Here is a 115,343-nt window from a genome sequence, read left to right as displayed (position 1 = left end):
CTGGCTTACGTTTAGGCGTGACGACTGCCAAAACATTGGCCTATACTTTAAAGAAAGAGCTAGTAGGCATTTCCAGTCTACAAACGTTAGCTGCCAATTGTGTTGGACAAACCGGTTTAATTGTGCCTCTTTTTGATGCGCGTCGTAAAAACGTCTATGCTGGTGCTTATCGGTTTGTCAATGGCGTGTGGCAAAATGAGTTACCGGACCAACATATTTCCCTGCGGGAGTTATTAGAACAACTAAAAAATGAACCAAATCTTTTTTTTGTTGGTGAAGATGTTGAAAAATTCACTGAAGAAATAGCTCAAATCATTCCTCATGGAGAAATTTGTGATGTCCCGCAATGGCAAATTCCTAATGCTACAGTTTTGGCTGCGTTAGGTAGTGTGGCTGAACCTGTTGAAAATGTTCATGGGTTCTTACCTGCGTATTTGAAAAAAGTAGAAGCGGAAGAAAATTGGTTGAAGACACACACGCCTAATGGAGAAAGCTATGTGGAAAAACTTTAATTTTGTGACAAAATACTTTACAAAAAGACGGCAACGGTATATAACTAAAACCATTGCAATGAACCAGCAAGAATTTCAATTGCGTGAAATCACCTACCAAGATATTAAGGATTTACTAGCAATTGAACGTGAAGTTTATGCTGGGGAACTTCCTTGGACGATGTCTGCTTTCATGGCAGAACTTGGCTCAAAAGCGCCGCATCTCTATTTGTTAGCGGCAATTAACGGGAAAACAGTTGGCTTTATTGGCTGTCGGATTCAAGGAACGGATGCACACATTACGAATGTCGCTGTCCATACAGCATACCAAGGCTTAGGTTTAGGTCGTTCTTTAATAGAAGAAACGCGAATTTTTGCCAAGAAAAATCGTTGTGAAACCTTATCGCTAGAAGTACGAATGAGTAATGTTAAAGCCCAACGTTTGTATCGAAAAATTGGCTTTGTCTCACAAACGGTGAAAAAAGGCTATTATGACGAAAATAATGAAGACGCACTAGAAATGATAATTGATTTAAAAGAAGAGTGAAGAAAAAATGTTAGTAACAAAAAAAGAAATATCTGTAGCAAATATTGGTGAAGAATTATGGCGTTTTAGTAATTCTTCTTATACAACTGGCTCCCCTTGGACAGAAACACAATTTGCGGAAGATTTTGCTCAGGAAAATAGCGAATATCTTTTTTTAGTTGAAAATGGCCAGTGGTTAGGTTATATTGCCTATCATTTTATTTTAGATGAAGCAGAAATTAGTCACGTTGTTGTGAATGGTCAGAAACAACACCAAGGAATTGGTTGTCAATTAATGAAAGCTTTTAAAGAATATGTTAAAAGTCGTAACATTACACAAATTTTCTTAGAGGTCAGAGAATCGAATACATTAGCTCAAAAACTTTATGAGAAAACAGGTTTTCGGAAAGTAGCTGTTCGAAAAAATTATTATAAAGAACCGCAAGAAAATGCCTTTGTAATGTGTGCGAAATTAAGGAAGGAAGCCCAATGACAATTTTTACAAAAGAACGTAAATTATTATTAGCTGTGGAAAGTAGCTGTGATGAAACAAGTGTGGCTGTCATTGAAGATGGCGACAAAATTCTTTCCAATATCGTAGCTTCGCAAATTAAGAGCCATCAACGTTTTGGTGGAGTCGTTCCGGAAGTTGCGAGTCGTCATCATGTCGAACAAGTGACAATCTGTATTGAAGAAGCATTAACAGAAGCAAAAGTCACACCAGAAGAACTCAGTGGCGTTGCTGTGACCTATGGGCCTGGGTTAGTCGGTGCTTTATTAATAGGACTTTCTGCAGCAAAAGCATTTGCTTGGGCGCACCAATTACCACTTATTCCAGTCAATCATATGGCTGGGCACATTTATGCTGCCCGTTTTGTGGCACCGCTCGAATTTCCATTGATGGCCTTACTCGTTAGTGGAGGACATACGGAATTGGTCTACATGAAAGAAGATGGCTCTTTCAAAATTGTTGGTGAAACACGTGATGATGCAGCTGGTGAAGCGTATGATAAAGTCGGACGTGTGTTAGGGTTGCCTTATCCTAGTGGCAAAGAGATTGATGCTTTGGCCCATGAAGGCACAGATACCTACCAATTTCCACGGGCGATGCTAAAAGAGGATAACTATGACTTTAGCTTTAGTGGTTTGAAAAGTGCGTTTATTAACACGGTTCATAATGCAGAGCAACGTGGTGAAGTACTGTCTACAAAGGATTTAGCCGCAAGTTTTCAGGCGAGTGTGGTGGAAGTATTGGTGACTAAAACCATTCGTGCTTGTCAAGAATATCCTGTTAAGCAATTGCTAATTGCTGGGGGAGTTGCTGCGAATCAAGGATTACGAGAAGCAATGAGACATGCAATCAGTGAACAATTACCAGCAGTAACATTACTTATTCCGCCATTAAAACTTTGTGGGGATAACGCGGCGATGATTGGCGCTGCTGCTTTTATCGAAGCTGAAAAGAATCACTTCGCTTCGTATAACTTAAATGCAGAACCTGGCGTTAGTTTTATGACAATTAGTGAAGAAGGCTAGCCAGCTAGACAAAAATTTGCTATAATGAAGCCAGTTTAACAATGACATTCGATGATAAAGAGAGTACTTATTTCAACGTCAGCTTAGCGATCTTGGGAAGGTGGGAGCCAAGAGTGATCGGAATGAGGAAGCGCACTTTTAGAATTCTGCTGAAAGCAGACGGCAATCACCGTTATCGATGAAGCAGGTCTATCCAAGTAGTATAGACAATTAGAGTGGTACCGCGGGTAAATTCTCGTCTCTGACAAAACAAATCATTTTGTTTTGTCAGAGACGTTTTTGTTTTTTATACTTACAAATTAATCAGGAGGGTTCTTATGAACAACAAAGAAATCGTAGCAAAAGCGTTACATGATGTTTTAAATGAAGAATTAACGATGGATCAAATCGAACAATTATTGGAAAATCCTAAATCTGTCGATCATGGAGATGTGGCTTTTCCAGCCTTTTCATTAGCTAAAATTTATCGTAAAGCACCACAACAAATTGCAGCAGAATTAGCAGAAAAAATTGATGGCACAAATTTTGAAAAAATTGAAGTGGTGGGACCTTATTTAAACTTCTTCATGAATAAAGAAGCAGTCAGTCAAGCTGTCATTGGCGAAGTAGTCAAAGAAAAAAATAACTACGGAAACAGTACCTTTGGCAATAATGGCAATGTTCCTATTGATATGTCTTCACCAAACATTGCTAAACCAATTTCTATGGGGCACTTACGTTCTACGGTAATCGGGAATTCAATTGCCTTTATTTTAGAAAAAATTGGGTATCAGCCAATTCGGATTAACCACTTAGGTGACTGGGGTACACAGTTTGGTAAGTTAATTGTAGCTTATAAAAAATGGGGTTCTGAAGAAGCAGTCCGCCAACAACCAATTAATGAATTATTGCGCTTATATGTGCAATTTCATGAAGAAGCAGAAGAAAAACCAGAATTAGAAGACGAAGCACGTGCTTGGTTTAAAAAATTAGAAGAAGGAGACCAAGAAGCTAATGAATTATGGAAATGGTTCCGTAGCGAGTCTCTAAAAGAATTTGATAAAATCTATTCCATGTTAGAAGTTGAATTTGATTCATACAATGGCGAAGCCTTTTATAATGATAAAATGGATGAAATTGTTACTTTATTAGAAGAAAAACATTTATTAACAGAAAATCAAGGTGCAGAAATTGTTGATTTGACAGAATATAATTTAAATCCAGCACTTATTCGTAAATCAGATGGTGCGACGTTATATATCACACGGGATTTAGCTGCTGCGCTTTACCGTAAACGGACGTATGATTTTGCCAAATCACTTTATGTAGTCGGCAACGAACAAAGCAATCACTTCAAACAATTAAAAGCAGTCTTGAAAGAACTAGGATTTGAATGGTCAGATGATATGGAACACATTCCGTTTGGTTTAATTACTCAAGGCGGTAAAAAATTATCCACACGTAAAGGGAAAATCGTTTTATTAGAAGAAGTATTGAATGAAGCTGTTACTTTAGCAGGAAATCAAATTAACGAGAAAAACCCAGACTTAGCAAATCGTGAAGAAGTGGCGAAACAAGTAGGTGTAGGTGCAGTTATTTTCCATGACCTTAAAAATGATCGTCTAAATAATTTCGATTTTGTATTAGATGAAGTTGTTCGTTTTGAAGGCGAAACTGGGCCATATGTTCAATATACACATGCTCGTGCGATGAGTATTTTACGTAAAGCAAACTTTACACCAGACGCTACACAACGTTATGCACTAAATGACAAGGATAGCTGGGAAGTCGTGAAGTTGTTACAAAAATTCCCTGAAACTGTGATGCAAGCTGCTGAAAAATATGAACCATCTGTTATTGCGAAACATAGCATTCATTTAGCACAAGCGTTCAATAAATATTATGCCCATGTTCGGATTTTGGATGAAGATGCTCAAAAAGAGGCACGCTTAGCGTTAGTTTATGCAGTAGCTACTGTTCTAAAAGAAGATTTACGTTTACTAGGGTTACATGCACCAGAAGAAATGTAGAAGTTTTTGTGAAAATTTTACTGCGTTGAACGCTAAACTTATTAAGCAAATATTAAAGTTAAGTTACAGATTGAGAAATTCATAGTAATTAAATAGCTGGGGTGCTATACTCGAGTCAAGTTATAAAAGGATTAGAAAAGGTGGCACCCAATTATATGACAGAAAAATGGCGTGAAGACGAAGAATATCTTTCTTATGTAGAAGATTTATTAGCAACCGAAGAAGTCCAAAAATTAGCAGAATACACACAACATATGCATTCAACTCGTTTAGAACATTCAATTAGTGTTTCCTATCATAGCTATAAATTAGCAAAGCGTTGGAACGGCAATGCTCGTGCAACAGCTCGTGCTGGTTTATTACATGATTTGTTTTACTATGATTGGCGCACAACAAAGTTTGACGAAGGCTCTCATGCCTATGTTCATCCACGAATTGCAGCCAAAAATGCTGAAAAAATTACAGAGTTGTCTGATTTAGAACGAGACATTATTATTAAACATATGTGGGGCGCAACTATTGCACCACCAAAATACAAAGAAAGTTACATTGTAACCTTTGTTGACAAATATTGTGCTGTGAAAGAAGCGGCGTTGCCGATGACGACAGCCATGAAAACCAAATGGCGTCAGTATTTTGGTCAACAGTCAATCTAAAAAAAGCTTATCCTTACGGATAAGCTTTTTTTGTTTGACGTTGACTAAAAAGTCTAGCATTCATCTATTTAAAATAAATATTAAAAGTAATTTTGTTCTGTTAATTTCTTTTGAGCGTATCGAAAGACTGCTTCTTGATTTTCAGTTGTTAACTGTTTGTAAATGTTCATAATATTGGTTGGGACAACAAATGGCGTTTCTTCCGTTTCAGGAATACCTAAGATTTCAAGAGGTGATACATCTAAAACTTTAGATAAGGCGACAATTTTATCCCTCCCCATATTTTCAATCATTCCAGTTTCCCATTTCCTGACGGTACTTTTTCCAACACCAACAAAATTTCCAACTTGTTCTAATGTAAGATTTTTCTCCATCCTTTTTTGCTTCAAAAAATTTTCTTTCAAAAAAACCACCTCCGTAAAAACATTCTAGCACAAAAAGTGTCGCAAAAGAAACATGTTTTACTCTATACATAGAGTGATAAATAACTATTGAATAGGCATATATTGACGGTTTTTTCACAAAATGATATACTTCCAGTGTCTAATAAGACACTAAAAGGGGTGAAAAGGGGGAGTAAAATGGAATCAAATTTAATTCATTCAAAATTGAAATTAAAAGGGAAAAATGTTGAATGGTTAGCAAGTGAAATGACCGCTGCAGGTCAACCAATCTCAGCTTCAACAATTTATAAGAAATTAAAAGGAGAGGTTGTATTTAAAGCTTCAGATATTAAATTGATTTCTAAGTTGTTAGATCTGGAAAGCGAAGAAATCATGGTTATTTTTTTTAATGAACTAGTGTCTAAAAAGACACGTGGAGGTTGTTAAAGGTAATGAGTTATTCTTCTATTGCACTTTCCAGAGTTGCGTGGTATTATTTTTAATAGTTTAATAGCAACATGGTGATGGTGTTCACCACGAACTATTTATTGGACGAATAAATTAATGACGCCTACCAAACGGGAGAAGTGTACCCTTTGGTAGGCTTTTTCTGTACGCTAGGATTGGCGATAAGAAAATTGTAAAGGAGCATGTAAAGTGAAAAAAGAAACAAAGCAACTACTATCAATCGGCGGTTATATGGCAAAATGGTTGCTCATTACCGCAATTATTGGTTTATTTATGGGGGCGTTATCCGCCTTTTTCTTAAAGAGTCTCACCTATGTAACAGATGTTCGTTTAGTAAATCCTTGGTTACTCTTTATCCTCCCCATTAGCGGTGTCGTTTTTACGTATTTCTATACGCGTTTTGGGAAAAATGCTAGCCGAGGAAATAACTTAGTGATTGAACAAGGCAATGGCGGGGAAGAAGATATTCCCTTGCGCTTAATTCCTTTAACATTGTTTGGCACGATTACTACGCACTTATTTGGTGGTTCTGTTGGTCGTGAAGGGACGGCGGTGCAAATGGGGGGCGCAATCGCAAATGCTGTAGGAAAAGTCTTTAAACTGTCCGCTTTGGAACGACAAGTAATTATTATTAGCGGAATTAGTGCAGGTTTTAGTTCTGTTTTTGGCACACCATTAGCGGGAACGGTTTTCGGATTAGAAGTTTTGGCGATTGGAAAAGTTCGTGCAGAGGCACTTTTCCCAAGTTTTTTTGCAGGCTTATTTGCTAATTTTGTGACTGAAAGTTTTGGTGTAACACATACGCATTATCCGATGGGCAAAATTCCGACTTGGTCGGTTGAACTATTTGTAAAATTATTTTTGGCATCGATTTGTTTTGGTTTGGCAGGTTGGGTTTTTAGTCGTTCCATTGTCTTTTTAAAAAAGACCTATGCAAATTGGTTTGCTAATGTCTACCTTCGTGCGTTTCTTGGCGCTTCCATTGTCGTTCTGTTTGTGGTCGTCTTAAACAACCAACGTTATTTAGGCTTGAGTTTACCTTTATTAGAAGATGCATTTGCAGGTAATGCGCAGCCTTTTGATTTTATTGGGAAATTATTCTTTACGGTGTTATCCTTGGGTGCCGGATTCCAAGGAGGGGAAGTAACGCCATTGTTTGAAATTGGGGCTACGTTAGGGAGTTCTTTGGCCCCTTTGTTACATCTGTCAATTCCTTTTTTAGCAGGTTTAGGATTTATTGGTGTTTTTTCTGGCGCCACGAATACGCCGATTGCTTGTTTCATTATGGGCATTGAACTATTTGGTAGTGAAGCGGCAGTCTATTTTTTCATGGTCTGCTTAATCAGTTTTATGTGTTCAGGAAATAGCGGTATTTATGCTTCGCAACAAAGTTTGTATCGCAAAGGAACAGCAGAATATCCTCTCTTTAATGCATTAAAAAATCGACGTAAATAAGATGTTTTTTTATGAAAATATGCTAAACTAGAGAAGATGAGGTGAAGACATGAAAGACTATCAATATCCATTAGATTTAGATTGGACGACAGAGGAAATGGTGATTGTCACTAATATGTGGACAGCAGTTGAGCAAGCCAACGAAACAGGCTTGCCTGTTGACAAATTTTTAACAACTTATCAACAATTTAAAACGGTCGTTAAAAGTATCGGCGAAGAAAAACGCTTAGGTCGTGAATTTGAAAATGCTTCAGGATATTCGTTATATCGTACGCTTCAACAAGCTAAAAAACAGGGAAGCGGTAAATTAAAGCTGGGGGATGATTAGATGACTGAAACGCAAAAATTTATTCAAACAATTCAAAGTTGGCTTTTTGAAGCAGCCGATGTGATTCGAATGAACTTGGAATCAGAGTTAACCGTTCAACAGAAAAATGGCCGCACCGATTTAGTGACAAATATGGATGAACAAACCCAAGAATTTTTAATGAATAAAATTCAAACAAATTTTCCCGAAGATCAAATTTTAGGGGAAGAAAAAGGCTACAATACTTTAAAAAGTTTTGCTGGTCGCGTGTGGATCATCGATCCGATTGATGGCACAATGAATTTCGTGATGGAAAGAGAAAATTTTTGTATTATGTTAGCTGTTTATGAAGACGGCATTGGTAAATTAGGTTTTATCTATGATGTGATGCGAGAAGAACTTTATTGGGGCGGCAAAGGGCTTGGCGTTTATCGGAATAATCAATTATTAAAAGCGCCTACTATGAAAGCCTTGGCAGATGGATTATGGGGCATGAATGCTTACATGCATGGAAAAAATATTCATCACGCAACGGAAATCGGACAAGCAAGCATGGGCGTGCGTATTAGCGGTTGTGCAGGTTTGGAAATTATTGCTATGTTAAAAGGCAACCATCATGGCTATTTATCTAATCTAAGTCCTTGGGATTATGCAGCAGGCTTAGTACTTTTGGAAGAATTTGGGTTTAAATACTCTGGTATTACAGGAAAACCATTAACTTTTGCGGGTCGTGAATACTTTATTGCAGCAACTCCTGAAACCTATGATGAAGTATTTACCCGATATTTAAATGAATCGGAATAATCAAAGAAGAGCGTTGCTGAAAGGTAAGGCTCTTCCTTTTTTAAAAGAGAAAAATTTGTAAAAAAATGTCCTTGTTTTCAGAAAAAGCCGAATAATTTCTAAAACTTTCATTATTTTTGCAGGCGAAAGCCTTTTTTTAATGAAAAAAGTTTGCTATAATAAGCAGTCGGCTTTTATGGACTTAAGTAACATAAGCGTATATAGATAAGGAGCAATTAAATTGAAATACAGAGATGATATTCGTAACGTGGCAATTATCGCCCACGTTGACCATGGTAAAACAACCTTAGTAGATGAACTTTTAAAACAATCTGACACTTTAGATGGACACACACAATTACAAGAACGTGCAATGGATTCCAATGCACTTGAAAGTGAACGTGGAATTACTATCTTAGCAAAAAATACAGCCGTAGATTATAACGGTACACGTATCAACATTCTAGATACACCAGGACACGCGGACTTCGGTGGTGAAGTAGAACGTATCATGAAAATGGTAGATGGTGTTGTTTTAGTTGTCGATGCGTATGAAGGAACAATGCCTCAAACACGTTTCGTATTGAAAAAAGCATTAGAACAAAAAGTAACACCAATCGTGGTTGTTAACAAAATTGACAAACCTTCTGCTCGTCCTGAACACGTAGTAGATGAAGTTTTAGAGTTATTCATCGAATTAGGCGCAGACGACGATCAATTAGATTTCCCAGTTGTTTATGCTTCTGCTTTAAACGGAACTTCAAGTGAATCAGATGATCCAGCAGATCAAGAGCCAACAATGGCCCCAATTTTTGATAAAATTATTGAACATGTGCCAGCTCCAGTTGATAATTCAGACGAACCACTTCAATTCCAAGTCTCATTACTAGACTACAACGATTACGTTGGACGTATTGGGATTGGCCGTGTGTTCCGTGGCACAATGAAAGTCGGCGACCAAGTTGCGTTGATGAAATTAGATGGCAGCGTGAAAAATTTCCGTGTAACGAAAATTTTAGGTTTCTTTGGCCTACAACGTGTGGAAATTGATGAAGCAAAAGCGGGCGATTTAATTGCCGTTTCTGGAATGGAAGACATTTTCGTTGGGGAAACAGTTGTAGATGTTCACAATCAAGAAGCATTACCAATTCTACACATTGATGAGCCAACCTTACAAATGACTTTCTTAGTTAACAATTCTCCATTTGCGGGACGTGAAGGAAAATACATCACCGCTCGTAAAATCGAAGAACGTTTAATGGCTGAATTACAAACAGACGTATCTTTACGTGTTGATCCAATTGGCCCAGATTCTTGGACTGTATCAGGCCGTGGCGAATTGCATTTATCAATTTTAATTGAAAATATGCGTCGTGAAGGCTATGAATTACAAGTTTCTCGTCCAGAAGTTATTGAACGTGAAATTGATGGGGTTAAATGTGAACCATTTGAACGTGTTCAAATTGACACACCTGAAGAATACATGGGTAGCGTGATTGAATCCCTAAGTTTACGTAAAGGTGAAATGCAAGATATGATTAATGCCGGTAACGGACAAATGCGTTTAATCTTCTTAGCACCAGCTCGTGGCTTAATTGGTTATTCAACAGAATTCTTATCAATGACTCGTGGGTATGGTATTATGAACCACACCTTCGATCAATACTTACCAATGATTCAAGGAACGATTGGTGGCCGTCATCAAGGTGCACTAGTTTCAATCGATACTGGTAAAGCAACGACTTACTCAATTATGAGTATTGAAGAACGTGGTACAGTTTTCGTTGAACCAACGACAGAAGTTTACGAAGGAATGATTGTTGGGGAAAACAATCGCGACAACGATTTAACTGTGAACATCACAAAAGCTAAACAAATGACTAACGTTCGTTCGGCAACGAAAGACCAAACATCAGTCATTAAAAAACCGAAAAAATTAACGTTAGAAGAATCATTAGAATTCTTGAATGAAGATGAATACTGTGAAGTAACACCAGAAAGCATCCGTTTAAGAAAACAAATTCTTAACAAAAACGAACGCGAAAAAGCAAGCAAGAAAAAGAAAAAAGCTGAATAATTTTTCGACAAATAAACATTTAAACCAACTATGCTCGTTTTACTACGAAAATAGTTGGTTTTTTTGATGGCAAAAACGAATTAATGCGTATTTTAAGATAAGGTTATTTTTTTATGTGTGGATAACTACTCGTTATCCACAACAAGCAAATGCCGCTATTTTTGAAAGCTTTTGATAGCAAGCTTTCACAATTTTTCATTCTTTTTGATGTTTCACGTTAACTGGTGTTTCACGATTGTGTCTTGTTTTAACACACCTTGTTCCTGTTAGATTAGCGTGTTAAAATGACTTGTAGAACAAAGATTGGAGCGCAATAAATGAGTGCATTACAAGAATTATTAAAAGATACATTTGGCTATGATGATTTTCGGCCAGGACAAGAAACGATTATTCGTCATGTATTGCGACAAGAAAATGTCTTAGGCATTATGCCAACAGGTGGAGGCAAATCGATTTGTTATCAGTTGCCAGCCTTACTTTTGGATAATTTAACATTGGTGATTTCACCATTAATTTCTTTAATGAAAGATCAAGTAGATGCCCTGAATTTAATGGGGATTCCAGCTACATATATCAATAGTACCATTTCCTATCAAGAAATGAATCATCGTATTCAATTAGCGGTTAACAAAGAAGTCAAGCTATTGTATGTTGCGCCAGAGCGATTAGAATCTTATGATTTTCAACAGATGCTGACACATGTACCGATTGATTTATTGGCAGTAGATGAGGCACACTGTATTTCACAATGGGGGCATGATTTTCGTCCAAGCTATTTGCGTTTAGCAGAGATTATCGATCAATTTCAACAGCAACCAACTGTGATTGCACTAACAGCAACAGCAACGCCACAAGTAGCGGAGGATATTGTCAAGCAATTAAGAATTCCATCAGAAAATGAAATCAAAACAGGATTCGCTCGAGAAAATTTATCTTTTCAAGTCGTGAAAGATCAAAATAGAGACGTTTTTCTTTTGGAATATTTAAAGATGAATACTGGACAATCAGGTATTATTTATGCAAGCACGCGGAAGGAAGTTGAACGAATTTATCATTTATTAGAAAGTAAAAAAATTGCAGCTGGGATGTATCATGGGGGCATGAGTGAACAGTTACGTAGTGAAAATCAAGAAGCATTCTTGTATGATCAAGTGCAAGTGATGGTAGCAACAAATGCCTTTGGTATGGGGATTAATAAGAGTAATGTTCGTTTTGTCATTCACGCACAAGTACCAGGGAATATTGAATCTTATTACCAAGAAGCCGGCCGAGCTGGTCGTGACGGTCTGCCTAGTGATGCTGTATTAATGTTTGCTCCACAAGACTTGCAAATTCAACAATACTTTATTGAACAATCTGAAATGACCATTGATTATAAGCAGAAAGAGTACTTGAAATTACGGGAAATGTCACAATATGCGAATGCACAAATGTGTTTACAAAAATATATTTTACGCTATTTTGGTGAAGAAGGGACGGACTGCGGTCGCTGCTCGAATTGTCTGGATAATCGAGAATTAGTCGATATTACGGTCGATGCCCAAAAAGTCTTGTCTTGTGTAAAACGTATGGGAGAACGTTTCGGTAAGGGCTTAGTTGGTAAAGTCTTGACTGGCTCAAAAGATCAAAAAATTGATCAATGGCATTTTGATCGTTTGCCAACATACGGACTAATGAAAGGTCGCACGCAAAAAGAAGTCACACAGCTGATTGATTATTTGACAGCAGAACGTTATTTAATTCCTTCTGATGGGCAATTTCCGTTGTTATCAGTCTCGACAGAAGGTGTTCAGGTGCTTTTAGGGGAACGGAAAGTCTTCCGAAAAGAAGACCAAAAAGTTCGAAAAGTAGCAGTGGATGATGCCTTGTTTGAACGATTACGCGAATTACGTATGGACATGGCTCAAGAGGCAGGCGTGCCGCCATATGTAGTCTTTTCCGATAGTACACTTAAAGAAATGTGTGAAAAATTACCGCAAACAACGATTCAATTATTGCAAATAAAAGGGGTCGGCCAAAATAAATTAGATAAATATGGCACCGCCTTTTTAGAAGTAATTAAAGAATATCAAGAGACAAAAAAATGATATAGTTTGTTATTTTATTTAAAATTAAAAGCAGAAAATAAGAAAAAAGTCTTTTAATGTATTTGTTGTTGTATTGATAAAATAAGCTTGTTATATAAAGAGATTTCTTACTTAATATATCGCTTGGTTTTAGAAAATTTCTTAAAGGAAATTTTCTGAAATCATCATGTATCTAACTGAGAATTATGTTATAATTATTTAATTAAGATAGGGAGGTTCTGTACAAATGGACGAAGGAATTTCAAAGAAATTTGCCATTCAATTATTAGAAGACGATGCAGAACGCATTAAAATGCTTATTCGTAATCAAAAAAACAGTTTGTGCATTTCTCAATGTAAAGCATTTGAAGAAGTGGTGGATACACAAATGTATGGTTTTTCAAGACAAGTGACCTATGCGACCCGTTTGGGGATTTTAACTAATGATGAAGGACATCGCTTACTAAGTGATTTAGAACGCGAATTGAATCAATTATATACAGATGTTTATGAAGAAACACAAGAAAAAAACGAGATTGGCAAGGAGGGTTAAGCTTTGCCAAACAAAGTAAAGAAACGGCATTTGCTAGACTATAGTATTTTTATTCCATATTTAATTTTAAGCATCGTGGGATTGATTATGGTATATAGTTCCACATCCGCATTACAAGTAATGAAAGGTTTTTCACCTACCTCATTCGTTATTAACCAGGTTGCCTTTTGGGTAGTAGGGTTAGTTGCAATGTTTTTTATTTATAAGATGAAAACATCCGTTTTTCAGAATCGAAGTTTTATCATGTTTGCCATTGCAGTAATTACGGTTATGGTTTTAGCCGTTCGGATTCCTGGTATCGGGAAAGAAATTAACGGCGCACGTGGTTGGATTGAGATTGGTGGATTTTCGATGCAACCAGCTGAGTATTTAAAAATCATGGTTGTCTGGTACTTGTCTTATATTTTAGCACGGCGACAAAAGACAATTAATGGAGGCATGGATCAATTTAAACAAGCTGCCGGGCGCCCGTTGATGCTCGTTTTTGTATTAATTGCTCTAGTTGCAATCCAGCCTGACTTCGGGAATGCGGCCATTCTAACATTAATTACCATCGTGATGGTTTTAGCAAGTGGGATTAATTATATGTATACCTACTTGGTCGGTGGCTTGGGCATTTTAGGTAGTATCACGGCTATTCAGTTATTAATTATGTCTAAAGGAAAAATTTTCCCAGCGCGTTATCAATATATTTATAATCGTTTTGCTGTTTTTAAAAATCCATTTTTAGATGAACGGAACTTAGGCCATCAGTTAGCTAATTCTTATTATGCAATCAGTAATGGCGGCTGGTTTGGCAAAGGTCTAGGGAATAGTGTTCAGAAAAAAGGCTTTTTACCAGAAGCACATACGGACTTTATCTTTGCGATTACTTTAGAAGAGTTAGGCATTATCGGCGGTCTAGCGATTTTAGGATTGTTGATGTTTATGATTGCGCGAATTATTTTAGTCGGTGTACGCTCGAAGAAACCTTTTAATTCACTAATGTGTATTGGAATTGGTACAATGTTATTAATTCAAGTCTTTATTAATGTTGGTGGGATTACTGGGATTATTCCATTAACAGGAATTACTTTCCCGTTCTTGAGTCAAGGTGGGAATAGTTTGCTGATTATTTCGATTGCTGTGGCCTTTGTCCTGAATATCAGTGCAGATGAAACACGTCAGAAATTAGAAAATGAGTACTATTTATCTTTAGAACAGAACCAATAAATTTGAAGGAAATTGATGGTAGGAGTGACGTTATGAAAAAGGTATTAGTTGCCAATCGTGGTGAAATTGCGATTCGAATTTTTAGAGCTTGTACAGAATTAGATATCCAGACAGTAGCGATTTATGCTGCAGAAGATGAGTATTCTGTTCATCGTTTCAAAGCAGATGAAGCGTATTTAGTTGGTAAAGGGAAAAAACCAATTGAAGCCTATTTAGACATTGAAAATATTATCCAAATTGCCAAAAAATCGGGAGCAGATGCCATTCATCCTGGTTATGGCTTTTTATCAGAGAACTTACGCTTCGCCGAACGTTGTGAAGAAGAAGGAATCATTTTTGTTGGACCTAAAACACATCATTTAGATATTTTTGGCGATAAAATTAAAGCGAAAGAAGCAGCTGTAGCTGCGGGGATTGCTTCGATTCCAGGCTCAGATGGGCCAGTAGCAACGGTGGAAGAGGTCGTAGCTTTTGGTGAAACGCATGGCTTTCCTATCATGATTAAAGCTGCTTTAGGTGGCGGCGGTCGCGGGATGCGCGTTGCCCACGATGCCAAGGAAGCACGAGAAGGTTACGAAAGAGCCAAAAGCGAAGCGAAAGCAGCCTTTGGTTCTGACGAGGTTTATGTTGAAAAGTATATTTCTAATCCTAAACATATCGAAGTACAAATTTTAGGCGATCATCATGGGAATGTCTTGCATTTATTTGAACGTGATTGTTCCGTTCAACGGCGCCACCAAAAAGTGGTAGAAGTCGCACCATGTGTATCAATGAATGAAGAACAACGAGCAGCCATTTGTTCGGCTGCTGTGCAGTTAATGGCGCATGTCGGCTACGTGAATGCGGGAACGGTTGAGTTTTTAGTAGAAGGGGATCAGTTTTATTTTATTGAAGTGAATCCTCGTGTTCAGGTAGAACATACTATCACAGAAATGATTACAGATATTGATATTGTGATCTCTCAATTACAAATTGCGCAAGGGCTTGATTTGCATAAAGATATGCATTTGCCAAAACAAAACGAATTGACATTAAAAGGCGCGGCTATTCAATGTCGGATTACGACTGAAGATCCACTGAACCAGTTTATGCCAGATACAGGGAAAATCGATACGTATCGTTCACCAGGTGGTTTTGGTGTGCGTTTAGATGTAGGGAATGCTTATTCTGGCTACGCTGTGACGCCCTACTTTGATTCTTTATTGGTTAAAGTCTGTACGCATGGTTTCTCTTTTGAACAGGCAATCAGTAAAATGCAACGCTGCTTAAAAGAATTTCGGATTCGTGGCGTGAAAACAAATATTCCGTTTTTACAAAATGTTGTGAGCTATCCATCGTTTCAATCTGGCGAAGCCAAAACAACCTTTATTGATAATACACCTGAATTATTTGAATTTCCTCGTATGCGCGATCGTGGCAATAAAACGATGAAATACATTGGAGAAGTAACGGTCAATGGGTTCCCTGGCATTGAACGAACGGAGAAAAAATATTTTGAAGCCCCGCGCGTGCCGACAGATATTGAAGTTCCAGAAAAAGTGATCACAGCTAAAAATATTCTAGACGCTCAAGGAGCAACCGCCGTCATCGATTGGGTTAAGAATCAAGAAAGTGTGTTAATGACAGATACCACGTTCCGTGATGCGCACCAAAGTTTATTAGCGACTCGTGTGAGAACACAAGATTTTAAAGCAATTGCTGGTCTAACTGATGCAGCCCTGCCTGAGCTGTTTTCTAGTGAAATGTGGGGTGGCGCTACGTTCGATGTTGCCTATCGCTTCTTAACCGAAGACCCATGGCAACGTTTAAGAAAAATTCGTCAGTTGATGCCAAACACACTTTTACAAATGCTGTTCAGAGGATCTAATGCGGTAGGCTATCAAAATTATCCTGATAATGTTATTGAAGAATTTATTAAAGAATCCGCTCGCCAAGGAGTCGATGTTTTCCGAATTTTTGATAGCTTAAACTGGATTCCTCAAATGGAAAAAAGTATTCAAGTCGTTCGGGATACCGGAAAAATTGCGGAAGCAGCAATTTGTTATACTGGGGACATCAATGATCCAGCCCGAGCAAAATATAATGTTCAATATTACCTTGATATGGCTAAAGAATTGGAAAATTTAGGTGCACAAATCATTGCGATTAAAGATATGGCTGGCTTATTGAAGCCACAAGCTGCTTATCGTTTAATTAGTGAATTAAAGGCAGCCACGGATTTACCAATTCATCTCCACACTCACGACACTAGTGGCAATGGGATCATCACTTATTCAGCGGCTACTAAAGCAGGCGTTGATATTGTTGACGTCGCAATGAGTGCGATGAGTGGCGCAACTAGCCAGCCAAGTATGAACAGTCTATATTATGCTTTAGTCAATGGTGAACGGACGCCAACTATTAACATTGATAATGCACAGAAAATCAATCATTATTGGGAAGATGTGCGCATGTATTATCAACCATTTGAAAATGGGTTAAATGCCCCGCAAACAGAAGTCTATATGCATGAAATGCCTGGTGGTCAATACTCTAATCTACAGCAGCAAGCAAAAGCGGTAGGCTTAGGGCACCGTTGGGATGAAATCAAAAAAATGTATCACACAGTGAATTTGATGTTTGGTGATATTGTAAAAGTGACGCCATCTTCAAAAGTCGTGGGAGACATGGCACTCTTCATGGTTCAAAATAATCTGACAGAACAAGATGTTTATGCGCGTGGTGAAGAACTAAGTTTTCCTGAATCAGTTGTGACTTTTTTCCAAGGTGATTTAGGTCAACCAGTTGGTGGGTTCCCGAAAGAGCTCCAACGAATTATTCTAAAAGGTCGACCAGCCTTCACAGAGCGGCCAGGTGACTTAGCAGCACCAGTTAATTTTGCGAAAGTACAAGAAGAATTAGCCGAAAAAATTGGGTATCAACCTAAATTGGAAGAAGTTTTAAGTTATTTAATGTATCCACAAGTATTTTTAGAGTATCGTCAAAAATACGAAACCTTTGGAGATATAACCTTATTAGATACGCCAACATTCTTTAATGGTATTCGTCAAGGAGAGACATTGGAAGTTCAAATTGAACGAGGAAAAACGTTAATTATTCGTTTAGATGAAATTGGCGAACCTGATATTGACGGAAACCGTGTCTTGTTCTTCAATTTGAATGGGCAACGTCGTGAGGTTTTAGTTAAAGATGCCTCTATTAAGTCAGCTGTTCAAGTAAAACAAAAGGCGGAACCAACTAATAAAGAACAAATCGGCGCAACGATGTCTGGTTCTGTTCTACAAGTATTGGTCAAACGTGGCGATAAAGTAGAAAAAGGTCAGCCGTTGCTGATTACAGAAGCCATGAAAATGGAAACGACTATCGAAGCACGTTTTGCGGGCACGGTAGATCACATTTATGTTGAAGAAGGCGAAGCAATCAGCTCAGGTGATTTGTTATTAGAAGTAAAAGAAAAATAAGATGAGAGGGGAAAAAATGAAGCGATTTTGGGCCTTTACTGCTGTTTTTTTAACAGTTCTACTCATCGGATATTTAGAGCCAGTTTTTTTCCCTGCTGAAAAACCAACCGAAACAGCTCAAAGTGGGCGCTTATCCAGCGCTCACACCGCTGTTCCTCATGAAGAATTGCCAGCTTCTGGCTACGCAGCATACATAGGGAAAGATGTGGAAACCTTTATCCGCCAGTTTGGCAATCCTAAAGAAAAAATTAAAACAGGTCGTACGTATGAATTATGGACGTTCGGTTTGACGATGAATGATTACTTAGAAGTCAACGTTCGAGAAAATAAAGTCATCGCAATTAAGGCCTTTAACAATGACAAAATGATAGAACCGTTTAAGATAGATATGAAGCTTGCTGACTTGTCTGATTTAATGACGATTTATTCGAATTTTGCATTTAATTTTCATCATGAAGCTTACGATGTCGAGCTGATGGAAGAAGATATGAACTATCGACCATTGGTTGCTTTTGATAATGGCAGTTTTGCAGTGTTATTTTTTAATCAGCGGACAGGTGGTTTGATGGCAGTTAATTATGTCAATAAAGAAACGTTGCTCACGGAAATGCCGTATCAATTAAATGAAGGTTCTCCTTTGCCAGTTGATATAACGCAGTCAATGACCTTCGATCCTGTTCAAAGTAACCAAGCGATTTATGTCATGAATCTGGTTAAACAGCAAGAAAAGCAAGCTGCTTTTTCAGTTTCCACACAAAGTCAAAAAGATGCCCAAACATTGTATCAAACGCTGGCTCATCATACACCAACAATTTTGTCGGCAAATCGACAAGCAGAATTGTTACAAACGAGAGAGGAACATACAGCCATTCATCCCTTTCATTTGACTAAGGACGAATTTTCTTTTTTAGTTAAAACGAGCAAACTTTCGCTGAGAGAACCGACAGGTATTTTCCAAGAACCTGTTTATGATAGTACCTTTACTATTTTGTCATGGTTTTCGGACCCGCAATATGATAGCTATTTTGCTGAGTCAGAAACGACAGAATTGGGCGTTGCCTTTTCCAATGAAGGTGTGTTAGTCTTATTAGAGAAACGACCAGAAAATAGGCAAATCACGGAGAGTAGTGAAAAGTTATGATTGTGACAGAACATTTATTTGCAATTGAAGATCAAACAGAATGCTTAATTTCAGCACTTTTAGAAAGTGATGCTGTTCAAAACTATAAAGAAACAAAAAAAGCTATGTATGCTTCGACGGAAGTTGCTCAGTTACAAAAAGCATTTTTAGAAGCTAAGTCAGCTTTTGAGCGAGTAGAGGCTTATGGAATTCATGCACCCGATTTTCGGGAGAAACAACGAGCCCTACGTAAAGCAAAGCGGGCGCTTGATTTAAATGAAATCGTTGCAAACTATCGTTTTGCTGAGACAAACGTTCAAACGTTGCTAGATACAATTGGTTTAAAGATTGCCCAACTAATTTCTGAAGATATTAAAGTAGATGCTGGAAATCCTTTCTTTGAACGAGGAAAGAAACATTCAGGTTGTGGAGGAAGCTGCCATGCAAGCTAAAGAAGAAAAAGAATTTACGCTTCAAGAGCGTCGTTGCCTAATTGTTTGGGTATATACATTAAAACCGTTAAAACAGTTACGCCGATATGGACTGATTCACTATGTTTCACGAAAAATGAAATATGTGGTGATTTACATGAATGAAGAAAATATTGAAAGTAACATGGAAAAAATTAATCAGTTACATTTTGTTCGTAGTGTCGATAAATCGTATCGACCAGATGTCGAAATGAATTTTGCTGAAAAAATTGGTACTAAAGCGGCTTATCAAGAACAAGAAGACGATGGCTATGTAGTAGAGGAATTATCTACAGAGATTCGCTTAGCGGAGAATGTCTAATGCAAAAGAGTGAGAAATGTTATGAGAAATTTCAAACATTTTTCACTCTTTTTGTTATAATGAATTATAAAAGAATGATTGATAAAGGAGTCGAAACAATGCGTGTTATTTCTGGAGAATATGGTGGCCGGCGCTTGAAAGCGTTAGATGGCGACAATACTAGGCCTACAACAGATAAAGTAAAAGAATCTATTTTTAATATGATTGGTCCATATTTCGATGGTGGAATGGCGCTGGATTTATATTCAGGAAGTGGCGGGTTAGCGATTGAAGCCGTTTCTCGTGGAATGGACAAAAGTATTTGTATTGAAAAGAATTTTGCTGCACTAAAAGTAATTAAAGAAAATATTGCGATTACAAAAGAACCAGAAAAATTTGAAGTTAGAAAAATGGATGCTAATCGTGCCTTAGAACAGTTTTATGAAGAGAAGCTACAATTTGATTTGGTCTTATTGGATCCGCCCTATGCCAAACAAGAAATTGTTTCACAATTAGAAAAGATGTTAGAACGGCAGTTATTAACAAACGAAGCCGTTATCGTTTGTGAAACAGATAAAACTGTCAAATTACCGGAAACGATTGGTACACTAGAAAAAACAAGAGAAACCGTTTACGGAATCACTCAAGTAACGATTTATCGTCAGGAGGCGTAAGATGCGTAAAATTGCTCTATTTCCCGGAAGTTTTGATCCGATGACAAATGGTCATTTAAATTTGATTGAACGCAGTGCGAAGTTATTTGACGAAGTCATCATTGGCGTTTTTATAAATACAAGTAAGCAAACATTATTTACGCCAGAAGAGAAAAAATATTTAATTGAAGAAGCAACTAAAGAAATGCCAAATGTGCGTGTTATCATGCAAGAAACCCAGTTAACTGTGGAAAGTGCAAAATCATTAGGGGCTAATTTTTTGATTCGTGGCATTAGAAACGTCAAAGACTACGAGTACGAGAAAGACATTGCTAAAATGAATCAACATCTGGCGCCAGAAATTGAAACGGTTTTTCTATTAGCAGAAGAACCATATGCACATGTAAGCTCCAGTTTACTAAAAGAAGTTTTACGTTTTGGAGGCGATGTGTCTGACTATCTTCCTCCCAATATTTATCATGCGTTAAAACAAAAGAAGAATGACTGGAGCTAAAATAATGAATAAAAAAACAGAAAAATTTTCGTTTAAATCACTCATTCCAATGGTATTGGCATTGCTGCTAATTGGTTTGTTTATCGTCCCAATTCCTTATTATATTGAAGGACCAGGAACGACAGAAAATTTAAAAGAGTTTGTAACTGTTGATGGAAAAAAAGATACGCAGTCTGGTGCTTTTTATTTAACAACGGTGGGCATTCGTTCGGCCACTATTTTTTCTGCCATAAAAGCAAACTTTTCGGATTTTCAAGAAGTTATGTCTAAAAAAGAATTAATGGGAGATAGTAGTAATAGCGAATATAATCGAATTCAACAATACTATATGGATTCCTCAAAAAACGCCGCAATTGAGCAAGCCTTAAAATTAGCGAAGGTTCCATATGAGATGAAATTTAAAGGCGTCTATGTGTTAGCGATGGAAGACAACTCAAGTTTTAAAGGAAAAATTGAAGTTGGCGATACCGTGACAGGCGTGGATGGTAAATCTTTTAAAAGCAGTGAAGAATTAATGAATTATATTAAAGCACAAAAAGTGAATCAAAAAGTCACTGTTCAATTTATTCAAGATGGCAAAACAAAAGAAGCGACCGGCAAATTAATTGAATTGCCAACAGATAAAAAAGCGGGGATTGGTATTGGTTTGACTGATCATACAGAAATTGATTCTTCTATCCCAGTATCTATTGAAGCGGGTGATATTGGTGGGCCATCGGCTGGTTTAATGTTTACTTTGCAGACCTATGAACAATTAAGTCATAAAGATTTACGTAAAGGTCATGAAATTGCTGGAACAGGTACGATGAACAGTCAAGGAATCGTTGGTAGAATCGGTGGCATTGACAAAAAAGTTGTAACTGCCAGTGAGAACGGCGCAGAAATTTTCTTTGCACCCGATGATGAAATAACTTCAGAAATGAAAAAAGTTGAGCCAAAAATCAAATCGAATTATCAAGAAGCACAAGAAGCTGCGAAAAAAATTGGGACAAAAATGAAAATTGTCCCAGTAAAAACGGTTCAAGATGCCTTGAACTATCTAGAGAAATTAAAATAAAAGTACGCCTGGACCAAAAATTACTAGTGATTTTTGGTCCAGGTGCATTTTTTTGTTAAAAAATGCGTAATTATATTTTGAAGGGAGGACAAACGATGGATTGGTTGAAACAGTTACCTAAAAAGTGGCTATTGCTAGGTAGTGGCGCGTCTATAGTTATTTTGATAACTCTATTAGTGGGCATTTATTTGATGGTTAATAAGGAGCCACGAGTAGACACCACAATGTGGGAGGAGACAAGTCTGACCACTACGGCAGAGGTTGCCACAGATGCCACAAAAGAAAGGGCAGAAACAATGATCTATGTTGATATTAAAGGCGCAGTGAAAGTACCAGGAATCTATCAACTAAAAAATCAGCAGCGGATTTGGGATGCTTTAGCTTTAGCTGGAGGCGTGAGCGAGGAAGCTGATACTACCCAGGTCAATTACGCTCAAAAAGTAAAAGATCAAATGATTATTTACGTGCCCAAAAAAGGAGAACCAGTGCCACAGTCATTAGAAACGTTGCAGGAATCAGCACCTGCTCAGCAAAATCAGGAGGAAAAAATCAACCTTAATACGGCAACAGAAGCAGAGCTACAAACGATTTCAGGAATCGGTGCGAAAAAAGCACAAGAGATTATTCGCTTTCGTGACGAACAAGGACCGTTTAAAACCGTCGAGGAACTGAAAAATGTTCCAGGTATTGGAGAGAAAACAGTAGAACGTTTAAAAGGCATGTTGACAGTGACTGGCTAACTTTTAACAGAAAATTCCTGAGAATTCTTGACTATGGGATGCGGATAACATACTATTTGTAATAAGATTAAATGATTTGGCAAATCGAACACAGGAGTCATTAAAAATAAAGGAGGTTTATTATGGAACGAATTCCATGGGACCAATATTTTATGGGACAAAGCGTCTTATTATCATTAAGAAGTACTTGCACACGGTTAACTGTCGGAGCAACCATTGTTCGCGACAAACGAATTATTGCAGGAGGTTATAATGGTTCAGTCAGTGGCGGAACGCATTGTATTGATGAAGGATGTTATGTTGTTGATAATCATTGCGTTCGAACAATCCACGCAGAAATGAATGCAATTTTACAATGTGCGAAGTTTGGCGTCCCTACAGAAGGGGCAGAAATTTATGTGACACATTTCCCTTGCCTGCAATGTACAAAGATGATTTTACAAGCAGGGATTAAAAAGATTTATTATTTAAAGGATTACCGTAATGATGCGTACGCCCTAAATTTAATTGAACAAGTAGGAGCCACGGTTGAAAAAGTGACTTTAGTACCAAAATATTTTGCCGAATTACAATGGGGAGAAGAATTTGCCACACTTGAGGACAATCCTTCCTCAGCTGAGGAATAATTGGTTCTTCATAGCTCTGCTGACTAGTTGTGGGCTGTGGTGTTTTTTCGCACCTAGTCTATTAGGAGCTCTTCTTTTTTCTATCACTGTTATCCGTATTGTCTGTACAAAAAGTTTTCCTGTTATATTGGGAGGTTTTTTGTGCAGTTTTTTAATAGTAGGGGGCATATTGATTTTCCAGTGGTTAAAGCCAGTCTCTTTGTTGCCTAAAGAAGTCCGCTTGTCAGGACAGCTAACGATATTACCAGATGAAATACAAGTAGATGGTGATCAAGTAAAATTTCCTGCCAATTGGATCGTAAAAGGCAAAAGGCAGAAAGTGATGGCATTTTATCAATTAAAAAGTATGAAAGAAAAACAGCAATGGCACCAACTAACCACAACCATTCAGGCAACCGCTGTAGGTATTTTAGACTCGCCCCAAGGTCAAACCAACAAAAATGGCTTCAATTATCAACTATTTTTAAAGAATCAAGGAATCGAAGCTATTTTATTCATTGAGGAGATAGGACAACCGCGTCCTTTTTTTTCTTGGCGGTTTAAAGAAATCATTAGCGTTTGGCGGAAGTGGGCGATGGTACATATTCAGAAAAATTTTGCTGATACTAGTGCAATGTATATGAATGCGTTGCTCTTAGGTTTTCGTAATGAAGAATTTGCTGAAATAAGCGATAAATTTTCAGCATTAGGCATTTTGCATCTTTTTAGTTTGTCAGGGATGCATGTTTCTTTTTTCCTTCGTTTATTTCGCTTGCTGATGCTAAGAATCGCTCGCCGAACGCAAGAAAGTTATTTTTTGTGGCAATGCGGTTTTTCTCTGATATATGCTGGTTTAACAGGATTCTCAGTTAGTGTCATGCGGGCGCTTTTACAAACAAACCTCAATACGTTCAATCGACGGTTTAATTGGCAGGTTCCGGCCCTCGATTGTTGGAGTTTAACTCTCTTAGTGCACTTGATTGTTCAGCCAACCCTCTTTTTTTCAGTCGGCGGTCAATTTAGTTATTTACTTTCCTTTGTTCTGCTGTTTTTAGAGCAAACATTGGTTGGTTATTCTTCGCCTTTCATTAAAAATTGTTTAGGCTCTTTCCTATTGGCTGTGGCTTCCTTACCTATTTTAGTCCAATCATTTTATGAATGGCCCTTGTTAGGAAGTTTCTTAACATTTCTCTTGTTACCAATTTTTGAACGGTTCTTGTTACCGCTTTTGACGTTGAGCTTTTTTCTAGTGATTATTATGCCAGCACGTTATTTAGCAGCCTTGCTCGAACCACTATTTTTAACAATGAATGGCTTATTTGAGTGGGTGCTAGTTCACTTAAATCCGAAGCTGACCATCGGCTATTTAAATTCTTGGATACAAATTAGTTTGTTATTACTAATCGGATTTTCAATGATTTATTTAGCAGACAAGTCTAAAAAAATTTTTTTCTCAATCGGACTACTAATTGTTTTGATAAATAGTAAATACCTTTCGCCAATTGGCATTGTTGCAATGATCGATGTAGGCCAAGGGGATAGTTTGTTTATCCAAGCGCCTTTTCACAGAAAAAATACACTAATCGATACAGGTGGTCGGTTGTCTTTTGACAAAGAAGCTTGGCGGCAACGGAAAAATAGTCGATCAGGAGCGGAATATTCAGTGATTCCTTTTCTCAAAAGTCAAGGGGTCAAACGTTTAGATGAAGTGATCATCACACACGCACATGAAGACCATTTTGGCGATTTATTAGCCATTGCGCAGAAGGTTCCAATTTCTGTTCTTTATTTTCCTAAAGGAGCAGCTGAAGCCAATTTTTCGTTTCGCCAAGTCTTGAAACAACTCCAAAAAAGCGGGACAGACTGTCGGCCAATTTTAGCGCCCAAGCGAATTAATGGACCCGTTTCTTTTCAAATTTTATCACCAAATAAGAGCAGTATTGGGGGCAATAATGACTCGATAGTGTTTTCCACACAATTAGGCGGACGGCATTTTTTATTTACTGGTGACTTGGAAGCCGAAGGAGAAGAACAAGTGTTGGCTCGCTATCCCCAGTTGACAATCGACATCTTGAAAGTCGGTCATCATGGTAGTAAAACGTCGTCTACTAAAAGATTTATCAAACAGCTTAATCCGCGAGAAGCATTGATTTCAGCTGGACTGAATAATCGTTTTAAACATCCTCATCAGGAGACATTAGCGACGCTGGAGGAGCAAAAAATAAATTATTATCGGACCGATCTTCAAGGAATGATTTATTATCAATGGTTACCTTGGCAAGGGCTTTCTAAAGCCAAATTTGTTAAAGAACAAGACTAGTATTTCCAGAAGTAACATGATAGGATAAACAAGAGAAACGAGAAAAGGAGCGAGCCAATGGAGTTACAAAAAGCTTTGAAAGAAGTGCGAGAGCAAAAAATCGCTCCAGTGTATTTATTAATAGGAACAGAACTTTATTTAACTGAATTATTTAAAACAACATTGATGAAAGAATTGTTGACGGAAGAGGATGATCAATTTAACTTTTTCTCATTTGATATGGAGGAAACACCTTTAAGTGCAGCGATTGCTGAAGCGGAAACAATTCCGTTTTTTGGTGATTATCGCCTTGTCTTTGTGGAAAATCCTTACTTTTTAACTGCCGAAAGAAAAACAAACGGTGTGGAACATGATGTCAATCTTTTATTGAATTATTTGGAAAGTCCATCACCAACAACTGTTCTTGTTTTTATGGCCTCATATGAAAAATTAGATGAACGCAAAAAAGTTACCAAAGCATTGAAAAAAAATGCCACAGTGGTTGACGTCAATCCAATGGATGAAAAGGCTATTCGTCAGTACATTTCTCAAACGATTGAGAGCGAAGGGTACACTATTCGCTCCGATGCTTTTGATTTATTACTTCAATTGACAGACTTGAACTTATCAAAAATTATGGGAGAATTACAGAAGCTGTATTTATATGCCCTTGAGACGAAGACAATTACACGAGGTGCGGTTCAAGAATTAGTCCCTAAGTCTTTGGAACATAATGTTTTTGACTTAACCAACGAAGTACTTTCTGGAAACAGTGAAAAAGCTGTTCAATTGTATGAAGATTTACTTTTACAAGGAGAAGAAACCATTAAGTTAAATGCAATCTTATTGAATCAGATTCGCCTTTTTCTACAAACAAAAATTTTGGCTAAGATGGGCTATCAACAAGCGAATATCGCTGATACATTAAAGGTTCATCCTTATCGAGTCAAGTTAGCGTTACAACAAGTCCGACGATTTGAATTGTCTCGATTAGAAAGACTTTATGATGAATTAGTTGAAAATGATTACCGCATGAAAACGGGCCAAATGGATAAAGAATTACTATTCCAATTATTTATTTTAAAATTGACTGCACAAGCAAAATAAGAAAATGCCAGAGGCAATCGTCATACAACGATTGTCTCTGGCACTTTCTTATTATTTAGCTCCTAATAGTTCTTCTTTTCCGTGAACAAGCTGTGTCAACATGGCACAGAAAGGTGTTGCTACGTTGTATTTTTGTCCTTTGCGCCAAACGGCACCATTGATGTAATCAATTTCTGTGAGACGATGATTTTTAATTAAATCTTGATACATAGACGGATAGTGCAAGCCAATACCGTTTGGATCATAAGTTTGAGCAATATGTGTATAGACTTCTGCTTGATCTAAATGAATGGCTTCTTTTTCTGCGACTGCTGCAAATTCACTGATTAATGTTTTAACAAGGGATTCACTAACAGGTAGTGCACCAAATTCGGCAATATTACAATCAAGGATTGTACACAAACCGTTTAGCGTGCCATTGACACAGGCTTTCCGCCAAATAGAGTAGCGAACATTGCTACTATAGCTTGGATTTAAACCAGCTTGTTGGAAGACATCAACGACTTCTAAAGCAAATTCTTTACCAGAAGGATCAATATTTTCTAATTCAATTTCGCCATCACCTAAAAGTTTAACACGTCCCGGTCCTTCTAAACCAGCTGTCCACATGGTAATGCCAACCAAGATGTTTTCTTTTGGTACATATTTTTCTAGTACATCTTCATGACCTAAGCCATTTAATAAACATAGTACATATGTTTTTTCGGTAATCATTGGTTGAATCGCTTTAAACATTGCATCTAATTGTTGTGCTTTGGTTAAAGCGATAATTAAATCTACTTGTTCATTTTGATGGTCAATTTCTTCTGGTGAGAAGATTGGTAGGTTCGCGACAACTTCTTCTCCGTTAAAATCAGCGATTAAACCATTTTTACGAATAGCTTCAATGTGCGCGGGCCATTGATCGATTAAAGTTACATCATTTCCGCCTTGATGCAACATAATTCCTAAACGGCTGCCCATAGCGCCGGCACCAGCAATTGCAATTTTCATGTGTATCCATCTCCTTAAAAGTTCTTTAACCGTTATTATTATACAGCAACTTTCCTAAAAATGAATAAATGGGACTTGCAAATTTGTTATTTTTTAAATGTTTCCTAAAAAGTAAGGATTGCATCAAATGGTAAAGTAAGCTAAAGTAAAGCGTGGAAAAGTTTATAAATGAAAGTAGAGGAATCGTTAATGACGAAAGAAAAATTTTGTCGAGAATCACGAGTGATTCAAACACATCGTGTATTTCCCTTTGATTTAAATCCCTTTGGTGCACTATTTGGTGGGAAATTAATGTCTTTAATTGATGACGCCGCATCCATTTCCGTTTCACGGCATTGTCGGAGAGGGGCAGTCACAGCATCTTTAGATAACTTGAATTTTTTAAAACCTTTAAAAGAAAATCACTCAGTGTGTGTTGAAACGTTTGTTTCTGGCGTGCATCATAAATCGATGGAAGTATTTGTTAAAGTTGTAGGAGAAGATTTAACAACTGGAAAGCGTTATTTAGCGGCGACTTGTTTTACAACTTTTGTAGCCATTCCGTCTCATATGAATCCCGAAAGTGACTTCCAATTAGCGGCAGTCGTCCCAGAAACTGCAGAAGAAAAGTTGATTTGTTCCAATTATGAAACGAGACGACAACAACGTTTAGCTTTGCGAGAAGAGACTAAATTATTTAGTCAACATCTCACAACGGATTTACCGTGGATTGATTCACCTTTATAAAAAAATGTCCGAGTCTTTGTGAAAACAGACTTGGACATTTTTTGATGAAAAAAGAAGCTAACATGAATGCTAACTTCTATCTCACATTATTTAGCTAATTTGCTTAAACGAATTTTATCGCGGTTAGCTTTGTTTTTATGGATTAAACCTTTAGTTGCAGCCATATCAACAGCTTTAACAGCTTCGTTGTATAAAGCATCGACGTTATCAGCTCCAGCAGCTACAGCTTCTTCAAATTTCTTGATTGCTGTACGCATTGCGTTTGTTTGAGATGAATTTTTCGCATTCGCGTTAGCACTTGTACGTACGCGTTTGATTGCAGATTCGATATTTGGCATTTGTTTCACCTCCGATGATTTAGGTTTTACACTGGTCAGCCAATGTAATTCAACAGTAATCATTATACCTAATCCATTGTTCCATTGCAATAAAAGACGACAAGTTTTTTTCCTTAACAGACAATTTCAAGAAAAAAATAAGAAAATTTGCCAGAGCCTTAAGAAAAAAGCATACATTTTTTTTAAAACATGCTATGATAAAATAGATAAATGAAAAATGGTGGTGTCTTTGTGAGTATTGCATTATTGGTAACGATTACTTTGGTAATGGGTGTAATTTTTGTTAACGGTTGGACGGATGCGCCGAACGCAATTGCAACCGCTGTCTCGACTCGGGTGTTAAAACCGAATGTCGCAATTTGGATGGCTGTTGTGATGAACTTTTTAGGTGCATTAGTCATGACCTTTTTTAATGCCCAAGTAGCTGAAACGATTAGCAACATTGTTAGTTTTGACGCAAATGGAAACGCTTCACAGGTGGCTTTGGCTGCTTCGCTTTTTTCAATTGTGGTTTGGGCAGTTGCTGCGTGGTATTTTGGTATTCCCACAAGTGAAAGCCATGCGTTAATTGCCGGCTTGACTGGTTCGGCAATGGCATTAGGTGGTTTGGGTGCAGTCAATGGCTCGGAATGGATCAAAGTGCTTGTTGGTCTAGTTGTTTCTACCGTTATGGGCTTTGGCGGCGGTTATTTAATTGCCAAACTTGTTGTGAAAGCTTTCTCGGCTGTGCCTAGAAGAAAAGCCAACAAATTTTTTACAGTTGGACAAGCCTTTGGTGCAGGAGCTAATGCTTTTTTACATGGTGCGCAAGATGGGCAAAAATTTATGGGCGTGTTCATGTTAGTGCTTTTTTATAATAATTTAGTCGAAAAAACAGGTGGCGGTTTTGTGATTCCGTTATGGGTTATGGTTCTGTGTTCCATTACAATGGGCATTGGAACTTCTGTGGGCGGTATGAGAATCATTAAATCAGTCGGGATGGATATGGTAAAACTCGAACGCTATCAAGGCTTCACTGCGGATTTAAGCACGGCTATTTGTTTATTTTTAGCATCGGCTTTTGGGATTCCAGTTTCAACTACTCATACAAAAACGACAGCGATTATGGGAGTAGGTGCTTCTAAGCGAATCTCAAGTGTTGACTGGCGTATCGTGAAAGAAATGCTGATAGCATGGATTTTAACTTTCCCAGGATGTGGGCTGATCGCTTATGTGATGTCAAAATTATTTATTGCAATTTTTTAAGGAGAGAAAAACATGGCACGTAAAAAACAATTTGATTATTTTGGAGAATTAAACCAGTTAGCAACAAATGCTTATGAAGCGGCAAAGGTTTTGCAAGAAATTGTAGACAATTATTCATTAGAAAACTTAGTAAAAAAATCAGAAGCGATTCATCAATTGGAAAAAGAGAATGATGAAATTGTTCGCAAAATTTTAAATGAACTCTATATTTCCTTTATTACGCCAATTGATCGAGAAGATATTGTCGATATTACGGATCACTTAGATAACATTATCGATAGCATTAATAGTTTGTCTTATTTACTTGATCATTTAGTTGTCGAGGAAATGATTGCGCCCGCGCTAGAATTAACTGCTTATATTGTTAAAGCGACAGAAGGCGTTAAATCAGCAACGAAGGAATTTGCAAAATTTAAGAATTCCAAAACGTTAGTTTCATTGATTGATGAAGTGAATACGATTGAATCTCAAGGCGATAAATTATACAGTAGCGCCATGAAAGATTTGATGACTAACGAAAAAGATTTATTAAAAGTTATCAAGTGGAAAGATGTTTATGATCAGCTTGAGCGCACGATTAATGATTGTGAATCAGCTGTTAATATTATTGTCGGAATTGTCATCAAAAATACGTAAAGAAAAGAGGGGGGAGCTGTTGGTTAAAGTAATTATTGATGCTGATGATTTTGGGATGTCAGAAGCGATTAATCATGGCATTATCAAAAGTTATGTCGATGGTTTAACGACGTCGACACTTTTGATGCCCAATTTACCAACAGCAGAACATGCCGTTGCGTTAGCAAAAAATTATCCAGGCTTATTTGTAGGTCAGCATACGAATTTTTTATTAGGGAAACCTTGTGCGGACCCATGTATGATTCCTTCACTGGTAGATGAACAAGGCAATTTTCATCGCTCTTCTTATTATCGTCAACAAAAACAAGTAACCTTCGTATATGAAGAAGTACGACTTGAAACGATTGCGCAATTGACGCGCTTTAAGGAACTAACTGGACATTATCCTGAACATTTTGATTGCCATTCGATTGGTGATGAAGTGGTTGATCAAGTATTTTTAGAATTAGCAGAAGAGTACGGACTTCATACAACCCTGAAATATAGTGGGGAAAAAGAATATCCACCGCAACAAGGTTATTTCCAGGTGACACATTTGTTAGAGTCTGGGGCGTTATCTTATATTCACGAAGGCGTATCAGTGGAGAATTTTTTAAAAGATGACTTTGGTTTATTACGGATGCCGGAATCGGCAATTGCTGAGATGCATTTTGATGTTGGGTATTTGGATCAATTTGTGTTAGACAATTCTTCTTATACCACTTTACGCTGCAAAGAATTAGCAACGATTTGTGATCCTCGTGTTCGTCAGTGGTTTGAAGAACAGGGGATTGAGCGAATAACGTTTGGCGATTTAAAAAAATAAAACCGTTGCTTTCAACAGTGAAAGCAACGGTTTTATTTTTATGAGAATAACCAGTAGCCAATTAAAATCGCACCTAAAATTACACGATACCAACCGAAAACTGTAAAATCGTTTTTCTTCAAGTAATTCAATAAGAATTTAATCGCAATGATGGAAACAACGAAGGCAACAATAGAGCCAGTTAATAAAATAATGATTTCTTCTGACCCAAACGTATTTCCTTTGGCCAAGAATTTAAAGATTTTTAAAAAACTTGCTCCAAACATTACTGGAATTCCTAAGAAAAATGAAAACTCTGTTGCAACAAAACGTGAGGCCCCAATTAAGATTGCCCCTAAAATGGTCGCTCCTGAACGTGAAGTTCCTGGAATTAATGCCAGTACTTGGAAAGCACCAACGATTAAAGCGGCTTTATAAGTGAAGTCTTTTAGATTAGTACACTTCGGTGCAACATTTTTATTTCGTTTTTCAATGATAATAAAAGCAATCCCATAAACAATTAACATAATCGATACTGTTAAAAAGTTATAAAAATGTGCATCTAAATAATCATCAAATTTTAGACCAATAACTGCCGCTGGTAAACAAGCGACTAAGACTTTAGACCAAAGAATCCAAGTATCTTTTTTCTCTTCGCCATTTTTCTTTGGTGAGAAAGGATTCAATTTGTGGAAGTATAAAATAACAACCGCCATAATCGCTCCCAATTGGATAACGACGTTGAACATTTCCATAAAATCTTTACTTAGATCGAGTTTAATAAACTCATCCACTAAAATTAAATGTCCGGTACTACTAATTGGAAGCCACTCGGTAATTCCTTCGATAATACCAAGAATAATTGCTTTCCATAGGTTAGCAAAAAGCATGTCACCATTCCTTTCTGAAATAAATGCAAAATACATCAAGTATAAGTATACCCGCTGACAAAGTAAATGCCAATGCAAATTCTTATTTTAAAATAAATTTTAGAATTATACAAAGGTGCCACTTGTAATTCATGAAACTTTTTTCTATACTAGTGATACTTTAAAAAATGGGGGAAGAGAAATGTTTGGATTTTTGAAGAAAAAGAATGAAGTTGTCGAAAATAATACAATGTATGCCGTTGCCAATGGAACCATTATCCCAATCAGTGAAGTGAATGATCCTGTTTTTTCACAAAAAATGATGGGAGATGGCTATGCAGTAGTTCCAGAAAATGGTGAAATTTATGCACCTATTGAAGGAGAAGTTTTAAGCGTTTTCCAAACAAAACATGCCATTGGTTTAAAAATGACAAACGGTCTTGAAATTTTATTACACATGGGTATCGATACGGTGGAGTTAAACGGGGCACCGTTCACTATTAAAGTGAAAGAAGGCGACCAAGTGACTGCAGATACGGTGGTCGCAATTGCTGATTTAGAAGCAATTAAAGCAGCTGGTAAAGGAACTGAAATGGTTGTCATTATTACCAACATGGATAAAGTAGCACAATTTTCGTTAGAGAAAACTGGCGTGGTTACAGCTGGTACACCAGTTGGCTCTGCCACAGCCAATTAATGCATTAGACGAGGTCGGGACAGAACCGTTTAGCTCCGAGAAATAAGAAGAAATTTCCGAAAATTGATCTTTGATTTTTGGAGAATTTCGGCTTATTTCCGAAGGAGTTGGTTCTGTTCCCGCCGTTTATCAGTTTTTGAGCGTGGAGCAAAAATCCAAAGTGATTTTTGTTCCACGCTCGTTTTTTTTGAACATAAATAAAATTTTATTTTGGAATTAAAAAATATTTAGAAAAATAGTTGAAATTTTATTTCAAACAAGTTATAATGAAAGCGTATTAGAGAGGAGCTAAAAAGATGTATGGTATTTCAGTTTTTCTTGGTGAAGAGATTACAAACGATACAATTATTTATATCAAAAAGATGAAAGCGCTTGGATTTGATGGTATTTTCACTTCTTTACACATTCCAGAAGATGATACTTCCCTTTACCGCCAACGCTTGACTGATTTAGGGGCAATTGCTAAGGCAGAAAAAATGAAAATTATGGTAGATATTTCAGGTGAAGCGTTAAAAAGAGCGGGTTTTTCTTTCGATGAATTAGAGCCTTTAATCGAGTTGGGTGTAACTGGCCTCCGGATGGACTACGGCATTACGATAGAACAAATGGCTCATGCTTCACATAAGATTGATATAGGATTGAATGCTAGTACCATTACACTGGAAGAAGTGGCTGAGTTAAAGGCTCACCAAGCGGACTTTTCTCGCTTAGAAGCTTGGCATAATTATTATCCAAGACCTGAAACCGGCATTGGAACAACATTTTTTAATGAAAAGAACCGCTGGCTTAAAGAATTAGGCTTACAAGTTTTTACTTTTGTGCCAGGAGATGGGCAAACAAGAGGCCCAATTTTTGCTGGTTTACCAACATTAGAAAAACATCGGGGGCAAAATCCTTTCGCCGCTGCCGTTGGTTTGATGGCTGATCCTTATGTCGATGCTGTTTATATTGGTGATCCTACAATTAGTGAGCGAACCATGGCTCAATTTGGTTATTATCACCAAACCAATCAATTTCTGTTAGAAGTAGCACCTAGCAAGAGCCACTATTTGAAGCGAATACTTGGGACTCATACCAATCGTTTAGATGCTGCAAGAGATGTTTTGCGAAGTGAATTATCAAGAACGAGTGAAATGTTCAGAAAAGATGAAATTGCAACGATTGAGTCAGAGCAGACTGAAGCACGTCCAGTGGGAACCGTAACGATTGATAATGAAAAATATGGTCGCTATATGGGAGAAATTCAAGTCACACTTGTGGACTTGCCGAAAGATGAAAAAGTCAATACGATTACACGAATTATTGAAAAAGATCAAACGATATTGCCGTTAATCAAGGCAGGCAATCAATTTACGCTAGTCACGGAAGGAACGATAGAAAATGAATTTAGAAAACTTAACAACTGAACGTAGAAATGAAAATACAATGGGCTTAGATGAGATGAGTGTCAAAGAAGCTTTACAAAAAATGAATCAAGAAGACCAAAAAGTTGCAATGGCAGTGGGTCAAGAATTAGCAGCCATTGAACCAGTGGTAGAAGCCATCATCAAAAGCTTCAATCAAGGCGGCCGCTTGATCTACATGGGCGCTGGTACGAGTGGTCGGTTAGGTGTCTTAGATGCAGCCGAATGTGTACCAACTTTTGGCGTCGAGCCAGAGATGGTTCAAGGCCTCATCGCTGGTGGTCAAAAAGCAATGACTGTCGCAGTAGAAGGTGCTGAAGATTCAAAAGAACTAGGTCGTCAAGATTTAGTTGATCTAAAACTATCAGCAAATGACATTGTTGTCGGGATTGCAGCCAGTGGTCGGACGCCTTATGTAATTGGCGGTTTAGAATATGCTACAACGGTGGGAGCAGCTACCGCAACTGTGGCATGTAATAAAGATGCCGAAATTAGTAAATATGCGCAAATGCCGATTGAAGTAGATGCAGGACCTGAATTTTTAACAGGTTCGACTCGCTTGAAATCTGGGACAGCTCAAAAATTAATTTTAAATATGTTATCAACTATTTCCATGATTGGTATTGGGAAAGTCTACAATAACTTAATGGTTGATGTAAAACCAACCAATGAAAAATTAGTGGAGCGTTCCAAACGGATTATTATGGAAGCAACGGGTTGTAGTTATGAAGTTGCCGAACTAAAATTTGTAGAAGCAGAAGAAAATGTGAAGTTAGCAATTGTAATGATTTTAACTGATAGTACTAAAGAAGAAGCAACACAAAAATTAATTGACGGGAATCAATTTATCAAGAATACATTAAATTAAGGAATTAGGAGGGTGTTTTAACATGGCAGAAGAAAGAATTAAACGCATTGCTGATGGGATTTATAAAGAAGTTGGTGGTCAAGAAAACGTGGACAAAGTCATTCATTGTATGACTCGTGTTCGTATGGATATCCGCGATTATGACAAAGTAGATATTGAAGGATTGAAAAAAATTGATGGCGTTATGGGCGTCGTAGAAGATGATACGTTACAAGTAGTTGTTGGTCCAGGGACTGTTAACAAGGTTGCACAAGAAATGGTAGATCAAGCAGGTGTCAAATTGGGAGAACCATTTAATCATGGCACCACAACTGATGCTTCAGCAGGCAAATCTGGAAAAGATTTAGTAGAAGAAAAAGCCGCTCAAATGAAAGCACAACAAAAAGCGAAACAAAATAACACTTCACCATTTAAAAAAGTGTTAAAAGCCATTTCTAGTATCTTTGTTCCGATGATTCCTGCCTTTGTTGGGGCTGGTATTATTGGCGGGATTGCAGCTGTTATGTCTAACTTAGTTGTTGCTGGTGATATTTCAGCTTCATGGCAACAATATATTGATGTCTTAAATATCATTAAAAATGGGATTTTTGCTTATTTAGCTCTTTACACTGGGATTAACAGTGCCAGTGTTTTTGGTGCAACGCCAGCGTTGGGTGGTGTTATTGGGGCAGTCACAATGTTGACAGGAATGAATCCAGATGCACCAATCAGTAATATTTTCACTGGGGGAACATTATCTGCAGGACAAGGCGGAATTATCGGTGTTATTTTTGCCGTATGGTTATTATCATTGTTAGAAAAACAATTGCATAAAATTGTCCCAGAATCAATTGATATTATTGTAACGCCAACCATTTCACTTTTAGTGATTGGCTTAGCAACTATTTTCTTAATCATGCCTGTAGCCGGAGCTATTTCTAATGGCTTAGTTGGTATTATCAATGTTGTCTTAGAAAAAGGTGGCATGGTTGCTGGCTTTACTCTTGGTTTAACCTTCTTGCCAATGGTAATGTTTGGTTTACATCAAATTTTGACGCCAATCCACATTGAAATGATTAATCAAACAGGGATGACTTTGTTATTACCAATCTTGGCCATGGCTGGTGCGGGACAAGTCGGTGCAGCTTTAGCATTATGGATTCGTTGTAAATCAGATAAAAAATTAGTTGAAATGATTAAAGGTGCCTTGCCAGTTGGGATTTTAGGTATTGGTGAACCATTAATCTACGGAGTTACTTTACCATTAGGACGTCCATTCATTACTGCTTGTATCGGCGGTGGTATTGGTGGTGCGGTGATTGGGGCCTTCGGTAATGTTGGTGCGATTGCTATTGGACCAAGTGGGGTGGCTTTAATTCCATTAATTGCCAACAACCAATGGCTTGCATATGTATTAGGTTTATTGGCTGCTTACGCAGGTGGTTTTGTAGCAACGTTATTCTTTGGGATTCCTAAAGATATGCAAACAACTAAATAATAAATAGAAAAAAGGAGAACTTGGCTTCTCCCTTTTTCTTTGTTAAAATTTAATTGCGTAGGAAATGGTGTATCAGGAGGGGTGTTTATGCAACAAAATATTGTCTTATCTATCCAAGATCGTCTACAACAATTACCAAAATCAGAACGAAAAATCGCAGAATATATTTTAAAAAATACAGAAACAGTTATTTCAATGAATGCGCAAGAGCTAGCGAAACAAGCAGGATCAAGTCCAGCGGCAATTATTCGCTTTTGTCATTCTATGGATGTGAATGGCTTCACAGAGTTGAAACTTTTATTATCTGCAAATCTTGGTCAAATGAAGCAGCAAATGTACACTGAAGTTACTAAAGGGGAATCAACAGCTGATATTAAACAAAAGTTACAGGCGCGCTTTGTTCATGTGGTTGAGCGAAGCGGTCAGACATTAGAGGATGTCGCAGTGAATGAAGCCGTTGATTTGTTGGAAAAAACAGAAGTAATTTTTGTCTATGGATTAGGTGCCTCTTCGTTGGTTGCTCAAGATATTTATCAAAAGTTTACGCGATTAGGCCGAACGGTATTTACAACATTGGATCATCATTTATTTGCTTCTATGTTAGGCTCAACAGAAAAGCCTAGTGTTTTTATTGTTATTTCTAATTCTGGAACGAATAAAGAAGCAAGTACTTTAGCTGATTTAGCGAAGCAGCAAGGGATTCCTATTATTAGTATCACACAAGATGAAAAATCAGTGATTGGTGAAAAAAGTGATATCGTCCTCCAAACCTCTAGTGGGGAAGACGTGCCATTGAGAAGTGCGGCTACTGTTTCCTTGGTGGCACAATTGTATGTAGTCGATGTTTTATTTTTTGCTTATGCAGCAAAAAACTATAAGGAAACCTTAGAAAAAATTCAAATCTCAAGAAAAAATGTAGAACGTTTAAAAGAATAAATAAAAAGAGAAGGGTATCTGTCATTTTGACAGATACCCTTCTCTTTTTTTACAATAAACGGCGCTTTTCAGCGATCTTTTTTCCCTTTTCAATATAAGAAATATCATTAATTCCTTGAATGGTAAATGTTCCTTTTTCGTAAGTTAAGGTCGTCACGCTACCATTCTCCAGCGCCATCTGCATAGGCAAACTTGCATCAATTAAGGAAAGTAAAAAGGAAATTGTTAGTCCATGGGAAACCACCATGACTTTGCCGCCACCATTTTTTTCTCGATGATGAGCGATATCTTCGAAACCAGACCAAACACGATCACGGATAACTTCATAAGGCTCCGCCCAGTCAGCCGTATCGGCTTCAATAATAGCATTTGCTAGCTCACGATAGGTAATCTTCGTGGTCATCATGTCCTCATAACTTTTAAAAGCTAAAATGCGTGGCACCACACCCCAAAGTTCACCATCATAGCCACCATCTAAAGAACCAAAACACCACTCACGAATCCGTTTATCGGTTAGGTAAGGAATCTTTTGGTGGTTTTGATGTTCTTGTAAAATAATCTGAGCGGTTTGCATGGCACGACCACTATCACTACTATAAGCTTCCTTAAAGTCTATGTCTCTAAGACCTAAGCCTAAATGATAAATGCCTTCTTCTCCTTGTTTGGTTAAGGGGGTATCTGACCAGCCTTGGGTTCGGCCAATCGTATTAAACATCGTTTTTCCGTGACGAATAATATAAAGTGTCGTTGCTTCAGTCATTGCTACTCCTCCTAAGTTTCTTTAAATAGTGAATAAATCTCTAATTAAAAAATGGGTTTGTGGCTTTTTCATGTTGAATGGTCGTGGCATCACCATGGCCTGGATAAACAGGAAATTCTTCTGGTAAAGTGAATAGATAGGTCGTAATGCTGTGTAATAATTGTTGCATATCACCAGTGTGTAAATCGGTACGACCAATACTACCTTTAAACAATGCATCCCCAACAACAACAAAATCATCAAAGACAAAGCTGACGCTACCAATTGAATGACCAGGTGTTGGGACTACGGAAAATTTCATGCCGCCAATTTCATAATCGGTTAGTTTAAATTCATGTTCGGCGGGTTGAACAATAATATTTGCTATATCATCATGTCTGCCTAATCCTGAAAGATTCAAAATAGGATTGGAAAGCCACGCTTGTTCTAATGGACTAACATAAACAGGGATTTGATAATGATGGCGCAATTCTTCTACCGCACCAATATGATCATAGTGAGTATGTGTTAATAAAATAGCGGCTGGTTTCTTCCCTAAACGGGTAATTTCTTGAATTAGTTTTGCTCCTTCTGCACCTGGATCAATAATTAATAACGCTTCTTCATTATAAACAAGATAACAGTTTTCTTGAATAACACCTGTTCTAATTTGTTCGATCTGTATCATCTCAGGACCTCCTAAAGTTCTAACGATTCTCTTCAAGTATACCGAAGAATCTTAAGAATAGAAAGTTTTCTTGTTTATCCAAAGAAAAAATAAATCATTCTTAGAATGTTCGGTTTTTGCTTGTTTTAACACGTATTTTTTTAAAAAAAATCACATTTTTATAGTTATTAAGCGAAAGTTTATGTATAATCTTCATGTGATAGTAAGGAGGAGTATTAAATGTTTCATTTTGTAATAAAAGGAACAGGTTTTTCTAGTAAAAATTTGCAAGAGATTAAAGTTTATGAAGAGACACTTTTTTGTATAGATGAGGCCGGAGTAATTCAGGAAATAATTGAACCAGATGCTGAAGCGTATGAAACTGTGCTAGCAGAACAAAAAGAGGCGCAACGTTTTCAAGAATTGCCCCAAGATTCTTATCTTTTACCCGGCTTTGTTGATTTACATGTCCATGCACCTCAATGGGCACAATCAGGGACCGCCTTGGATATTCCATTGTATGAATGGCTGAATACGTACACGTTTCCTTTGGAGTCCAAATTTGCAGATTTAACATTTGCCCAACAAGTCTATGATGAATTGGTAACCCAATTGTTAGCTAATGGGACAACAACAGCCCTTTATTTTGCAACCATTCATTATGAAGCTAGCCGTCGTTTGGCAGAGATTTGTGCGGAAAAAGGGCAGCGTGGCTTAATTGGTAAAGTTGTAATGGATGATCTTAATGAGAATCCAGAATACTATCGTGATCAAACAACGCAACAAGCATTAGAAGAAACGGAACGGTTTATTCAAGAAATTCAAACATTAGCGCAGCAAACAAAACAAGGCGTGTATCCCGTTGTAACTCCGCGTTTCATTCCTAGTTGTACAGAGGAAGCACTTAAAGGATTAGGAGAATTAGCAGCGAAATATCAAGTCCATGTTCAAAGTCATTGTAGTGAGAGTGATTGGGAACATCAATTTGTTCAAGAACGTTTTGGAAAAAATGATGCCCAAGCATTGAATGATTTTGGTTTATTGACAGAAAAAGCAGTGATGGCACATGCAGGCTTTTTAGAAGAAGTAGATATGAATTTATTCCATGAAACAGGGACTGCTGTGGCGCACTGCCCAATCTCTAATGCTTATTTTGGTAATGCAGTAACACCGATTGCAAAATTAGTACATCAACATCAAGTAGAAGTTGGTTTAGGTAGTGATCTTTCAGGTGGTTTTTCACCAAGTCTTTTTGACAATTTAAAGCAAGCGGTTATTTCTTCTAGAATGTTAGAAGATGGCGTCGATGCTACAAAAAAACCAGAAGTACGAGGTGTTAAAACGGCACGGATTACCGTAAATGAAGCGTTTTATTTAGCTACTGCTGGTGGTGGTCAAGCGCTAAGTTTACCAATTGGAAAATTAGAAAAAGGGTATGCTTGGGATGTTCAAATTATTAATACAAGCTTGTCACAAGCACGAATCCCTAAAAATCCAGGGGAATCATTGCTTGATATTTTCCAAAAAATCTTATATTTAGCACGACCAGAAAATATTCGAGAAGTCTGGGTACAAGGTGAAAAAGTACATGATAAAAATTTAATGTCAGCAACTAAAGGAGTATAAAAAATGAGTGAAAAGAAACAAAATAATCTTCATTTAACAGTGGGGCCAGAAGATTCAGTATCTTTTGGGCAGGCCACTATGTTAGGGATTCAGCATGTCTTAGCAATGGACGTGTACGTCGTACCTGTGATCATTGCTTCAATTATTGGGATTAGCACAGCACAAACGTCTTCTTTAATCCAAGCAACATTCATAGCAGCAGGACTTGCCACGATTATTCAATCTCATTTTTGTATGAGATTACCAGTTGCGCAAGGCCCTTCATTTATTCCAATCGGGGCAATTGCAGGAATTTATTTTGCCAATAACCAACAAGGAAATGGCTGGGGCGCAGTTTTAGGTGCTAGTTTAGTGGGGGCAATTGTTGTTATTATATTAGGATTTACTGGTATCTTTAATCGTTTAATCACTAAATTTGTTCCACCAATTGTGGGAGGAACAATTATTTTTGTGGTGGGGCTTTCGTTAATGCCAGTCGCTTTATCGGATAATATTTACCATGCAAAAGGGGAATTAGGACAAAATATTTTATTAGCATTTATAGCAGCGGGGACGTTGATTTTCTTTGCACTCTTAGGTTCTGCTTTGAAAAAAGGGCGGATTTTCCGCGTTTCTTCTGTTATTTTGGCATTATTATTTGGGAGCATCGCGGCACAATTATTAGGGGTACTTGATTTATCGGCCGTTAGTGAAGCGGCTTGGTTTAGTTTGCCTCAGTTACCATTAGTTAACTTTTCTTTCCAATTTGATTGGTCAGCTATTGCCACGATGTTAGTTATTTATCTGGTTTTAATGGCGGAAACAACAGGCACTTGGTTTGCTGTGAGTCATGTTGTCGCTGAACCTTTGACCGAAGAAAAAATTAATCGCGGCGTAATTGGTGAAGGCTTAGGTTGCTTAGTTTCTTCATTCATTGGCGGCACGCCAGTAACTAGTTACTCTACAAATGCTGGGATTATTTCAATCACTGGAGTTGCTAGTCGCAAGGTTTTTGTGGCTGCAGGTGCGTGGTTTGTCTTATTTGGCTTATCTGGAAAACTTTCCACCTTGATTTCGGCCATTCCGGCACCAGTTATCGGCGGCGTTTTTGTGGTTGTTTGTGGCATCATTTCTGTAAGTGGAATGAAAGTTATGAGTGATGTAACAATTCATGAAAAAGAGATGTATGTAATTGCCGTTCCGATTATTATGACGTTAGCGTTGACATTGTTACCAAAAGAGTTTTTGGAAACTTTACCACAATTTTTACAATATTTATTTAGTTCACCCGTGGCAACTGCCTCAATTGTTGCTATTTTATTGCAGGCCATTTTACCAAACGTTCAAGAAGGGTAAAAAGATTAATTTTCGTTAAAACGCCTTTGACAAGTGGCGGTAAATAGTGTAAATTAACAATGGTGTTTGTAAACACGAACGTTAAATGACCGAATGTTCGGTTTTTACGTTATTTTTGTAAATAACTAGGAGGCAGTAAGTATGAAAGTTTTTGATTATGAAGATGTCCAATTAATTCCCAATAAATGTATCGTGAATAGTCGTTCTGAATGTGATACTACAGTAACTTTAGGAAAACATTCGTTTAAAATGCCTGTCGTTCCAGCGAACATGCAAACAATTATTGATGAAACGATTGCGGAAACCCTTGCTGAAAATGGTTATTTTTATATCATGCATCGGTTTGATGAAGAGGCGCGAGTGCCATTTATTAAAAAAATGCAACAAAAGGGCTTGATTACGTCAATTAGTGTGGGTGTGAAAGAAGGGGAATACGCTTTTGTTGAAACGTTAGCCCGAGAAGGTTTAGTTCCTGACTACGTGACAATTGATATCGCACATGGTCACTCAAATGCGGTGATTAATATGATTCAACACTTAAAAAAATTTTTACCAGAAACGTTCGTTATTGCTGGCAATGTTGGAACACCAGAAGCCGTTCGCGAATTAGAAAACGCTGGAGCCGATGCCACCAAAGTGGGGATTGGACCAGGAAAAGTTTGTATTACTAAGATTAAGACTGGCTTTGGGACAGGTGGCTGGCAGTTAGCGGCTTTACGTTGGTGTGCCAAAGCAGCTCGGAAACCAATTATTGCAGATGGTGGGATTCGGACCCATGGAGACATTGCAAAATCTGTGCGTTTTGGGGCAACTATGGTCATGATTGGTTCATTATTTGCTGGACATGAAGAATCACCAGGTGAAACAAAAGTGGAAGATGGTGTTGTTTACAAAGAATACTTTGGTAGCGCCTCTGAATTCCAAAAAGGCGAAAAGAAAAACGTTGAAGGCAAAAAAATCTGGTTACGCCATAAAGGGAAGTTGGCAGATACTTTAGTCGAAATGCAACAAGATTTACAATCTTCCATTTCATACGCGGGAGGTCGCGATTTAGAAGCGATTCGTAAAGTTGATTATGTGATTGTAAAAAATTCTATTTTTAATGGTGATACCATTTAACATTCAACTATAGACTGAAAAGAAGACAGCACGTAGTGCAGAAATTAAAATGATTTCTGCATTACGTGCTTTTTTTACTTTACCTATCGTAGTAATCGTGTTAAGATAATTACAACGACAGACGTAGTACAATAGTTGAAGTACTTGAGGGAGGAATTTATGTGATTGGTAGTGATGCAATTCGAGGATACAACGATACCTTTATTCTCTCAATCTTACAATCCGGCGCTTCATATGGTTATGCGATTTCTAAACGCATTCGTGAAATTTCTAAAGAACAATATTCGATTAAAGAAACGACACTTTATTCTGCTTTTACACGTTTAGAGAAAAATGGCTACATTGAATCATTTCCAGGAGAAGTAACGCATGGCAAAAAGCGGACCTATTATCAAATAACCCATGCAGGAGAGCGTTATTTAGAGGAAAAGTTACTAGAATGGGAAGTAACAAAAGACGTCGTCGAAGCATTTGTAAAGGAGATGGGAAAATGAAAATTATAGAAGAATTTATTGATAGCTTATTTTCAGGCGTTGTTGAAACATCTGAAACAAAACAATTAAAGGCGGACTTATTAGCAAATGCTGAGGATCGTTATGAAGACTTGCTCAGCCAAGGAAAATCGGAAAATGAAGCAATTGGTACAATTATTTCTGAATTTGGTACTATTGATGAATTAATGGAAGAATTGAATTTAGAAAATAAACAAGTGGATGAAACAAACGATTCAATGAACGGTTTGCCAGAAATCTCAGTGGAGGAAGGACTTGACTATTTAGCTGTCCAACGTAAAGGTGCTATTCAAATTGGTCTTGGTGTTGTTGCAATCATGGTGGGTGTTGGCTTGCTGGTTGGTATGCGTGGTGTTCTTTCTAACGGTCTTGGTTTAGTTTGTCTTTTCATAGGTGTGGCAATCGGCGTTCCATTATTTATTGTTGCTGGTAATCGGTTTGTTGCAATGGACAAACAACTGGGGCAACGATTGATTCCGATTAAGTTAAAAAAAGAAGTTGCACAAAGAGAACAAAGTTTTCAACGATCATTTATTTTTTGTATGGCAGCGGGCGTCGTTTTTTGTATTTTGGGTTTAATCCCAGTTGTTGTCTTTAGTAGTGGCCTTCATCTGATGATGCGCCGTTCCATGCATCAAATGATGGGCGGACAATATTATAATGGAACGATGGGGATTAGTTGGCTCTTCTTTTTAGTATCGGTTGGCGTCTTCTTGTTTATATTTGGTGGAGTAATTAAAGGAAGTTTTAATAAATTGTTAAATGAAACTTATTTTTATTCAGAACATGTTGGTCATCCTGATTTTGCCCCTCAACAAACAAAAACAGAGGAAGGACCTGTGGGAAATCCTGTCGGTGCAATTATTGCATCCGTTTATTGGCCCTTAGTTGTTGCACTCTATCTATTTATTAGTTTTGTTTTAGGGGATTGGCGGTTTAGTTGGTTAATCTTTATGTTCGCAGGAATCTTTTATAACACCATCCAAGCATTTTTACACAAACATTGAGACAAACCTGTTAATAGTAAAACAGAAAAGTGGGACATTCGTCAAAACGGCTGTCCCACTTTTCTTGTATTTTTGATTGACAAAAGTATTAAACTGGATTACTTTTAACTCATCCAATTGTTGAGGTGATTGCTATGTGGCAACTTAAAAAAGAACAAAATGTTCCCATTTATCGCAGTATTATGGAAATGATTGTTCAAAAGATTCAAACAGGCGAATTATTACCAGGCGAAAAAATCCCTTCAGAACGTAAACTGGCAGAGTACTTGTCTGTCAATCGTTCAACCGTTGTTCATGCATTAGACGAACTGGTGGACTTAGGCTGGATTGTGCGAAAAAGAGGGAGCGGAACGATTGTCAACGAAGGAAAATGGGGGGTAATGATGACGCCACGAACGGATTGGCATCGTTATTTAGAACAAAATGTGTTCAAACAAGTTCATCCCTTGGTGGCAGAGATTGAGTTACGTGCTAAACAAAATTTGCCGACTGACTTAGATATGTATACAGGCGAGTTGCCGTTAGACTTAATTCCCAGTTTCGATTTTCCAGCATTAAATTGGAAACAATTTTTAAAAGAGGAAGCACAAGATGAATTAGGTTATTTGCCGTTAAGAAAAGAAATCCAAGCCATTACAGCAACGGAATATCAGCTTCATTTACCAAGTGAAAGTTTATTGCTTACTTCAGGTGCGCAACAAGCACTTTTTTTAGTTTTGCAAGTTTTATTGAGACAAGGAGATAGTGTTGCCGTAGAAGATCCATCTTTCTTCTATGCCTTACCAATTTTCCAAGCTGCTGGTGTGCGCTTATTTGGTGTGCCCATGACAGAGGAAGGGATTGATCTTGAAGCGCTAGAACAAACAATCCGACAACATCGCATCAAAATGGTTATGGTTAATCCTTCCTTTCAAAATCCGACTGGGACAGTGATGCCTTTAAGAAAAAGAGAACAGCTCGTGAAAGTTTGTCAAACGTATCAAGTTCCTATTTTAGAAGATGATGTTTTTGGGCAGCTAAGTTTTATCCCGAAAACAGAAATTCCTCCTTTAAAAAAATTAGATCCAGATAATGTCTTGTATATCGGTTCGTTGTCAAAAATTTTAGGTTCGACCACGAAAATTGGTTGGTTAAGTGCGCCTACCTCCGTGACGAAACAAATTGCAGAAGCCAGAAAAATGATGGATGTTTCGTTGAGTATTTTTCCGCAGATGCTCGCTAAAATGGCGATTGAAGATCCTTCTTTTTCTGAAAAAATTACGTTATTAAATAAACAAGTGGAACAACGAGCAACAGCTGTATATCAAGTATTTAAATCGTTGCCAGAATGGGAAGTTTCGCCAGTAAAAGGCGGCTTTTATTTATGGGCACATTGGCGTCAAGGGGCACTTAAGCCAGAAGATTGGCAAGTGTTTTTACGAGAAGGTGTTTTGGTAGCACCAAGTGTAGCTTTTAGTGAAAAACGTGGAAGTATTCGCTTGAACTGTTCCCGAATTTCACCAGAAGAAATTCCTCTTTTTTGTGAGCGAATGGTACGGATTACACGACAGCTTTCTGAAAATAGACAAACAAAAATAGAACAGTAAGTAAGATTTTTCTTATAAAAATCATTTGCTGAGAGAAAACGCTACAACTTCCCTTTTCTAAACGAATATCCAATGCTATACTTAAAAAGTAAAAACAAAAAAACAAATGAGGTGTTTTCCATGTCTTGGGAACAAGTTTACCAACAATGGTTAAATGAAGAAAATATTCCAGAAAATTTAAAAAATGAATTAAAGGACTTAAATACAGACCCTGAAAAATGTGAAGATGCATTTTACGCACCATTAGAATTTGGGACTGCCGGGATGCGCGGGATTTTAGGCGCCGGTATTAATCGGATGAATATCTTTACGGTTCGTCAAGCAACAGAAGGACTTGCACGTTTTATGGATACGCAAGATCCTGAAACAAAACGTCGCGGTGTAGCTATTGCCTATGATTCACGTCATATGTCTCCAGAATTTGCAATGGAAGCAGCTAAAACATTAGCTAAACATGATATTCCTTCTTTTGTGTTTGAAAGCTTACGACCAACACCAGAATTATCTTTTGCGGTCCGCTACTTTAAAGCTTTTGCGGGAATCATGATTACGGCTTCTCACAATCCAGCTGCCTATAATGGCTACAAAGTCTATGGTGAAGACGGTGGTCAAATGCCGCCAGCTGATGCAGATGCATTAACTAAATATGTTCGTAGTATCGAAAATCCTTTGAAAATTGATGTCTTATCAGATGAAGAAGTTGCCCACAGCGGTTTAATTAACATTGTTGGTGAAGAAGTCGATAACGCGTATTTGAAAGAAATTAAAACAGTTACGATTAATCAAGAATTAATTAACGAAATGGGTAAAGAATTAAAATTAGTTTACACTCCCTTACATGGAACTGGGAAAATGTTAGGAGAAAAGGCATTAAAACAAGCCGGTTTTGAAAAATTTGTTTTAGTACCTGAGCAAGCCGTTGCTGATCCTGACTTTACTACAGTTAAGTCACCAAACCCTGAAGAACATTCAGCTTTTGAATACGCGATTCGTTTAGGGGAAAAAGAAGGCGCTGATTTATTGATTGCAACAGATCCAGATGCTGATCGTTTAGGTGCTGCTGTGCGGATGCCAAACGGAGACTACCAAGTATTAACAGGAAATCAATTAGGTTCAATTATGATTCATTATATTTTAGAAGCCCATCAACAAGCAGGCACGTTGCCTCAAAATGCTGCGGTTCTAAAATCAATCGTTTCTAGTGAACTTGCTACAGCGATTGCTGAGAAATATAATACGAAGATGTTTAATGTTTTAACAGGTTTCAAATTTATTGCTGAAAAAATTCAACAATACGAAGAAGACCACAGTCAAACGTTTATGTTTGGTTTTGAAGAAAGTTATGGTTACTTAGTGAAACCTTTTGTTCGTGATAAAGATGCAATTCAAGCGTTAGTTTTATTAGCAGAAGTAGCGGCTTTCTATAAAAAACAAGGAAAAACATTATACGATGGCTTACAAGATATCTTTGAAGAATTTGGTTACTTTGAAGAAAAAACTATTTCCGTAACAATGAGCGGAATTGAAGGCAGCGGTAAAATCAAAGCTTTAATGGCAAAATGTCGTGAACAAGCGCCAACTGAGTTTGCCGGGATTCAAGTTGCTCAAACGGAAGATTTTAAAGAATTAACACGCACTTTTGCAGATGGTCAAACAGAACAATTACAAACGCCTCCTTCTGATGTGTTGAAATATCATTTAGAAGATGGCAGTTGGATTGCTATCCGACCATCAGGAACAGAACCAAAAATTAAATTCTATCTAGCAACAAAAGCAACAAGTAGTTCAGAAGCTTCTGAAAAAATTGCTGCGTTTGAAGCAGTCGTTAATGAATTAACAAAATAAAATAAACGAAACAGGCTGTACGAAACAAGTACGAATGTGAGTGTTTGTGTCAAAAGCTAATTGACTTTTGACACAAACACTTTATTTAACTAAGGAGGGAATGCTATGAAAATTGGCTTTATCGGTGCTGGCAGTATGGGCGGTGCCATGATTAAAGGGTTACTGAAAGCTGAGGCAGTCAAGAAGGAACATTTATATGTGAAAGGCGGATCAAGTGGAACAGCAGAAGCACTTCAAAAAGAGTGGGGCTTTCAACTTGTCACAGATTATGCACTTTTCCAAGAATGTAAGGTTATTTTTATTGCGACAGGAGCAAAGGTCGTGTTACCTGTCCTTCAGGAATTAGCCCCTCATTTTTCCAACGAAAGTCTATTGATTTCTGTTGCAACAGGTCATACCATACAAGAAGCACAAATGGCTCTTGGCAATAAAGAAGCCAAAGTTGTTCATGCCATTCCTAATACACCAGTTAGCGTGAATCAAGGCGTGATTGGCGTAGCCTTGGCACCAACAATTGAAGGCCAAACGAAGGACCTGGTAATGGAACTTCTTGCTACTTTAGGGTTAGTCAAAGAAATTCGTGAAGCGCAACTGGAAACTTTTGGTACTGTGGCTGGTTGCAGTCCAGCTTTTGTTGATATCTTTATGGAAGCATTGGGAGATGCAGCAGTCTTAGAAGGGTTACCAAGAGACTTATCTTATGAAATTGTCGCTCAAATGATAAAAGGAACGGCGACCTTAGCCTTAGACACGAAAAAACACCCAGGAGCATTGAAAGATGAAGTGACTTCTCCAGGAGGAAGTACGATTCGCGGTGTCGTAGCTCTAGAAAAAAATGGCTTCCGTTATGCCGTGATGGATGCAGTTCAGCAAGCCAACCACGAATAGATGAAGAAAGTTGGAAAATCGACAAGTTTGTCATTTTTCCAACTTTCTTTGTGCCATATTTTTCGTAGGAAAGAACAATCGCAGTTCTTATTTTAAAAAACTCTGTGTTATAATGAGTGCAAAGTGAGGCGACTATAATGAAACAAATGGAAGAAATCAAACAAGTAAGTCAATTATATAAAGTATTAAGTGATCCAACACGTTTAAGAATTTTGCTACTTTTAAAAGAAGGCGAGCATAACGTAACGGCGATTAGTGAACAATTGGGAATGGAACAGTCCGCCGTTTCTCATCAACTAAAATTATTAAGAGATAGCCGAGTTGTCAAGGCACGTCGCGAAGGAAAAACGATTTTTTATACATTGGATGATCATCATGTAATAGATATTTTAAATCAGACCTTTGAGCATATTGAACATCGATAAAAAGTAGGAAAAAATAGCGTAACTAGAATAGCGCTGTTGATGGAGGTAAAAATGAAGGATACCTTAAAGATCGGGTTACTAGGATTAGGGACTGTAGGCACTGGCGTTTTAACTCTCTTGAAAGAACATCAAGAGAAAATTTCACAAGTGACAGGAATGAATGTAGTCATTGAAAAAGCATTTGTCCGAAATCTTGAAACGAAACAAGCGCAAGCGGAAGAATACGGTCTGTCTTTAACAACTTCAATTGATGATATTTTAGAAGATAAAGAGATTCAAATCGTTGTGGAATTAATGGGAACCATTGAACCAGCCAAAACGTATATCATGAAAGCTTTAGAAAAGGGCAAACATATTGTGACTGCCAATAAAGATTTACTGGCGCAACATGGGAGTGAATTAGTAGCGTTAGCCCAAAAACATCATTGTGATTTATATTACGAAGCAAGTGTTGCTGGCGGGATTCCAATTTTAAGAACAATTGCTAATAGCTTAGCGGCAGACAATATTCAACAAGTTTTAGGGATTGTGAACGGTACGACGAATTATATGCTTACGCAAATGGTTTCTGCTGATAAAAGTTATGAAGAAGCTTTAGCAGAAGCGCAAGCGTTGGGATTTGCTGAAGCGGATCCGACAAATGATGTCGATGGAATCGATGCAGCCTATAAAATGGTTATTTTAAGTCAATTTGCTTTTGGGATGAATGTTTCATTACCACAAGTTGATATTCGTGGAATTCGCGGATTGTCTTTAGATGATGTCGCTATGGCTAAACAACTGGGGTATGAAATCAAATTGATTGGCTCTGCTGAACAAAATGAGAATAGTATCTCGGTGGAAGTGGCGCCTATGCTAGTCAATCAAAAGCATCCTATTGCATCTGTTCGGAATGAGTACAATGCAGTATTTATTAAAAGTGCAGGTGTGGGCGAATCGATGTATTACGGTCCAGGAGCTGGCGCTAAACCGACAGCAACCAGTGTGGTCAGTGATTTAATTACGATTGCTAAAAACATTCGCTTGGCAACGACTGGCCATATGTTCAATTCGTATCAACATAAAACCCAATTGACGAGTTCCGAAAATGTATTTGGGCAGTACTATTTTTCATTAGATGTTCCAGATACACCAGGACAATTTTTGCAGTTGACGCAATTAATGACTAAAGCAGAAGTCAGCTTTGATCAATTAGTTCAACAGAAATCAGATGGACAGCGAGCAAGAATTGTTGCCATTACACACCAGATATCAAAAGCACAAATGCAACAAGTTGTGATAGCTATTCAAAATACGGAAGCCTTTCAGTTATTGAATGTAATGAAGGTTATAGGAGATGAGTAAACATGTATGAAGGTTTGTTAAAACAGTATCAAGCGTATTTGCCCGTAACAGAAAAAACACCAATGATTTCTTTAGCCGAAGGAAATACGCCACTGATTCCTTTACCTAATTTATCCAAAGAATTAGGTATTCAATTATATGGAAAATACGAAGGCTTAAATCCCACTGGCTCATTCAAAGATCGCGGGATGGTGATGGCTGTAGCAAAAGCGGTAGAAGAAGGTGCCAAAGCGATTGTTTGTGCTTCTACAGGAAATACTAGTGCCGCCGCTGCTGCGTATGCCACAAGAGCAGGCATTAAAGCGTATGTAGTGATTCCAGAAGGGAAAATCGCACTGGGAAAATTGGCGCAAGCTATTATGTATGGGGCGGACATTATTTCGATTCCAGGTAACTTTGATGAAGCATTAAAAGCGGTGCGAGAGATTGCGAAAACTGAGGCAGTTGCGCTAGTTAATTCAGTGAATCCTTATCGCTTAGAAGGGCAAAAGACAGCAGCTTTTGAAGTTTGTGAACAATTAGGTCAAGCGCCCGATGTCTTAGCGATTCCAGTTGGAAATGCCGGCAATATTTCCGCTTACTGGAAAGGCTTTAAAGAATGGCATGAAAAACAAGGAACAACTTTACCAAGAATGCATGGTTTTGAAGCAGAAGGTGCCGCAGCAATCGTGAAAGGCCAAGTGATTGAGCAACCTGAAACCGTGGCAACAGCGATCCGGATTGGAAATCCTGCTAGTTGGCAACTAGCAGAACAGGCACGGGATGAATCCGGTGGTTTCATTGATGCCGTGACAGATCAAGAAATTTTAACGGCTTACCGAAAAATTGCTGCTCAAGATGGGGTTTTCATTGAACCTGGTTCGGCTGCTTCATTAGCTGGAGTTATTCAACATGTTAAAAGCGGTAAAATCAAAGCAGGTGAAACCGTCGTGGCAGTCTTTACTGGTAACGGACTGAAAGATCCTGATACAGCAATGGAGACAGAAGTAGCTATTTCAAAAATGAGTGACGTGGAAGAAATGCGTCTGTACTTACGAAAAGGAGTCGCAACACTATGAAAATAAGAGTACCTGCCACTAGTGCCAACTTAGGACCTGGCTTTGACTCATGTGGCATTGCATTATCCGCTTATTTAACAATCAACGTTTTAGGTGAAAGTGAATTTTGGGAAATTCAACATACTATGGGAGAAGAGATTCCTACTAATGAAGAGAATTTATTAATTCAAACGGCATTGAAAATTGCACCAGAATTAACACCAAAAGTTATTCGGATGGTTTCTGACATTCCCCTTGCAAGAGGACTAGGCAGTAGCTCAAGTGTGATTGTAGCAGGCATTGAATTAGCTAACCGACTAGCACATTTAAATTTGTCCCCTAAAGAAAAAGTTCGTTTGGCCACAGAGATGGAAGGACATCCGGATAATGTTGCCCCAGCTATTTTAGGAGATTTCGTGGTGGCTAGCCATGTAGAAAACCAAGTCTACCATGTCAAACATCACTTTCCAATGTGTGATGTCATTGCATTTATTCCAGAGGAACCATTATTTACCGAAAAAAGTCGCGCTGTTTTGCCCGAAAAATTGGCTTATAAAGAAGCGGTCGCGGCCAGCTCAATTGCCAATGTTATGATTGCCGCAATTTTAAACGGGGATTTACCTTTAGCAGGCAAAATGATGGAACAAGATAAATGGCATGAAACGTATCGTCGTTCATTGGTTCCTCACTTAAAAGAAATTCGTCGTTTAACTCAGCAAAAAGGTGCTTATGGCTCTTTCTTAAGCGGTGCTGGTCCAACTGTGCTAATCTTGTCGCCAGAAGAACGAACCAACGAAATTGTTCAAAGCTTGGAGAAATTATCTACCAAAGCGAGCATCCAAATTTTCAATATTGATCAAGAAGGCGTTCAAGTCTTTTAAAAAAAACGAGAAAAAATCACTAGTGATTTTTTCTCGTTTTTTTTAATCCTCGGATGTTTCCGTGGAATAATAACTATGATCTTCTAAGTTCAAAGCATTAAGAATCATTGAGGCAGTTTCTTCAATTGAAAGAGAAGCGACATCAATAACGATACAACCTAATTTTTGATAAAGATCATTAGCAAAAGCCAGTTCTCGCCGAATTTTTTCAATATCTGAATAAGAAGTATTTTCAGGTAATCCATATGCGCGCATTCGTTCTTTACGAATCCCGTTTAAAACATTGGGATCATTGGTTAAGCCAACAATTTTTTTAGGGTCCATTTCGAATAATTGTTTCGGTAAATGTGCTTCAGGAATCAGTGGCAAATTAGCAACTTTTAAGTTCTTGTTGGCTAAAAAGAGACTTAGCGGTGTTTTAGAAGTTCGGGAAACGCCAAGAAGTAACACATCCGCTTCTAAAAAGCCTCGTGGGTCCTTGCCATCGTCATATTTGACAGCAAATTCCATTGCTTCAATTCGTTTAAAATAATTTTCATTCAGATGATGTAAGGCACCAGGTTCTCGCATGGGTGCGACACCTGTTAATCGTTCGATTTCCGCAACTGGTGGTGTCAAAATGTCAAAATGGAACAATTGATGCTCATTGAAAAATTGATTAGCAATCGCCACGAGATGATCATTAATAATAGTATGCAGTACCATGGCTTCTGCTTTTTTGGCATCTTCTAACGCTTGTACCAGTTTATCTTCGTCTTTAACGAATGTTCGTCTAATCAAAGTAAAATCAACAGTGGGGTACTGGGCCATTGAAGCAGCCGCCAATTTTGAAGCGGTCTCGCCAGCAGAATCTGAGATGACAAAAATCGTCACACATTTTTTTTCTTCAGAAATAGTCATAGAGGGTAAGTCCTTTCTTGCATTTTTAATAATTTTATTATACCATAAGTCCAGAATCTATTTCGTAATGATTCTGATTTAGGTTGGTGAGGGAGGAAATGGCGATGGCACCAGTAAAAACCAATATTGAACAAGCCTTAGAAACCATGAAAGCCAGTGGATTAAAATATACTAAAAAACGAGAATTACTGATGAGCTATTTGATTAAGCGAAATCGGTATGTTTCTGCACGTGAAGTGTATGAATTTATGAATGAAACCTTTAAAGGAGTCAGTTATGATACGGTTTATCGTAACTTGCATGACTTTGAGCGCTTAGAATTACTGGAAAAAACAGAATTAAATGGCGAGCAAAAGTTTCGCTTCCGTTGTTGCCAAGAGGTGGAACATCATCATCACTTTATTTGTACGGTTTGTGGCAAAACGGAAGAAATTCACATGTGTCCGATGAATTTTTTTGAAGAACAGTTAAAAGGTTGTTCAATTGAAGGACATCGCTTTGAAATCCTTGGTCGTTGTGCCGATTGTTGCGAAAAATAGCGAATAAGACGAAAAATCAAACAAAAATTTCGTATTTTATCAGTAGAGTGGTTGACGGTTATTTATGCTTTAGCTATAATATAACAAGGACAGTATTTTAATTTGTGGGTTTTTCCCACAAATAAGAAAAACGGTTACTTTTTAAGCTCGGAGGGAGGGAATAACATGTCAAAAACAGTCGTTCGTAAAAACGAATCTCTTGATGATGCTCTTCGTCGCTTCAAACGTTCCGTTTCAAAAGCGGGTACTTTACAAGAATCACGTAAACGTGAATTCTACGAAAAACCAAGTGTAAAGCGTAAGAAAAAATCTGAAGCAGCTAGAAAACGTAAAAAATTCTAGTTTTGAATGAATTGGAGTTGGTGGTATGTCATTGCTAACCACATTGAATGACGACATTAAAACAGCGATGAAAGCTAAAGACAAAGAAACTTTAGCCGTACTTCGTATGTTAAAGACTGCCATTCAAAATGATCAGATTAAAGCGGGCCGTGAATTGAACGGAGAAGAAGAACTCACTGTATTGTCTCGTGAGATGAAACAGAGAAAAGATTCTTTATCAGAGTTTGAAAAGGCGGGACGCGACGATCTTGTTGAAAAAGTAAAAGTTGAAATAGCAATTGTTGAAAAATATATGCCTCAACAACTAACGGAGGAAGAAATTCGTCAACTAGTTCAAGAGGTAATGACGCAAACTGGCGCCACTTCACCAAAAGATTTTGGTAAAGTGATGGGCGCTATGATGCCGAAAGTCAAAGGCAAAGCCGATGGCAACCAAGTTAACGCAATTGTGAAAGAATTATTACAAGAAAACTAAGAGCGTTATCGAAACTAGGACAGGATACTGTCCTAGTTTTTTTATGCAAAGAGAAAACCGGTAGCTTTTTACGGTTTTCTCTTTTTTGACTTTCAAAGTCAAATCAGGTACGACTTCTTTTTAAACAGATAAGAATGTGGTATCATTGTAAAGGACTATATAATAAAGGAGATGGACGTTTTTTGACAGATAATCAGTCAAAATCTTTGGAATTAATACTTACTGATTCTGATGATGCACACATGCTTTTAGGAACACATGATAAACATATCAAATTTTTAGAAGAGAATACCCACGTAACGATTAATAGTCGTGGCGAAGTTATTCAGTTAATTGGCGAATCATCAGAGGTAGAGTTAGTCGCTTCCGTGTTAAGAGCGCTACAAACATTAATTCAACGAGGCATCAAAGTGCATACGCCAGATGTCGTTTCTGCTTTAAAAATGGCCAAAGCTGGAAATTTAGAGGCGTTTATTGCCATGTATGAAGAAGAAATTATGAAGGACCATCATGGTCGGGCCATCCGAATTAAGAATGTTGGTCAAAAAAAATATATCGATGCAGTTAAAACTCATGACGTCATTTTCGGGGTGGGACCTGCGGGGACAGGAAAAACCTTTTTAGCCGTGGTGATGGCAGTAGCAGCTTTAAAAAAAGGCGAAGTACAAAAAATTATTTTAACTCGTCCAGCGGTGGAAGCTGGCGAAAGCTTGGGCTTTTTACCAGGTGACTTAAAAGAAAAAGTCGATCCTTATTTACGTCCAGTTTACGATGCCTTGTATCAAATTTTTGGTATGGATCATACAAATCGTTTAATGGAACGCGGCGTTATTGAAATTGCCCCGCTTGCTTATATGCGTGGTCGTACATTGGATGATGCTTTTGTCATTCTAGATGAAGCACAAAATACCACGGTTGCCCAAATGAAAATGTTTTTAACTCGTTTAGGGTTTAGTTCAAAAATGATTGTTAATGGAGATACTAGTCAGATTGACTTGCCACGTGGTGTAACAAGTGGTTTAGTTAACGCCGAGCGTACGTTAAAAGACATTGAAAAAATTGCCTTTGTAAATTTTGAAGCCAGTGACGTTGTGCGTCATCCGGTTGTAGCACAAATTATTCAAGCCTATGAAAAAGAACAACAAAAGCATTCCTAAGCAGTTAGGGAAGGAGTGAAAGTACCTTTTGAAAAAAGTACTTACAAAGTTAGGGGATCGTTTAGGTAAAGCCTATTTGCCTATTTTATTAGCCGTTTTTTCTCTTCTTTTATTTATGATTATGTTTGGCAGCGTCCATCAGAAAAGAGTAGAAATTAAAGAAGGTCAACTGGCCGAGAAAACCATTCGTGCAAATAAAAATATCGAGAATACCTACGAAACAGAACAAAGAAAAAAATTGGCAGCAGAAGCTGTCACACCCGAATATATTTATCAAGAAGATACGGCATCTGTCCAACATAATCGTATTGATAAATTATTTAAATTGATTGATTCTGCGAATGAAAAAGTAGACAAAGAGTACAGCAATAAGCAAGCGAAGGCCAAAAAGGAAGAAACGATTCCTGCGCCGACCGTGGAAGAACGAGTAGCTAGCTTAAAATCATTGTTTGAATCTTTACCGCAAGATGAAGTTACGTTTTATCAAAGTTTTCCTAATGTTTTTTATCAAACAATCTTTACATTAACCTCTGAGCAATTAGATAAGGTTCGTTCAGAAAGTTTGATGTTGGTGGATGATGCGATGCAAAATCACGTTCGAGAATCTGATTTGGATAAAATTCGCCAAGAAGCTAACGGTAAAATTCAATACTTAGACATTACGAGTACCATGCAACAAGTCATTCGTTACATTGTTAACCAAGGGATTGTGGTAAACGATATTGCCAATGAAAAACGAACAGAAGAGCTACGCCAAAAAGCGATGAATGCTGTTCAACCCGCAATGATTTATCAAGGCGAAATTATTGTTCGTGAAGGTACTCAAATTGATGCAAAAGCGGTCGAAAAACTTGAGCTACTAGGAATGACTAGTCAAAATACCTCTATTTTTCCGATGGTGGCATTAGCATTGGCTATTTTACTTCAAGTTGAAGTGTTGATTTTCTTTACAAAACAAGTGACTGAGCCTTCGCGACAACGCTCGTTTATTATCTTTTACACGGGTGCTATGCTAATCAGTGTTATTTTAATGAAATTCTTCCAGATTTTCCAAACAGAGCAGTTGATGTATATTCCCTTGTTCTATCCAGCAGCCTTTGCACCGCTAATTCTAAATCATTTTGTGAATCGTCGTTCAGGGATAATCGCTGCCATTTTCCAAGTCGTTTTTGCGTTATTTATCTTTTATAATTCTATTGGCACAAACTCGTTGACGGTTATTCTGATTATGTACTTATTCTCAGGATTTCTAGCAACAGTTGTTAAACGGAAACGGATGAGTGAGCAAGTTTTCCCAGCTTTAATGTGGGTAGTGGTCTTTCCTGTTTTCATGGCGGTTGTCTTAATGATTTATCAAGGGATGAGTTTAACAGATGGTAAAACGTGGACAGCTTTAATTTGTGCAAGTGCAGGAACGGTACTTTCATTTTTAGCAACAATGGGCTTGCATCCATATATCGAATTATTAGTGACCGATGATAGTATGATTGTCTTGAATGAATTAAGTAATCCGAACCATCCGTTGTTAAAACAACTGTTAGAAGAAGCGCCAGGTACCTATCATCATAGCATGATGGTGGCTAGTTTGAGCGCTAACGCTGTTGCTGAGATTGGCGGGCGGTCGCTATTAACACGAGTTGCTTGTTATTACCATGACATTGGCAAAATTAAACACGCCAATTTCTTTGTGGAAAACTTACCTGCTGGTGCAGAAAATCCACATAACTTTTTATTACCAGAAGATAGTAAACAAATTATTTTTGGCCACGTAATTGATGGCGCCAAAATTTTAGAAGAGTACAATATGCCGCAAATGGTGATTGACATTTGTCGTCAACATCATGGCACAACATTGATGAAATTTTTCTATGTGAAAGCAAAAGAACGCAATCCTGAAATTAAAGAATCAGACTTCCGTTATCCTGGACCACGTCCGCAAACACGAGAAGCAGGGATTGTGAGTATTGCTGATACTTGTGAGGCTGCTGTGCGGGCGATGGATCATCCCACCAACGAAAAAATTCAAGCCTTTGTGCATAATGTGATTCAAGATAGAATTTCAGATGGCCAATTAGATGAATGCGGGTTAACGATGAAAGAGATTCGCATCATTGAAAAATCATTAATTAATGGATTATGCAGTACCTTCCATTCACGGATTAAGTATCCAAAAATGAAAGCTGAAGCAGAAGAAATGAAAGATGAACAAGAAAAGAGAGATGACTAATGGATATTACTTTCATTGATGAAACCGAGAAAGTACCAACAGAAGAAATCAAAGAAATCGAAAACTTGCTGCAATTTGCAGCGGGTTTTCTAGAAATTTCCGAAGATACGGAGATGTCGGTGACTTTTACAGATAACGCAGGTATCCAAGTGATTAATCGTGACTATCGGGGCAAAGATATGCCTACAGATGTCATCAGTTTTGCTTTAGAGGATGAAGGGGAAGACGAATTGCCAATTATTTTTGATGATGAAGAGTTGGCAGAGCTACCACGGAATCTAGGTGATTTAATTATTTCAACAGAGCGAGCAGCAGAACAAGCATTTGAATATGGGCACACATTGGAGCGAGAAATGGGCTTTTTGGCAGTACATGGCTTTTTACATTTGAATGGGTACGATCATATGGAACCTGAAGATGAAAAAGAAATGTTTGGTTTACAGAAAGAGATTTTAGATGCGTATGGCCTTAAAAGATGAGCAAACAGGAAAAAATAAACATTTTATTAATTCATTAGAATTTGCCTGGCAAGGAATCAAAACAGTTTTTCGAGAAGAACGTAATATGCGCAAACATGTGGCGTTTGGTGTCACTGCCATTGTGTTTGGTTTCTTGTTTTCCTTAACACTTGCTGAATGGCTGTGGTTGTTATTGGCCGTTTTTCTCGTCTGGTTGGCAGAAATTATCAACACAATTTTTGAAAATGTCGTAGATATGTTTACGGATTTTCACTTTCATCCAATCGGAAAAAAAGTTAAAGACATGGCCGCAGGAGCTGTTTTATTAACAGCCGGTTTCGCAGTGCTAGTAGGACTAATTCTATTTGTACCAAAAATTTTACAAATCATTCAAATGTGGAAATAAGAGGAGAAATACAATGACAACTGAACATAAATCTGGTTTCGTAGCCATTGTCGGCAGACCAAATGTTGGAAAATCAACATTGTTAAATCGAATTGTCGGCCAAAAAATTGCAATTATGAGTGACAAAGCACAAACAACTCGTAATAAGATTCAAGGAATTTATACAATTCCTGAAGCACAAATTGTTTTTATCGATACTCCAGGGATTCACAAACCTAAACACCGCTTAGGCGATTTCATGGTGGAAAGTGCCTACAATGCGATGCGTGAAGTAGATGCTACTTTATTTATGGTAAGTGCTGATCAAAAACGCGGGAAAGGTGACGACTTTATTATTGAACGATTGAAAAATAATAATAGTCCAGTCTACTTGATTATTAATAAAATTGACAAAGTCCATCCAGATGATTTATTGAGTATCATTGAAGACTATTCGAAACAAATGGACTTTAAAGAAATTATTCCCATTTCTGCCACTGAAGGAAATAATTTTGAGCATTTGATGGATGTTCTCGTTGAGCAAATGCCAGAAGGACCACAGTATTTCCCTGATGACCAAATTACGGATCATCCAGAATATTTTATCGTTTCCGAATTAATTCGTGAAAAAGTGTTACTTTTAACAAGAGATGAGATTCCTCATTCTGTCGCTGTTGTTGTGGACTCAATGAAACGGGATGAAAACGATAAAGTCCATGTCCAAGCAACCATTATTGTGGAACGGGACAGTCAAAAAGGTATCATTATTGGCAAAGGCGGAAAAATGCTGAAACAAATTGGTACCAAGGCGCGTCAAGATATTGAATATTTATTAGATGACAAAGTGTATTTGGAGCTGTGGGTAAAAGTCCAAAAAGACTGGCGTGACAAAAAAATCTATTTACAAGATTTTGGTTATCGCAAAGAAGAATATTAAGAAAGTAGTGTTTGGGAAGCGAGTGTATAAACGAACTTTCCAAACACTACACTAATTTACATAAGAAATGGAAGTGAATTGAATGGCATTAGGGGAGACCAAAGGCATTATTTTATTTACGAAGGATTTTAAAGAGAAGGATAAACTCGTCAAAATTTTTACAGAATCCTATGGAAAATTGATGTTTTTTGTGAAAGGTGCGCATCGAAAAAATAATCCTCTTTTGCCAGCGATTCTGCCATTTACAGAAGCCGTCTACATCGGAAACTTTAGAGAAGAAGGCTTATCTTTTCTCAATAGCAGCAAAGAAGTTCAACCTTTTCGAAACATTCAACAAGACATATTTATTAACGCATATGGAACATATATTTTAAACTTAGTCGATGCAGCAATTGAAGATCAGCACTATGATCCGAACTTATTTCAATTTACCCACATGGCATTATCCGCTTTAAATGAGCAAAAAGATCCGGAAATCATTACAAATATTTTTGAAATTCAATTGTTAGAACGGTTTGGTGTACGACCAGAATGGCATCATTGTGTGGCTTGTGGCGAAACACAAGGGAAATTTGATTATTCCTCAAAGTATAGCGGTGTGCTTTGTGAAAAACATTGGCATTTAGATGAACAGCGCTACCATGCAGATCCTAGAGCAATTCATTTTATTCGCTTATTTGCGCAAGTCTCCTATGAAAAAGTCCAAAACATTCAAGTAAAAGAAGAAACTAAGAAGAGTATTCGAGAAACGATTGATATGTTATACGATGAATATGTTGGTTTGCACTTAAAAAGCAAAAAATTTATTGATCAAATGAAAACGTGGGAAAATACGTTAAAAATTCCACCACGAAAGAAGGAAGAAAAATAAACGTAAACAAGCAGACGTTTTTCTAAAAAAAATTTGACAACTTCCCTCAGACACCGTATTATGATAGAGAAGTTAAATACGTACGAAGAAAAAGAGAAGTAAAAAGAACCCTCTGTTAAGCGAATCTGGGAGAGTGGGAGCCAGAAACACGGAACTTTTGAAAGGCACTTTGGAGTACGACAAACGAAGCTGCCGATGAACACATCGGAAGTAGGGTGGAACCGCGATAATTATTCGTCCCTATGTCTATTAATAGGCATGGGGACTTTTTGCATGTTCCTCACTGCGACTGACACAAAGTGTCAGAGCAGATGTGGAACAGCACAAGGTGACCAAAGGGAACGTTGTCTCCTCTGTGTTAAAACAAACTGCTTAGCCAAAAACATGGAGTAGATGATTCACAGTACAAGGTGACCAAAGGGAACGTTGTAACCGAATAAAAAAAAGCAAACAGTTAACACCAAAAGAAAAAATAGTAACGTTTATTCAAAAAAGCTCAATTGGCGCAAAAGCGACAGAGTAGATGATGAACAGCATAAAAATTATCCCATTCTACAAAATTGTTTCTCTGTATCCCTTTTTAAATTTACATTCCCGAAGCAAAGCCAATCCCTATGTCTATAAAAAATATTCCAAGGAGGAAAACAATGAAAAACAAGTTAACCGTACAAGAAATGATTTTAACCTTGCAAAAATTTTGGTCATCTAATGGCTGTATGTTAATGCAAGCCTATGATACAGAAAAGGGAGCCGGCACCATGAGTCCTTACACGTTTTTACGTGCCATTGGACCTGAACCATGGAATGCTGCCTACGTAGAACCTTCTCGTCGTCCAGCTGATGGACGCTATGGCGAAAATCCGAACCGTCTATACCAACATCATCAATTCCAAGTTGTAATGAAGCCTTCTCCTGAAAATATCCAAGAACTTTATCTAGAAAGTTTGAAATTATTAGGAATTGATCCATTAGAACATGACATTCGTTTTGTAGAAGATAACTGGGAAAATCCTTCAATGGGCTGTGCTGGTTTAGGTTGGGAAGTTTGGTTAGATGGCATGGAAATTACCCAATTTACGTATTTCCAACAAGTCGGCGGCTTACAATGTCATCCTGTCACTTCTGAAATTACTTACGGGTTAGAACGCTTGGCATCATATATTCAAGAAGTCGAAAGTGTCTATGATTTAGAATGGACACAAGGCGTTAAATATGGTGAAATTTTTGTTCAACCTGAATATGAACATTCAAAATATTCCTTTGAAATTAGTAACCAAGAAATGCTTTTAGAAAACTTTGACAAATTTGAAAAAGAAGCTAAACGCTGTATTGAAGAAAGCTTAGTTCATCCAGCCTATGATTATATTTTAAAATGTAGCCATACATTCAATTTATTAGATGCTCGCGGTGCTGTCTCTGTAACGGAACGTGCAGGATATTTAGCCCGCATTCGGAATATGGCTCGTTCCGTAGCGAAAATTTTTGTGGCTGAACGTGAAAAATTAGGGTTCCCATTATTAAATAAAGACCAACACGTATCCAAGGAGGCAGAATAACATGGCAAAAGATTTATTATTAGAAATTGGCTTAGAAGAAATGCCCGCACATGTTGTCACACCAAGCCGTATCCAACTTGAAGAAAAAGTAATCAAATTTTTAGATGAACATCATTTAGACTATGAAACAGTGCAATCCTTTGCCACACCTCGTCGCTTAGCCGTGAAAGTAACTGCGATTCCTGAAAAACAAGCGGATGTTGAAGAAGAAGTAAAAGGTCCAGCGAAAAAAATTGCTTTAGATGCTGAAGGAAATTGGTCAAAAGCTGCACAAGGTTTTGTACGCGGCCAAGGAGTTACAACTGAGGACATTGTTTTCAAAGAATTAAATGGTGTCGAATATGTCTATGTGACGAAGTTTACCAAAGGCCAAAGTGCCAAAGAAGTATTAACAAAATTAAATGACGTGATTACAAGTCTAACTTTCCCGGTAACAATGCACTGGGCAAACTATGATTTCGAATATATTCGTCCAATTCATTGGATTGTGGCACTACTTGATGATGAAGTAATTCCTTTCAACGTGTTAGACGTGACGACAGGGCAAACTTCTCGTGGCCACCGTTTCTTGGGAGACGATGTGACGTTCCAACACGCTAATGAATATGAAACAAAATTAAAAGAACAATTTGTAGTGGTTCAACCGAATGAACGGAAACAAATGATTGTTGATCAAGCGAACGCTCTCGCTGCAGAAAAAAATTGGCAGTTAGCTTTAGATGAAGAGTTATTGGAAGAAGTTACGAATTTAGTGGAATATCCAACTGCATTTGTAGGCAGTTTTGATGAAAAATATTTATCTGTTCCAGATGAAGTATTAGTGACTTCTATGAAAGAACACCAACGTTACTTTGAAGTTCGTAACGACCAAGGCTTATTAATGCCGCATTTTATCGCTGTTCGCAATGGGGATAATGTTCACCTTGAAAACGTGATTAAAGGAAATGAAAAAGTGTTAATTGCTCGTTTAGAAGATGCAGAATTCTTTTACAATGAAGATAAAAAATTAACGATTGAAGCATGTGTTGAAAAACTAAAAAATGTGACTTTTCATGAAAAGATTGGCTCAATTTATGAAAAAATGCAACGGGTTGCTTTAATTGCACAAATCATTGGTCGAAAAGTTGGCTTATCTGAGGATGAATTGGAAGATTTAAAACGTGCCTCTGAAATTTATAAATTTGACTTAGTAACAAATATGGTTGGTGAATTCCCAGAATTACAAGGAATTATGGGAGAAAAATATGCCTTATTACAAGGCGAAAAACCAGCCGTAGCAACGGCGATTCGAGAACATTATTTACCAACTTCTAGTGAAGGTGAATTGCCAGAAACAGCAATCGGGGCTGTTTTGGCCTTAGCCGATAAGCTTGACAGCGTCTTTTCATTCTTCTCAGTTGGTATGATTCCAACAGGTTCTAACGATCCTTATGCACTTCGTCGTCAAACCTATGGCGTTATCCGAATTATTGAAGATAAAGGCTGGACCTTCCCATTAGTCCAATTACAAACAGAAGTTGATGAAGCAGTGAATCAAGATGTTGAGAAATATGGCGTTTTACTAAACGAAGGACAAGCAGAAGTCGTTGAATTTGTGAAAGCTCGCTTACGTCAATTATTAATGACGAAAAATGTTCGCCATGACATTATCGATGCAGTGGTGTCTGCTGAGCAAGCCGATTTATCGAAATTATTTGCTTCAGCGAATATTTTAAAAAGCCGTTTTGAAGATCAAGATTTTAAACCATCAATGGAAGCCTTAACGCGTGTTATTAATTTAGCGAAAAAAGGTCAAGAACTTTTAGGTGATACTGAAGAAGGGATTGATCCAAGTCTGTTTGAAAATAAGGCAGAAAAAGAACTGTATCAAGCAGTTAACGATTTATCTGAAGCTTTTGCTACACGCACGATTGCAGAAAACTATGAAGCACTAGTAAATCTACGTCCGTTAATTGATGCGTACTTCAATGAAACGATGGTTATGGTTGAGGATGAAAAAGTCAAACAAAACCGATTAAAACAATTAATGCAAATTGCTAAAATGGCGTTATCAATTGCTAGCTTAGATTTATTAATTGTAAAATAAAAAGCGCTGTTTTTCGACCGCTAAGGAGGAACCGACAGCATGCTAGAAACAACGTTTGAACAAATTTTAACACAATTATCAAAGCCAGCTGTTCGTGCGCTAACGAATGAAAAAATCGACAGTGTGGATGAACTCTACGCACGAGGCCGAAAAGCGTTACTTTCGTTGCATGGCTTTGGTCCAAAGTCTATTCGAACTATTGAAGAGATGACTGGGAAAGAATTGAAGTAAAAAAAGGATCGCCGTTTAGAGGCGATCCTTTTTTTATTTACGTTTTTGTTTTCCAGCATTGCGACCTTTATTGCCGTTTGCTTTTGGTTGGTTCGTTTTTTGTGTTACTTTGTTTGTTTCTTTTGGTGTCACATCCTTAATAGGAGTAACCACTTGTTTTGGTGGGTTATTTTTCAATTCTTCTTGTACTTGTTTTTTAATTCTTGGACGTAAGAGGATATTTGTGATGGCAGATTGAATACATGTGAAAATACCACCAACTACCCAGTAAAGCGCTACGCCTGCAGGTGAGCTAAAGGACATGAAAACAATCATTAATGGTGAAACAATCAGCATTGATTTCATTGTTTTCTTTTGTTCTTCAGGAATACCAATCATTGAAATATAACCTTGAGCTAAATAGGCTAAACCAGCTAATGCCACTAAAATCATATTTGGTTGCCCTAAATTCATTCCTAAGAAGCTTGCCGTGGCAATACCTTTTGTATAACGAGCAGCAAAGAACAGAGAAGAGAAAATAGGCATTTGAATTAATAAAGGCAAACAACCAATTCCGCCAACCATACTCACATTGTTTTCTTTATAAATCTTTTGTAGTTCTGCTTGTGCGGCCATTTGTTCTTCACGCGTACTTGCTTGTTTCATTTTTGCTTGTGCAACATCCACTTGGGGTTTGATTGCTTGCATTTTTTCCGTTTGGATAAAGCTTTTTTTCGATTGATGTAAGCCTAACGGTAAAATAATGATCCGTACAATAATGGTGATAAAAATAATCGCCCAACCATAGTTCCAATTAAAGTTATCGACAAGATAAGTAATTGCATTACTCATCGGTAAAACAAGGAAGTTATAGACAAAACCTTCACCAGTTGGTTGTCCATCTGCTCCTGTTTTCACACAGCCTGATAAAAACATTACTAAAAATAGTAAGCCAGAGCCGTAAAGCCATCGGTTTAATTTACGCATGTAATTCGGTCCTTTTCTAAAAAATTTTTACATGGTTAACTATACTTGAAACAGCGCTCTTTTTCAATCAAAATCGAAAAGAAGCTCTTACAAAAATCAATAAAAAGCAGGAACTACTTGCTGTTCAAGGCTTCTCCCCAAAGAAATCAATCGTTAGAAAGTAAGTTTATTGAATCACTTTAAATTGTTCCGTTTCTTCTAACAAAGGGTCTTCTTGAATATCAACATACGTTACACGTCCCGCTGGACTGGGGGAATCTTTGATTTTTTTGATAAATGTTTCCATTATGTCTTCAGGTGCAATTGCTGTGATTGAAACGGACCCGTCGTCTTCGTTCTTCACCGAACCAGTGACACCTAATTGATCTGCCACCATTTTGGTCATGTAGCGGAAGCCAACACCTTGGACACGTCCTTGTACATTCATTCTTAGTTTTTCCATGAGAGACACTTCCTTTGCTTTTTTCTTTATGATAGCGATTTTTCTTGGTTCTAGCAAGTATCCAAGCAAGCTAGAAGCATGCTATAATACAAAGGCGAGGTGACTTATGAAAGAAATTACATCAACGAAAAATAACCAATTAAAAGAATGGAAAAAATTACACAAAAAGAAGTACCGAGAAGAACTGAACCAATATATAATAGAAGGATTTCATTTAGTTGAAGAAGCTGTGAAGGCCAATGCCGATGTCCAGTGGATTTTGTTTAACCAAAGAGGTCAACAAGAATGGGGAACTTGGTTAGCTGAACAAGAAACAGAAAAATTAATTTTTGTTAGTGATGAGGTTTTAAATAGTTTGTCAGAGCTGCCAACTTCACAAGGAATTTTGGCAATTGTCACCTTGGAAACGCAACAAGAGCAGTCGCTTTCTTTTAAAGGTGGTTGGTTACTTTTAGATAATATCCAAGACCCTGGTAATGTTGGTACGATGATTCGCACAGCTGATGCAGCGGGTTTAGCAGGCGTGATTTTAGGTAAGGGCACAGCAGATATTTACAATACAAAAGTGTTGCGCTCAATGCAGGGAAGCCACTATCATTTACCAGTTCTCCAACGAGAGTTGACTGAAGTGGTTCAGGCATTCAAGAAGCAAGGTCTACCAGTTTTCGGTACAGAACTAAATGAAGCTGCGATTGCTTATTATGAACAAGAGGCAGTGGAAAATTATGCGTTGATTTTAGGCAATGAAGGTAGTGGAGTTTCGCCAGAATTGTTAGCAGAAACCACGAAAAATCTTTATATTCCAATGAAAGGTCAAGCAGAATCATTGAATGTCGCTATCGCAGCGGGTGTGTTAATGTTTTATTTTGAAAATAATCAATAACAGAAACGAGTGTCAAAAAATGCTGACTATCAAAAAGACAACCCAGTTAACAGAAAAAGAATTAGAAACCATTATGGCTATTTGGCTGCAAACGAATCTAGAAGCTCATCCATTTGTTGCACCAACTTATTGGCAAGAAAATAAGACATTTGTCCGCGCTGCGTTACCAAAAGCAACACTGATCTTAGCAGAAGAAGAGGGTCAGATAATTGGGTTTTTAGGCTTAATGGATAACTATATCGCAGGAATTTTTATAAAAAAAGCGTTTCAAGGTAAGGGCATCGGTCAGAAATTACTGCAAGTAGCAAAAGAAGAACAGGACCTCTTATCTTTGGCTGTTTACAGGAAAAATCAAGCAGCTTATGCCTTTTATCAAAAACAAGGCTTTGTCCAACAAAAGCGAACCATCGATGAAACGGGAAACGAAGAATGTCATCTTGTTTGGCAAGCGCAGTAGGAGCGACATTTCTAGTTTTAAGGCTTGCTATTTTTCTGAAAATATCTTATACTGTTAAAGGTGTGATTTTCACACACGAAATCCACATTCTTTTCCATCTGCGAAGTGGTGCTACTACGGTAGTTCTTCAAGGAGTTGACGAAAAGAAGAGGAAAATAAAAACCAAACTGGAGGAAACACAACATGGCAGTAATTTCTATGAAACAATTACTAGAAGCCGGCGTACACTTTGGTCACCAAACTCGTCGCTGGAACCCAAAAATGAAGAAATATATCTTCACAGAAAGAAACGGTATCTACATCATTGACTTACAAAAAACAGTGAAATTAGTAGATGCAGCTTACGATTACATGAAAAACGTTGCAGAAGAAGGCGGCGTTGCTTTATTCGTAGGAACTAAAAAACAAGCACAAGAAGCAATCAAAGATGAAGCAATCCGCGCTGGTCAATACTATGTAAACCATCGTTGGTTAGGTGGTACGTTAACTAACTGGGATACAATCCAAAAACGTATTGCTCGCTTGAAAAAAATCAATGCAATGGAAGAAGACGGCACTTTCGAAGTTTTACCTAAGAAAGAAGTTGCTGGCTTAAACAAAGAACGTGAACGTTTAGAAAAATTCTTAGGTGGTATCGCTGATATGCCAAGAATTCCAGATGTAATGTACATCGTTGACCCACGTAAAGAACGCATTGCTGTTCAAGAAGCACACAAATTAAACATTCCAATCGTTGCAATGGTTGATACAAACTGTGATCCTGATGAGATCGATGTTGTAATCCCTTCAAATGATGATGCAATCCGCGCCGTGAAATTAATCACTGCTAAAATGGCTGACGCTTTCATCGAAGGTAACCAAGGGGAAGACCAAGCAACTGAAGAGTTATTCGTTGAAGAAACACCAGAAGCAACTTCAATCGAAGAAATCGTTGATGTTGTTGAAGGAAATAACGAATCAGCTGAATAATAATGATTACGGAGCTGTCTCAAAGGCTAGGCGACAAAAAGCCTGATTCTCCTTTGAGATAGCTTTTTTAAAAAGAATTGATAATATCCGAGGAGGACACAAATAATGGCAGACGTTACAGCTAAAATGGTAAAAGAATTACGCGATATGACTGGCGTTGGAATGATGGACGCTAAAAAAGCATTAGTAAAAGTAGAAGGCGACATGGAAAAAGCCGTAGACTTTTTACGTGAAAATGGTATGGCTAAAGCAGCGAAGAAAAATGACCGCATTGCGGCTGAAGGTTTAGCAAACGTAGCAACTGTAGGTAACGTTGCAGCAATCGTTGAAGTAAACTCAGAAACTGACTTCGTTTCTAAAAACGAAATGTTCCAAGATTTAGTTAAAGATATTGCGACTAAAGTTGCTGAAAACAAACCAGCTACGATGGAAGAAGCAATGGCTATTAAAACTGAAAAAGGCACAATCGAATCTGATTTAATCGAAGCAACAACTGTTATCGGTGAAAAAATCAGCTTCCGTCGTTTTGAAGTTGTCGAAAAAGCTGACAATGCTGCATTTGGCGCTTACTTACACATGGGTGGCCGTATTGCTGTATTAACAGTTATCGATGGCACAACTGACGAAGAAGTAGCGAAAGATGTTGCTATGCACATCGCGGCAATCAACCCTCGCTATGTCAATGAATCTCAAATTCCTCAAGAAGAATTAGAACACGAAAAAGCTGTGTTAACTGAACAAGCATTAAACGAAGGTAAACCAGCAAATATCGTTGAAAAAATGGTTGTTGGTCGTCTACAAAAATTCAAAGCAGAAATCGCTTTGGTTGACCAACCATTTGTTAAAGATCCAGATATGACTGTCGAAAAATTTGTTGCTTCTAAAGGCGGCGAAGTGAAATCATTCGTACGTTTTGAAGTTGGCGAAGGTATCGAAAAACGTGAAGATAACTTTGCGGATGAAGTAATGAGCCAAATGAAAAACTAAGAGCATCAAACGCTCGGTTGAAAAGCCGTGAATCATAAGTATCTAAACAGACAGCGATCCCCAAAGGAAGCTGCATAAATTGATTACTGCTTGATTCAAGGCAGTCTTTCAGCCATTTGGGAACGCATAACTTTGATATGCGCTCCCTTTTTTTAGGCAAAACCAGTGGATCGCACTGCTTGGTCTAAAAAATCATTTTGGTGAAAAGTCATCTAAATGAGGAATTGAATGATTTTTAGAGAATCTTGGAGGGAATTATGATGGTTAAACCTAAGTATCAACGTGTCGTATTAAAGTTAAGTGGAGAAGCGCTAGCCGGAGAAGACGGTTTTGGCATTAAACCACCAGTCATTAAAGAAATCGTCCAAGAAATTAAAGAGGTCCATGAATTAGGTATCGAAATGGCCATCGTGGTTGGCGGCGGAAACATTTGGCGTGGACAAATTGGTGCTCAAATGGGCATGGAACGTGCACAAGCTGATTATATGGGCATGTTAGCTACTGTGATGAATGCCTTAGCATTGCAAGATACATTAGAAAATCTTGGTGTGCCTACACGTGTTCAAACATCAATTGAAATGCGTCAAATTGCAGAACCATACATTCGTCGTCGTGCAGAACGTCATTTAGAAAAAGGCCGCGTTGTTATTTTTGCCGGAGGAACAGGAAATCCTTACTTCTCGACAGATACAACGGCTGCGTTACGAGCTGCAGAAGTAGATGCGGACGTCATCTTAATGGCGAAGAACAATGTTGATGGTGTTTATTCTGCGGATCCACGTGTGGATGAAACAGCGACAAAATTTGAAGAACTAACACATTTAGATGTTATTTCTAAAGGGCTGCAAGTAATGGATTCAACAGCTAGCTCATTAAGTATGGATAACGATATTCCTTTAGTTGTCTTTAACCTAAATGAAGCAGGAAATATCCGTCGTGCCATCCTTGGTGAAAATATCGGAACAACTGTAAGGGGGAAATAAAGAATGTCTAAAGAAGTTTTAGCAACAGCCAAAGAAAAAATGACAAAAGCGGAAGAAAGCTTACGCCGTGAATTAGGTCAAATTCGTGCTGGTCGTGCGAACGCAAGTCTATTAGACCGTATTCAAGTAGAATATTATGGTGCACCAACACCAGTTAACCAATTAGCAAGTATCAATATCCCAGAAGCACGTGTATTAATGATTACACCGTTTGACAAAAATTCTATCGCTGACATTGAAAAAGCTATTCAAATGAGTGATATCGGCATTAGCCCAACCAATGATGGAAATGTCATCCGTTTAGTGATTCCACAATTAACGGAAGAACGTCGGAAAGAATTAGCCAAAGACGTGAAAAAAGAAGCGGAAAACTCAAAAGTTGCTGTCCGTAACGTTCGTCGTGATGCAATGGATGAGTTGAAAAAAGCTCAAAAAAATGGCGACATCACTGAAGATGAATTACGTTCATTTGAAAAAGATGTTCAAAAATTAACAGACGATAGCATCAAAAATATCGATGCGATTACTGCTGAAAAAGAACAAGAACTTTTAGAAGTATAAAACCAATCACTAATAAAAATTATTGAATCCAGAGAAGCAAATGCTCTGGATTTTTTTGTATAGATGATGAAGGCGTATCTCAACGCTCTCTTTGCGAAAGTCATTCTAAAGTAATTATTTAAGAAAACGCTTTCTTTAATAAATTTTTTTATTCTACCAGAATTTTTTTCTTTGTGTAGGGAGGATCACTTAAAAATATAGAGAAACTTTGAAATATCAGCCTTTTAAAATTTTTCTTCACAAATTGAATCCTAAAATTTGATGATAAGAGTTGTTATTTTTAGCAATTGTAATTTGCGATTCATTCTCAATTAGGCTAAAATGAGTGAGAACGGAAAAACGATTAAAACAAGTTGGAGGGAATTGTACATGTCTGTGTTAGAAATCAAAAATTTACACGTATCAATTGAAGATAAAAAGATTCTAAAAGGAGTCGATTTAACAATTAATACTGGAGAAATCCATGCAATTATGGGACCTAATGGAACTGGTAAATCTACTTTATCAGCAGCAATTATGGGAAATCCTAACTACGAAGTCACAGAAGGAGAAATTCTGTTTGACGGCGTCAACGTTTTAGATTTAGAAGTAGACGAACGCGCTCGCTTAGGCTTATTCTTAGCAATGCAATACCCAAGTGAAATTCCAGGGATTACCAACGCTGAATTCATGCGTGCAGCAATCAATGCAAAACGTGACGAAGACAACAAAATGTCAGTCATGCAGTTCTTAAAAAAATTAGATAGCAAAATGGAATTATTAAATATGCCTGAAGAAATGGCTGAGCGTTACTTAAACGAAGGTTTTTCTGGCGGCGAGAAAAAACGAAATGAAATTTTACAATTATTGATGTTAGAGCCAACGTTTGCCATTTTAGATGAAATTGATTCAGGCTTAGATATCGATGCGTTAAAAGTAGTTTCTAAAGGGGTTAATGAAATGCGCGGCGAGAACTTTGGTGCGTTAATTATTACCCATTATCAACGCTTATTGAACTATATCACGCCAGATGTTGTTCATATCATGATGGAAGGCCGCGTTGTGAAAACCGGTGGGGCTGATTTGGCAAAACGTTTAGAAACAGAAGGCTATGCTGGTATCAGCCAAGAATTAGGTATTGATTACAAAGAAGAAGCGTAAGGAGGACAAGATAAATGAAAAAAGTAAATCTAATGGATTATCTTGACGAAGTCACCGCTTTTTCACTAGAACATGAAGAACCAGCTTGGATGACTGAATTGCGAACAACGGCTTTAAGAAACGCTGACGAAAGTGAGTTACCACATATTGATCGTGTGAAATTTCATCGTTGGCCTTTATTAAATGTTCACATGGAAAGTTATGTGCCTTCTGAAGGAAATGTCGCAAGTTTTGATCAAATGAAAGACAATCCTTTAATTGTTCAACAAGGATCTTTTCATGCTTTTGAGCAATTGCCAGCCTCATTAGCGGAACAAGGGGTAATTTTTACAGACATTTTTACTGCTTTACAAGAGCACCCAGAATTAGTTAAAGAATACTATATGACTAAAGCTGTATTACCAGAAGAAGATAAGCTGACAGCAGCTCATGCAGCTTTCATGAATAGTGGCGTTTTCTTATACGTTCCTAAAAACGTAGTGATTGAAGAGCCCATTGAATCTTTGTTTATTCAGGATTCAGATAGCAACCAACCTTTCTTTAAACATGTTTTAATCGTTGCAGATAATCATAGTGAATTCAGTTATTTAGAACGTTTTCAATCAACTGGTCATCACGCAGAGAAAGCTTCTGGAAATATCGTTGTGGAAGTGATTGCGAAAGATGGCGCAAAAGTTAAATACTCAGCCGTGGATCAATTAGGGCAAACTGTAACGACTTATATGAATCGTCGTGGCTATATTATGCGGGATGCCTCTGTTGATTGGGCTCTAGGCGTCATGAATGATGGCGATGTTGTGGCTGATTTTGATTCTGATTTAGTTGGCGAAGGCGCTCATTCAGAAGTTAAAGTTGTTGCAATTAGTGCAGGTAAACAAACACAAGGCATCGACACACGAGTGACAAATAAAGCGCCACATTCAATTGGTCATATTTTACAACATGGAGTTATTCGTGAACGTGGTACTTTAACGTTTAACGGAATTGGCCACATTTTAAAAGGAGCAAAAGGAGCCGACGCACAGCAAGAAAGTCGTGTTTTAATGCTGTCTGATAAAGCTCGTGGTGATGCCAATCCAATTCTTTTAATTGATGAAAATGAAGTGACTGCCGGACACGCAGCCAGCGTTGGTCGAGTAGATCCAGAAGAAATGTATTATTTAATGAGCCGCGGCTTGCGTAAAGAAGAAGCGGAACGTTTGGTGATTCGTGGCTTCCTAGGTTCTGTCATTACAGCAATTCCAGTCAAAGAAGTACAAAATGAATTTGTAGAAGTAATCGAAGGGAAGTTAAACGCATGATGGATGCAGCAACCATTCGTCAATCGTTTCCTATTTTATTTCAAGAAGTTAATGATGAACCGCTAGTTTATTTAGACAATGCTGCGACAACCCAAAAACCAACGGCGGTGTTAGATGTTTTACGACATTATTATGAAACCGATAATGCCAATGTTCATCGTGGGGTGCACACGTTAGCCGAACGAGCAACGAAAGACTATGAGGCCTCCCGCGAAAAGGTTCGCCAATTTATCCATGCCAAAGAAACAGCGGAAGTTTTATTTACACGAGGAACAACAACCAGTTTGAATTGGATTGCCAAAAGTTATGGTGACTTGGCAGTTACAGATGGGGATGAAATCGTCATATCTTACATGGAACATCATTCAAACATTATTCCCTGGCAACAATTAGCCCAACGTACAGGAGCCATTTTGAAGTATATAGACATCACTGAAGACGGCTTTTTAGACATGGCAAGTGCACGTCAACAAATTACAGAAAAAACGAAAATTGTTTCGATTGCTCATGTTTCAAATGTGTTAGGGGTCATTAATCCAATCGAAGAATTAACACAATTAGCTCATCAAAATGGCGCTGTGATGGTGGTAGACGGCGCGCAAGCAGTTCCTCATATGCCTGTGGACGTTCAAGCCATCGATGCTGATTTTTATGCATTTAGTGGTCACAAAATGTGTGGACCAACTGGAATTGGTGTCCTTTATGGCAAACGTCATTTATTGGAACAAATGGAACCTGTGGAATTTGGTGGCGAAATGATTGACTTTGTTCATCTTCAAGAAAGTACTTGGAAAGAGCTTCCATGGAAATTTGAAGCTGGCACACCTAATATTGCTGGGGCAATTGCCTTAGGTGCCGCCATTGATTATTTAACAGAAATTGGTTTAGAGGCCATTCATCAACATGAAGCAGCCCTTGTTCACTATGTTTTGCCGAAGTTGCAAGCTATCGAGGGCTTGACGATTTATGGTCCACAGAATCCAAAAGACCACACAGGTGTGATTGCTTTTAATATTGACGGTTTACATCCACATGATGTGGCTACGGCGTTAGATATGGAAGGGGTCGCTGTCAGAGCGGGTCACCATTGCGCGCAACCGCTATTAAACTATTTGAGCGTGCCAGCAACCGCACGGGCAAGTTTTTATTTATACAATACCAAAGAAGACGCAGATCGCTTAGTTGAAGCGATTAAAGCGACAAAGGAGTTTTTCCAGCATGGCACTTTCTAAATTAGATAACTTATATCGCCAAGTCATTTTGGACCATTCTAGCCACCCACATCACCACGGAACGCTAGATGCGTCTAGCCAAACAATTGAACTGAATAATCCTACTTGTGGAGATGTGATTGAACTGGATGTGGCCATTGAAGACGGTGTGATTAAAGATATCGCCTTTCAAGGAAGTGGCTGTTCCATCAGTACCGCAAGTGCTAGTATGATGACTGATGCGGTCTTAGGAAAAACAATCGCCGAAGCAACGGCCTTAGCAGAGGATTTCTCTCAACTTGTTCAAGGAAATGAAGTGGCCGAAGATGAAAAATTAGGCGATGCAGCAATGTTAAGCGGCGTAGCTAAATTTCCAGCTCGGATCAAATGTGCAACCTTGGCTTGGAAAGCCTTAGAGCAGGCTGTTGCTAATAACGGCCAAGGCGAAGCCGGTCATTTACATTGTGAAAAATAAAGAAAGGGTGACGACGAATTGAGTACAGTACCTGAATTAGAAGAATATAAATTTGGCTTTCACGACGATGTGGAACCAGTCTTTAGTACCGGAGACGGCCTAACAGAAGACGTCGTTCGCGAAATTTCTCGCGTGAAAGGCGAACCAGAATGGATGCTTGACTTCCGTTTAAAATCGTTAGAACAATTCAATAAAATGCCCATGCAAGAATGGGGTCCAGACCTGTCAGATATTGACTTTAGTAAAATTAAATATTACCAAAAACCGAGTGACAAACCCGCACGCGATTGGGATGATGTACCTGATAAAATCAAAGAAACCTTTGAAAAAATTGGGATTCCCGAAGCTGAGCGTGCTTATCTAGCTGGGGCTTCTGCTCAATATGAATCAGAAGTTGTTTACCACAATATGAAAGAAGAATTTGAAAAATTAGGCATCATTTTTACAGATACTGACTCTGCTTTAAAAGAATATCCTGACTTATTCAAAGAGTATTTTTCAAAACTTGTGCCGCCAACAGATAATAAATTGGCCGCTTTAAACTCAGCTGTTTGGTCAGGCGGAACCTTTATTTATGTACCAAAAGGCGTTCGAGTTGATGTACCATTACAAACATATTTCCGAATCAACGCTGAAAATACCGGCCAATTTGAACGGACCTTGATTATTGTCGATGAAGGGGCCAGCGTTCACTATGTTGAAGGCTGTACGGCACCCACGTATTCAAGTAACAGCTTGCATGCGGCCATCGTAGAAATTTTCACTAGAAAAGATGCTTATTGTCGTTATACGACCATTCAAAACTGGTCAGATAACGTCTACAACTTAGTAACCAAACGTGCTAAAGCTTACGAAGGTGCCACTGTCGAATGGATTGATGGTAACTTAGGAGCTAAAACAACCATGAAATACCCAAGCGTTTACTTAGATGGCAAAGGTGCCCGTGGCACGATGTTATCGATTGCCTTTGCTGGTGCTAACCAAATCCAAGATACTGGGGCCAAAATGATTCACAATGCGCCGAATACCTCTAGCTCAATTGTTTCAAAATCAATTGCTAAAGACGGCGGCGAAGTTAATTACCGTGGCCAAGTGACTTTTGGAAAAGACAGTGCAGGCTCGATTTCCCACATCGAATGCGACACGATTATCATGGACGAAAAATCAAAATCAGATACGATTCCGTTTAACGAAATTCATAACAGCCAAGTGTCCTTAGAACACGAAGCCAAAGTTTCAAAAATTTCTGAAGAACAATTATATTATCTAATGAGTCGCGGCTTATCTGAAGCCGAAGCGACAGAAATGATTGTTATGGGCTTTGTTGAACCATTTACGAAAGAATTACCGATGGAATATGCGGTTGAGTTGAATCGGTTGATTAGTTATGAGATGGAAGGTAGTGTAGGGTAAAACCTTTTTTAGTACTAGAAACGTTGATTTATCAATGTTTCTGGTGCTTATTTTTTTCGAAAAAGTAAACTAACTACAATTTCTTTTAGAAAAGATATTTTTCCTTTTCAATAAACTGAGCGAATTGGTCAGCGCTACGCTCCTTACGTTCGGGGTAGAAGTAGTTATATACTTGTCGAGTCATCTTTGAATCTTTATGGCCGACACGGTACATAATATCTTCTTTTTTACAACATATTTTTCTAGCAGAAATCTCTTTTCTTTAATATTAAGTTGTTTGATTGCTTATATAAGCAATTCATCTTCAAAATACGTTTCAAAGTTTTTCAAGTCAAGTGATGACATATTGATAATATTAAAATAGTTATATGTGTAAGAAGAATCGAGCGTGATATCGTGAAAATAGGTAAAGAGTAGTCTAGTGGAGTAGTTCCTCTTTTTTTATAATAGTTGTTTGCATGATAGTGTAGTACACCTATATGAATGTATTTTTTTAGTTTGTTATCGCTTGGAGTATTGTCCATGTAAACTACCTCCTATATCTATGTGACTTTTCCGGATGTCTATACTGCCAAAAACTTTTATGAACTTTTTTAACAGGTAAGCTATTATCGTCTGGCATTTTTGGTAAAATATTATTTACTAGATTGTTATAACCTAAATTGAAATGTAGATTTTTTTGTGATTACAGAATAAATTTGTGAAGCATTCATCGGTATGCCAGAAGTTTTCAAAATGTAGCAGATATTTTTAGAAATAATGTCGTGAGAATAGAAGTAGTCTTTATTTTTTGATCATTAAATTTTGCGTAATCAATTTTTTCTATTTGGTTTAATCGTTTTTCGATTGTCTCACAAAGACTGGTAATTGCTTTTCTCTCATAGATTAATTCAACTATAAGTTTCATAAGCATTTTTTTCTTCTAATAAATTCAAAATAATCACTTCTTTATTAATAAGAGGTTTTAAAGCCATTCAATAACAACAAAAAACTATCAATTGATTTTTGATAGTTTCTATATAGTAGTATTTAAGGAAAGTGAAGAGGTAGTCATCGAACATCACGATATTGAATCAATCCAAATGAAATTAGACTAAGAAATAAGGACCAGATACTTTGAACTAATAAACCCTGAGAACCATTTAATAAAGTAGTTGTATGGGTTGAAAAAAAAAGATTCATGGTTGCTAAATCGGGTAAGTATTTTGCAAATGCAGTCATTGCGAATAACATTTGACTTAATCCAAGAATAAGAGAGAACATTATTGCAATCGGTAAAATATGTGATTTGGTAATGATGGTCAAAAAGACTGTAATCCAAGTTATTTGCGTCCAACTTAACATTGCAATAATCACTTTAATCAAAAATTCAAGAATTAAAGAGAGAGTAAAAGAGCCGTTAAATTGGATAATACCAATTCCTAAGCAAATTAAACTGGAGAATAAACCAATAATCCATACGATAACTGTTAGAAGAAATAGTTTAGTAGTAATGAGTTTTATTCGAGCAGGTATCGTTAGTAAAGTTGTACGTAAATATGAATTTGAATATTCTTGACCGAAGAAACTAGCAGCTATTATAACAAGTCCCGCTTGACTCAAAAAAAAATTACGTATACTCATGGATAATATCTCATTGGTTACCAAAGGTTGATCATTTCCAATTCCAGAAAAAAATAATATTACAGGAGCTACTAAAATGGTTCCGACTGTGCCGAATAAGCACCAATTATAAGAGAAAAATTTGATTATTTCACTTTGAAGAATATTTTTAACCATCAATATTTTCCTCCCACGTCGCTACGAGTAAACGAATAGAATGCTATTAACATAGAAAAAAATATCCATAGAAGAAGTATCAATGTACCTTTTGCTGGATCATGAGGATAAGATTTAACCGGAGTAGCAACAATAAAATTTCCTGCTGCTACGGGTAGATATTCCCCCCAGGGCCATTTCTCTGCTAGATAACTTCCAAGATTATAGATTTGAGGAACTAGAAATATCAACGGAACAATCATATTTCTAAAAAGTAAGCCAATCAAAAAGGATAAAACCGTTAATAATATCCAATTTAATGTAGTGTAGCCAATAAACTTCCAAGTAGTTTGACTTAAAATGAATGGATTCAATCCTAAACTACCTAATCTAACATGTGTAATCGCAACGGTAATAAATATTGAAATGAATGAAATTGATATAGTAGAAATCAAAATAGTTAGTAGTTTGGCATTAAAAAGTTCTTTACGCTTATTACTATATAACATGGTTGTACGTAAATTATGATTTTTATATTCATTAGCTCCGCTAATTCCGCCCCATATTACAATTGGAAGTACTCCAAATAGAGCGGCATCAAAACCAAAATAATCTAATGGAGGCATAGCTTCTAATAAATCTGGATGTGTTGCAGGAGTTGCATCTAATCCTATGGAAAGTAATTGATCCGCTTCTAATAATCCAAGTAAGGGTTGAAGCACGATTACTAATCCAAAAACTATCCACCATCCACGACTATTTATCAGTTTAGAAAATTCGGAATAAGTTACTTTAACAAAACTCATGATTAATTTCCTCCCTCAGTAAGTAGAAAGAATACATCTTCTAATGTTTCAATATTTTGCATCACTTCATGAAGTTCACCAGTAACAACAATCTGACCTTTGTTAATGATAACAACGTCATCCGCAATAGCTTCGATTTCAGAAAGGTAGTGTGAGGAGAGTAATACTGTTTTTCCTTGATCAGCTTGTCTACGAATAAAATTTCTAAACCATTTTATTCCCATGGGATCTAAACCATTTGTTGGTTCATCAAGAACCAGATATTGGGGATCTCCTAGCAGAGCAATAGCAATACCTAATCTTTGCCCTTCACCTAAAGATAAGGTTCCAAGTTGTGCATGACTTTTATTTGATAGGTCGACAAGATCTAAGACTTCTGAAATACGTTTATTCGGGATGTTGTTACTTTTTGCAATGATTTTCAGATGTGTTTTAACTTTTCTTGATGGAGTTCCGCCAATCCCATCAAATGCCGATCCGACAATTTGTAATGGAAAGATGAAATTACTATACTTTTTTTTACCGAAAGTGGCTGTTCCTGATAAAGGCAGGTCTAAACCGAGAAGTATTCTAAGTGTAGAGCTCTTTCCAGCTCCGTTAGGTCCAAGAAAAGCTGTTATGCGTCCTTCTTTAGCCTTAAAAGTTATATTTTCTAGTATATTTTTCTTTTTATGTTGTTTACATATATTTGAAAGGACAATATTTTTCAATAGTATGGCTCCTTTAAATTTTTTTATTTAATTTGTTCTTAAATTAAAAATTTACAGTTCTCTATCCACAAATTGTTCTTTCGCTAATTCTCGATAAAGTGGAACTGTATCAATTAGCTCATTATGATTTCCTGAACCGACAACTCTACCATGTTCAAGGACATAAATGATATCAGAATCAATTACTGTGGATAGACGATGTGCTACAACGATAACTGTTTTTTTCCCTTTTAATTTATCCACTGCCTTTTTCATTCCTAATTCATTTAAGCTGTCCAAGTTAGAGGTTAATTCGTCAAGTAACACAATTTCTGCAGATGATAAAAGAGAGCGTGCCATAGCCAAACGTTGTCTTTCTCCACCAGAGAGGTTTGCACCAGATTCTCCAACCTGCATATCAAGTCCTTTAGAATTTCTATCTAATAAATGATGAAGATTGACTTCTTCCAATACTTCGATGCAGTTTGAATCAGATATTTTAGAATTTCCTAAAAGTAGGTTGTCGCGTAGTGTCCCAGATATAACAGGAGCGTCTTGTTCAACATAAGTGATGAAGTTCCGAAGCTCCTCTCTGCTATAATGCCTATAATCCTTTCCTTGAACGAATATCTTGCCACTGTCAGGATCATAAAATCTTTCAATTAATTGAAGCAATGTGCTTTTTCCTGCGCCTGAGGGACCTACAATTGCAGTTCTTTTTCCCTTTTCTGCACGTAACGTTACTTCTTTGAGAATCATGCTATCTTCTTTTTCCTTAGGATCAGAACCAAATTTCATTTTATTATATCCAAAGCTGATTTTTTCAAAATAGACTGCAGTTTCCTCAGTTATTAAATTTGAACTGGGGGGAATAGCGGGAGTGACATCATAGTCACTTTCTAATGCAAGTTCTAATAATTCGCGAATTCTAGCAAAAGCACCGAGTGATTCGCCAACGCCCCCGAAGGCATTGAAAACTTGTCCTATCGGACCAATCATTGTATAGAGTAGCAAAGCGAATGCAATTAAGTCAGCAACAGACATTAAACCAATAGACACACGGTATCCACCTATTCCCAGTACAATTAGACCAGATAGTTGCAGAGTCATATTAGAAATAGGAGTCATGAATGCTTGTATTTTAGCTAATCTTATTCCAATATTACGCAATCGTTCTGCTTGCAATTTAGATTTTTCTTCCTCCTTGTCTGTTGCGTTTGTTGCACGAATTGTTCTGATAGCATGTAAATCACGTTCGATATCTCCACTCAATTTTCCCAACTCTTTTTGTGCAGAAAAACTAGCCTTTTGTATAGCTTTACTCATAATGATGGTTCCAATAAAAGATACACAAACTGTTGAAAGAGCCATAAAAAATAGCAAGGAATCTCTCAAAATCATCCCGATAGCTGCCCCAACAACAACTAAAAAACCACTACTGAGCGCAATACTCACTTGTATTAAAGCCATTCTCAATTTAGAAGAGTCACCACTAACCCTGCTTAGTAAATCACCTACACTTCTTGTATCGTACTCGTGGATTGGCAATCTTAATAAATGACTAATTAAACTTTTTCGCGCTTTAAAAACGACCCCTTCACCAATTATTTGTAGCAGATAATATTGAACAGCCGTTAAAATCGTAGATAGTATCAATACTACAATGAGAATTCCTAAACTTGAATTAATCTTAATTCCTGTATTTGATTGATCAATTAAATTAGCAACAAGGTTAGGTTGAGCGAGGGTTAAAGCTGCACTGATTAATCCTAATATTCCAACGCAAATGAATTCCCAATTATGCCCTTTTGCTAATGCAAACAGGGATCTAATATTTACTGAGGGCGTATGGTCTTCAGGATTAACAATTTCGGACTCCTTCTTTTTACGTTCTATATTTTCTTGTTTTATTTTTTTCAAATACGATTCCTTTCTGAGAATATCATTTGAACGGTGTGGAACACATATTGCTTTAGAATATATTTGAACTTCTACGGGTTCTCCAATAGGGCATTCATTCAATTCTATCCATGCATGTGCTCTAAATGGCTCTTGTGCATACCCAGTACACCAACTTACTGATTTACGTTGTAGCCATAGTACTATTACAACAGCAAGCGATCGTCTAAGGCATCCTTCTTGACTTCTACATCTACTACTTACGATACACACTGCGTTTCGCGCAATTTTTACCTGTTTTTCTGATGCGGGAGGATTGTTTTTTATTAGCTTCACCAATATTTTTTCAATTCTCCCAGGGGACATCCAATTAAGCGGTGCAGATAGTATTAAACTCAAACGAGCCAGAAATCTTGCACTAAAAGATACCGGATCTATTTGTTCTGGAAAAAGTTGGATATTCATTATGCAAGTTTCATCTCCTTCAAAAGAGCCATAAACTCGGCAACATCTGTTTCCGCTTGAGCTTTATCTAGAGAAAATGAAGTTTCCAATTGTAGTGCTAACTCTTCTATCGTCAATCCTTTACTCAAACCTTCTAACATAGAAACTCCAGAAGCATTTACTTGGAAATAAATTCCTCTACTTTTATCCAAAACAATTGCACCATCATCTTGGCTAATAATTTTCAACTCTCTTTTTACTTTTCTCATTAATATTACTCCTCCTTTTTAGAAAATAACTACAACTAGGTAAGCAGCAACTTCCTTTTATTTTGAGTTCTTTTTTAAAGCTACACGAAGCCAGCGTTCAACAGCTGCTAATCTCTCAAAGGCTTCAACTCTAGTATGTAGAGCAGAAGGCATTGATAATTCAGAAATTAGTATATCTGCATCTACAATTCCTAATTCAACTAATTTGAATTGGTGCACTTGCTGGGAATGCTTTTTTACGGCTTCTTTGTAACTTTTATACAAACTTGTGGAATAGTCTCCTTTAAATCCACGTGTAAAAATATTTTTTGAAACAAGTCCTTTAGTGGCATTATATAAAATCGATTTTGTTACAGTGTGATCTTGTCTGTAACGAGCTGGTATAGCTAACGAGTAATTAATAATATCGACATCTAAAAAGGGAGCTTGCCAAGTCATACCATTAACACCATATATGTTGTTAATCTGAGTTACCAAATGTCTTTGAAAAAGTAGAGACTCGATCATTTGGTGTCGAGAACGATCGGAATCTAAAGAATTCGATGTGTGATCTAATTTATTTATTAGAACTTTATAACTTAATTCTCGGTAAGGCTTCGTAAGCCAATTAGGTACCGTGACTGGACCGCACCAGTTGAGTGCGGAGTTTTGACGAGTTGGTTTAGCATAACCAAATCCTTTGTCTATTTCATTTTTTACAGCTTCCTTAAAGGAATTATTATTTATTAGATCTACTGTCCCAACTGAAATAGGAATCCGATTTAGTAAACAATATCGTAAGCCTAAGTCTATACTGCGTAATTTATTTTGTCGTACAAGAGACCATGCGTTAGCAGGCATAGGAGTGAATAATTCATCCCCGCCAAGACCTGTAAAATGAGTGGCATTGGCGGGAGTTAATGCTGAATGTTCTATGGATTCAACATATCCCTCTGTATCTGCCCAAAATAATGGAGAATCTGGTAACACTGAGTTTGAGTAATCTCTATCAATTTCAAAATTTTTTCCCGAGCTACCTAAAGAAGGTAATGAAGTAAATATGACGTTGATATCGTTTGAGATTAATTTTGCCCATGTAGAATCGCTATTCCATTCACTATCAGCATTTGCGTGATAAAGTTTAACATTAGCTTGAAGCGCTTTTAAGATATAAATAATTGTTGCTGAATCAACTCCACCCGAAAGGTCAGCGGATATCTCAGAGTAACTAACTGTATTTTGACTAAGCAATTCTAGAAGCCGCTCTCGTATTTTTGAATAAATAGATTCGACTTTGTTTTCTAAGTTTGGAGGTGTCCAAGTTTGTATGGGTTCTAAGATTCCATTTGTTGTACATTTCAAAATATAGAATGGTTGGATCGTGTTTACTTTTTCCCATAAGGGAATATTTTGGAATGGGTAGTATGGTAAATTATGAATTAGATTTAATGCAAGAGCCGATTTAGAAATTGGTAAATTAAGAAATAATGCGATATTTGCTGATGAATCACTAATGATTAGTTCATCATTTGAGTCCAACCATGAAAGAGAAACATCAAATAATGATCCTCCCATAAATAGCCCTTCTTTATTTATTAAAACAAATACGCCTTTAGAAATATTTGCTTGAAGATAATCTAACATGTTTTCTGTAGTAGTGTAGTTAAATTGGTCTTTATTGCAAAATATTCTTGAATATTCAGAAGAAATACAGTAAATTTCAAATTGATCGTGTGTATGTTGAGAGTACTCGGTATTGGATACCAGCAGTATATTAGTGTAGTCTGTAGTAATACGTTTTTGAAACATCAATTTTTTTGAGGATATAGAGATATTTGATTTGTTTACAATAATTAGAAGCACCTCCCTAAATAAAGACTATGCGGATTACTAAAAAGGTCATCGAATTATGTAATTCGATGACCAATGGCATAATTATGTAATTCGATGACCGCTAGCATAATTATTTCCCATTTTTCTGTCCTAGTAATAAATTACAACTTGGAAAAGAGCGCGTCCACCAAATACATCTCTAAATTTACCTGTCCAAAGACCACGAGTAGATTCTTTAAAACCTGCAATTTTTTCAATTGATGGTTTACTGTAATTTTGCTTTGTCATAGAGTTCACCTCCTTCATAGTTGGTGTATACTAAATTTTCTAATTCAAGTAAATTAGAAAATAGTTACCTTGATTACTTAGTACTGAAAAATGAGTATAGGAAATTCTTGACATCTATATTTTAGTTAAACAATAGAACAAAACAGCTAGAATCAGGAAATAAATTACTCTTAATTCGTTGTTTTTAAGGTTAAGTAGCTTTTTTCTATTCAACTTATATATTAATCATACAAAAAAAGGGATTATTTGTAATGAGTATATTGTGCAATTATTTAAGAAAGAGTAAGATGAAGATATCATTAAAAAATACACAGAGTGGAGTATGAATAAAATCTGTGTTGTTTAATACATTAGTGGGATATTAGAAAATTTTATTCAAACTATAAATTCAAAATTAGTATCTTTAAAAAAACGAAGAACTGTAGAATATTCAAGGAATACTTAGATTGGAGAAAAGTGTATGAAAGAAAAATTTGTTTATTTGTTATCCTTATTTGTATTCTTAGTGATAGCTCTACTTACTATTAAGCAGAATGACTATTTGTATGGATCGCAAGCAGTAACTGTTGTACCGATTATTGTTGTACTTATTCTTTTTTGCGCAGTTATTATTTTTGTCTCTAAAGATATTAAAAAGATTAGATACTTCGCTGTACTTACTTTTTTTACTTCCATTTCCTTAGCAATAGGATTATTTCCTTATTCTTTTGTGCATCCTGTCAAATCCCTGCTAATTTCATTTTTACCTTACTTTGTTTATAAGTTTTTTGTCACTTTTAACTTAATTTCGATTTTATCTGTTTCTAAAAAAATTGATCAAATTTTATTTATACAATCTATTATTGTATCCATGTTACTGCTTCTTAATTTTGAAAAATTCATATGGATGGTGAGTATAGTAATCATTTTGGATATTTTTGGTTGTTTATTTTTATATTTTAAAGGAAAAGATCGACTAACCATTCGAACAAAAAAAGAACAAGTTTTTCTAATTCGAATACTAGTTTTATCGCTATTTTCGTTAATTATTTCTACTTCTATTTTAAGTGGGTTGGTTCTTTTTCTTATCCCAATCACAGTCGGAATTATTTTAATAAAACGTAATGAAATTAGCTTAGATAAAGTATCAATTATTATAAATTTAGTTATCCATATTATTTGTATAGGAATCTTCTTCATTATTAATTTTTATTTTCTTCGATTATCAATACTTGATATCTATTTTATTTCTATTTTTTATTGTCTGATTTTGTTTATCCTTTATTTGAAGAATTGGTATTTGAGTAGTATTGAGGTGAGCCGAATTCAACAAAGAAAGAAAGATTTCCAAAAAGAAAAGATCGATTTTGTACAAACTATCAGTAAAGAAAAGACTTTGTCTTCAGTAAGTACTTTAATTAGTACAATCTTTTTGCAACATTACGAAATAAATAGTTATTTAATGGTTTGGAAAGATCAATACCAACCATATATTTTGTCTAGCTCAGGAGAATTTTCTAAACTGATTTTAACGAATAAAATTATTGCTGAATTTGAACGCGACTCTAACATATTCCATTATCACAACAATAAATATAGAAAATTCACTTTTTTTGAGAATAAACAAATTTTAGGTTGGTTACTCATAGATAGAGAAAAAGACTTTGACTTGGCGAGTATGAAACATGAAGAAATATATGATTTAGTTGGTGTTGCTGGTAAAATAATTATTGAAAATGAACGCTTATATGATATTAAACAAGAATCATTAAAAATAGAAAGTTTATCTTATGATGAATACGTGAATTATGAATATTTAAACATGGTGCAAAATTTTCATAAAGATTTTTCATTTTTTATTCATGACAATGTTTTACAAAATATTTTGGCTTTAAAAAAACTAATCGAATCTATGTCTACTGAAAATGTAGAAACAAAGAAATTAGTATTAGAAACTTTTGATACTTTAAATAAAACTTTTAGAGACAAGATATTTGAATTATATCCTTCGACGATTGAAACAGTGCCTGTGTCGCAAAGCATTCGAATTCTTTGTGATAAATTCAATGAGGGACAAGAATCTATATTTGTTCATTTTTATTGTCCACAAGAAATGCATCTAAAAAAAGAAGAGAAATTTCATATTTATCGAATTATACAAGAGTTAATAACTAATGCTCTAAAACACTCTCGAGCAACAGTAGTTTGTGTTTATCTCATTCAAAGGGACTTTTATATAGAATGTATTGTACAAGATGATGGCACAGGCTTTGATTATAGCAAAATAAAACTTAGAGGATTTGAAAATAAACATTTTGGTATTCTATCAATAAATCAAGAGGTTAATTCATTAAATGGAAAAATGAGAGTATCATCTGTAAATCCACATGGTACAAAATTTACAATAACTTTACCGATTGCAAAGGAGGATATAGATTCATGAAAGTATATTTATTAGACGATCATGCACTTTTCTCTAAAAGTCTTGAAATTGCATTTCAACCAATGGATGTCTCAATTACTAGTTTTACTAATCCAGAATTTTTTTTAAATAAACTAAAAAATGAGCAACCAGATTTAGCATTATTGGATATCCATATTGGAGAGTTAAGTGGATTTGAAATATCTAAAGAAATTATTGGAAAATTTCCAAATCAAAAAATAGTTTTTTTATCAGGTTTTGATTTAATTGAATACAAGAATGAAGCAATAAAATCTGGAGCATGGGGACTATTAAATAAAAATGTAACAATTGAAGAATTGTATGATGATTTACAAAAAATACATCATGGAACTGATCTGCTACCCAAGTGCCAAAGTACATTAGATGTTCTTAGTAAACGAGAAAAAGAGATACTAAAATGTGCTGCAGAAGGTTTTAAGCAGCAGGAGATAGCAGAACAACTTCATATCAGTAGAAGAACAGTAAATAATCATCTTGTATCCATAAATAATAAGCTAGAGGTAAATTCAACCATTTCTGCAATTATTCAAGCTATTGAATTGGGAATTATTAGAGTAAAAGGATATTGATACTAAAAAATGTTGAAATTATCAAACATTTATTCAGAAAGATATGCTGTTTACGGAATACCATAACCCATGATATAAGGGCTATTTTTTCATAACTTAGTTTAGCAATTTTGTTTCCTGAATTCTCTTCAATTGTGTAAACAACTTCATTTTCTACTTTCTCAACAATCCCAACGTAATAACTGATAGAATCACCATCCCAATCAAAAAAGATGATATTCCCATTTTTAGGCAAACTTCCTTTCCTAAACCATTGGTTATTCGCTTTAAAATTTTCAATACTAGTTGGGCAATAGGCAAAATGTTCCATTTTAACTCCAGCTTTTTCAGCATTATAAGAAACAAAAATAGCGCACCATTCTACACGTCCATTAAAGCCATACCATTGCCAATATTTCGTTCCACCCTTATGTATTCCTTCATTCAATTCTTTAAGTGCTGCTTTTACAATAGCTGAATTCCCTTGACTATTGTTGTTGGAAATAGAAGTGATGTATTGTTTAACAATTTGAGCATAAAACATATTGCCATACGCATAACGATAATCATAGCCTATGTTGATAGCTATAGGATTAGTGTAAGTGACTGTTTTTCCATCTGCTTGAGTTTTTGAGAATTGAATCGTAATAAAGTGGATGATTGATCACCTCCATAATCCGATTAAAAAACTCAGATTTAGGGTCAACGTACAAGCCTTTTCCATTCATTAAAACGGAGAGGAAGAAAATGAACTTTGCCAAGTAAGATTTTCCGTTTACAGTGGGTCCAGTGATGGCAATGTGCGGGCTATTGGCTTTTTTATCGGTGATATCATTTAGTATAATTGTACTATAAAACAATTGAACACATTGAAAGGGGAAGAAATGTACAAATTCAAAAAGTACAAATATAAAGGCGAGGAGCATTATTTTACTGGTGTTACTCTTTTCAAAGTGAACGACAATAAAATTATTTCGCTTAAAGAATTTAAATCAATAACAAATACTTATCGTCCTTTCAAGTAGAATAATTTAGTGTTGCACTTAAACTGTAACACTAGGTTTATTATAAAAACGTACGTTCTTGTTTGTAAATAACTCTTTTGTCGTAATTAATTTATTCATGAAAACTGACTTTGTTATAGTTATTCGTTTAGCTCGCATTTTTCTTACTAAAAACTATCCAAAAGTATCCATATTTTTATAGTTGAAACGGTTTGAAACTAAATCAAAACTAACTACAATTGAAAAAAATCACTGGTATTTCACAACATTCTAAGAAAAAGAATAATGCTGTCATACCAACGATTAGAGCTTATCAGAAGCTCTTAAAAAAACTAACCCTTTGCTGGAAGGCTCTGTCAGCTAGTTTTTCACTCTACCAACAAAATAATCAACCAAAATAACAACGGAAATCCAAACAAGAAACATACTAATCATGCTTCTTCAAAGAAGCACAAATAAAAAAGTGATGACTCGAGAAGAAAATCTCTATGGAGTCATCGCTTTTTCTTATATTTTAGTTAAAAAATTATTTTACTAAAGGTTGAAGTAACTTGTTCCAGAAACTAATAAGTGGGCCAGCTCCAAATGCACAAATAATTGTACCAATCCCAATTGGACCACCAGCAATAAAGCCAATTAATAGGACCAACAAATCTTGTGCTTTTCGAACAGAAGCGTAAGGTTTGTTGATTTGTTGACAGATGGTTGGCGCAATCGCATCATAAGGGGACTCGCCTTGATCTGTAGCCATGTATAAGGCGCAGCCAAATGTAAAAATCAGGACTCCGACGAATAAAGAAAGTAGTTTGCCAATTGTTGAGCCTCCTAAACTATTGGCGTAAGGTTGAAGCCAAGTAGAAATCTGTTGAATCAAAATTCCTACTAAAAGCATATTTAAAATAGTTCCTAGACCAATGGCTTTTTTGTTTTTTAAATAGACATAGAATAAAATAAACGCATTGACAATAATTTGAAAAATGCCTAATTGCATACCAAACATTGAAGAAAGTCCGATATTCATAGCAGTGAAAGGATCAACTCCTAAACCTGCCACTCTTAAAGTGGATGCGCCAATCCCGATAATAACTAAACCAATTAAAATTAAAAGAACATTTTTGACTAGTTTCATGGTAAGCCTCCTGAATAGATTTTGTGTGTGATAGTACAAAGTCTGCAACAAAAATTCATAGAGAATTTTGTTGCAGACTACTTTTTAACCAGCTCCGTGTTGGAACGAAGGGTATAGAGACATCCCGCCATCTACAAAGAGTGTTGTTCCAGTTACGTATGAGGATTCATCAGAAGCTAACCAAGCGGCCGCAGCAGCTACTTGATTTGGTTTACCAATAATGCCCATAGGAACCATGCTCGTTGTTTGTTTTAACTGTTCGGGATCGGAAAATTTTTCAGCATTAATAGGTGTGTTAATCGCTCCAGGCGCAATACAGTTGGCACGAATACCATATTCCGCATATTCCAAAGCGATTGTTTTCGTGAACATTTCGGTTGCGCCTTTACTTGCCGCATAGTGGGCGAACGTTGGCCAAGGAATTCTTTGGTGAACGGAGGACATATTAATGATTGACCCTTTGATTTTTTGATCTCTAAATATTCGGAGTGCCTCTCTAGAACCTAAAAAGACACCGTTTAAATTGACATCAATGACACGTTGCCATTCTTTTAATGGCATATCAATTGTCGGAAAAGAAGCCTCCACACCGGCGTTATTTACCCAAATGTCAACATGACCAAACTCTTTTAAAGCGGTTTCAGCTAACGCTTTAATATCTTCTTCATTAGAGACATCAGCCTTCACGAATTTTACGCGGTCTGCGTGCTTGGCTTGGACATCTTCAAATTCTTTAGGCAGCTCACCGACATAGTCAGCAACAACATTCATGCCCTCTAAGATATAACGCAGAGTAATAAATAATCCTAAACCCGTAGCTGCACCAGTGACAACGGCCACTTTACCATGTAATTCTCCATACATTGATTCATTCCCCCTAAAATTACTATTAATACTTTCATGGTAGCACATGTCAATCAGCGTGTTGATAAAATACGACAAACTGTCGGAAAAGTTTATGGTCTAAAGTTAGCTACTATTGTTGAAGGTCTTTAAAAAAATACTGGTCGTAGTAATCAATTCCTCTCATTTATAGAGTTTTCTAAAAAAACACAAAATATCTAGGCGAAGTGGTCAAGTCCAATGGTTATTTATGAGTGAATATGCTAAAATAAAACTTGTCTTACATAAGGAAAGATTTGTTCACTAACAGTGGCGACTGTTCTCAGTAAACAGTTGCACTGGTTTATCGGGAAGGGAACAGAGCAAGTTTTACGAGACTTTCCCATGTAATAATAAAAAGCACTGAACGTCAGTGAATGAAGGAAGAAGGACATCTATGAAAACAATTATCACATTCATTATTGTCTTCGGTATTCTTGTCCTCGTACATGAATTTGGTCACTTTTATTTTGCAAAACGAGCGGGTATTTTAGTTCGTGAGTTTGCAATCGGAATGGGACCAAAGATTTTTGCGCATCGTGGAAAAGATGGCACCACTTATACGATTCGCTTATTGCCGATTGGTGGCTATGTGCGAATGGCTGGGATGGGCGAAGACATGACAGAAATCACACCAGGTATGCCTCTATCTGTTGAGTTAAATGCCGTGGGTAATGTGGTTAAAATTAATACAAGTAAAAAAGTACAATTACCTCATAGTATTCCGATGGAAGTCGTTGATTTTGATCTTGAAAAAGAATTATTCATCAAGGGCTATGTCAATGGAAACGAGGAAGAAGAAACCGTTTATAAAGTTGACCATGATGCAACGATTATTGAAAGTGATGGAACCGAGGTGCGGATTGCGCCACTTGACGTTCAATTTCAATCAGCGAAATTATCGCAACGCATTTTGACGAACTTTGCGGGACCCATGAATAACTTTATCTTAGGGTTTATTCTGTTTACGTTAGCGGTCTTTCTACAAGGAGGCGTCACTGATTTAAACACGAATCAAATTGGACAAGTGATTCCTAATGGCCCAGCCGCAGAAGCTGGGTTGAAAGAAAATGATAAAGTCTTATCGATTAATAATCAAAAAATCAAAAAATACGAAGATTTTACAACCATTGTGCAGAAGAACCCCGAAAAGCCGTTAACGTTCGTAGTTGAGCGTAACGGCAAAGAAGAGCAACTAACAGTGACACCAGAAAAACAAAAAGTGGAAAAACAAACGATTGGTAAAGTCGGCGTTTATCCTTATATGAAAACCGATTTACCGTCAAAATTGATGGGCGGTATTCAGGATACTTTAAATAGTACGACACAGATTTTTAAAGCACTCGGCTCACTATTCACAGGCTTTAGTTTAAACAAACTAGGTGGGCCAGTCATGATGTTTAAGTTATCGGAAGAAGCATCCAATGCTGGAGTAAGTACAGTTGTATTCTTAATGGCCATGTTGTCAATGAACTTAGGGATTATTAATTTGTTGCCAATCCCAGCTTTAGATGGCGGGAAAATTGTCTTAAACATTATTGAAGGCGTACGTGGAAAACCAATTAGTCCTGAAAAAGAAGGCATCATTACGTTAATTGGCTTTGGGTTTGTCATGGTGTTAATGGTGTTAGTTACTTGGAACGATATTCAACGCTTTTTCTTTTAAGGAGAAAGCTTAAGTAAAAAAGTGTGTAAAGAAATCAAAAATAGTTGATTTTAAAATAGAGGAGAGTTTTAATGAAACAGTCAAAAATGTTAATTCCAACGTTAAGAGAAGTACCAAATGATGCAGAAGTCTTAAGTCATCAAATTCTGTTGCGCGCAGGCTATATTCGTCAAGTCGCTGCAGGGATCTATTCTTATTTACCTTTAGCCAATCGTGTTTTAGAAAAATTAAAAACGATTATGCGAGAAGAATTTGAGAAAATTGATGCAGTTGAAATGTTAATGCCTGCGTTATTACCAGCAGAACTTTGGAAAGAATCAGGCCGTTATGAAACTTATGGACCTAACTTGTATCGCTTAAAAGATCGCAATGACCGTGACTATATCTTAGGCCCAACGCATGAAGAAACCTTCACAGAATTAATTCGTGATGAAATTAATTCTTACAAACGATTACCTTTGAATTTATACCAAATTCAAACAAAATATCGTGATGAAAAACGCCCACGTTCTGGCTTATTAAGAGGCCGTGAATTTATCATGAAAGATGGCTATTCTTTCCATGCCGATGAAGCTAGTTTAGATCAATCATACCGTGATTACGAAAAAGCTTACTCACGCATTTTTGAACGCTGTGGACTAGAATTCCGTGCCATTATTGGGGACGGTGGTGCCATGGGTGGTAAAGATTCTAAAGAATTTATGGCGATTTCTGAAATTGGGGAAGATACTATTTGTTATTCAACAGAAAGTGATTATGCTGCCAATTTAGAAATGGCAACAAGTCTTTATACGCCGAAAAAATCACATGAAACACAATTAGATTTAGAAAAAATTGCAACACCAGAAGTGGGTACAATTGCCGAAGTGGCAAACTTCTTTGAAGTTGAGCCACAACGTATTATTAAATCAGTACTATTTATTGCCGATGAAGAGCCAGTAATGGTCTTGGTTCGTGGCGATCATGATGTCAATGACGTCAAATTGAAAAACTTCTTAGGCGCTGATTTCTTAGATGAAGCAACAGAAGAAGATGCTCGCCGTGTCTTAGGAGCGGGCTTTGGTTCAATTGGTCCAGTCAATGTTTCCGAAGATGTTAAAATTTATGCAGATTTAGCCGTTCAAGATTTAGCCAACGCCATTGTTGGAGCTAACGAAGATGGCTATCATTTGACAAATGTAAATCCAGATCGTGATTTCCAACCAATTAGTTACGAAGATTTACGCTTTGTTCAAGAAGGCGATCCTTCTCCTGATGGCAATGGTGTCTTAGCCTTTACTAAAGGAATCGAAATTGGTCATATCTTTAAATTAGGAACGCGTTATAGTGATGCTATGGGCGCAACAGTTTTAGATGAAAACGGTCGTGAAAAATCAGTGATCATGGGTTGCTATGGCATCGGCGTTAGTCGTTTACTTTCAGCAATCGTTGAACAAAATGCAGACGAGCGCGGTATTAATTGGCCAACAGGAATTGCGCCATTTGATTTACACGTGGTCCAAATGAATGTGAAAGATGAGTACCAAACAAAACTATCACAAGAAGTTGAAGCAATGATGACCGAAGCGGGCTACGAAGTATTAGTTGATGACCGCAATGAGCGCGCAGGCGTAAAATTTGCTGATGCTGATTTAATTGGTTGTCCAATCCGTATCACAGTCGGTAAAAAAGCAGTCGATGGTGTGGTAGAAGTCAAAATCAAACGTACTGGTGAAATGTTGGAAGTACGCAAAGAAGAATTAGAAAGTACACTTTCTATTTTGATGAACACAACATCAGAAGTGGAATAATAATGAAAAGGGCGGACAGAATGATTAGGATAAACTGTTTCCGCCACTTATCAGCGTTTAAGCTTGAAGCAAAAATCTAAAGTGATTTTTGCTTCAAGCTCTTCTTAGCTCTTTTTAGAAAAGAAACAAGATTGTTTTTTTACAAAAAACGAGTATACTTAATAGAGAAGCGAATGCAGAGAAACCGAAAAAAGGCACTTGACAGATTTGTCTGAGGGCCTTTTTTCAATGATAGAAGGAGGTTCATTTTGTGACAGAAAAAGCACGCGATTTATTTGATAAACTGATGACGCAAATTCAGTTAGATGACACAGCGAAAGAACATCCCTTAATTCAAAATGGCCGGATTGACAAGGTCATTGTTCACCAACAAAGTCGCTTATGGGAATTTCATTTAAGTTTTGATGAATTGATGCCAGTGATGCTATATCAAACATTTATGCAACAATTGGAACTAGCTTTTCAACAAATTGCGCAGGTTTCCGTTCAAATAACCACAAATCAGACAACATTTACAGAGGAACAATTAACGGATTATTGGCAGTTGGCCTTGTTAAATAGTCAATGCAATACACCGTTAGTTCAGAAAGTCTTAAAAACACAGACACCACAATTTGAAGATCGGAAAATTATCTTACCTGTTGATAATGAAGCAGTTATTCCTTATTTGAAGCAACAATATTTACCAATTATTGAGGAACTTTATTTCTCTTACGGGTTTCCTAAATTTCATATTGAACCAAAAATGGATCAACAGCAAGCTGCAGAAGTGCTGAAAAAGTTTGAAGAGCAAAAATTAGAACAAGCCGCAGCCTTTCAACAACAAGCTGCTGAATCGCTTGTTAAACATGAACAAATGAAAAAAGAAAAACAACAACAAGCGCCTGCGTTTGATGGTCCAATTCGTTTAGGTCGGAATATTCCCAATGATGAACCCATTATGCCAATGGGAAATATACTGGAAGAAGAACGTCGGATAACGATTGAAGGCTTTATTTTTGATAAAGAAGTGCGTGAATTGCGTTCTAAACGAAAAATTTTAATTTTGAAAATAACTGATTATACTTCCTCTTTCGTGGTGAAGAAATTTTCGAATGGGGAAAAAGATGAACAAGTTTTTGATGCGATTCAACCACAAAGTTGGATTCGTGTTCGTGGTAGTGTACAAGAAGATACCTTCATGCGTGATTTAGTCATGAATGCTCAAGATTTGATGGAAGTCGCCCATGCGCCAAGAAAAGACTACGCGCCTGAAGGTGAAAAACGTGTAGAATTACACATGCATAGTAACATGAGTACAATGGATGCGACCAATAAAGTCGGTGACTTGGTGGCGCAAGCGGGGAAATGGGGGCACAAGGCCATCGCAATTACGGATCATGGCGGAGCCCAAGCGTTTCCTGATGCCCATGCTGCAGGTAAAAAAGCAGGCGTTAAAATTTTATACGGCGTGGAAGCCAATATTGTTGATGATGGTGTACCTATTGCTTACAACGAAGAACATATTGAATTAACAGATGCTACCTATGTGGTCTTTGACGTGGAAACAACGGGGCTTTCCGCTGTTTATGATACAATTATTGAATTGGCCGCTGTCAAAATGCACAAAGGAAATGTCATTGAGACTTTTGAGCAGTTTATTGATCCTGGTCATCCATTATCTCAAACGACGATCAATTTAACTGGGATTACAGATGAAATGGTGCGCGGCTCAAAGTCCGAAGAAGAAGTTTTACGCATGTTTAAAGAGTTTTCAGAAGGAACTATTTTAGTGGCCCACAACGCTTCTTTTGATATGGGGTTCTTAAATACAAGTTATGGCAAACATGGAATACCTGAAGCGGCTAATCCCGTCATCGATACATTAGAATTATCCAGATTCTTGTATCCACATTTCAAAAGCCATCGTCTAAATACCTTATCGAAAAAATTTGGCGTCAACTTAGAACAACATCACCGCGCCATCTATGACTCGGAATCAACAGGTCATTTGTGCTGGATTTTCTTAAAAGAAGCGAAAGAGAATCATGATATGCATTTCCATGATGATTTGAATCGTCATATTGGCGAAGGAGACTCATACAAACGAGCTCGACCTTTCCATGCAACGATTTTAGCAACAACTCAAGCAGGATTAAAAAATCTTTTTAAATTGATTTCGATGTCCAATGTAGATTATTTTTTCCGAGTACCACGGATTCCTCGTTCGCAATTATCGAAGTTAAGAGAAGGGCTTTTAATCGGTTCCGCATGTTCAAACGGCGAAATTTTTGAAGCAATGATGCAAAAAGGTGTCGAAGAAGCAAAAAATCGTGCCAAATTCTACGATTATATTGAAGTTATGCCCAAACCAGTTTACGCGCCATTAATTGAACAAGAATTGGTGAAAAATGAAGCAGATTTGGAAGAAATTATTAGTAATCTAGTGAAAATCGGTGACGAACTTGGCAAGCTGGTTGTCGCCACTGGAAATGTTCATTATTTAAATGAAGAAGATGCCATCTATCGGAAAATTTTAGTCGGGTCTATGGGCGGCGCTAATCCGTTAAATCGCCATAGTTTACCAAAGGTTCATTTCAGAACCACCGATGAAATGTTAACGGAATTTCAATTTTTAGGACAAGACGTCGCTAAGCGAATTGTAGTAGAAAATCCCAACAAAGTCGCTGATTTATGTGAAGAAGTTATTCCAGTAAAAGACGATTTGTATACGCCAAAAATTCCTGGGTCTGAACAAGAGATCACTGATTTAAGCTACAATCGTGCGCGCGAATTGTATGGCGATCCTTTACCAGAAATTGTCGAAAAACGGTTAGAAAAGGAACTGAATTCGATTAACGGGAATGGTTTCTCGGTCATTTATTTAATTTCTCAAAAACTGGTGCATAAAAGTAATGAAGACGGCTATTTAGTTGGTTCACGGGGCTCTGTCGGTTCGAGTTTTGTTGCGACAATGACAGGGATTACTGAAGTAAATCCTTTAGCGCCACATTATTATTGTCCTGAGTGTCAATATTCTGAGTTCTATGAAGATGGTTCCTATGGTTCAGGGTTTGATATGCCTGAAAAAGCCTGTCCAAAATGTGGCGCTCGATTGTTTAAAGATGGTCACGACATTCCTTTTGAAACGTTCTTAGGGTTTCATGGCGACAAAGTTCCCGATATCGATTTGAACTTTTCTGGCGATTATCAAGCCGAAGCCCATAACTACACGAAAGTTCTTTTTGGTGAAGAATATGTCTACCGGGCAGGAACCATTGGTACAGTAGCCGACAAAACAGCGTATGGCTTTGTTAAAGGATATGAAAGAGATCATAATTTACATTTGCGTGGTGCTGAAATTGATCGCTTAGCCAAAGGTTCAACAGGGGTTAAACGGACGACTGGGCAGCATCCCGGCGGTATTATTGTAATTCCTGATTACATGGATGTTTATGACTTTACGCCAATCCAATACCCTGCAGATGATCAAGAGGCAGAATGGAAAACGACGCACTTTGATTTCCATTCCATTCACGATAATATTTTAAAACTTGATATTCTAGGACATGATGATCCGACCGTGATTCGGATGTTACAAGATTTATCTGGGATTGAGCCAAAAACCATCCCAACAGACGATCCAGAAGTGATGCGTATTTTTGAAGGACCTGATGTTCTAGGTGTGGATGCAGAGCAAATTTATTCTAAAACAGGAACTTTAGGAATTCCTGAATTTGGGACACGTTTCGTTCGAGGTATGTTAGAACAGACCCATCCATCAACTTTTGCAGAATTACTTCAAATTTCTGGACTGTCTCACGGAACCGATGTGTGGCTAGGGAATGCAGAAGAGTTGATTCGCCGTGGCGAAGCCAATCTTGCTGAAGTAATTGGTTGTCGGGATGATATCATGGTTTATTTAATTCATGCTGGTTTGGACAGTGGGATGGCCTTTAAGATTATGGAAACGGTACGTAAAGGACAATGGAATAAGATTCCTGATGAACTACGGGATACGTATTTAAATGCGATGAAAGAAAACAACGTCCCTGACTGGTATATTGATTCTTGTTCTAAAATTAAATATATGTTCCCGAAAGCCCATGCGGCAGCATACGTATTAATGGCGTTGCGGGTCGCTTACTTTAAAGTTTATTTCCCAATCTTATATTACTGTGCGTTTTTCTCCGTTCGGGCGGATGACTTCGACTTAGTGGCAATGTCACAAGGGAAAGAAGCTGTGAAAGCACGAATGAAAGAAATTACGGACAAAGGGATGGACGCCTCCACTAAAGAGAAAAACTTATTAACGGTTTTAGAATTATGTAATGAAATGTTGGAACGGGGCTATAAATTTGGCATGATTGATTTGTACAAATCAGATGCTGAAAATTTTGTGATTGAAGGGGATACCTTGATTGCACCTTTCCGAGCAGTGCCAAGTTTAGGCCTCAACGTAGCGAAAGCCATTGTTGCTGCGCGAGAAGAGCAACCGTTCTTATCGAAAGAAGATTTGGCAACACGAGGCAAAGTTTCTAAAACGTTAATTGAATACATGAATGAAAATGGTGTCTTAAAAGACTTGCCAGATGAAAACCAATTATCATTATTTGATATGTTATAAAAGAAAAATCTCTTAGAAAAAGGCTGGTGAAGCAACTTATTCACCGGCCTTTTTTAGTCATCAAACAAATTAGAAAATCATTGCTAGAAGCGTTTTAATTACTTATTAAAAAGCCATCTTTATTTAATTATGTTGAGCTTGTGCATAAAAAGTAAAATGCTTATGATAAATGAAGAGCTTTATTTTTTTAATAAGAAAGGAATTGGTTATATGGACAAAAAGCAATTACGATGGTTTACCGTCGGGTTAATTGCCTTTAACATGGTCTGGGGTCTTGGAAATGTTGTGAATAATTATGCACAACAAGGGATTTCAGTAGTCACTTCATGGCTTTTGATTTTAGTTTTATATTTTATTCCCTATGCGTTAATCGTAGGACAGTTAGGTTCAACATTTAAAGACAGTAATGGTGGGGTTAGTTCGTGGGTGCAAAATACCAGTACTAAACGTCTAGCCTATTATGCAGCATGGACTTATTGGGTAGTGCACATTCCTTACTTGGCACAAAAACCACAAGCAATTTTAATTGCCTTAGGTTGGGCAGTTCAAGGGAATGGAAACTTAGTCAATACGATGCCAATTGTAACGGTATCATTTATTTCATTAATAATTTTCTTGGTTTTCTTGTTATTATCAACAAAAGGGTTAACCACCTTAAAAGTTATTGGTGGTTTAGCTGGAACCGCCATGTTTGTGATGTCTATTTTATTCATTTTATTAGCGGTAGGCGCACCATTTATTAATTCAACGGTTGAATTTGCGACGCCAAACATGTCACAAGTCAGCACCTACATTCCTAAATTTGATTTTAGTTATTTTACAACCGTATCAATGTTAGTTTTTGCGGTAGGTGGCGCTGAAAAAATTTCTCCTTACGTAAATGCAACTAAAAATCCAGCCAAAGAGTTCCCTAAAGGAATGATTTTCCTAGCAGCAATGGTTGGTTTATCGGCTGTTTTAGGTTCATTTGCAATGGGAATGTTATTCTCAAGTGACAATATTCCTAAAGATTTAATGGCAAATGGTGCCTATAGTGCCTTCCAAAAATTAGGCGCGTATTATGGTGTCGGTAATCTCTTAATGATTGTTTATGCGTTAACGAATACAGTGGGTCAAGTGGCTGCGTTAGCCTTTTCAATTGATGCTCCACTGAAAATTCTTTTAGCTGAAGCAGATCCAGAATTTGTTCCAAGTTGGTTACGTAAACGTACGAAAAAAGGTACGTTAATTAATGGTTACTTATTAACAGGTATTTTAGTAAGTATTATTATCGCTTTACCAATGTTTGGGTTGAAGGACATGAACGAAGTGGTTAAATGGCTAACTAACTTAAATTCTGTAGTTATGCCAATGCGTTACTTGTGGGTCTTCTTTGCCTATATGCTTCTAAACAAAGCATACAAACAATTTAATTCAGAATATAAATTTGTTAAAAATCCTAAAATTGGTTTTGTGTTTGGTCTTTGGTGTTTCCTATTTACAGCCTTTGCTTGTATCCTAGGAATGGTGCCTAAATTTGAGTATGCCTCAGACCCTCAAGGCTGGTTGTTCCAATTAGCTTCTAACATTGTGACACCAATCGTCTTAATTCTATTAGGAATGATTTTACCAGCAATTGCACGTCGCGAGAAAAAAGACACGATTTTGCCAATTGATTCAGCAGAATAATTGGTTGCATGTTTCAAGGATAAAATAGTCAGTTTAAGTATTTTGCGTGAGATAAATGGTCAATAGGACTGTTTGTCTCACGTTTTTTTTCTGTCGATTTTTCTCTAAAATTTCTATTGTCTCTTAAAAATATGAGAAAATCAGAAGAATTTCTCCTGTATACTAAAGGTATCTATCATTAAAAAATGGTTATTAACGGAGAAAAAGGAAGTGAACCTCATGACTAAAACACTTGAAACACAACCAGAAGAGAAAACGGTCTTTCTTTGTAAAGAAACGAATCCAGATTTTTTAGGACGAGAAATTTATGCGGATAATGTTGAAACACCGTATAATTTTTACTTAATTCGCAAGCTTTATTTAGCGAAAGAGTACCAAAATTTAGCAGAAGGGGAACAATTTTTTGAGGCTTTATGTGAAAGTTGGGATGAATCAGAACAGTTTGAAGAGTTAATTGTTAAAAAGATTTATGTCTATGTTGAAACGGAGTTAATGTACTACACTGTTTATTTTGGAAGCTTTGAGCCGACCACTCGTGACTTACGATCCGCACTGAAACAATGGATGTATGAAATACCGACAACTAAAAATAAAAAAATAGTCCGTATGAATGAAACCAATGTGCAAGTAGTGCCGCAAGAAAATCAATTAACGGAATTAGCTGGTGAAATTGCTGTCTTACGTGAAATGTTGACACTTTTAAAAGAAAATTTAGCCTCCTTAAATGAAGCCGTTAATCAAACGAGAAATCCCGTCATTTCTAGACAAATAAAAACGATCCATTTGAAAAGAGCTTCTCCTGTGATAGCCGCAGAACAGGCATCGCTGAAAGTATCAGAGGATACTAATCTGGAACAACCAGACGTCAATCTCTCGCCTGATAATCGGGAAAATCAAGAAGGTGAAACAACTGTAGCAACAAGTGAAGCAGTGCTTCCCGTTAACAAACTAGTGCTTGAAGAACCAGCGAAAGAACCAGTGTTATCTGAACCAGCGCCAATTAAAGAAGCGCTGCCAGAAAAAAAACAAGAAAACCAGCAGAGTACCGCGGCAAAACCTTTATTTACTTTTCCACAAGAAACAGAAAAAAGCTCGCTAAATTCAGTGGATAAGTCTGCCGAAAAAGAAGAGGAGCAGAAGCCAGAAAAAGAAGCTGTCTCTATGGAAAGTGAGAAAGAAAATTCATCAAGTCGGACAATTCCTGCGGACTTTCAACGACAATTGGACGAATTAGAAGAGGAAATTTATCGTCGCTTTATGAGTCGCCAGTTAGAGGATACTGATGGAAATCAAGCAGTACCGAAAATAACGATTGAAAAAAGACAGTTAGAAGCACAAATGTTTGAAGCAAAAGCATTCTCACAATCATTTAAACAAGTTCAAAAGAAAAAGGCAGGAGACGTGCGAATTTGCAATCAGTTAAGTTGTATGAAATTAGAAAAAGGATTAGATAAATTTTTAGACGAAGTTACAGAATATGTTGAAAAGCGGACACTATTTAATAAAAAGGTTCGTTGTCCGCTCCCAGTAATCAGAGAATTGGAAGGCTATGGGCAATTAAACCAGTATATGCAGAAAATCCTTGACTGTTATTAATCGTTTATTTAGGAGAAGGTAAGACAAAACCATTCAGTTTATCAGCTTTTAAGCCTGAAACAAAAATCACTTTGGATTTTTGTTTCAGGCTCTTTCTTATTATTTCTGGAAAAGATTTCAAGAGAATTTTTGAAATACTAGTGAAAATCCTATAAATTGTAGTATAATTTTCAAAGATGAATGAAAGGCGTGAAGTCATTGAAAGACAAACAAGTGTATGCAGTAGTTGACCTTGAAACGACTGGAACAGATCCTACAAGTGATCGGATCATTCAGTTTGGATGCGTTCTCGTTCAAGATGGAAAGATTATTGCGAACTTTGCGACAGATGTGAATCCCAATCAAGTAGTACCAAAACAAATTCAAAGTTTAACGGGGATTAGTAATACGCAAGTTCAAAAAGCGCCTTATTTTGAAGATGTAGCACATACAATTTATCATTATCTGGAAGATACTATTTTTGTGGCGCATAACGTCCACTTTGATTATAATTTTTTAGCTCGTGAACTGGTACGGTGTGGCACGCCGCCACTTACCATTCCAGCCATTGATACAGTGGAATTGGCACAGATTTTTTTACCGACAGAAAAAAGTTTCCGTTTAAGTGATTTGTCGGAAAGCTTAGGTTTGTCTCATGAGAATCCCCATCAAGCAGATAGTGATGCGCAGGTTACAGCCGAACTTTTGTTATTAATTCAAGAAAAAATGAAATCTTTACCATTAGTCACTATGGAAAAAATTGCGGAATTAAGTCAACAGACAGCGCGGGAAACCAGTACTTTTATTCAACAAACGTATGAACAAATGAAAAAACAAGTCACACCATTAAATCCAGCTTATCAAGTGGTCAGTGGCATTGCTTTACGCAAAAAAGAAGTTCCTCTTTTTGAAGAAACGTTCTATCAGACTAGCACGTATCCCAAAACTAAAAAAGCCAAAGAAAAACTGTTTGGCGAACGTTTCGCTTATCGTGCGGAACAGAGTCGGATGATGAATTTAGTCTATGATCATTTTACAGAAGGAACGACAAAAGATTTATTTATTGAAGCAGCGACTGGAACGGGAAAAACATTAGGCTATCTGTTGCCGATGAGCTATTTAGCAACGCCAGAAAAACCAGTCATCATTTCAACAGTTTCGATTGTTTTACAAAATCAATTAGTGGAAAAAGATTTACCGTTAGCCAATCAAATCTGCCAAGGGAAATTACGAGGCATTGTTATTAAAAGCCATCGACACTATCTTGATTTACAACGCTTTAAGACAACGTTGAATCAGCCAACTCCGCAAAAACAATACGCTCTTTATCAAATGGGCGTTCTCGTCTGGTTGCTAGAAACAGAAACGGGCGATTTAGATGAACTACAATTGACGAATTTAAATCATTTATTCTGGAAAGAAGTTACACATCGCGGATTGGATTTTCTTTCAAAAAAAGATGAACTTTATGAAGTTGACTTTTTAAGACATCTGTATAAAAAAGTCGCTCAAAGTAACGTGTTGATTGTTAATCATGCATTTTTGGCGCAAGAGTCGCTAAGAAAACAACCGTTATTACCTGAAAGTCCGTGGCTAATTATTGATGAAGCACATCATTTACCAGACATCGCTAGTCGGATGGCAAGCGAACGAGTAAACAGTGTGATACTAAAAAAACAAGTCACGCATTTTATTGAAAAAGAACAACTTTTTGTTGCTTTACAGCAAATTTTTCAACAGTTTTCTGAAGAGCAGCGGCTTGTAAAAATTTATCAGCAAGGTTTATTGGATTTTGTGGATGAATGGCAAGATTTTCTTTTTGAATTGCATCGTTTATTTAGTAAAACGCAGAAGCGAATAGACCATCAGGAGTTGCTTTTAACCAAAGAACGTATTGATTATTTATCTGCTGCGGGAGAAAAACATAGTCAAACGCTCCAGCTTTTACTGCAGGAGCTGTTAACTATTCAAAGTAAGTTACAGCAAACAATTATGAGTCAGTTGGAAACCTTTAGTTTGGCTGATCGCATCGTTTTTGTTCGCTTGTTTCAATTTTTTGATGAAATTGAACGTATTCACCACTGTTTTACCATTTATCTTGATGATTGGCGTCCACGTTGGGTAAAAGAATATTTACCACAAAATGAAGACCATGGCTTGATTGAAATTCATGACTTAGAAGCTAGTTTACTTCCTGAAACAAAGTGGTATCCGCGGTATGAACGAATTATTTATACAAGCGGCACATTGAAGTTTGGCAACAATAAAAAGTATTTACCGCAACGCTTAGGTTTAACAGAGGTGACGTTCAAAACCCTGCCAACGCCATATAACTATGCAGAAAATGCGCGAGTCTATGTACCGGAAGAAGCAGTAGCCATTCAAAATGCCTCTTCCTATGAAATGGGTCAATACATTTCAGATACCATTGAAAAATTGATGGCGCAAGAGGAACGTTCGATGTTGGTTCTTTTTACTTCGCATGAATTATTGTCCACCGTGTATCATCAAGTCCAGCCGAGATTATTGGAAAAAGGACAAGAGGTCCTCGCCCAAGGGATTAGCGGCAGTCGTGAAAAAATTCTTAAACGGTTCTCTAATGGAAAACCGAATGTCTTGCTAGGAGCCGATAGCTTTTGGGAAGGTGTGGACTTACCAGGAACAGCTTTACAGTTATTGATAGTCACGCGTTTACCTTTTGAAAACCCGAAACGACCACTTGTGCAAGCAAAATATGCGTATTTAGAAGCAGAAGGGATACAACCATTTGCTCAAGAAGCGGTACCGAAAGCAGCCTTACGTTTGCGACAAGCACTGGGCCGTTTAATCCGTTCTGAAGAAGACAGAGGGGCATTGCTGATTCTGGATCGTCGTTTAGTCACTGCAAAATATGGCAAACGATTAATCAAAGCGTTTCCCAAGGGACTCTCAGTAAAAGAAGCGCCCATGCCTGAAATTTTAGAAGAATTAAAGGAATTTTTAAACAAATAATTGATTATTTTTAGGTCATATTTGTGAAAGGCCGCTATTTTTCTGCTATAATAAGACCCAGTAAGTTTAGAGAGGATGGAAGGATTTTTGGAGGAATTAGAAGAAAAGAAAGAGAAGAAACGGATTACTGTCCTTTTAACCCTATTGGCAATCCTTTTAGCAATTCTTGTAACAATAATTATCTTTTTTGTACGAACCAATCAACCAATGGCTCAAGCCAAAAAAGAAGCAACCGCAATTGCCAAAACTTCTGCTAATTTAGAAACAGTTGATAAATTTTACTGGTTTACACGCAAAAATACGTATTTTACTTTAACCGGCAAAAATGATAAAGGCACAGAGATTGTCGTGATTGTCCCTAAATCGGGAGAAAAAGTCACGGTCTTAAATCAAAAAGATGGTCAAACTGAACAACAAATAACAGACATTGTTGCTAAAGCCCATCCCGATGAATCGGTGATGAAAGCTACGTTAGGGCTTTATGATAAGCGCCCTGCATGGGAAGTGGTCACCGAAAATGATCAAGGAGTACTGACGTATTATCTTATGAGCTTTGATAAAGGCGAAGAGATCAACGTTGTCAAAGATATTTAATTTAGATAGGTTTTGATGAAAGTGGGAGTGAAAGGTGTATGAACGTATCAAATCGAGCACAGCAATTGACTCCTTCTGTTACATTAGCAGCTGCCGCCAAGGCGAAAGCATTAAAAGCAAAAGGTGTAGATGTTTTAAGCTTAACGGTTGGGGAACCAGATTTTGTAACCCCGAAAAATATTCAAAAAGCAGCAATTGCTTCAATTGAGGATGGAAGAGCAAGTTATTACACACCTTCTGGCGGCATTCCTGAATTAAAGCAAGCAATTGTCTCTTATGTGGAACGAGAATATCAACTTCGTTATCAACCCAAGCAAGTTATTGTGACAGATGGTGCCAAATATGCGCTGTATCTATTATTTCAAGCCATTTTGAACGTTGGGGACGAAGTGATTATCCCTGTCCCTTATTGGGTAAGTTATGGTGAACAAGTCAAATTAGCAGAAGGCAAGCCAGTATTTGTATCAAGCACGCAAGAGCAATCATTTAAAGTGTCAGTCGCACAATTAGAAGCTGTACGAACGGACAAAACAAAAGCAATCATTTTAAATTCACCATCTAACCCAACTGGTGTTATTTATAAGGAAGAAGAATTACGCCAAATTGGTGAATGGGCAGTTGCTCATAATATCCTCATTATTGCAGATGATATTTATGGTCGTTTGGTGTACAATGGACATCGGTTCACACCAATTGCAACCATCTCAGAAGCAATTCGTCAACAGACAATCATTATTAATGGTGTTTCCAAAACATATGCAATGACAGGCTGGCGCATTGGTTTTGCAGTCGGGGATGAAAAAATTATTCAAGCAATGACACAACTCGCTTCACAATCCACCAGTAATCCAGTTGCAGTTAGCCAATATGCGGCAATTGAGGCTTTAACAGGTGAACAGTCGGTAGTTGAAGACATGCGTCAGGCCTTTGAAAAACGCCTGAATCATATCTATCCAAAAGTAGCAGCTTTGCCAGGCGTTTCGCTAATAAAACCTGAAGGCGCCTTTTATCTATTCCCGAATGTCAAAAAAACGTTAGAAATTTGTGGGTATGATAACGTGACTAACTGGGTGGAAGATTTATTACAAGAAGCGCATGTTGCTCTGGTAACGGGAGAGGGCTTTGGTGCACCAGAACATGTGCGGATGAGCTATGCGACAGATTTAATGACGTTAGAAAAAGCGATTGAGCGAATGAACGACTTTATAGAAAAGAAACGAATTCAGCACAACGCCTAAAAGAATAAACTAAGAAATGAACGGAGAGACAAACGTGGAACAAATTCAAATTATTGATTCAAACAAACATGTTGGAGAAACAGTAAAAATTGGCGCTTGGATTGCTAACAAACGCTCAAGCGGAAAAATTGCCTTTTTACAATTACGTGACGGGACAGCCTTTTTCCAAGGTGTCGTGTTCAAACCAAACTTCATTGAAGCCTTTGGTGAAGAAGCTGGTACAGAAAAATTCCAAGAAATTAAACATTTATCACAAGAAACAGCAGTCATGGTTACTGGTGTTATCAAAGAAGATAGTCGTTCTAAGTTCGGCTATGAAATGGATATCACTGATTTAGAAGTCGTTGGCGCTTCAGAAGATTACCCAATTACGCCGAAAGAACACGGTACAGATTTCTTAATGGATCATCGTCATTTATGGTTACGTTCAAGCAAACAACATGCAATCATGTTAGTTCGTAACGAAATTATTCGTGCTACTTACGAGTTCTTTAACGAACAAGGATTCATTAAAATTGATAGCCCAATTTTAACAGGCTCAGCACCAGAAGGCACAACAGAATTATTTGAAACAGATTACTTCGGACAACCAGCATTCTTATCACAAACAGGTCAATTATATGCAGAAGCTGGTGCGATGGCATTTGGAAAAGTCTTTACGTTTGGACCAACTTTCCGTGCGGAAAAATCCAAAACTCGTCGTCACTTAACGGAATTCTGGATGATTGAACCAGAAATGGCATACACAACTCATGAAGAATCACTAGATATTCAAGAAGCCTACGTAAAACATTTAATTAAATCGGTATTGAAAAATCAACAATATCCATTGGATGTTTTAGAACGTGATACAGCGTTACTGGAAAAATATGTTTCGGAGCCATTCAAACGTATTACTTACGATGATGCGATTGAGTTATTACAAAAAGAAGAAGCAAACAATGATTATGATCACATTGAATGGGGCGAAGACTTTGGTAGCCCACATGAAACCTTTATTTCAAATTACTATGGCGTTCCAACATTCATTTTAAATTATCCAAAAGCAATTAAAGCCTTCTATATGAAACCACATCCAACACGTGAAGATGTTGTAATTTGTGCCGATTTAATTGCACCAGAAGGTTATGGTGAAATTATCGGTGGTTCAGAGCGTGCAACTGATTATGATTATTTAAAAGAAAAAGTTGCTGAGTTTGGCTTATCTGAAGAAGAATACAGCTGGTATTTAGATTTACGTAAATACGGTTCTGTGCCACATTCTGGCTTCGGATTAGGTTTAGAACGTGCTGTTACGTTCATTACTGGTAATGAACACATTCGTGAAGCGATTCCGTTCCCACGTATGTTAAACCGTATTTATCCATAGAGAACAAATAAAAAAGAGAACTTCAGCAAAAGCCGAAGTTCTTTTTTTAATTCTGCCATAATTTTTGCATCTGGTCCAAAATATCAATGACTTCTGTCGTGAAAAATAAGGAGCGGTTGGGTTGTGTACCTTTGATTGCTTCAACCATATTGTAGATTTCATAATTCATGGCTTCAGCTGAGTACCCAGAAACGATGGTCTCAACCGTACCGTCATTGTAGTGAACAATCGCTTCATCTGCACGTGGATAATCTGTAATGGTAATATAGGCATCTTCAAAAGCAACAATTCCTTGCTTTGGCATTTTTGCTTGGAATGTTAATGAAATAGTCGCCAACTCATTTTCTTTATTCCGAAGCAATGTCACCGATTGTTCATCAACGCCAGTAGAGAAGGGAACCATGCTAGAAGCTAAAACGTCTGGCTGTGAGCTGAGAAACCAACGAGCAAACGAAACCGCATAAGTACCAATATCTAACAATGCGCCGCCTGCTAAGTCAGGATTAAAAAAGCGATTTTTAGGATCGGGTTCTTTGTAACTTCCAAATGGTGCTTGAATCATTTTTAACTGACCAAATTTGCCAGCATCCATCAAGCGACGTAATTCGTCGTATAGTGGCATGTTAAAAATAGTCATGGCTTCTGCTAAAATAAGGTCATTTTTTTCTGCAACTGCCAAGGCTTGTTTTAATTCTGCCGCGTTCATCGTAATAGCTTTTTCACACAACACATGTTTTCCGGACTGGAGCGCTTTTAAAATGTGTTCAGCATGTTGTTTATTTGGCACTGCTATATAAACAACATCGATTGTTTCATCTGCTAGCAATTCTTCATAAGAACCATAGGCTTTAGGGATTGAATAATCAGCGGCAAATTGTTCTGCTTTAGTCAATGTCCGTGAAGCAACAGCTGCAAGTTGGCTAGTTTCTTGTTTAAACGTTGAAGCAAATTCGTGGGCAATCCCACCTAATCCTACGATGCCCCATTGATATAATTTTTTTGTCAAAAGAAGTCCTCCTAATCTATGCAATTTCTTCAAATCTTCTTCATTATTTATTATACTGTAAACAAGAGAAATTAGAAAACAAGGACAATTTTGTAAATATGATAAAATCCAGAGATAAAAAGATGCTTTTTTTAGAGAATTTCAGTAAAATAGAAAATGGAGGCGAATGATTATGCATCAAGTTTATGTAGATATTATTGTTGACGCAATTATTGAACAGTACCAAACAGAAGAAAATTTTTACTCCGCTTATCAAATTCAAGCAGCCGATTGGCAAGCTTGGAAAGAAGGCCAATTTGGTTTGGACAATGAAGTCATGCAAAAAATTAAGAATTTGTTTACGGATTATGAGTGGATGCTGACTCAAAAAATACTCCGCCAAACCATCTTATTTCCGGAAAAACGTAACCTAGCTGTTTCGGAATATAAACGGTTAAAAACAACAATTGCCAAAAAATGGCTACAATCTGATTTGGGCGTTGTAGAATTAATTCCTAACAATAAACAGGAACAAGAAATTGCTGCTGGTTATATTGATTTGAAAGTGACGCTGGCCTATGGCGAATGGGGTTTTGATGACATTATTACATTCCGGTTACCAGCTACGATTCAACGACAATTGGAAGGTTCAAAAGTTGAATTATTAGATTGGGTCAATGAAAATCTGATGGATACTTACGTAGGTGAATAACGAATAGGAAGGATGGTCTTTTGAAATACACAATTGCTGGGATTTTATCTGTGATTATTATGTTTGGTGCGGTAATTTTTGTCTTTTTTGGCAAAAAGCCAGTTGAAGAATCTGTTCACACATCAACTGAAACAACAGTGAAATCATCCACTAAAATTTCTGAAAGTAGTACAGTTTCTTCAACTGCTACCACTGAATCAAGTACTGAAATCACGAGCGTAAGCAGTGATGAAAGTTGATAATTTTCTGTGAAAATGATACAATTATTCGGTTATAGTAACAAATGAAATCAATCACGAAAGTGAAAGATAGTGAAACATTTTATCGGAAAATAAAAGATGAAGTGGGGAATTAATGAAGTGAGCAACTATCAGAAAAAAAGAAAAAAGCAGCTGAATTTGCCAAAGTTATTCTTAGGCGTAGTTGTCGTCGGTTTGGCCTTTGTCTTTTCGTTATCTGTCCTTTCTGATTCAGATAAGGGACAAAGCGAGTCAGTCAATCGCCAAAATGAAAACATCTCAAAAGAAGAATTTGTTGCTGAAATCACACCGTATGCACGTGAATTACAAGAATCTTACGGGGTATTACCAAGTATTATTATGGGGCAAGCAGTTTTAGAATCAAATTTTGGACAAAGTCAATTAGCATCGAAATATAACAATCTTTTTGGGATTAAAGCATATGGGAATCAACCAAAAGTCAATTTAGAAACAAAAGAGTATGTCAATGAGGTCTGGATTACGATTCAGGGTGATTTTCGAGTTTATGACAATTGGGAAGAATCCATGCGAGATCATACCAAGTTATTTGTTGATGGGGTCGATTGGGATCCAAATTTATATGAAAAAGTCTTGTTAGCCAAAAATTATAAAGAGGCTGCACAAGCGCTTCAAGATGCTGGATACGCAACGGATCCTACATACGCTGATAAGATCATTCATGTAATTGAAGAATACAATTTAAATAAATACGACCGTTAAGCATGGAGGAACGATGACAATGAGCGAAAAGTGGATTCCAGAAATTATGACGCCGCTGAAACAAGATATTGTAAAAATGCCAGAGATTATTCGGCAAGCCAGTGGCATTAAAATTTTTGGCCGTAAAATAAAATCAATTATTTTTACGACAGATATTGCGATTATCCGCAATACGGATGCACAGGCAGTGATTGCTGTATATCCTTTTACACCGCATCCAGCGATTACAAAAGGCATTATTGAAGCAGCGGATATTCCTGTCTTTTCAGGAGTCGGCGGCGGTTTAACGCAAGGCATGCGTTCTGCTTATATGAGTTTATTTGCAGAAGCACAAGGCTCAATGGGTGTCGTTTTGAATGGTCCTACACCAATTGAAACAATTAAAATGGTGGATGAAGCAATCGATATTCCTATTATCAGCACAGTAACTTCTATTCATACGCCAATTGATGAAAAACTTGCGGCTGGCGTGGATATGATTAATATCAGTGCAGGAAAAGACACTGCAGCCACCGTACGCTATTTCCGTGGCAAGTATCCAGAATTACCGATTATTGCAACAGGAGGACCAACTGAATCGAGTATCCATGAAACCATTATCGCCGGAGCGAATGCTATTACATATACGCCCCCTAGTAACGGTGAATTATTCAGCAAAAAAATGAAAAAATATCGTGAACAAGAAAAAGCAACCGATGAAGAATAAAAAACGCTTTGGCAGCCGATCCTGCCAAAGCGTTTTTGGCTATTTAATGTTCGCTTTTACGGAACAATGGAAGAATGAACCAATTATTTGAAAATTCTAATGAAAAAAAGTTGTTAAACCATTGAAAGTTAGAGATTTTTGTACTATCCTAGAGAAACATAGAAGCTTGTATAAGGTCAAAATACGGTTGACCGTCTCTACCCAGCACCGTAAATGCTGGTCTATAAGTGAAGAAGAGCGGATAGCCCTTTTTTGCTTTGGCAAAATGGGCTTTTTTCTTTTGTTAGAACACGAATATAAATAGCACTTTGTTTTATTTCGTTCGTTTTTAACGAACCGTCCTTTCCTCAGGATGAGAACAAAGCATCTATCGAAAAATAAGTAAAGGAGTTCATATTGTGAAGGAATTAGTCGAACGTATTAAAAATGATGGCCGTGTATTAGGTGAAGGTGTTTTAAAAGTAGATAGTTTTATTACGCACCAAGTGGATCCAGAATTAATGGAGGCTATGGGTAATCGTTTTGCTGAGGTTTTCGCAGAAGCAGGCATTACCAAAGTAATTACAATTGAAGCATCAGGAATCGCTCCTGCCTTATACGCAGCGCAAAAATTAGGTGTGCCAATGATCTTCGCTCGTAAGGCAAAAAGTTTAACCATGGATGAAGAGCTCTTAACGGCTTCAGTTTATTCATTTACAAAACAAGTGACAAGTCAAATTTCCATTTCAAGAAAATTTTTATCTGATGCTGATAAAGTGTTGATTATTGATGACTTTTTAGCTAACGGACAAGCTGCCAAAGGATTGGTAGAATTATGCCAACAGGCTGGTGCAAAGGTTGAAGGAATTGGTATCGTAATTGAAAAATCATTCCAAGATGGTCGTCAGTTATTAGAAGACATGGGCTTAAATGTAGTCTCTTTAGCACGTATTGCTTCATTAAGTGAAGGAACGGTGACGTTTTTAGAGGAGGATGCATAATCTTGGAAACAAAACAATTGAATACACCACAACAGACGGAAACACCAAATGGGAAAGCCGCCGTTTTAGGATTGCAACATTTATTAGCGATGTATGCTGGAGCAGTTGCCGTACCTTTATTAATCGGAACCGGCTTGAATTTTGATTCGCAACAAATGACGTATTTGATTTCAATCGATATTTTTATGTGCGGCGTTGCGACACTTTTACAATTAACGGTGAATAAGTTTTTTGGGATTGGCTTGCCAGTCGTTTTAGGTTGTGCCATTCAAGCAGTTGCACCTTTAATCATGATTGGTACGAACAAAGGGGTTGGTGCAATTTACGGTTCAATTATTGCTTCGGGCATTTTTGTCGTTCTTATTGCAGGATTTTTCTCAAAAATTAAACGTCTATTTCCGCCTTTAGTCACCGGCACAGTCATTACAGTTATTGGTTTGACCTTAATTCCTGTTGCTGTTGAAAAAATGGGTGGCGGCTTAGCAACGGACAAAAGTTTTGGTGATCCTAAAAACTTGCTCCTCGCATTTGTAACAATTGCCTTAATCATTGTTGTGCAAGTTTGGGGACGTGGCTTTATCAAGTCAATTGCCGTGTTAATCGGCCTAGTCGGCGGCACAATTTTAGCTGCGTTTCTGGGATTAGTGGATTTATCTCCTGTTGGTCAAGCTACGTGGTTTCATTTTCCACAGCCATTTTATTTTGGCAAACCAACGTTTGATCTTTCTTCTATTGTGTTGATGATTATTATTTCAATTGTTAGTATGGTTGAATCAACAGGTGTTTATTTTGCCTTAGGAGATATTACAGGGAAGAAAATTGGCGAAGATGATTTACGTCGTGGGTATCATGCAGAAGGTTTAGCCGTCATTTTAGGGGGGATTTTTAATACGTTTCCTTATACAGGTTTCTCTCAAAATGTCGGGTTAGTTCAATTATCTGGGATCAAAACACGTCGACCAATTTATTTTTCTGCTTTTTTCTTAATTATTTTAGGCTTATTACCAAAAATTGGTGCGATGGCCCAAATTATCCCAGAGCCAGTTTTAGGCGGCGGAATGCTGGTTATGTTTGGAATGGTGGCTGTCCAAGGAATGCGCATGTTGTCAAAAGTTGACTACTCAAATGACAAAAATTTATTAATTATTGCCATCTCAATTGGCTTTGGTTTAGGCTTTAATATTATGCCGACGCTCTTTAATAAAGTACCAGAAACTGTTAGCATGTTTACTGGTAATGGAATTGTCATGAGCAGCATTACCGCAATTATTTTAAATCTTTTATTCAATGGTTTAAAAGAAACCTCAGAAAGTAACGAATAGTTTCAAAAAAGTATGATAGATAAGGTCAGGTGGCTTTTCTTTCATACTTTTTTGACCTCATCATCGTTTAGAAAAATTTAATGTTTTCATCAATTTGAAGAGAAAAAGAGAAAAAAGCTTGGTTACAAAGAGACGAGTAGTAAGTTACCGCTGTTTTATCCTAAAGTATGTTAATAAATTCTGATGAGAAAACCTAATGGAAACACTGCTGGCACTTGAAGTTGAGCCTTTTTCCTTGTATCATGTAAAAAGAGCACTCTTAAAGGCTAGACTGCGACGAGAAATCGCAGAAGGATTTTAAGGATAAAACTGTGATGGAAAGTTGTGATGAACTTGGATAAACCACTATTACCTGGTCAAGTGATTGGTATCATTGGTGGCGGACATTTAGCAAAAATGATGGCCCTTAGTGCAAGAGAAATGGGGTTTCGAGTGGGTGTGCTAGATCCACAAATTGATTGTCCTGCTGCACAAGTTGCCGATTGGCAATTATTAGGAGCATATAATGATCCTGAAGCGTTAGAGAAATTGGCAAAACGTGCCCAAGTGATTACGTATGAATTTGAACATGCAGATGTTGATGCGTTAACAGCGATTCAACATTTAGCGAATATACCACAAGGAACAGACATTTTAGCGATTACGCAAGATCGCTTAATGGAAAAAAGTTTCTTGGAAGATAATAATATTGTGATTGCACCTTATGCAACGATTGTTAGTCCGACTGATATTCAAGAAGCAATTGATGGCATTGGCTACCCGTGTATCTTGAAGAACACGCGAGGGGAAGGTCGTTATGTACTACATAGTACTTCAGACTTAGCGCCATCCATGAATCTTCTGAGAGAAGGAACCTGTGTCTTGGAAGCTTGGATTCCTTACGAAAAAGAATTATCTGTTCTGATTTCTGGTAATGGTCGCGGCGAATTTGCGACATTTCCAGTTGTGGAAACAATTAAAAAAGAGCGTAAGCTACATGAAACGATTGCGCCAGCCCGAATTGATGACGAAGTCAGTGGCGAGTTGCAACGAATTGCTAAGGTGATTGCTAAAGCAGTTGGTTTAGTCGGCACCCTTTCAATTGAAATGTTTTATACAGAAACAGGCGGGATTTATGTAAATAAAATTTTACCTCGTCCAGAAGATGCTGGGAATTTTTCAATAGATGCTTGTTCTTTTAGCCAATATGATACGCATATTCGTGGTTTATGTAATTGGCCAATGCCAACGATTCAACTGTTGTCAGAAGCGGTTACGGTCAATGTGCTTGGGAATGAAGCCTATGAAACGATGGACATTATTAATGAACATCCAGATTGGCATTTCCACTATTATGGCCATAGTGAAGCAAAAGCGCAACGAGCGATGGGGCATATTACTATATTAACCAAAGAAATCGATGAAAC

107 protein-coding genes, 2 pseudogenes, 2 riboswitches and 1 other annotated feature (2 of these 112 running past the window's edge) are annotated in these 115,343 nt (G+C 37.2%); of the genes and pseudogenes, 87 read left to right on the top strand and 22 right to left on the bottom strand.

Annotated elements, in window-relative coordinates; translation table 11 throughout:
* The 6 genes from tsaB to IGL37_RS09820 form a co-directional block, all read left to right on the top strand.
* Nucleotides 1–512: the 3' portion of a tRNA (adenosine(37)-N6)-threonylcarbamoyltransferase complex dimerization subunit type 1 TsaB gene (tsaB, locus tag IGL37_RS09845; RefSeq protein WP_033917862.1), read on the top strand. Its footprint begins 208 nt before the window's first position; the window shows 512 of its 720 coding nt (coding positions 209–720); the start codon falls outside the window, past its left edge; its stop codon occupies nt 510–512.
* Nucleotides 484–1,038 (top strand): ribosomal protein S18-alanine N-acetyltransferase, encoded by a 555-nt coding sequence (rimI, locus tag IGL37_RS09840; RefSeq protein ID WP_002387121.1) that lies wholly within the window; start codon nt 484–486, stop codon nt 1,036–1,038. Before tsaB ends, rimI (IGL37_RS09840) begins: the two co-directional genes overlap by 29 nt.
* A 7-nt stretch (nt 1,039–1,045) precedes the next feature.
* Nucleotides 1,046–1,510: a ribosomal protein S18-alanine N-acetyltransferase gene (gene rimI, locus IGL37_RS09835; protein ID WP_002356662.1), complete on the top strand. Its 465-nt coding sequence runs from the start codon at nt 1,046–1,048 to the stop codon at nt 1,508–1,510.
* Nucleotides 1,507–2,553 carry a tRNA (adenosine(37)-N6)-threonylcarbamoyltransferase complex transferase subunit TsaD gene (gene tsaD, locus IGL37_RS09830; RefSeq protein WP_002372207.1) on the top strand — a complete coding sequence of 349 codons (1,047 nt, stop codon included), beginning with the start codon at nt 1,507–1,509 and terminating at the stop codon, nt 2,551–2,553. Before rimI (IGL37_RS09835) ends, tsaD begins: the two co-directional genes overlap by 4 nt.
* 42 nt (nt 2,554–2,595) lie before the next feature.
* Nucleotides 2,596–2,799: a binding site (T-box leader), on the top strand.
* A gap of 71 nt (nt 2,800–2,870) precedes the next feature.
* The gene (gene argS, locus IGL37_RS09825) at nt 2,871–4,562 is read left to right on the top strand and encodes an arginine--tRNA ligase (RefSeq protein WP_002372206.1); all 1,692 of its coding nucleotides are present in this window, start codon (nt 2,871–2,873) and stop codon (nt 4,560–4,562) included.
* Nucleotides 4,563–4,717: 155 nt separating this feature from the next.
* A complete protein-coding gene (locus IGL37_RS09820) occupies nt 4,718–5,218 on the top strand; it encodes an HD domain-containing protein (protein ID WP_002356666.1) in 501 nt (166 codons plus the stop codon).
* Nucleotides 5,219–5,298: 80 nt separating this feature from the next.
* On the opposite strand, the gene IGL37_RS09815 is transcribed toward IGL37_RS09820, so the two are convergent.
* Nucleotides 5,299–5,631 carry a helix-turn-helix domain-containing protein gene (locus IGL37_RS09815; RefSeq protein ID WP_002362215.1) on the bottom strand — a complete coding sequence of 111 codons (333 nt, stop codon included), beginning with the start codon at nt 5,629–5,631 and terminating at the stop codon, nt 5,299–5,301.
* Nucleotides 5,632–5,724: 93 nt separating this feature from the next.
* Here IGL37_RS09815 and IGL37_RS09810 point away from each other — a divergent pair, with 93 nt between their 5' ends.
* The 19 genes from IGL37_RS09810 (at nt 5,725) to holA (ending at nt 26,849) form a co-directional block, all read left to right on the top strand.
* The gene (locus tag IGL37_RS09810; protein WP_002401897.1) at nt 5,725–6,048 is read left to right on the top strand and encodes a hypothetical protein; all 324 of its coding nucleotides are present in this window, start codon (nt 5,725–5,727) and stop codon (nt 6,046–6,048) included.
* Between the two features lie 64 nt (nt 6,049–6,112).
* A riboswitch (Fluoride riboswitch) is annotated at nt 6,113–6,182 on the top strand.
* Nucleotides 6,183–6,300: 118 nt separating this feature from the next.
* Nucleotides 6,301–7,524 carry a voltage-gated chloride channel family protein gene (locus IGL37_RS09805; RefSeq protein ID WP_372477021.1) on the top strand — a complete coding sequence of 408 codons (1,224 nt, stop codon included), beginning with the start codon at nt 6,301–6,303 and terminating at the stop codon, nt 7,522–7,524.
* A 49-nt stretch (nt 7,525–7,573) separates the two neighbouring features.
* Entirely contained in the window at nt 7,574–7,852 is a 279-nt protein-coding gene (locus IGL37_RS09800) for a UPF0223 family protein (protein ID WP_002356679.1), read from the top strand.
* Nucleotides 7,853–8,635, top strand: a complete 783-nt coding sequence (locus IGL37_RS09795) for an inositol monophosphatase family protein (RefSeq protein WP_002356680.1) — start codon at nt 7,853–7,855, stop codon at nt 8,633–8,635. It abuts the gene before it with no gap.
* Nucleotides 8,636–8,855: 220 nt separating this feature from the next.
* Nucleotides 8,856–10,691 (top strand): translational GTPase TypA, encoded by a 1,836-nt coding sequence (gene typA, locus IGL37_RS09790; RefSeq protein ID WP_002356682.1) that lies wholly within the window; start codon nt 8,856–8,858, stop codon nt 10,689–10,691.
* Nucleotides 10,692–11,008: 317 nt separating this feature from the next.
* The gene (recQ, locus tag IGL37_RS09785) at nt 11,009–12,778 is read left to right on the top strand and encodes a DNA helicase RecQ (protein WP_002356683.1); all 1,770 of its coding nucleotides are present in this window, start codon (nt 11,009–11,011) and stop codon (nt 12,776–12,778) included.
* Between the two features lie 226 nt (nt 12,779–13,004).
* Nucleotides 13,005–13,310, top strand: a complete 306-nt coding sequence (locus IGL37_RS09780; RefSeq protein WP_002356684.1) for a YlaN family protein — start codon at nt 13,005–13,007, stop codon at nt 13,308–13,310.
* Between the two features lie 3 nt (nt 13,311–13,313).
* The gene (locus IGL37_RS09775; protein WP_002356686.1) at nt 13,314–14,522 is read left to right on the top strand and encodes an FtsW/RodA/SpoVE family cell cycle protein; all 1,209 of its coding nucleotides are present in this window, start codon (nt 13,314–13,316) and stop codon (nt 14,520–14,522) included.
* Between the two features lie 32 nt (nt 14,523–14,554).
* A complete protein-coding gene (locus tag IGL37_RS09770; protein WP_033626434.1) occupies nt 14,555–17,983 on the top strand; it encodes a pyruvate carboxylase in 3,429 nt (1,142 codons plus the stop codon).
* Between the two features lie 16 nt (nt 17,984–17,999).
* A complete protein-coding gene (locus IGL37_RS09765; protein WP_075320304.1) occupies nt 18,000–19,124 on the top strand; it encodes a CAP-associated domain-containing protein in 1,125 nt (374 codons plus the stop codon).
* Entirely contained in the window at nt 19,121–19,555 is a 435-nt protein-coding gene (locus IGL37_RS09760; protein WP_002400862.1) for a YlbF family regulator, read from the top strand. Before IGL37_RS09765 ends, IGL37_RS09760 begins: the two co-directional genes overlap by 4 nt.
* Nucleotides 19,545–19,895 carry a YlbG family protein gene (locus tag IGL37_RS09755; protein WP_002359714.1) on the top strand — a complete coding sequence of 117 codons (351 nt, stop codon included), beginning with the start codon at nt 19,545–19,547 and terminating at the stop codon, nt 19,893–19,895. Before IGL37_RS09760 ends, IGL37_RS09755 begins: the two co-directional genes overlap by 11 nt.
* Before the next feature lie 59 nt (nt 19,896–19,954).
* The gene (gene rsmD / locus IGL37_RS09750; RefSeq protein ID WP_002414371.1) at nt 19,955–20,548 is read left to right on the top strand and encodes a 16S rRNA (guanine(966)-N(2))-methyltransferase RsmD; all 594 of its coding nucleotides are present in this window, start codon (nt 19,955–19,957) and stop codon (nt 20,546–20,548) included.
* A gap of 1 nt (nt 20,549) precedes the next feature.
* The gene (gene coaD / locus IGL37_RS09745) at nt 20,550–21,041 is read left to right on the top strand and encodes a pantetheine-phosphate adenylyltransferase (protein WP_002356693.1); all 492 of its coding nucleotides are present in this window, start codon (nt 20,550–20,552) and stop codon (nt 21,039–21,041) included.
* Complete coding sequence (locus IGL37_RS09740; RefSeq protein ID WP_002394720.1) at nt 21,028–22,098, top strand: SepM family pheromone-processing serine protease; 1,071 nt, start codon at nt 21,028–21,030, stop codon at nt 22,096–22,098. Before coaD ends, IGL37_RS09740 begins: the two co-directional genes overlap by 14 nt.
* A gap of 62 nt (nt 22,099–22,160) precedes the next feature.
* On the top strand, nt 22,161–22,838 hold the full coding sequence (locus IGL37_RS09735) for a helix-hairpin-helix domain-containing protein (protein ID WP_033626432.1): 678 nt from the start codon (nt 22,161–22,163) through the stop codon (nt 22,836–22,838).
* 122 nt (nt 22,839–22,960) lie between these two features.
* A complete protein-coding gene (locus tag IGL37_RS09730) occupies nt 22,961–23,464 on the top strand; it encodes a ComE operon protein 2 (protein ID WP_002356697.1) in 504 nt (167 codons plus the stop codon).
* Between the two features lie 34 nt (nt 23,465–23,498).
* Entirely contained in the window at nt 23,499–25,763 is a 2,265-nt protein-coding gene (locus IGL37_RS09725; RefSeq protein ID WP_161634191.1) for a DNA internalization-related competence protein ComEC/Rec2, read from the top strand.
* 57 nt (nt 25,764–25,820) lie between these two features.
* Nucleotides 25,821–26,849, top strand: a complete 1,029-nt coding sequence (holA, locus tag IGL37_RS09720; RefSeq protein ID WP_002364451.1) for a DNA polymerase III subunit delta — start codon at nt 25,821–25,823, stop codon at nt 26,847–26,849.
* A gap of 51 nt (nt 26,850–26,900) precedes the next feature.
* Here holA and IGL37_RS09715 read toward each other — a convergent pair whose 3' ends face one another.
* Nucleotides 26,901–27,842, bottom strand: a complete 942-nt coding sequence (locus IGL37_RS09715) for a 2-dehydropantoate 2-reductase (protein ID WP_002385757.1) — start codon at nt 27,840–27,842, stop codon at nt 26,901–26,903.
* Between the two features lie 168 nt (nt 27,843–28,010).
* On the opposite strand from IGL37_RS09715, the gene IGL37_RS09710 reads away from it, so the two are divergent.
* Complete coding sequence (locus IGL37_RS09710) at nt 28,011–28,568, top strand: acyl-CoA thioesterase (protein WP_002385758.1); 558 nt, start codon at nt 28,011–28,013, stop codon at nt 28,566–28,568.
* A gap of 86 nt (nt 28,569–28,654) precedes the next feature.
* Here IGL37_RS09710 and rpsT read toward each other — a convergent pair whose 3' ends face one another.
* Nucleotides 28,655–28,906: a 30S ribosomal protein S20 gene (gene rpsT, locus IGL37_RS09705; RefSeq protein WP_002356703.1), complete on the bottom strand. Its 252-nt coding sequence runs from the start codon at nt 28,904–28,906 to the stop codon at nt 28,655–28,657.
* A gap of 210 nt (nt 28,907–29,116) precedes the next feature.
* Here rpsT and IGL37_RS09700 point away from each other — a divergent pair, with 210 nt between their 5' ends.
* From IGL37_RS09700 to IGL37_RS09690, 3 genes are read left to right on the top strand one after another with little or no spacing between them, the layout of a single operon-like run.
* Nucleotides 29,117–30,151 (top strand): inorganic phosphate transporter, encoded by a 1,035-nt coding sequence (locus tag IGL37_RS09700; protein WP_002356704.1) that lies wholly within the window; start codon nt 29,117–29,119, stop codon nt 30,149–30,151.
* A 12-nt stretch (nt 30,152–30,163) separates the two neighbouring features.
* The gene (locus IGL37_RS09695; RefSeq protein ID WP_002356705.1) at nt 30,164–30,787 is read left to right on the top strand and encodes a DUF47 domain-containing protein; all 624 of its coding nucleotides are present in this window, start codon (nt 30,164–30,166) and stop codon (nt 30,785–30,787) included.
* 19 nt (nt 30,788–30,806) lie between these two features.
* The gene (locus IGL37_RS09690) at nt 30,807–31,592 is read left to right on the top strand and encodes a ChbG/HpnK family deacetylase (RefSeq protein ID WP_002372196.1); all 786 of its coding nucleotides are present in this window, start codon (nt 30,807–30,809) and stop codon (nt 31,590–31,592) included.
* 38 nt (nt 31,593–31,630) lie between these two features.
* Here the strand turns inward: IGL37_RS09690 and IGL37_RS09685 are convergent, their stop codons facing one another.
* The gene (locus tag IGL37_RS09685; RefSeq protein WP_002356708.1) at nt 31,631–32,461 is read right to left on the bottom strand and encodes an undecaprenyl-diphosphate phosphatase; all 831 of its coding nucleotides are present in this window, start codon (nt 32,459–32,461) and stop codon (nt 31,631–31,633) included.
* 115 nt (nt 32,462–32,576) lie between these two features.
* Here IGL37_RS09685 and IGL37_RS09680 point away from each other — a divergent pair, with 115 nt between their 5' ends.
* From IGL37_RS09680 to IGL37_RS09660, 5 genes are all read left to right on the top strand, one after another.
* Nucleotides 32,577–33,137 carry a PTS sugar transporter subunit IIA gene (locus IGL37_RS09680; RefSeq protein ID WP_002385759.1) on the top strand — a complete coding sequence of 187 codons (561 nt, stop codon included), beginning with the start codon at nt 32,577–32,579 and terminating at the stop codon, nt 33,135–33,137.
* 296 nt (nt 33,138–33,433) lie between these two features.
* On the top strand, nt 33,434–34,543 hold the full coding sequence (locus IGL37_RS09675; protein ID WP_033917865.1) for a DUF871 domain-containing protein: 1,110 nt from the start codon (nt 33,434–33,436) through the stop codon (nt 34,541–34,543).
* Complete coding sequence (gene murQ, locus IGL37_RS09670) at nt 34,518–35,408, top strand: N-acetylmuramic acid 6-phosphate etherase (protein WP_002362196.1); 891 nt, start codon at nt 34,518–34,520, stop codon at nt 35,406–35,408. Before IGL37_RS09675 ends, murQ begins: the two co-directional genes overlap by 26 nt.
* 22 nt (nt 35,409–35,430) lie before the next feature.
* Nucleotides 35,431–36,885: a PTS transporter subunit EIIC gene (locus tag IGL37_RS09665; protein WP_002362674.1), complete on the top strand. Its 1,455-nt coding sequence runs from the start codon at nt 35,431–35,433 to the stop codon at nt 36,883–36,885.
* An 87-nt stretch (nt 36,886–36,972) separates the two neighbouring features.
* Complete coding sequence (locus IGL37_RS09660; protein ID WP_002382748.1) at nt 36,973–37,821, top strand: MurR/RpiR family transcriptional regulator; 849 nt, start codon at nt 36,973–36,975, stop codon at nt 37,819–37,821.
* A gap of 49 nt (nt 37,822–37,870) precedes the next feature.
* Here IGL37_RS09660 and IGL37_RS09655 read toward each other — a convergent pair whose 3' ends face one another.
* Both IGL37_RS09655 and IGL37_RS09650 read right to left on the bottom strand, forming a co-directional pair.
* Nucleotides 37,871–38,581, bottom strand: coding sequence for a histidine phosphatase family protein (locus IGL37_RS09655; protein WP_002359733.1), 711 nt, complete (start codon nt 38,579–38,581; stop codon nt 37,871–37,873).
* A gap of 40 nt (nt 38,582–38,621) precedes the next feature.
* The gene (locus IGL37_RS09650) at nt 38,622–39,248 is read right to left on the bottom strand and encodes an MBL fold metallo-hydrolase (protein WP_002356716.1); all 627 of its coding nucleotides are present in this window, start codon (nt 39,246–39,248) and stop codon (nt 38,622–38,624) included.
* A 219-nt stretch (nt 39,249–39,467) separates the two neighbouring features.
* Between IGL37_RS09650 and guaD the strand changes: the two genes are divergently transcribed.
* The 12 genes from guaD (at nt 39,468) to thrB (ending at nt 52,832) form a co-directional block, all read left to right on the top strand.
* Nucleotides 39,468–40,853, top strand: coding sequence for a guanine deaminase (guaD, locus tag IGL37_RS09645; RefSeq protein ID WP_002397143.1), 1,386 nt, complete (start codon nt 39,468–39,470; stop codon nt 40,851–40,853).
* A gap of 3 nt (nt 40,854–40,856) precedes the next feature.
* Nucleotides 40,857–42,188 carry a nucleobase:cation symporter-2 family protein gene (locus tag IGL37_RS09640; protein ID WP_002359736.1) on the top strand — a complete coding sequence of 444 codons (1,332 nt, stop codon included), beginning with the start codon at nt 40,857–40,859 and terminating at the stop codon, nt 42,186–42,188.
* Nucleotides 42,189–42,329: 141 nt separating this feature from the next.
* Nucleotides 42,330–43,307, top strand: a complete 978-nt coding sequence (gene guaC, locus IGL37_RS09635; protein WP_002362677.1) for a GMP reductase — start codon at nt 42,330–42,332, stop codon at nt 43,305–43,307.
* A gap of 161 nt (nt 43,308–43,468) precedes the next feature.
* Nucleotides 43,469–43,801, top strand: a complete 333-nt coding sequence (locus tag IGL37_RS09630) for a PadR family transcriptional regulator (RefSeq protein WP_002356722.1) — start codon at nt 43,469–43,471, stop codon at nt 43,799–43,801.
* Nucleotides 43,798–44,826: a permease prefix domain 1-containing protein gene (locus IGL37_RS09625; protein ID WP_002356724.1), complete on the top strand. Its 1,029-nt coding sequence runs from the start codon at nt 43,798–43,800 to the stop codon at nt 44,824–44,826. Before IGL37_RS09630 ends, IGL37_RS09625 begins: the two co-directional genes overlap by 4 nt.
* A gap of 134 nt (nt 44,827–44,960) precedes the next feature.
* Nucleotides 44,961–46,412: a PLP-dependent aminotransferase family protein gene (locus IGL37_RS09620; protein ID WP_033917866.1), complete on the top strand. Its 1,452-nt coding sequence runs from the start codon at nt 44,961–44,963 to the stop codon at nt 46,410–46,412.
* 120 nt (nt 46,413–46,532) lie between these two features.
* On the top strand, nt 46,533–48,257 hold the full coding sequence (locus tag IGL37_RS09615; RefSeq protein ID WP_002356727.1) for a phospho-sugar mutase: 1,725 nt from the start codon (nt 46,533–46,535) through the stop codon (nt 48,255–48,257).
* A 105-nt stretch (nt 48,258–48,362) separates the two neighbouring features.
* Complete coding sequence (gene proC, locus IGL37_RS09610) at nt 48,363–49,145, top strand: pyrroline-5-carboxylate reductase (RefSeq protein ID WP_002362189.1); 783 nt, start codon at nt 48,363–48,365, stop codon at nt 49,143–49,145.
* Between the two features lie 116 nt (nt 49,146–49,261).
* Nucleotides 49,262–49,570 carry an ArsR/SmtB family transcription factor gene (locus IGL37_RS09605; protein ID WP_002356730.1) on the top strand — a complete coding sequence of 103 codons (309 nt, stop codon included), beginning with the start codon at nt 49,262–49,264 and terminating at the stop codon, nt 49,568–49,570.
* 51 nt (nt 49,571–49,621) lie between these two features.
* Nucleotides 49,622–50,914 (top strand): homoserine dehydrogenase, encoded by a 1,293-nt coding sequence (locus IGL37_RS09600; protein WP_002359742.1) that lies wholly within the window; start codon nt 49,622–49,624, stop codon nt 50,912–50,914.
* Nucleotides 50,915–50,916: 2 nt separating this feature from the next.
* The gene (gene thrC / locus IGL37_RS09595) at nt 50,917–51,972 is read left to right on the top strand and encodes a threonine synthase (protein ID WP_033917867.1); all 1,056 of its coding nucleotides are present in this window, start codon (nt 50,917–50,919) and stop codon (nt 51,970–51,972) included.
* Nucleotides 51,969–52,832 carry a homoserine kinase gene (gene thrB / locus IGL37_RS09590; RefSeq protein ID WP_002392997.1) on the top strand — a complete coding sequence of 288 codons (864 nt, stop codon included), beginning with the start codon at nt 51,969–51,971 and terminating at the stop codon, nt 52,830–52,832. Before thrC ends, thrB begins: the two co-directional genes overlap by 4 nt.
* A 42-nt stretch (nt 52,833–52,874) precedes the next feature.
* Here thrB and IGL37_RS09585 read toward each other — a convergent pair whose 3' ends face one another.
* Nucleotides 52,875–53,732 (bottom strand): pyruvate, water dikinase regulatory protein, encoded by an 858-nt coding sequence (locus tag IGL37_RS09585; RefSeq protein WP_002382760.1) that lies wholly within the window; start codon nt 53,730–53,732, stop codon nt 52,875–52,877.
* A 98-nt stretch (nt 53,733–53,830) separates the two neighbouring features.
* On the opposite strand from IGL37_RS09585, the gene IGL37_RS09580 reads away from it, so the two are divergent.
* The 12 genes from IGL37_RS09580 to IGL37_RS09525 all read left to right on the top strand — a co-directional run bounded on the left by IGL37_RS09580 (nt 53,831) and on the right by IGL37_RS09525 (nt 64,996).
* A complete protein-coding gene (locus IGL37_RS09580; RefSeq protein WP_002387080.1) occupies nt 53,831–54,271 on the top strand; it encodes a Fur family transcriptional regulator in 441 nt (146 codons plus the stop codon).
* 165 nt (nt 54,272–54,436) lie between these two features.
* The gene (rpsU, locus tag IGL37_RS09575; RefSeq protein ID WP_002356740.1) at nt 54,437–54,613 is read left to right on the top strand and encodes a 30S ribosomal protein S21; all 177 of its coding nucleotides are present in this window, start codon (nt 54,437–54,439) and stop codon (nt 54,611–54,613) included.
* Between the two features lie 25 nt (nt 54,614–54,638).
* On the top strand, nt 54,639–55,088 hold the full coding sequence (locus tag IGL37_RS09570; RefSeq protein WP_002356741.1) for a GatB/YqeY domain-containing protein: 450 nt from the start codon (nt 54,639–54,641) through the stop codon (nt 55,086–55,088).
* 242 nt (nt 55,089–55,330) lie between these two features.
* Complete coding sequence (locus IGL37_RS09565; RefSeq protein ID WP_369810298.1) at nt 55,331–56,245, top strand: PhoH family protein; 915 nt, start codon at nt 55,331–55,333, stop codon at nt 56,243–56,245.
* 28 nt (nt 56,246–56,273) lie between these two features.
* Entirely contained in the window at nt 56,274–58,472 is a 2,199-nt protein-coding gene (locus IGL37_RS09560; RefSeq protein ID WP_002356744.1) for an HD family phosphohydrolase, read from the top strand.
* Nucleotides 58,472–58,951, top strand: coding sequence for an rRNA maturation RNase YbeY (ybeY, locus tag IGL37_RS09555; RefSeq protein ID WP_033917869.1), 480 nt, complete (start codon nt 58,472–58,474; stop codon nt 58,949–58,951). Before IGL37_RS09560 ends, ybeY begins: the two co-directional genes overlap by 1 nt.
* Complete coding sequence (locus IGL37_RS09550) at nt 58,935–59,336, top strand: diacylglycerol kinase family protein (RefSeq protein WP_002382764.1); 402 nt, start codon at nt 58,935–58,937, stop codon at nt 59,334–59,336. The genes ybeY and IGL37_RS09550 overlap by 17 nt, the downstream gene beginning before the upstream one ends.
* Before the next feature lie 13 nt (nt 59,337–59,349).
* Nucleotides 59,350–60,252 (top strand): GTPase Era, encoded by a 903-nt coding sequence (era, locus tag IGL37_RS09545; protein ID WP_002359745.1) that lies wholly within the window; start codon nt 59,350–59,352, stop codon nt 60,250–60,252.
* Nucleotides 60,253–60,334: 82 nt separating this feature from the next.
* Nucleotides 60,335–61,123 (top strand): DNA repair protein RecO, encoded by a 789-nt coding sequence (gene recO / locus IGL37_RS09540; protein WP_002356748.1) that lies wholly within the window; start codon nt 60,335–60,337, stop codon nt 61,121–61,123.
* 647 nt (nt 61,124–61,770) lie between these two features.
* Complete coding sequence (gene glyQ, locus IGL37_RS09535; RefSeq protein WP_010706545.1) at nt 61,771–62,679, top strand: glycine--tRNA ligase subunit alpha; 909 nt, start codon at nt 61,771–61,773, stop codon at nt 62,677–62,679.
* Nucleotide 62,680: 1 nt separating this feature from the next.
* Entirely contained in the window at nt 62,681–64,765 is a 2,085-nt protein-coding gene (glyS, locus tag IGL37_RS09530; protein ID WP_002356751.1) for a glycine--tRNA ligase subunit beta, read from the top strand.
* A 39-nt stretch (nt 64,766–64,804) separates the two neighbouring features.
* A complete protein-coding gene (locus tag IGL37_RS09525; RefSeq protein ID WP_002356753.1) occupies nt 64,805–64,996 on the top strand; it encodes a DNA-directed RNA polymerase subunit alpha C-terminal domain-containing protein in 192 nt (63 codons plus the stop codon).
* A 33-nt stretch (nt 64,997–65,029) separates the two neighbouring features.
* On the opposite strand, the gene yidC is transcribed toward IGL37_RS09525, so the two are convergent.
* Both yidC and IGL37_RS09515 read right to left on the bottom strand, forming a co-directional pair.
* Nucleotides 65,030–65,962, bottom strand: a complete 933-nt coding sequence (gene yidC, locus IGL37_RS09520) for a membrane protein insertase YidC (protein ID WP_002356755.1) — start codon at nt 65,960–65,962, stop codon at nt 65,030–65,032.
* Between the two features lie 166 nt (nt 65,963–66,128).
* On the bottom strand, nt 66,129–66,404 hold the full coding sequence (locus IGL37_RS09515; RefSeq protein ID WP_002356756.1) for an acylphosphatase: 276 nt from the start codon (nt 66,402–66,404) through the stop codon (nt 66,129–66,131).
* 106 nt (nt 66,405–66,510) lie between these two features.
* Between IGL37_RS09515 and IGL37_RS09510 the strand changes: the two genes are divergently transcribed.
* The 11 genes from IGL37_RS09510 (at nt 66,511) to sufB (ending at nt 76,784) form a co-directional block, all read left to right on the top strand.
* Nucleotides 66,511–67,287: a TrmH family RNA methyltransferase gene (locus IGL37_RS09510; RefSeq protein WP_002356757.1), complete on the top strand. Its 777-nt coding sequence runs from the start codon at nt 66,511–66,513 to the stop codon at nt 67,285–67,287.
* A 19-nt stretch (nt 67,288–67,306) separates the two neighbouring features.
* Entirely contained in the window at nt 67,307–67,744 is a 438-nt protein-coding gene (locus IGL37_RS09505; RefSeq protein WP_010709741.1) for a GNAT family N-acetyltransferase, read from the top strand.
* Between the two features lie 183 nt (nt 67,745–67,927).
* Entirely contained in the window at nt 67,928–68,713 is a 786-nt protein-coding gene (gene rpsB / locus IGL37_RS09500) for a 30S ribosomal protein S2 (protein WP_002356759.1), read from the top strand.
* Between the two features lie 105 nt (nt 68,714–68,818).
* Nucleotides 68,819–69,700, top strand: coding sequence for a translation elongation factor Ts (gene tsf, locus IGL37_RS09495; RefSeq protein ID WP_002356760.1), 882 nt, complete (start codon nt 68,819–68,821; stop codon nt 69,698–69,700).
* A 260-nt stretch (nt 69,701–69,960) separates the two neighbouring features.
* Nucleotides 69,961–70,683, top strand: a complete 723-nt coding sequence (gene pyrH / locus IGL37_RS09490; RefSeq protein WP_002356761.1) for a UMP kinase — start codon at nt 69,961–69,963, stop codon at nt 70,681–70,683.
* A 3-nt stretch (nt 70,684–70,686) separates the two neighbouring features.
* A complete protein-coding gene (gene frr, locus IGL37_RS09485; RefSeq protein ID WP_002356762.1) occupies nt 70,687–71,244 on the top strand; it encodes a ribosome recycling factor in 558 nt (185 codons plus the stop codon).
* 369 nt (nt 71,245–71,613) lie between these two features.
* Nucleotides 71,614–72,384, top strand: coding sequence for a Fe-S cluster assembly ATPase SufC (gene sufC / locus IGL37_RS09480; RefSeq protein WP_002356763.1), 771 nt, complete (start codon nt 71,614–71,616; stop codon nt 72,382–72,384).
* 14 nt (nt 72,385–72,398) lie between these two features.
* The gene (gene sufD / locus IGL37_RS09475; protein ID WP_002364433.1) at nt 72,399–73,685 is read left to right on the top strand and encodes a Fe-S cluster assembly protein SufD; all 1,287 of its coding nucleotides are present in this window, start codon (nt 72,399–72,401) and stop codon (nt 73,683–73,685) included.
* Nucleotides 73,682–74,917: a cysteine desulfurase gene (locus tag IGL37_RS09470; protein ID WP_002409699.1), complete on the top strand. Its 1,236-nt coding sequence runs from the start codon at nt 73,682–73,684 to the stop codon at nt 74,915–74,917. The genes sufD and IGL37_RS09470 overlap by 4 nt, the downstream gene beginning before the upstream one ends.
* Nucleotides 74,904–75,371, top strand: coding sequence for a Fe-S cluster assembly sulfur transfer protein SufU (sufU, locus tag IGL37_RS09465; protein WP_002356768.1), 468 nt, complete (start codon nt 74,904–74,906; stop codon nt 75,369–75,371). Before IGL37_RS09470 ends, sufU begins: the two co-directional genes overlap by 14 nt.
* An 18-nt stretch (nt 75,372–75,389) precedes the next feature.
* Nucleotides 75,390–76,784, top strand: coding sequence for a Fe-S cluster assembly protein SufB (gene sufB, locus IGL37_RS09460; protein ID WP_002356769.1), 1,395 nt, complete (start codon nt 75,390–75,392; stop codon nt 76,782–76,784).
* Between the two features lie 85 nt (nt 76,785–76,869).
* On the opposite strand, the pseudogene IGL37_RS09455 reads toward sufB, so the two are convergent.
* The 8 genes and pseudogenes from IGL37_RS09455 to IGL37_RS09420 form a co-directional block, all read right to left on the bottom strand.
* Nucleotides 76,870–77,007 (bottom strand): annotated as a pseudogene (locus tag IGL37_RS09455) (site-specific integrase); the annotation flags it as partial.
* A gap of 827 nt (nt 77,008–77,834) precedes the next feature.
* Nucleotides 77,835–78,563 carry an ABC transporter permease gene (locus IGL37_RS09450; RefSeq protein ID WP_002401908.1) on the bottom strand — a complete coding sequence of 243 codons (729 nt, stop codon included), beginning with the start codon at nt 78,561–78,563 and terminating at the stop codon, nt 77,835–77,837.
* Nucleotides 78,563–79,348 (bottom strand): ABC transporter permease, encoded by a 786-nt coding sequence (locus tag IGL37_RS09445; protein ID WP_002362855.1) that lies wholly within the window; start codon nt 79,346–79,348, stop codon nt 78,563–78,565. Before IGL37_RS09445 ends, IGL37_RS09450 begins: the two co-directional genes overlap by 1 nt.
* A gap of 2 nt (nt 79,349–79,350) precedes the next feature.
* A complete protein-coding gene (locus IGL37_RS09440) occupies nt 79,351–80,058 on the bottom strand; it encodes an ABC transporter ATP-binding protein (protein WP_002378542.1) in 708 nt (235 codons plus the stop codon).
* 51 nt (nt 80,059–80,109) lie between these two features.
* Nucleotides 80,110–82,401, bottom strand: a complete 2,292-nt coding sequence (locus tag IGL37_RS09435) for a lasso peptide biosynthesis B2 protein (RefSeq protein WP_002407163.1) — start codon at nt 82,399–82,401, stop codon at nt 80,110–80,112.
* Nucleotides 82,401–82,649: a PqqD family protein gene (locus IGL37_RS09430; protein ID WP_002362859.1), complete on the bottom strand. Its 249-nt coding sequence runs from the start codon at nt 82,647–82,649 to the stop codon at nt 82,401–82,403. The genes IGL37_RS09435 and IGL37_RS09430 overlap by 1 nt, the downstream gene beginning before the upstream one ends.
* A gap of 57 nt (nt 82,650–82,706) precedes the next feature.
* On the bottom strand, nt 82,707–84,437 hold the full coding sequence (locus IGL37_RS09425; protein WP_002414658.1) for an asparagine synthase-related protein: 1,731 nt from the start codon (nt 84,435–84,437) through the stop codon (nt 82,707–82,709).
* 174 nt (nt 84,438–84,611) lie between these two features.
* Nucleotides 84,612–84,749, bottom strand: coding sequence for a hypothetical protein (locus tag IGL37_RS09420; protein WP_002414657.1), 138 nt, complete (start codon nt 84,747–84,749; stop codon nt 84,612–84,614).
* A gap of 460 nt (nt 84,750–85,209) precedes the next feature.
* Between IGL37_RS09420 and IGL37_RS09415 the strand changes: the two genes are divergently transcribed.
* Both IGL37_RS09415 and IGL37_RS09410 read left to right on the top strand, forming a co-directional pair.
* Entirely contained in the window at nt 85,210–87,171 is a 1,962-nt protein-coding gene (locus IGL37_RS09415) for a sensor histidine kinase (protein ID WP_002404120.1), read from the top strand.
* Entirely contained in the window at nt 87,168–87,761 is a 594-nt protein-coding gene (locus tag IGL37_RS09410) for a response regulator transcription factor (RefSeq protein WP_002362865.1), read from the top strand. Before IGL37_RS09415 ends, IGL37_RS09410 begins: the two co-directional genes overlap by 4 nt.
* A 50-nt stretch (nt 87,762–87,811) precedes the next feature.
* Here IGL37_RS09410 and IGL37_RS09405 read toward each other — a convergent pair.
* From IGL37_RS09405 to IGL37_RS09390, 4 genes and pseudogenes are all read right to left on the bottom strand, one after another.
* Nucleotides 87,812–88,383 (bottom strand): annotated as a pseudogene (locus IGL37_RS09405) (CHAP domain-containing protein); the annotation flags it as partial.
* The gene (locus IGL37_RS09400) at nt 88,334–88,666 is read right to left on the bottom strand and encodes an ATP-binding protein (RefSeq protein WP_002362869.1); all 333 of its coding nucleotides are present in this window, start codon (nt 88,664–88,666) and stop codon (nt 88,334–88,336) included. The pseudogene IGL37_RS09405 and the gene IGL37_RS09400, both read right to left, overlap by 50 nt.
* 604 nt (nt 88,667–89,270) lie before the next feature.
* Nucleotides 89,271–89,873 carry a YczE/YyaS/YitT family protein gene (locus tag IGL37_RS09395; RefSeq protein WP_002389010.1) on the bottom strand — a complete coding sequence of 201 codons (603 nt, stop codon included), beginning with the start codon at nt 89,871–89,873 and terminating at the stop codon, nt 89,271–89,273.
* Nucleotides 89,874–89,957: 84 nt separating this feature from the next.
* Nucleotides 89,958–90,737 carry an SDR family oxidoreductase gene (locus IGL37_RS09390; RefSeq protein WP_002359767.1) on the bottom strand — a complete coding sequence of 260 codons (780 nt, stop codon included), beginning with the start codon at nt 90,735–90,737 and terminating at the stop codon, nt 89,958–89,960.
* A gap of 415 nt (nt 90,738–91,152) precedes the next feature.
* On the opposite strand from IGL37_RS09390, the gene rseP reads away from it, so the two are divergent.
* The 9 genes from rseP to asnS all read left to right on the top strand — a co-directional run bounded on the left by rseP (nt 91,153) and on the right by asnS (nt 108,252).
* The gene (gene rseP, locus IGL37_RS09385) at nt 91,153–92,421 is read left to right on the top strand and encodes an RIP metalloprotease RseP (RefSeq protein ID WP_002362168.1); all 1,269 of its coding nucleotides are present in this window, start codon (nt 91,153–91,155) and stop codon (nt 92,419–92,421) included.
* 71 nt (nt 92,422–92,492) lie between these two features.
* On the top strand, nt 92,493–94,211 hold the full coding sequence (locus IGL37_RS09380) for a proline--tRNA ligase (protein WP_002359769.1): 1,719 nt from the start codon (nt 92,493–92,495) through the stop codon (nt 94,209–94,211).
* Between the two features lie 250 nt (nt 94,212–94,461).
* Nucleotides 94,462–98,817, top strand: a complete 4,356-nt coding sequence (locus tag IGL37_RS09375; RefSeq protein ID WP_002381593.1) for a PolC-type DNA polymerase III — start codon at nt 94,462–94,464, stop codon at nt 98,815–98,817.
* A 210-nt stretch (nt 98,818–99,027) separates the two neighbouring features.
* Entirely contained in the window at nt 99,028–100,485 is a 1,458-nt protein-coding gene (locus IGL37_RS09370) for an amino acid permease (protein WP_002356790.1), read from the top strand.
* 219 nt (nt 100,486–100,704) lie between these two features.
* Nucleotides 100,705–102,081: a hypothetical protein gene (locus tag IGL37_RS09365; RefSeq protein WP_002410802.1), complete on the top strand. Its 1,377-nt coding sequence runs from the start codon at nt 100,705–100,707 to the stop codon at nt 102,079–102,081.
* A gap of 180 nt (nt 102,082–102,261) precedes the next feature.
* Nucleotides 102,262–105,051, top strand: coding sequence for an ATP-dependent DNA helicase DinG (locus IGL37_RS09360; RefSeq protein WP_033917871.1), 2,790 nt, complete (start codon nt 102,262–102,264; stop codon nt 105,049–105,051).
* A gap of 75 nt (nt 105,052–105,126) precedes the next feature.
* Nucleotides 105,127–105,645, top strand: coding sequence for a DUF5590 domain-containing protein (locus tag IGL37_RS09355; protein WP_002382785.1), 519 nt, complete (start codon nt 105,127–105,129; stop codon nt 105,643–105,645).
* A gap of 38 nt (nt 105,646–105,683) precedes the next feature.
* Nucleotides 105,684–106,883: a pyridoxal phosphate-dependent aminotransferase gene (locus IGL37_RS09350; protein ID WP_002379652.1), complete on the top strand. Its 1,200-nt coding sequence runs from the start codon at nt 105,684–105,686 to the stop codon at nt 106,881–106,883.
* Nucleotides 106,884–106,899: 16 nt separating this feature from the next.
* Entirely contained in the window at nt 106,900–108,252 is a 1,353-nt protein-coding gene (gene asnS, locus IGL37_RS09345; RefSeq protein WP_002376912.1) for an asparagine--tRNA ligase, read from the top strand.
* 46 nt (nt 108,253–108,298) lie between these two features.
* Here asnS and IGL37_RS09340 read toward each other — a convergent pair whose 3' ends face one another.
* Nucleotides 108,299–109,258, bottom strand: coding sequence for a Gfo/Idh/MocA family protein (locus tag IGL37_RS09340; protein WP_033917872.1), 960 nt, complete (start codon nt 109,256–109,258; stop codon nt 108,299–108,301).
* 166 nt (nt 109,259–109,424) lie between these two features.
* Here IGL37_RS09340 and IGL37_RS09335 point away from each other — a divergent pair, with 166 nt between their 5' ends.
* From IGL37_RS09335 to purK, 7 genes are all read left to right on the top strand, one after another.
* Entirely contained in the window at nt 109,425–109,949 is a 525-nt protein-coding gene (locus IGL37_RS09335; protein ID WP_002382789.1) for a hypothetical protein, read from the top strand.
* A 59-nt stretch (nt 109,950–110,008) separates the two neighbouring features.
* The gene (locus tag IGL37_RS09330) at nt 110,009–110,188 is read left to right on the top strand and encodes a hypothetical protein (RefSeq protein WP_002384259.1); all 180 of its coding nucleotides are present in this window, start codon (nt 110,009–110,011) and stop codon (nt 110,186–110,188) included.
* A 99-nt stretch (nt 110,189–110,287) separates the two neighbouring features.
* Nucleotides 110,288–110,929 carry a glycoside hydrolase family 73 protein gene (locus tag IGL37_RS09325; protein WP_002366997.1) on the top strand — a complete coding sequence of 214 codons (642 nt, stop codon included), beginning with the start codon at nt 110,288–110,290 and terminating at the stop codon, nt 110,927–110,929.
* Between the two features lie 19 nt (nt 110,930–110,948).
* Entirely contained in the window at nt 110,949–111,635 is a 687-nt protein-coding gene (locus IGL37_RS09320; RefSeq protein ID WP_002356802.1) for a hydrolase, read from the top strand.
* Nucleotides 111,636–111,781: 146 nt separating this feature from the next.
* A riboswitch (purine riboswitch) is annotated at nt 111,782–111,879 on the top strand.
* A 154-nt stretch (nt 111,880–112,033) separates the two neighbouring features.
* The gene (locus IGL37_RS09315) at nt 112,034–112,615 is read left to right on the top strand and encodes a xanthine phosphoribosyltransferase (protein ID WP_002356804.1); all 582 of its coding nucleotides are present in this window, start codon (nt 112,034–112,036) and stop codon (nt 112,613–112,615) included.
* A gap of 2 nt (nt 112,616–112,617) precedes the next feature.
* Nucleotides 112,618–113,937: a nucleobase:cation symporter-2 family protein gene (locus IGL37_RS09310; RefSeq protein WP_002382793.1), complete on the top strand. Its 1,320-nt coding sequence runs from the start codon at nt 112,618–112,620 to the stop codon at nt 113,935–113,937.
* A gap of 327 nt (nt 113,938–114,264) precedes the next feature.
* Nucleotides 114,265–115,343, top strand: partial view of a 5-(carboxyamino)imidazole ribonucleotide synthase gene (gene purK, locus IGL37_RS09305; RefSeq protein ID WP_002382795.1) — the 5' portion only. It continues 37 nt past the right edge of the window; the window shows 1,079 of its 1,116 coding nt (coding positions 1–1,079); it begins with the start codon at nt 114,265–114,267; the stop codon falls past the right edge of the window.

This window comes from Enterococcus sp. AZ119 (genome assembly GCF_050546175.1).
Lineage (GTDB): Bacteria > Bacillota > Bacilli > Lactobacillales > Enterococcaceae > Enterococcus > Enterococcus faecalis.
This window is presented reverse-complemented; position numbering and strand designations above follow the sequence as displayed.

What these genes read in the sequence shown, in the direction of transcription:
- rimI (WP_002387121.1), top strand. Translation starts at nt 484, where the DNA reads ATGGAGAAAGCTATGTGGAAAAACTTTAATTTTGTGACAAAATACTTT.
- rimI (WP_002356662.1), top strand. Translation starts at nt 1,046, where the DNA reads ATGTTAGTAACAAAAAAAGAAATATCTGTAGCAAATATTGGTGAAGAA.
- tsaD (WP_002372207.1), top strand. Translation starts at nt 1,507, where the DNA reads ATGACAATTTTTACAAAAGAACGTAAATTATTATTAGCTGTGGAAAGT.
- argS (WP_002372206.1), top strand. Translation starts at nt 2,871, where the DNA reads ATGAACAACAAAGAAATCGTAGCAAAAGCGTTACATGATGTTTTAAAT.
- IGL37_RS09820 (WP_002356666.1), top strand. Translation starts at nt 4,718, where the DNA reads ATGACAGAAAAATGGCGTGAAGACGAAGAATATCTTTCTTATGTAGAA.
- IGL37_RS09805 (WP_372477021.1), top strand. Translation starts at nt 6,301, where the DNA reads ATGGCAAAATGGTTGCTCATTACCGCAATTATTGGTTTATTTATGGGG.
- IGL37_RS09800 (WP_002356679.1), top strand. Translation starts at nt 7,574, where the DNA reads ATGAAAGACTATCAATATCCATTAGATTTAGATTGGACGACAGAGGAA.
- IGL37_RS09795 (WP_002356680.1), top strand. Translation starts at nt 7,853, where the DNA reads ATGACTGAAACGCAAAAATTTATTCAAACAATTCAAAGTTGGCTTTTT.
- recQ (WP_002356683.1), top strand. Translation starts at nt 11,009, where the DNA reads ATGAGTGCATTACAAGAATTATTAAAAGATACATTTGGCTATGATGAT.
- IGL37_RS09780 (WP_002356684.1), top strand. Translation starts at nt 13,005, where the DNA reads ATGGACGAAGGAATTTCAAAGAAATTTGCCATTCAATTATTAGAAGAC.
- IGL37_RS09770 (WP_033626434.1), top strand. Translation starts at nt 14,555, where the DNA reads ATGAAAAAGGTATTAGTTGCCAATCGTGGTGAAATTGCGATTCGAATT.
- IGL37_RS09765 (WP_075320304.1), top strand. Translation starts at nt 18,000, where the DNA reads ATGAAGCGATTTTGGGCCTTTACTGCTGTTTTTTTAACAGTTCTACTC.
- IGL37_RS09760 (WP_002400862.1), top strand. Translation starts at nt 19,121, where the DNA reads ATGATTGTGACAGAACATTTATTTGCAATTGAAGATCAAACAGAATGC.
- IGL37_RS09755 (WP_002359714.1), top strand. Translation starts at nt 19,545, where the DNA reads ATGCAAGCTAAAGAAGAAAAAGAATTTACGCTTCAAGAGCGTCGTTGC.
- rsmD (WP_002414371.1), top strand. Translation starts at nt 19,955, where the DNA reads ATGAATTATAAAAGAATGATTGATAAAGGAGTCGAAACAATGCGTGTT.
- coaD (WP_002356693.1), top strand. Translation starts at nt 20,550, where the DNA reads ATGCGTAAAATTGCTCTATTTCCCGGAAGTTTTGATCCGATGACAAAT.
- IGL37_RS09740 (WP_002394720.1), top strand. Translation starts at nt 21,028, where the DNA reads ATGACTGGAGCTAAAATAATGAATAAAAAAACAGAAAAATTTTCGTTT.
- IGL37_RS09735 (WP_033626432.1), top strand. Translation starts at nt 22,161, where the DNA reads ATGCGTAATTATATTTTGAAGGGAGGACAAACGATGGATTGGTTGAAA.
- IGL37_RS09730 (WP_002356697.1), top strand. Translation starts at nt 22,961, where the DNA reads ATGGAACGAATTCCATGGGACCAATATTTTATGGGACAAAGCGTCTTA.
- holA (WP_002364451.1), top strand. Translation starts at nt 25,821, where the DNA reads ATGGAGTTACAAAAAGCTTTGAAAGAAGTGCGAGAGCAAAAAATCGCT.
- IGL37_RS09715 (WP_002385757.1), bottom strand. Translation starts at nt 27,842, where the DNA reads ATGAAAATTGCAATTGCTGGTGCCGGCGCTATGGGCAGCCGTTTAGGA.
- IGL37_RS09710 (WP_002385758.1), top strand. Translation starts at nt 28,011, where the DNA reads ATGAAAGTAGAGGAATCGTTAATGACGAAAGAAAAATTTTGTCGAGAA.
- rpsT (WP_002356703.1), bottom strand. Translation starts at nt 28,906, where the DNA reads ATGCCAAATATCGAATCTGCAATCAAACGCGTACGTACAAGTGCTAAC.
- IGL37_RS09700 (WP_002356704.1), top strand. Translation starts at nt 29,117, where the DNA reads ATGAAAAATGGTGGTGTCTTTGTGAGTATTGCATTATTGGTAACGATT.
- IGL37_RS09695 (WP_002356705.1), top strand. Translation starts at nt 30,164, where the DNA reads ATGGCACGTAAAAAACAATTTGATTATTTTGGAGAATTAAACCAGTTA.
- IGL37_RS09685 (WP_002356708.1), bottom strand. Translation starts at nt 32,461, where the DNA reads ATGCTTTTTGCTAACCTATGGAAAGCAATTATTCTTGGTATTATCGAA.
- IGL37_RS09675 (WP_033917865.1), top strand. Translation starts at nt 33,434, where the DNA reads ATGTATGGTATTTCAGTTTTTCTTGGTGAAGAGATTACAAACGATACA.
- murQ (WP_002362196.1), top strand. Translation starts at nt 34,518, where the DNA reads ATGAATTTAGAAAACTTAACAACTGAACGTAGAAATGAAAATACAATG.
- IGL37_RS09665 (WP_002362674.1), top strand. Translation starts at nt 35,431, where the DNA reads ATGGCAGAAGAAAGAATTAAACGCATTGCTGATGGGATTTATAAAGAA.
- IGL37_RS09660 (WP_002382748.1), top strand. Translation starts at nt 36,973, where the DNA reads ATGCAACAAAATATTGTCTTATCTATCCAAGATCGTCTACAACAATTA.
- IGL37_RS09655 (WP_002359733.1), bottom strand. Translation starts at nt 38,581, where the DNA reads ATGACTGAAGCAACGACACTTTATATTATTCGTCACGGAAAAACGATG.
- IGL37_RS09650 (WP_002356716.1), bottom strand. Translation starts at nt 39,248, where the DNA reads ATGATACAGATCGAACAAATTAGAACAGGTGTTATTCAAGAAAACTGT.
- guaD (WP_002397143.1), top strand. Translation starts at nt 39,468, where the DNA reads ATGTTTCATTTTGTAATAAAAGGAACAGGTTTTTCTAGTAAAAATTTG.
- IGL37_RS09640 (WP_002359736.1), top strand. Translation starts at nt 40,857, where the DNA reads ATGAGTGAAAAGAAACAAAATAATCTTCATTTAACAGTGGGGCCAGAA.
- guaC (WP_002362677.1), top strand. Translation starts at nt 42,330, where the DNA reads ATGAAAGTTTTTGATTATGAAGATGTCCAATTAATTCCCAATAAATGT.
- IGL37_RS09625 (WP_002356724.1), top strand. Translation starts at nt 43,798, where the DNA reads ATGAAAATTATAGAAGAATTTATTGATAGCTTATTTTCAGGCGTTGTT.
- IGL37_RS09620 (WP_033917866.1), top strand. Translation starts at nt 44,961, where the DNA reads ATGTGGCAACTTAAAAAAGAACAAAATGTTCCCATTTATCGCAGTATT.
- IGL37_RS09615 (WP_002356727.1), top strand. Translation starts at nt 46,533, where the DNA reads ATGTCTTGGGAACAAGTTTACCAACAATGGTTAAATGAAGAAAATATT.
- proC (WP_002362189.1), top strand. Translation starts at nt 48,363, where the DNA reads ATGAAAATTGGCTTTATCGGTGCTGGCAGTATGGGCGGTGCCATGATT.
- IGL37_RS09600 (WP_002359742.1), top strand. Translation starts at nt 49,622, where the DNA reads ATGAAGGATACCTTAAAGATCGGGTTACTAGGATTAGGGACTGTAGGC.
- thrC (WP_033917867.1), top strand. Translation starts at nt 50,917, where the DNA reads ATGTATGAAGGTTTGTTAAAACAGTATCAAGCGTATTTGCCCGTAACA.
- thrB (WP_002392997.1), top strand. Translation starts at nt 51,969, where the DNA reads ATGAAAATAAGAGTACCTGCCACTAGTGCCAACTTAGGACCTGGCTTT.
- IGL37_RS09585 (WP_002382760.1), bottom strand. Translation starts at nt 53,732, where the DNA reads ATGACTATTTCTGAAGAAAAAAAATGTGTGACGATTTTTGTCATCTCA.
- IGL37_RS09580 (WP_002387080.1), top strand. Translation starts at nt 53,831, where the DNA reads ATGGCGATGGCACCAGTAAAAACCAATATTGAACAAGCCTTAGAAACC.
- rpsU (WP_002356740.1), top strand. Translation starts at nt 54,437, where the DNA reads ATGTCAAAAACAGTCGTTCGTAAAAACGAATCTCTTGATGATGCTCTT.
- IGL37_RS09570 (WP_002356741.1), top strand. Translation starts at nt 54,639, where the DNA reads ATGTCATTGCTAACCACATTGAATGACGACATTAAAACAGCGATGAAA.
- IGL37_RS09565 (WP_369810298.1), top strand. Translation starts at nt 55,331, where the DNA reads ATGCTTTTAGGAACACATGATAAACATATCAAATTTTTAGAAGAGAAT.
- ybeY (WP_033917869.1), top strand. Translation starts at nt 58,472, where the DNA reads ATGGATATTACTTTCATTGATGAAACCGAGAAAGTACCAACAGAAGAA.
- IGL37_RS09550 (WP_002382764.1), top strand. Translation starts at nt 58,935, where the DNA reads ATGGCCTTAAAAGATGAGCAAACAGGAAAAAATAAACATTTTATTAAT.
- era (WP_002359745.1), top strand. Translation starts at nt 59,350, where the DNA reads ATGACAACTGAACATAAATCTGGTTTCGTAGCCATTGTCGGCAGACCA.
- recO (WP_002356748.1), top strand. Translation starts at nt 60,335, where the DNA reads ATGGCATTAGGGGAGACCAAAGGCATTATTTTATTTACGAAGGATTTT.
- glyQ (WP_010706545.1), top strand. Translation starts at nt 61,771, where the DNA reads ATGAAAAACAAGTTAACCGTACAAGAAATGATTTTAACCTTGCAAAAA.
- glyS (WP_002356751.1), top strand. Translation starts at nt 62,681, where the DNA reads ATGGCAAAAGATTTATTATTAGAAATTGGCTTAGAAGAAATGCCCGCA.
- IGL37_RS09525 (WP_002356753.1), top strand. Translation starts at nt 64,805, where the DNA reads ATGCTAGAAACAACGTTTGAACAAATTTTAACACAATTATCAAAGCCA.
- yidC (WP_002356755.1), bottom strand. Translation starts at nt 65,962, where the DNA reads ATGCGTAAATTAAACCGATGGCTTTACGGCTCTGGCTTACTATTTTTA.
- IGL37_RS09515 (WP_002356756.1), bottom strand. Translation starts at nt 66,404, where the DNA reads ATGGAAAAACTAAGAATGAATGTACAAGGACGTGTCCAAGGTGTTGGC.
- IGL37_RS09510 (WP_002356757.1), top strand. Translation starts at nt 66,511, where the DNA reads ATGAAAGAAATTACATCAACGAAAAATAACCAATTAAAAGAATGGAAA.
- IGL37_RS09505 (WP_010709741.1), top strand. Translation starts at nt 67,307, where the DNA reads ATGCTGACTATCAAAAAGACAACCCAGTTAACAGAAAAAGAATTAGAA.
- rpsB (WP_002356759.1), top strand. Translation starts at nt 67,928, where the DNA reads ATGGCAGTAATTTCTATGAAACAATTACTAGAAGCCGGCGTACACTTT.
- tsf (WP_002356760.1), top strand. Translation starts at nt 68,819, where the DNA reads ATGGCAGACGTTACAGCTAAAATGGTAAAAGAATTACGCGATATGACT.
- pyrH (WP_002356761.1), top strand. Translation starts at nt 69,961, where the DNA reads ATGGTTAAACCTAAGTATCAACGTGTCGTATTAAAGTTAAGTGGAGAA.
- frr (WP_002356762.1), top strand. Translation starts at nt 70,687, where the DNA reads ATGTCTAAAGAAGTTTTAGCAACAGCCAAAGAAAAAATGACAAAAGCG.
- sufC (WP_002356763.1), top strand. Translation starts at nt 71,614, where the DNA reads ATGTCTGTGTTAGAAATCAAAAATTTACACGTATCAATTGAAGATAAA.
- sufD (WP_002364433.1), top strand. Translation starts at nt 72,399, where the DNA reads ATGAAAAAAGTAAATCTAATGGATTATCTTGACGAAGTCACCGCTTTT.
- IGL37_RS09470 (WP_002409699.1), top strand. Translation starts at nt 73,682, where the DNA reads ATGATGGATGCAGCAACCATTCGTCAATCGTTTCCTATTTTATTTCAA.
- sufU (WP_002356768.1), top strand. Translation starts at nt 74,904, where the DNA reads ATGGCACTTTCTAAATTAGATAACTTATATCGCCAAGTCATTTTGGAC.
- IGL37_RS09450 (WP_002401908.1), bottom strand. Translation starts at nt 78,563, where the DNA reads ATGGTTAAAAATATTCTTCAAAGTGAAATAATCAAATTTTTCTCTTAT.
- IGL37_RS09445 (WP_002362855.1), bottom strand. Translation starts at nt 79,348, where the DNA reads ATGAGTTTTGTTAAAGTAACTTATTCCGAATTTTCTAAACTGATAAAT.
- IGL37_RS09435 (WP_002407163.1), bottom strand. Translation starts at nt 82,401, where the DNA reads ATGAATATCCAACTTTTTCCAGAACAAATAGATCCGGTATCTTTTAGT.
- IGL37_RS09430 (WP_002362859.1), bottom strand. Translation starts at nt 82,649, where the DNA reads ATGAGAAAAGTAAAAAGAGAGTTGAAAATTATTAGCCAAGATGATGGT.
- IGL37_RS09425 (WP_002414658.1), bottom strand. Translation starts at nt 84,437, where the DNA reads ATGTTTCAAAAACGTATTACTACAGACTACACTAATATACTGCTGGTA.
- IGL37_RS09420 (WP_002414657.1), bottom strand. Translation starts at nt 84,749, where the DNA reads ATGACAAAGCAAAATTACAGTAAACCATCAATTGAAAAAATTGCAGGT.
- IGL37_RS09415 (WP_002404120.1), top strand. Translation starts at nt 85,210, where the DNA reads ATGAAAGAAAAATTTGTTTATTTGTTATCCTTATTTGTATTCTTAGTG.
- IGL37_RS09410 (WP_002362865.1), top strand. Translation starts at nt 87,168, where the DNA reads ATGAAAGTATATTTATTAGACGATCATGCACTTTTCTCTAAAAGTCTT.
- IGL37_RS09400 (WP_002362869.1), bottom strand. Translation starts at nt 88,666, where the DNA reads ATGCTCCTCGCCTTTATATTTGTACTTTTTGAATTTGTACATTTCTTC.
- IGL37_RS09395 (WP_002389010.1), bottom strand. Translation starts at nt 89,873, where the DNA reads ATGAAACTAGTCAAAAATGTTCTTTTAATTTTAATTGGTTTAGTTATT.
- IGL37_RS09390 (WP_002359767.1), bottom strand. Translation starts at nt 90,737, where the DNA reads ATGTATGGAGAATTACATGGTAAAGTGGCCGTTGTCACTGGTGCAGCT.
- rseP (WP_002362168.1), top strand. Translation starts at nt 91,153, where the DNA reads ATGAAAACAATTATCACATTCATTATTGTCTTCGGTATTCTTGTCCTC.
- IGL37_RS09380 (WP_002359769.1), top strand. Translation starts at nt 92,493, where the DNA reads ATGAAACAGTCAAAAATGTTAATTCCAACGTTAAGAGAAGTACCAAAT.
- IGL37_RS09370 (WP_002356790.1), top strand. Translation starts at nt 99,028, where the DNA reads ATGGACAAAAAGCAATTACGATGGTTTACCGTCGGGTTAATTGCCTTT.
- IGL37_RS09365 (WP_002410802.1), top strand. Translation starts at nt 100,705, where the DNA reads ATGACTAAAACACTTGAAACACAACCAGAAGAGAAAACGGTCTTTCTT.
- IGL37_RS09360 (WP_033917871.1), top strand. Translation starts at nt 102,262, where the DNA reads ATGAAAGGCGTGAAGTCATTGAAAGACAAACAAGTGTATGCAGTAGTT.
- IGL37_RS09355 (WP_002382785.1), top strand. Translation starts at nt 105,127, where the DNA reads ATGGAAGGATTTTTGGAGGAATTAGAAGAAAAGAAAGAGAAGAAACGG.
- IGL37_RS09350 (WP_002379652.1), top strand. Translation starts at nt 105,684, where the DNA reads ATGAACGTATCAAATCGAGCACAGCAATTGACTCCTTCTGTTACATTA.
- asnS (WP_002376912.1), top strand. Translation starts at nt 106,900, where the DNA reads ATGAACGGAGAGACAAACGTGGAACAAATTCAAATTATTGATTCAAAC.
- IGL37_RS09335 (WP_002382789.1), top strand. Translation starts at nt 109,425, where the DNA reads ATGATTATGCATCAAGTTTATGTAGATATTATTGTTGACGCAATTATT.
- IGL37_RS09330 (WP_002384259.1), top strand. Translation starts at nt 110,009, where the DNA reads ATGTTTGGTGCGGTAATTTTTGTCTTTTTTGGCAAAAAGCCAGTTGAA.
- IGL37_RS09325 (WP_002366997.1), top strand. Translation starts at nt 110,288, where the DNA reads ATGAAGTGGGGAATTAATGAAGTGAGCAACTATCAGAAAAAAAGAAAA.
- IGL37_RS09320 (WP_002356802.1), top strand. Translation starts at nt 110,949, where the DNA reads ATGAGCGAAAAGTGGATTCCAGAAATTATGACGCCGCTGAAACAAGAT.